The 90710-nt window shown below is 52.1% G+C and carries 87 protein-coding genes and 2 pseudogenes (1 of these 89 only partly in view); 42 read left to right on the top strand and 47 right to left on the bottom strand.

Annotated elements, in window-relative coordinates; all coding sequences use genetic code 11:
* Positions 1 to 398 precede the first annotated feature (398 nt).
* On the top strand, positions 399 to 3851 hold the full coding sequence (locus JUF11_RS04670; protein ID WP_204118559.1) for a polysaccharide lyase family 8 super-sandwich domain-containing protein: 3453 nt from the start codon (positions 399 to 401) through the stop codon (positions 3849 to 3851).
* 107 nt (positions 3852 to 3958) lie between these two features.
* Here JUF11_RS04670 and JUF11_RS04665 read toward each other — a convergent pair whose 3' ends face one another.
* Positions 3959 to 5170, bottom strand: a complete 1212-nt coding sequence (locus JUF11_RS04665) for a neutral/alkaline non-lysosomal ceramidase N-terminal domain-containing protein (RefSeq protein ID WP_204118558.1) — start codon at positions 5168 to 5170, stop codon at positions 3959 to 3961.
* Positions 5171 to 5307: 137 nt separating this feature from the next.
* On the opposite strand from JUF11_RS04665, the gene JUF11_RS04660 reads away from it, so the two are divergent.
* Both JUF11_RS04660 and JUF11_RS04655 read left to right on the top strand, forming a co-directional pair.
* A complete protein-coding gene (locus tag JUF11_RS04660) occupies positions 5308 to 6636 on the top strand; it encodes a PTS sugar transporter subunit IIC (protein ID WP_204118557.1) in 1329 nt (442 codons plus the stop codon).
* Positions 6637 to 6730: 94 nt separating this feature from the next.
* The gene (locus JUF11_RS04655) at positions 6731 to 7495 is read left to right on the top strand and encodes a MurR/RpiR family transcriptional regulator (RefSeq protein WP_204118556.1); all 765 of its coding nucleotides are present in this window, start codon (positions 6731 to 6733) and stop codon (positions 7493 to 7495) included.
* A 57-nt stretch (positions 7496 to 7552) separates the two neighbouring features.
* Here JUF11_RS04655 and JUF11_RS04650 read toward each other — a convergent pair whose 3' ends face one another.
* The 9 genes from JUF11_RS04650 to JUF11_RS04610 form a co-directional block, all read right to left on the bottom strand.
* The gene (locus JUF11_RS04650) at positions 7553 to 8437 is read right to left on the bottom strand and encodes a GNAT family N-acetyltransferase (protein WP_204118555.1); all 885 of its coding nucleotides are present in this window, start codon (positions 8435 to 8437) and stop codon (positions 7553 to 7555) included.
* A 104-nt stretch (positions 8438 to 8541) separates the two neighbouring features.
* On the bottom strand, positions 8542 to 9708 hold the full coding sequence (locus JUF11_RS04645; protein WP_204118554.1) for a GNAT family N-acetyltransferase: 1167 nt from the start codon (positions 9706 to 9708) through the stop codon (positions 8542 to 8544).
* A 15-nt stretch (positions 9709 to 9723) separates the two neighbouring features.
* Positions 9724 to 10584 (bottom strand): MurR/RpiR family transcriptional regulator, encoded by an 861-nt coding sequence (locus JUF11_RS04640; protein ID WP_204118553.1) that lies wholly within the window; start codon positions 10582 to 10584, stop codon positions 9724 to 9726.
* Positions 10585 to 10655: 71 nt separating this feature from the next.
* Positions 10656 to 10982, bottom strand: a complete 327-nt coding sequence (locus tag JUF11_RS04635; RefSeq protein ID WP_204118552.1) for a hypothetical protein — start codon at positions 10980 to 10982, stop codon at positions 10656 to 10658.
* 13 nt (positions 10983 to 10995) lie between these two features.
* The gene (locus JUF11_RS04630; RefSeq protein WP_204118551.1) at positions 10996 to 12144 is read right to left on the bottom strand and encodes an exo-beta-N-acetylmuramidase NamZ family protein; all 1149 of its coding nucleotides are present in this window, start codon (positions 12142 to 12144) and stop codon (positions 10996 to 10998) included.
* Positions 12144 to 12407, bottom strand: a complete 264-nt coding sequence (locus JUF11_RS04625) for an acylphosphatase (protein WP_204118550.1) — start codon at positions 12405 to 12407, stop codon at positions 12144 to 12146. The genes JUF11_RS04630 and JUF11_RS04625 overlap by 1 nt, the downstream gene beginning before the upstream one ends.
* 20 nt (positions 12408 to 12427) lie before the next feature.
* Positions 12428 to 13744: a PTS sugar transporter subunit IIC gene (locus tag JUF11_RS04620; protein WP_204118549.1), complete on the bottom strand. Its 1317-nt coding sequence runs from the start codon at positions 13742 to 13744 to the stop codon at positions 12428 to 12430.
* Positions 13745 to 13852: 108 nt separating this feature from the next.
* Positions 13853 to 14944 carry a DUF871 domain-containing protein gene (locus JUF11_RS04615; RefSeq protein ID WP_204118548.1) on the bottom strand — a complete coding sequence of 364 codons (1092 nt, stop codon included), beginning with the start codon at positions 14942 to 14944 and terminating at the stop codon, positions 13853 to 13855.
* Positions 14945 to 14949: 5 nt separating this feature from the next.
* Positions 14950 to 15843, bottom strand: a complete 894-nt coding sequence (locus JUF11_RS04610; protein ID WP_204118547.1) for a BadF/BadG/BcrA/BcrD ATPase family protein — start codon at positions 15841 to 15843, stop codon at positions 14950 to 14952.
* 117 nt (positions 15844 to 15960) lie between these two features.
* Between JUF11_RS04610 and JUF11_RS04605 the strand changes: the two genes are divergently transcribed.
* Positions 15961 to 16710: an alpha/beta hydrolase gene (locus JUF11_RS04605; RefSeq protein ID WP_204118546.1), complete on the top strand. Its 750-nt coding sequence runs from the start codon at positions 15961 to 15963 to the stop codon at positions 16708 to 16710.
* Positions 16707 to 17606, top strand: coding sequence for an N-acetylmuramic acid 6-phosphate etherase (gene murQ, locus JUF11_RS04600; RefSeq protein ID WP_204118545.1), 900 nt, complete (start codon positions 16707 to 16709; stop codon positions 17604 to 17606). The genes JUF11_RS04605 and murQ overlap by 4 nt, the downstream gene beginning before the upstream one ends.
* A gap of 182 nt (positions 17607 to 17788) precedes the next feature.
* Here murQ and JUF11_RS04595 read toward each other — a convergent pair whose 3' ends face one another.
* The 5 genes from JUF11_RS04595 to JUF11_RS04575 form a co-directional block, all read right to left on the bottom strand.
* The gene (locus JUF11_RS04595) at positions 17789 to 18583 is read right to left on the bottom strand and encodes a hypothetical protein (protein WP_204118544.1); all 795 of its coding nucleotides are present in this window, start codon (positions 18581 to 18583) and stop codon (positions 17789 to 17791) included.
* Between the two features lie 6 nt (positions 18584 to 18589).
* Entirely contained in the window at positions 18590 to 19435 is an 846-nt protein-coding gene (gene kduI / locus JUF11_RS04590; protein ID WP_204118543.1) for a 5-dehydro-4-deoxy-D-glucuronate isomerase, read from the bottom strand.
* Between the two features lie 40 nt (positions 19436 to 19475).
* Positions 19476 to 20300: a 2-dehydro-3-deoxy-D-gluconate 5-dehydrogenase KduD gene (gene kduD, locus JUF11_RS04585; protein ID WP_125579267.1), complete on the bottom strand. Its 825-nt coding sequence runs from the start codon at positions 20298 to 20300 to the stop codon at positions 19476 to 19478.
* A gap of 182 nt (positions 20301 to 20482) precedes the next feature.
* Positions 20483 to 21244, bottom strand: coding sequence for an IclR family transcriptional regulator (locus JUF11_RS04580; RefSeq protein ID WP_204118542.1), 762 nt, complete (start codon positions 21242 to 21244; stop codon positions 20483 to 20485).
* 75 nt (positions 21245 to 21319) lie between these two features.
* Entirely contained in the window at positions 21320 to 22066 is a 747-nt protein-coding gene (locus JUF11_RS04575) for a GntR family transcriptional regulator (RefSeq protein WP_204118541.1), read from the bottom strand.
* A 279-nt stretch (positions 22067 to 22345) separates the two neighbouring features.
* Between JUF11_RS04575 and JUF11_RS04570 the strand changes: the two genes are divergently transcribed.
* The 6 genes from JUF11_RS04570 to JUF11_RS04545 all read left to right on the top strand — a co-directional run bounded on the left by JUF11_RS04570 (position 22346) and on the right by JUF11_RS04545 (position 27913).
* A complete protein-coding gene (locus tag JUF11_RS04570; RefSeq protein WP_204118540.1) occupies positions 22346 to 23533 on the top strand; it encodes a glycoside hydrolase family 88 protein in 1188 nt (395 codons plus the stop codon).
* Between the two features lie 28 nt (positions 23534 to 23561).
* Complete coding sequence (locus JUF11_RS04565; protein ID WP_125579271.1) at positions 23562 to 24056, top strand: PTS sugar transporter subunit IIB; 495 nt, start codon at positions 23562 to 23564, stop codon at positions 24054 to 24056.
* A gap of 20 nt (positions 24057 to 24076) precedes the next feature.
* The gene (locus tag JUF11_RS04560) at positions 24077 to 24871 is read left to right on the top strand and encodes a PTS mannose/fructose/sorbose/N-acetylgalactosamine transporter subunit IIC (RefSeq protein WP_125579272.1); all 795 of its coding nucleotides are present in this window, start codon (positions 24077 to 24079) and stop codon (positions 24869 to 24871) included.
* Entirely contained in the window at positions 24858 to 25682 is an 825-nt protein-coding gene (locus JUF11_RS04555; protein WP_125579273.1) for a PTS system mannose/fructose/sorbose family transporter subunit IID, read from the top strand. The genes JUF11_RS04560 and JUF11_RS04555 overlap by 14 nt, the downstream gene beginning before the upstream one ends.
* A gap of 71 nt (positions 25683 to 25753) precedes the next feature.
* Entirely contained in the window at positions 25754 to 27703 is a 1950-nt protein-coding gene (locus JUF11_RS04550; RefSeq protein ID WP_204118539.1) for an alginate lyase family protein, read from the top strand.
* Between the two features lie 120 nt (positions 27704 to 27823).
* Positions 27824 to 27913, top strand: coding sequence for a type I toxin-antitoxin system Fst family toxin (locus JUF11_RS04545; RefSeq protein ID WP_236000438.1), 90 nt, complete (start codon positions 27824 to 27826; stop codon positions 27911 to 27913).
* Between the two features lie 608 nt (positions 27914 to 28521).
* Here the strand turns inward: JUF11_RS04545 and JUF11_RS04540 are convergent.
* Positions 28522 to 30471: an elongation factor G gene (locus tag JUF11_RS04540; RefSeq protein ID WP_204118538.1), complete on the bottom strand. Its 1950-nt coding sequence runs from the start codon at positions 30469 to 30471 to the stop codon at positions 28522 to 28524.
* A 9-nt stretch (positions 30472 to 30480) separates the two neighbouring features.
* Positions 30481 to 31650: a DUF2075 domain-containing protein gene (locus JUF11_RS04535; protein ID WP_373305853.1), complete on the bottom strand. Its 1170-nt coding sequence runs from the start codon at positions 31648 to 31650 to the stop codon at positions 30481 to 30483.
* A 185-nt stretch (positions 31651 to 31835) separates the two neighbouring features.
* Here JUF11_RS04535 and JUF11_RS04530 point away from each other — a divergent pair, with 185 nt between their 5' ends.
* Both JUF11_RS04530 and JUF11_RS04525 read left to right on the top strand, forming a co-directional pair.
* Positions 31836 to 32879 (top strand): LLM class flavin-dependent oxidoreductase, encoded by a 1044-nt coding sequence (locus tag JUF11_RS04530; RefSeq protein WP_204118537.1) that lies wholly within the window; start codon positions 31836 to 31838, stop codon positions 32877 to 32879.
* A 1-nt stretch (position 32880) separates the two neighbouring features.
* Positions 32881 to 33567 carry an NADPH-dependent F420 reductase gene (locus JUF11_RS04525; protein ID WP_204118536.1) on the top strand — a complete coding sequence of 229 codons (687 nt, stop codon included), beginning with the start codon at positions 32881 to 32883 and terminating at the stop codon, positions 33565 to 33567.
* A 474-nt stretch (positions 33568 to 34041) separates the two neighbouring features.
* Here JUF11_RS04525 and JUF11_RS04520 read toward each other — a convergent pair whose 3' ends face one another.
* Complete coding sequence (locus JUF11_RS04520; RefSeq protein WP_204118535.1) at positions 34042 to 37008, bottom strand: polysaccharide lyase family 8 super-sandwich domain-containing protein; 2967 nt, start codon at positions 37006 to 37008, stop codon at positions 34042 to 34044.
* 349 nt (positions 37009 to 37357) lie between these two features.
* Between JUF11_RS04520 and JUF11_RS04515 the strand changes: the two genes are divergently transcribed.
* Positions 37358 to 37798: a DUF2188 domain-containing protein gene (locus JUF11_RS04515; protein WP_204118534.1), complete on the top strand. Its 441-nt coding sequence runs from the start codon at positions 37358 to 37360 to the stop codon at positions 37796 to 37798.
* A gap of 75 nt (positions 37799 to 37873) precedes the next feature.
* On the opposite strand, the gene JUF11_RS04510 is transcribed toward JUF11_RS04515, so the two are convergent.
* Together JUF11_RS04510 and JUF11_RS04505 are read right to left on the bottom strand one after the other, a co-directional pair.
* On the bottom strand, positions 37874 to 38383 hold the full coding sequence (locus JUF11_RS04510) for an HAD-IIIA family hydrolase (RefSeq protein ID WP_373305852.1): 510 nt from the start codon (positions 38381 to 38383) through the stop codon (positions 37874 to 37876).
* A 32-nt stretch (positions 38384 to 38415) separates the two neighbouring features.
* Positions 38416 to 40008, bottom strand: coding sequence for an ATP-binding cassette domain-containing protein (locus JUF11_RS04505; RefSeq protein WP_204118532.1), 1593 nt, complete (start codon positions 40006 to 40008; stop codon positions 38416 to 38418).
* Positions 40009 to 40075: 67 nt separating this feature from the next.
* Between JUF11_RS04505 and JUF11_RS04500 the strand changes: the two genes are divergently transcribed.
* The gene (locus tag JUF11_RS04500) at positions 40076 to 40960 is read left to right on the top strand and encodes a helix-turn-helix domain-containing protein (RefSeq protein WP_204118531.1); all 885 of its coding nucleotides are present in this window, start codon (positions 40076 to 40078) and stop codon (positions 40958 to 40960) included.
* Positions 40961 to 41001: 41 nt separating this feature from the next.
* Here the strand turns inward: JUF11_RS04500 and JUF11_RS04495 are convergent, their stop codons facing one another.
* The gene (locus tag JUF11_RS04495) at positions 41002 to 41760 is read right to left on the bottom strand and encodes a hypothetical protein (protein WP_204118530.1); all 759 of its coding nucleotides are present in this window, start codon (positions 41758 to 41760) and stop codon (positions 41002 to 41004) included.
* A gap of 123 nt (positions 41761 to 41883) precedes the next feature.
* On the opposite strand from JUF11_RS04495, the gene JUF11_RS04490 reads away from it, so the two are divergent.
* Together JUF11_RS04490 and JUF11_RS04485 are read left to right on the top strand one after the other, a co-directional pair.
* Complete coding sequence (locus tag JUF11_RS04490; RefSeq protein WP_204118529.1) at positions 41884 to 43245, top strand: TrkH family potassium uptake protein; 1362 nt, start codon at positions 41884 to 41886, stop codon at positions 43243 to 43245.
* 12 nt (positions 43246 to 43257) lie between these two features.
* Positions 43258 to 43893 carry a potassium channel family protein gene (locus JUF11_RS04485; RefSeq protein WP_204118528.1) on the top strand — a complete coding sequence of 212 codons (636 nt, stop codon included), beginning with the start codon at positions 43258 to 43260 and terminating at the stop codon, positions 43891 to 43893.
* Positions 43894 to 43965: 72 nt separating this feature from the next.
* Here the strand turns inward: JUF11_RS04485 and JUF11_RS04480 are convergent, their stop codons facing one another.
* Complete coding sequence (locus JUF11_RS04480; RefSeq protein ID WP_204118527.1) at positions 43966 to 45282, bottom strand: PTS sugar transporter subunit IIC; 1317 nt, start codon at positions 45280 to 45282, stop codon at positions 43966 to 43968.
* Between the two features lie 233 nt (positions 45283 to 45515).
* Here JUF11_RS04480 and JUF11_RS04475 point away from each other — a divergent pair, with 233 nt between their 5' ends.
* From JUF11_RS04475 to JUF11_RS04455, 5 genes are all read left to right on the top strand, one after another.
* Positions 45516 to 46304 (top strand): MurR/RpiR family transcriptional regulator, encoded by a 789-nt coding sequence (locus tag JUF11_RS04475; RefSeq protein WP_204118526.1) that lies wholly within the window; start codon positions 45516 to 45518, stop codon positions 46302 to 46304.
* A gap of 45 nt (positions 46305 to 46349) precedes the next feature.
* Positions 46350 to 47201, top strand: coding sequence for a Nif3-like dinuclear metal center hexameric protein (locus tag JUF11_RS04470; RefSeq protein ID WP_204118525.1), 852 nt, complete (start codon positions 46350 to 46352; stop codon positions 47199 to 47201).
* A gap of 175 nt (positions 47202 to 47376) precedes the next feature.
* Complete coding sequence (locus tag JUF11_RS04465; protein WP_204118524.1) at positions 47377 to 48828, top strand: MFS transporter; 1452 nt, start codon at positions 47377 to 47379, stop codon at positions 48826 to 48828.
* 2 nt (positions 48829 to 48830) lie between these two features.
* Positions 48831 to 49412 (top strand): ketopantoate reductase family protein, encoded by a 582-nt coding sequence (locus JUF11_RS04460; RefSeq protein ID WP_204118523.1) that lies wholly within the window; start codon positions 48831 to 48833, stop codon positions 49410 to 49412.
* Between the two features lie 9 nt (positions 49413 to 49421).
* Positions 49422 to 49637: a hypothetical protein gene (locus tag JUF11_RS04455; protein WP_204118522.1), complete on the top strand. Its 216-nt coding sequence runs from the start codon at positions 49422 to 49424 to the stop codon at positions 49635 to 49637.
* 55 nt (positions 49638 to 49692) lie between these two features.
* On the opposite strand, the gene JUF11_RS04450 is transcribed toward JUF11_RS04455, so the two are convergent.
* Together JUF11_RS04450 and JUF11_RS04445 are read right to left on the bottom strand one after the other, a co-directional pair.
* Positions 49693 to 50286, bottom strand: coding sequence for a pentapeptide repeat-containing protein (locus JUF11_RS04450; protein WP_204118521.1), 594 nt, complete (start codon positions 50284 to 50286; stop codon positions 49693 to 49695).
* Entirely contained in the window at positions 50279 to 50656 is a 378-nt protein-coding gene (locus JUF11_RS04445; protein ID WP_204118520.1) for a hypothetical protein, read from the bottom strand. The genes JUF11_RS04450 and JUF11_RS04445 overlap by 8 nt, the downstream gene beginning before the upstream one ends.
* Positions 50657 to 50757: 101 nt before the next feature.
* Between JUF11_RS04445 and JUF11_RS04440 the strand changes: the two genes are divergently transcribed.
* On the top strand, positions 50758 to 52011 hold the full coding sequence (locus JUF11_RS04440) for a hypothetical protein (protein WP_204118519.1): 1254 nt from the start codon (positions 50758 to 50760) through the stop codon (positions 52009 to 52011).
* A gap of 89 nt (positions 52012 to 52100) precedes the next feature.
* On the opposite strand, the pseudogene JUF11_RS13195 reads toward JUF11_RS04440, so the two are convergent.
* Positions 52101 to 53143 (bottom strand): annotated as a pseudogene (locus JUF11_RS13195) (low temperature requirement protein A).
* A gap of 225 nt (positions 53144 to 53368) precedes the next feature.
* Here JUF11_RS13195 and JUF11_RS04425 point away from each other — a divergent pair.
* On the top strand, positions 53369 to 54220 hold the full coding sequence (locus JUF11_RS04425) for an aldo/keto reductase (RefSeq protein ID WP_204118516.1): 852 nt from the start codon (positions 53369 to 53371) through the stop codon (positions 54218 to 54220).
* Here JUF11_RS04425 and JUF11_RS04420 read toward each other — a convergent pair.
* A complete protein-coding gene (locus JUF11_RS04420) occupies positions 54214 to 55095 on the bottom strand; it encodes a LysR family transcriptional regulator (protein WP_204118515.1) in 882 nt (293 codons plus the stop codon). The two genes, JUF11_RS04425 and JUF11_RS04420, sit on opposite strands and share 7 nt — an antisense overlap.
* A gap of 103 nt (positions 55096 to 55198) precedes the next feature.
* Between JUF11_RS04420 and JUF11_RS04415 the strand changes: the two genes are divergently transcribed.
* Genes JUF11_RS04415 through JUF11_RS04390 form a run of 6 tightly spaced genes read left to right on the top strand, consistent with a single transcriptional unit; the run spans position 55199 to position 60211 of the window.
* Positions 55199 to 55777 carry a DapH/DapD/GlmU-related protein gene (locus JUF11_RS04415; RefSeq protein ID WP_204118514.1) on the top strand — a complete coding sequence of 193 codons (579 nt, stop codon included), beginning with the start codon at positions 55199 to 55201 and terminating at the stop codon, positions 55775 to 55777.
* Complete coding sequence (locus tag JUF11_RS04410; protein WP_204118513.1) at positions 55770 to 56513, top strand: SDR family oxidoreductase; 744 nt, start codon at positions 55770 to 55772, stop codon at positions 56511 to 56513. Before JUF11_RS04415 ends, JUF11_RS04410 begins: the two co-directional genes overlap by 8 nt.
* Before the next feature lie 12 nt (positions 56514 to 56525).
* Positions 56526 to 57449 carry an alpha/beta hydrolase gene (locus tag JUF11_RS04405; RefSeq protein ID WP_204118512.1) on the top strand — a complete coding sequence of 308 codons (924 nt, stop codon included), beginning with the start codon at positions 56526 to 56528 and terminating at the stop codon, positions 57447 to 57449.
* 51 nt (positions 57450 to 57500) lie between these two features.
* Positions 57501 to 58367, top strand: a complete 867-nt coding sequence (locus JUF11_RS04400; RefSeq protein WP_204118511.1) for a DUF3737 family protein — start codon at positions 57501 to 57503, stop codon at positions 58365 to 58367.
* A complete protein-coding gene (locus JUF11_RS04395) occupies positions 58367 to 59530 on the top strand; it encodes a MalY/PatB family protein (RefSeq protein WP_204118510.1) in 1164 nt (387 codons plus the stop codon). The genes JUF11_RS04400 and JUF11_RS04395 overlap by 1 nt, the downstream gene beginning before the upstream one ends.
* 36 nt (positions 59531 to 59566) lie before the next feature.
* Positions 59567 to 60211 carry an NAD(P)H-binding protein gene (locus JUF11_RS04390; protein ID WP_204118509.1) on the top strand — a complete coding sequence of 215 codons (645 nt, stop codon included), beginning with the start codon at positions 59567 to 59569 and terminating at the stop codon, positions 60209 to 60211.
* 60 nt (positions 60212 to 60271) lie between these two features.
* On the opposite strand, the gene JUF11_RS04385 is transcribed toward JUF11_RS04390, so the two are convergent.
* The 9 genes from JUF11_RS04385 to JUF11_RS04345 form a co-directional block, all read right to left on the bottom strand.
* Positions 60272 to 61033 (bottom strand): ABC transporter permease, encoded by a 762-nt coding sequence (locus tag JUF11_RS04385; protein ID WP_204118508.1) that lies wholly within the window; start codon positions 61031 to 61033, stop codon positions 60272 to 60274.
* Positions 61030 to 61896, bottom strand: coding sequence for an ABC transporter ATP-binding protein (locus JUF11_RS04380; RefSeq protein WP_204118507.1), 867 nt, complete (start codon positions 61894 to 61896; stop codon positions 61030 to 61032). The genes JUF11_RS04385 and JUF11_RS04380 overlap by 4 nt, the downstream gene beginning before the upstream one ends.
* A complete protein-coding gene (locus JUF11_RS04375; RefSeq protein ID WP_204118506.1) occupies positions 61896 to 62105 on the bottom strand; it encodes a PLD nuclease N-terminal domain-containing protein in 210 nt (69 codons plus the stop codon). The genes JUF11_RS04380 and JUF11_RS04375 overlap by 1 nt, the downstream gene beginning before the upstream one ends.
* Positions 62098 to 63198, bottom strand: coding sequence for a helix-turn-helix domain-containing protein (locus JUF11_RS04370; RefSeq protein ID WP_204118505.1), 1101 nt, complete (start codon positions 63196 to 63198; stop codon positions 62098 to 62100). The genes JUF11_RS04375 and JUF11_RS04370 overlap by 8 nt, the downstream gene beginning before the upstream one ends.
* Before the next feature lie 388 nt (positions 63199 to 63586).
* Complete coding sequence (locus JUF11_RS04365) at positions 63587 to 64078, bottom strand: AP2 domain-containing protein (RefSeq protein WP_236000436.1); 492 nt, start codon at positions 64076 to 64078, stop codon at positions 63587 to 63589.
* Positions 64079 to 64098: 20 nt separating this feature from the next.
* Positions 64099 to 66621 carry a hypothetical protein gene (locus JUF11_RS04360; RefSeq protein WP_204118503.1) on the bottom strand — a complete coding sequence of 841 codons (2523 nt, stop codon included), beginning with the start codon at positions 66619 to 66621 and terminating at the stop codon, positions 64099 to 64101.
* Positions 66614 to 66934 (bottom strand): hypothetical protein, encoded by a 321-nt coding sequence (locus JUF11_RS04355; RefSeq protein ID WP_204118502.1) that lies wholly within the window; start codon positions 66932 to 66934, stop codon positions 66614 to 66616. The genes JUF11_RS04360 and JUF11_RS04355 overlap by 8 nt, the downstream gene beginning before the upstream one ends.
* Complete coding sequence (locus JUF11_RS04350; protein WP_236000435.1) at positions 66924 to 67973, bottom strand: WxLIP family cell surface protein; 1050 nt, start codon at positions 67971 to 67973, stop codon at positions 66924 to 66926. The genes JUF11_RS04355 and JUF11_RS04350 overlap by 11 nt, the downstream gene beginning before the upstream one ends.
* 83 nt (positions 67974 to 68056) lie before the next feature.
* Positions 68057 to 68764: a WxL domain-containing protein gene (locus tag JUF11_RS04345; RefSeq protein ID WP_236000433.1), complete on the bottom strand. Its 708-nt coding sequence runs from the start codon at positions 68762 to 68764 to the stop codon at positions 68057 to 68059.
* A gap of 204 nt (positions 68765 to 68968) precedes the next feature.
* On the opposite strand from JUF11_RS04345, the gene JUF11_RS04340 reads away from it, so the two are divergent.
* Positions 68969 to 70456: an AcpB/EbpR/MafR family transcriptional regulator gene (locus JUF11_RS04340; protein ID WP_204118501.1), complete on the top strand. Its 1488-nt coding sequence runs from the start codon at positions 68969 to 68971 to the stop codon at positions 70454 to 70456.
* A gap of 87 nt (positions 70457 to 70543) precedes the next feature.
* Positions 70544 to 71062, top strand: a complete 519-nt coding sequence (locus JUF11_RS04335; protein ID WP_204118500.1) for a GNAT family N-acetyltransferase — start codon at positions 70544 to 70546, stop codon at positions 71060 to 71062.
* A gap of 894 nt (positions 71063 to 71956) precedes the next feature.
* On the opposite strand, the gene JUF11_RS04330 is transcribed toward JUF11_RS04335, so the two are convergent.
* Positions 71957 to 73003 carry a hypothetical protein gene (locus JUF11_RS04330; protein WP_204118499.1) on the bottom strand — a complete coding sequence of 349 codons (1047 nt, stop codon included), beginning with the start codon at positions 73001 to 73003 and terminating at the stop codon, positions 71957 to 71959.
* A gap of 272 nt (positions 73004 to 73275) precedes the next feature.
* Between JUF11_RS04330 and JUF11_RS04325 the strand changes: the two genes are divergently transcribed.
* On the top strand, positions 73276 to 74430 hold the full coding sequence (locus JUF11_RS04325; RefSeq protein ID WP_131470624.1) for a chloride channel protein: 1155 nt from the start codon (positions 73276 to 73278) through the stop codon (positions 74428 to 74430).
* A 13-nt stretch (positions 74431 to 74443) separates the two neighbouring features.
* On the opposite strand, the pseudogene JUF11_RS04320 reads toward JUF11_RS04325, so the two are convergent.
* Positions 74444 to 74939, bottom strand: a pseudogene (locus JUF11_RS04320) (GNAT family N-acetyltransferase).
* 107 nt (positions 74940 to 75046) lie between these two features.
* Here JUF11_RS04320 and JUF11_RS04315 point away from each other — a divergent pair.
* The 5 genes from JUF11_RS04315 to JUF11_RS04295 all read left to right on the top strand — a co-directional run bounded on the left by JUF11_RS04315 (position 75047) and on the right by JUF11_RS04295 (position 79384).
* Positions 75047 to 75925, top strand: a complete 879-nt coding sequence (locus JUF11_RS04315; RefSeq protein WP_204118498.1) for a LysR family transcriptional regulator — start codon at positions 75047 to 75049, stop codon at positions 75923 to 75925.
* 82 nt (positions 75926 to 76007) lie between these two features.
* Positions 76008 to 76670, top strand: coding sequence for an MmcQ/YjbR family DNA-binding protein (locus JUF11_RS04310; RefSeq protein ID WP_204118497.1), 663 nt, complete (start codon positions 76008 to 76010; stop codon positions 76668 to 76670).
* A 33-nt stretch (positions 76671 to 76703) separates the two neighbouring features.
* On the top strand, positions 76704 to 77072 hold the full coding sequence (locus JUF11_RS04305; protein WP_204118496.1) for a DUF1304 domain-containing protein: 369 nt from the start codon (positions 76704 to 76706) through the stop codon (positions 77070 to 77072).
* Positions 77073 to 77218: 146 nt separating this feature from the next.
* Complete coding sequence (locus tag JUF11_RS04300; protein WP_204118495.1) at positions 77219 to 78325, top strand: hypothetical protein; 1107 nt, start codon at positions 77219 to 77221, stop codon at positions 78323 to 78325.
* Positions 78326 to 78556: 231 nt separating this feature from the next.
* Positions 78557 to 79384, top strand: coding sequence for an N-acyl homoserine lactonase family protein (locus JUF11_RS04295; RefSeq protein ID WP_236000429.1), 828 nt, complete (start codon positions 78557 to 78559; stop codon positions 79382 to 79384).
* Here JUF11_RS04295 and JUF11_RS04290 read toward each other — a convergent pair.
* From JUF11_RS04290 to JUF11_RS04275, 4 genes are all read right to left on the bottom strand, one after another.
* Positions 79368 to 79907, bottom strand: a complete 540-nt coding sequence (locus JUF11_RS04290) for a TetR/AcrR family transcriptional regulator (RefSeq protein WP_204118494.1) — start codon at positions 79905 to 79907, stop codon at positions 79368 to 79370. The genes JUF11_RS04295 and JUF11_RS04290 overlap by 17 nt on opposite strands.
* A 318-nt stretch (positions 79908 to 80225) precedes the next feature.
* Complete coding sequence (locus JUF11_RS04285) at positions 80226 to 81068, bottom strand: MBL fold metallo-hydrolase (protein WP_204118493.1); 843 nt, start codon at positions 81066 to 81068, stop codon at positions 80226 to 80228.
* Positions 81069 to 81127: 59 nt separating this feature from the next.
* On the bottom strand, positions 81128 to 81550 hold the full coding sequence (locus JUF11_RS04280; RefSeq protein ID WP_204118492.1) for a MarR family winged helix-turn-helix transcriptional regulator: 423 nt from the start codon (positions 81548 to 81550) through the stop codon (positions 81128 to 81130).
* A gap of 247 nt (positions 81551 to 81797) precedes the next feature.
* Positions 81798 to 82343 (bottom strand): TetR/AcrR family transcriptional regulator, encoded by a 546-nt coding sequence (locus JUF11_RS04275; protein ID WP_204118491.1) that lies wholly within the window; start codon positions 82341 to 82343, stop codon positions 81798 to 81800.
* 97 nt (positions 82344 to 82440) lie between these two features.
* Between JUF11_RS04275 and JUF11_RS04270 the strand changes: the two genes are divergently transcribed.
* Both JUF11_RS04270 and JUF11_RS04265 read left to right on the top strand, forming a co-directional pair.
* On the top strand, positions 82441 to 83091 hold the full coding sequence (locus JUF11_RS04270) for an HXXEE domain-containing protein (RefSeq protein ID WP_204118490.1): 651 nt from the start codon (positions 82441 to 82443) through the stop codon (positions 83089 to 83091).
* Between the two features lie 10 nt (positions 83092 to 83101).
* Positions 83102 to 83788 carry an HXXEE domain-containing protein gene (locus tag JUF11_RS04265; protein WP_204118489.1) on the top strand — a complete coding sequence of 229 codons (687 nt, stop codon included), beginning with the start codon at positions 83102 to 83104 and terminating at the stop codon, positions 83786 to 83788.
* 96 nt (positions 83789 to 83884) lie between these two features.
* Here JUF11_RS04265 and JUF11_RS04260 read toward each other — a convergent pair whose 3' ends face one another.
* A complete protein-coding gene (locus JUF11_RS04260) occupies positions 83885 to 84514 on the bottom strand; it encodes a helix-turn-helix transcriptional regulator (protein WP_204118488.1) in 630 nt (209 codons plus the stop codon).
* A gap of 304 nt (positions 84515 to 84818) precedes the next feature.
* On the opposite strand from JUF11_RS04260, the gene JUF11_RS04255 reads away from it, so the two are divergent.
* Positions 84819 to 85775, top strand: a complete 957-nt coding sequence (locus tag JUF11_RS04255; RefSeq protein WP_204118487.1) for an NAD-dependent epimerase/dehydratase family protein — start codon at positions 84819 to 84821, stop codon at positions 85773 to 85775.
* Here JUF11_RS04255 and JUF11_RS04250 read toward each other — a convergent pair.
* The 3 genes from JUF11_RS04250 to JUF11_RS04240 all read right to left on the bottom strand — a co-directional run bounded on the left by JUF11_RS04250 (position 85772) and on the right by JUF11_RS04240 (position 88398).
* Positions 85772 to 86644, bottom strand: coding sequence for a MurR/RpiR family transcriptional regulator (locus tag JUF11_RS04250; protein ID WP_204118486.1), 873 nt, complete (start codon positions 86642 to 86644; stop codon positions 85772 to 85774). The genes JUF11_RS04255 and JUF11_RS04250 overlap by 4 nt on opposite strands.
* A 116-nt stretch (positions 86645 to 86760) precedes the next feature.
* Complete coding sequence (rlmH, locus tag JUF11_RS04245) at positions 86761 to 87240, bottom strand: 23S rRNA (pseudouridine(1915)-N(3))-methyltransferase RlmH (RefSeq protein WP_204118485.1); 480 nt, start codon at positions 87238 to 87240, stop codon at positions 86761 to 86763.
* 69 nt (positions 87241 to 87309) lie between these two features.
* A complete protein-coding gene (locus JUF11_RS04240; RefSeq protein ID WP_204118484.1) occupies positions 87310 to 88398 on the bottom strand; it encodes an NADH-dependent flavin oxidoreductase in 1089 nt (362 codons plus the stop codon).
* 377 nt (positions 88399 to 88775) lie between these two features.
* On the opposite strand from JUF11_RS04240, the gene JUF11_RS04235 reads away from it, so the two are divergent.
* Positions 88776 to 89882 carry an SLC13 family permease gene (locus JUF11_RS04235; RefSeq protein ID WP_204118483.1) on the top strand — a complete coding sequence of 369 codons (1107 nt, stop codon included), beginning with the start codon at positions 88776 to 88778 and terminating at the stop codon, positions 89880 to 89882.
* 44 nt (positions 89883 to 89926) lie between these two features.
* On the opposite strand, the gene JUF11_RS04230 is transcribed toward JUF11_RS04235, so the two are convergent.
* Entirely contained in the window at positions 89927 to 90340 is a 414-nt protein-coding gene (locus tag JUF11_RS04230; RefSeq protein ID WP_204118482.1) for a YxeA family protein, read from the bottom strand.
* A 249-nt stretch (positions 90341 to 90589) separates the two neighbouring features.
* Positions 90590 to 90710, bottom strand: partial view of a 6-phospho-beta-glucosidase gene (locus JUF11_RS04225; RefSeq protein ID WP_204118481.1) — the 3' portion only. Its footprint extends 1319 nt past the window's final position; only the last 121 of its 1440 coding nucleotides appear in the window; its start codon lies beyond the right edge, outside the window — the gene reads right to left on this strand; the stop codon is at positions 90590 to 90592.

Below are 90710 nucleotides of genomic sequence, written 5' to 3'. Positions count from 1 at the left end.
CACGCAAGATGTTTGGTTGGAAATCCTCGCTGGAAGTCTTCTGGTCAGAGATGTTCCACTTAGCTTGACAATTCAAGTGCCTAATATTCGCTATTGGCAACGACCTGCAAACAAAATGAATTCCCGCTATACCAGTATTTCCTACTATCATTCAATAATTCCCCGCTTTACACAATGATAAGGCAAAAATATATCTTACAAATTCAAATAAATTAAATGTATTTACAAGTTTATTTGTAAGCGCTTATAATATCTGGCGGAAAGGAGCGTTAGCTTGAAATCAAGAACAAATTGGAGAAGTTTCATTGAACTGACGATGTTGTATATCGCACTCTGTCTCAATCATGGCAACCAGAGAACTGATGTCTTTCAACTTCTCTGAAGCTCAGGAGGATGAAATGAGAAAAGCTGTTCATTTAAAGCTGGCACAAAGAAAATGGCTTGTTGCCGGCGCAACCGTTGTCGCTGGTGCTGCTGTCTTCGCAACTGCCAGCACCGCCGTTGAAGCTACTAACAATGCACAAAATAGTGCCACCACAACGCTAGTTAGCACGGATACACCGTCGACTACTGTGACCACACCGGCCGCTAATCCCAACTTAGCTCAGGGCACGGCCGCGACCGCCACCGGTCAGGAAAGTGATCAGTTCTCTGCAGCGATGGTCGTCGATGGTGATGCATCGACGCGCTGGGCGGGTGCTGCCGGAGAAACAAACGGTGATCAAACCTTAACTATCGATCTAGGGAAAGTTCAAACCATCAGCGAACTGGATCTGTCATTCAAGAGTACGACGACTGATTATGAAGTGTTAACCTCACCTGATGGAAAAAACTATACGCCTAGGCTGACGGTCAAAGATACCGAAGTCAAGAAAGCCTATTCCCTGCCAATCGTATTCAGCGCTACCCCTGTACGTTATATTCAGTATCACCAGCTCAAAAACACCAAGCCCTCTGGTAGCATAAACTGGTATGCCTCAAGCATATACGAGATTGAGGCCTATAGTGCCAAGCGGGTCTTGTCCAGTCTTCAACTTGATGCAAAACAAATTACATTGACTCCAGGGGAGAACAAAGACCTCACATACACAACAACGCCAACTGGGCTCGTACTTAACGAAGAGAACTCAAACCTTCAATGGTTCAGTAGCGATGACGCCATTGTCTCAGTGGCCAACGGAAAGCTCACGGCGATGGGCGCTGGCACTGCCACCGTTTCGTTGACTGATAAAGTCACTGGCCTTCACAGTGAAACTCAAGTGACTGTGCTCTCACAGATTGAATCTGACACGACCCTCGCCATGATGCGCGAACGCTGGCTTAATCGTCTGATGCCAAAGGCGCCAGATCTAACCAACCCGAACATCCGCGCTTATCTGAAGAGTGTTGCAGATAAGAGTGATGAGCTGTGGAACACAATGGACCGCAGTGCCGACCGGACGACTATCTGGGCCAAAGTACCAACTGCCTCCGCCTCCGCCGACATGACAAGTACTTTTGTTAATATCAAGGCTCTCACCTTAGGCTACTGCGATCCATTGAGCCAACAGTACAAAGATCCCGCAGTCTATCAAGCAATTATTGATGCGCTTGACTATATGATTACCACCAAAAAATACAACGGCACTTACCATTCAGATAACTGGTGGGACTGGAACATCGGCTCCTCACAGCCATTAGTTGATACACTGATGCTGCTCTATGATGATCTAAAAGCCAAGGACCCTACCGCATTGGCTAAATATGTCAAGCCCATCACTCTATATGATGCCGCGCCTGATGTTATGTTCACAGGCGGTAAGGCTACCGGCGCTAACCTGACAGATATTGCCCTAGCAGTTCTTGGCAGTGGCCTACTCGTTGATGACACCAACCGTATTGCGCTTGTTCAGCAGCAGATGCCAGAAGTACTCGGTTTCTCCCAGACCGGCGATGGTATGTATGCGGATGGCTCCTTTGTTCAACATGAGAAGCACGCCTACAACGGTGCATACGGTGCCGACATGTTACGAGGAATCGCCCGCATTGTTGCCACTCTAGACTCGACGCCATGGGCCATCAAGGACGAGCAACTCGTTCCATATTTTCAATATGTTCAAAAGGGCTCTGTTGAATTGATTGTTAATGGTCGGATGCCTTCAATGTTCTCAGGCCGTTCAATCTCCCGTGGCGCCGGCCTCTCCCCAGATGCGCCAGAGCTCTACTCCGGGAAAAAATCCTTTGATGGTTTATCAATGGTTGCCTCCATTGCCCCTGTCGCTCTGAGAAACGAAATATATCAGGAAATCGCAACCTCAATTCGCGAAGTTGGCGATCGGTTCAACTACTTTGAGAACCCCCGCGACTATGGCACTTTGGTCGACCTTCAAAAGGCCGTTGATGCTGGTCAAGGTCAAATCTCTGAACTGCCAGTTATCAATATTCTCGCCAAGATAAATAGGGTGGTGCAGCGAACACCTTCCTACTCTGTTGGCATCAGCATGTACTCTGATAAGGTCTTCACCTACGAATACGGTAACGGCGAAAACCGACACGCTTTCCATACCGCTGACGGTATGTTCTATCTTTACAACGATGATCTAACTCAATTTGGCGAAGGCTTCTGGCCGACCGTCGACCCTTATCGCTTGCCCGGGATCACTGTCGACACAATTCCTCTGGCAGATGGTGCTCACGCCGGTAAGACTAGCCCTGAAAAATGGGTTGGCGGTTCTAAGGATAATGAAGTTGCAGCCATTGGTATGGCACTCAATAAAACAAACCTTAAGCAAAATCTGATTGCCAAGAAGTCCTGGTTCCTGTTGAACGGCCAGATTGTCAATCTTGGAGCCGGCATCAATGGTTCAACTACGGCTGATATCGAAACCATTCTTGATAACCGTATTCTCAGCACACCTGACACCAAGGTTACAGTTGACGGGGCTGCTTTCAAAAATGGAACTACCGTTAACTCATGGGCCAACATCAACACCGGTAAAACTAAGACTAACGTCGGCTATATCGTCGCTGCTGGGAATGATAATGTCACCGCTTCCGAAGCGGCGCGTACCGGTAAATATGCTGATATCAACCCCACCCATGGCACGCCAAAAGTTTACACCTTCGACTACCTAACGTTGGCAATCAATCATGGCCAAAAAGTCACAAATGGCAAATACGAATATGTTACCGTTCCAGGCGCGACTGATGAGCAGATTGCCAAGCTGGCCGCTAACCCAGAGTATCAGGTTCTCGCAAACACGGCTGACGTTCAGGCCATCAAAGATGGTAACCGAATGCTGGCAAACGTCTGGACTAAAGCCGAAAACCTGTCCGACCTGCTTAGCGTTGATCAACCGAGCTCACTAATCGTTAAGGACCTTGGAAATAATGATTACCAGATTAACATCTCCGACCCCACTCAAAGCAACGAAAAAATCACCCTTAAATTCAATCACGACATCACTGCATCGGCAGATGTAGATTCCGTCTTCGCCGTGAAGGGTGATCTCCTCATCTTCGACTCAACTAACCTAAACGGCGCCAGTCGCAGTGTCACCATCCATGTGAACTCTCCGAAAGGTGAGCAGTCGGTAACTGACAAACCAGATACAACCAAACCAGTCGTCACCGAAAATCACGAAAGCAATAAACTGCAGAGTGGCTCTCATCAAAGTAACAGGTCGGCTGTTACGCAAACACCTGCAACCCAAAAGGCCACTAAAAAAGTGCTTAACTCCGATAAGCGTAAAACCAGCCTGCCAAACACAGGTGAAAGTATGTTCAGTGCGGTTCTTGCAGGTCTCATCGGCGCCGTTATTGTCGGAATCCTCGCTTTACAAATCTTTAATCACCGCAAGTACCTTAGTTAGCGATTATGTACAACGTTGAGATTTTTCCCAAATTGATATGTAGATAACCTGCACTACTCTGCCACAAAACAGCCCTTCCGCTGTATCAGTCGGAAGGGCTGTTTACTTTACATGTTTTGCTCTGCCGCGACAATCCGCGCCACGAATTCATCGGCCGTACCGCGGAGCAGCACACTGTTGTAACTCTCGAAGTATTGGCCGAAATCCTCTTGATTCACCGAATAACCCCGATAGTCATTGGCTAAGGTCACCAGTAACGTTGGCTTATCATCCGCGTGCCGAATGCGTGCGCCAAGCGTGTGCACCAGTTCGCCTGGATAAGTCACAATGCGCAAATCCCCACAATCCAAAATCGTACTATGCGCCTGAAAATGGGTATGGCCAAAATTGCGAATATGCTGATAGGTACTCAAGAAGCCTTTCAGCTCATCCTGTCTGGCTCCCGTCGCCGCTTGCGTTTCATTGTTTATTTTGGTCCACAAGACCTGGGCATCCGGATTAGTCATTGGGTTATAATCACTGGTCAATGTGACTTGCTGGCTTTGCAAGCGGCCGAGTGTAACGGGTTTGTCCACCGCTTTAATTAAGCCCGCCACGAGTTGCTCACTTTTTTGCATCACTTCATCAAAGGAGCTCTCCCGCCGGGTGTACCGAGTGCTGGTGTTCCCACAATCCGTTAGCATCACCACTGGTCGAATGCCGAAGCGTTTCTGATACGCCTGCCGTACCCCACCGACCAAATCGGCGGATAACTGGGTATTTTGGACGTTCATGATGGTCGGATGCGTCCCTAATAGGAGCAAAGCGCCAAGCAACTTATTGTCATCATCTAACGCCACTAATTGTGCCAGCTGGCGATTGTAAGGCATCGTCGCCTGATCCCGGTTCGCATAGATGCCATCAGGAACCGTCGCGGCCCGCAATGCCAAGCGTCCTGGCTGAGCGTTCTGGATGGCATTGGCCACAGCCTTCACCGTCTGCGTATCGATCTGCTGCCAATAGGTTTCATCGATGTCAGGGTAGTCGAGCAACAAATCCGTTACCGTGGGTCCTGAATGCGTGTGAATGGCGGCAATCACTACCTGCTCCGCCGGCACCTGCCATTGCGCGGTGATTTGCCGTTTAATGCGATCAGCGCGATAGCCCGGCACAGCCACAATATCAAGGGCGATGAAAAGTAGTCGCGTCTCCCCTTTTGCCAGATAAAACACCGATGTAGTCAAATGATCATGTCGTCCTGTGGAGCGGCGGCTTTCGTAGCCTTCCATCTCACACCCGATTTGCGGGTCAATCAACTGGTTGTCTGTTCCAATAAGCATTGCCGTGCCTCCTTAACCTAAACCCAGCTTAACACTTTTGACGAAAAATATCACTTATAAACTTTTTCTTGATATTTGTATCATCGATGCTATACTGACGTTGTAATGGTTTTCATTTTTCGTTAGGAGGCATTGTGATGAAAAGAATGAATCGCTTCTTCGATCATTTCCAAGAATTCATGGAAGCGAAGATTGTGCCTGTGGCCAATCGAATTTCCAACCAGCGTCATCTTGCGGCGTTGCGTGATGGTTTAACCAACTTGGTGCCCTTTACCATCATTGGTGGTATCGCGTTGATGATTGCGAACCCGCCAGTCAACACCGACTTGGTCAAGCCAACCAACTTCTTCAATAATTTTCTTTTGGCCTGGATGCACTGGGCGCAAGGCAATTATGATATTTTGACTGTTCCCTTCAATCTTTCAATCGGGATTATCTCAGTTTATGTGGTCTTAGGGGTTTCCTATCAACTCGCCAAGTCCTATAAAATGGCGGCTTTTCCTAATTCCCTAGTGGCGTTGATGACGTTCTTTGCCGTCGTTGCTGCACCCAAGACCGTCAATAAAGTGCTTCAAATCGACACGACATTATTAGGTTCTAATTCCATGTTCGCCGCCATTATCATTGCGCTACTCGTCATTGAAATTAACCGGTTCCTCATCGATCACAGGATTGCGATTCGGATGCCGAGTCAAGTCCCTCAAGCCGTGGCCGCACCATTCGAAGTGCTGCTGCCATTGATTGCTAACCTGCTGATTTTCGGCGGAATCAACGGCTTGTTGGGGCACTTCAACACCAACATCGGCACCTTTATCTTCGCGATTTTCCAGCCATTGATGCACGCCGGGGCTTCGCTCATTTCCATGATGATTTTGGTCGAAGTCGCCCTCATCTTCTGGTTCTTCGGGATTCATGGTGACAACATGATTTCGGCGGTCACGACGCCAATCTGGACCGCCGGCTTGGTTGAAAACCTGCAGGAATACGCTCAGCACAAGCCACTGACCAACATCTTCGTTGGGAACTTCACCTTCATCTTCGGTGAAGCCGCAGTATACATCGCCATTTTGGTCAGCATGTTAGTCTTCGCCAAGTCTCCACAGCTGAAATCCCTGTCACGGCTGGCTTGGCCAGCAACGCTGTTCAATATCAACGAACCGCAAGTCTTCGGGATCCCAACCGTGATGAACCTCTTCACCTTCATCCCTAGCTTCATCTGCTTGCTGATTGATATGCCAATTGCCTACTTCGCCACCACGCTTGGATTTATGGGTAAAACCGCGATGAGTGTGCCGTGGACTTTGCCCGCACCGCTCTATGCGTTGATTTCAACGCTTGATTGGCATTCACTGATTGTCTGGTTCCTGATTTTCGCGATTGATTTCGTGATTGTGGCGCCATTCATGATTGCTTATGATCGGCAACTCTCAATCAAAGATGAGCAAGGTGAACCCGCAGCTGAATAAGCGCAATTAGAAAACTAAGGAAACGTCTGCTTGCACGTTGCAACAGGCGTTTTCGTGCTACTATGTAAGTATCAAAAACGAAGGATGGTTTGATATGGACCTGGAGGAACGCATTGGGATTTATTACACGACCCTAACCAAAACTGAACGCCGCGTCTACCAAGCCATCCTGGCCAACCCTGCCGCGTCTGCGGAACGCTCAATTCAGGAGGCCGCTAAGCAATACAACGTCTCAGTCGCCTCCATTCAGCGTTTTGTTAAAAAGGTAGGCTATAAAGGTTATCCCGAATTCAAACTCGATGTCGCCAAGCTCCTGGCCGCACCAGCGCCTGAAGCAGCACAGTCGACGCGCCTTCAACGTATCATGGCCGGCTACACAAAAACCTTCCAAATTCTCGCACAGATGGATCTAGAACAACCGTTAAATCGCCTCGTTGCTGCCATCCATAATCACGCCAGCGTCAAAGCCATTGGGATTGGGAACTCTGGGCTTTCAGCGGAGCAGCTAGTCTATTCCATGTATTCAGAGGACCGATTCATTGAACCAGTCACCGACCAAATTCGGGTCGACTACCTCACCCACGCGTTAACCAAAGATGACCTGCTGATTATCTTCTCGATCACGGCTTCTGTTCATTCCTATCAGGCCCTGCTCACCCGGGCCAAGCGCCTACACACGCCAGTTTTTCTCATCACGATGAATCAAGAAACACCATTACTGAAATTAGCACCAGAAACCATTATCTTGCCTTCCACGCATATCACCGAAGTCGATAACACGCCGCATCAAATTGATAATCGGACGATTTTGTACAGTTTTGCGGAAGTCATTTCGTATTATTATGCGACAAGTGAATAAGCTCAGCGTAAAGAACCAGCCTCGTCAACAAGTGGTTAACGAGGCCGGTTCTTTGCATTACTGATCGATTATTTGCGTTTGTGGATTCTCAGCTAACGTCTGCTTTAGTAACGAATAGCTTCGATAAACAATCAGCCCATTCTTTGCGTAGAATCTTTGGGCGTCTCCATCGGTCCAAAAAAAATACACGTGATAGATATGTTGCTTTACCATTGTGATCAACATGGTATGGAAAAGGACATACCCTAGGTGCTGACGACGCATATCGCTTCTGACGCCAAAGGGGCCAAACCGCCCAGCGCTAGCATCAATCGCCCGCTGACAGTAACCATTAATTTCATCGTGTTGATTAACTGCAACGATGATGGTCCTTGACGCCAAGCCGCTTTTGATTGCCTGGCGCACATTGACTTGCCAATCTGGGGCAAAGTCTTGGCTAAGCAACATTAAAAGCGAATAGGTATCACTCAGTTGGAATGGCCTGATTTTAATCCCCAAAGCTTCGACTTGGGTTAATACTTGGTCGAAATTGATTGGCCGGTGGTAATTCACTAAGGAGCGCTGCATCGACACGGCCTCACCGCTCTTCACAAAACCTAACTTCTGAAAGAATGGCAACGCGTTCGGGTAGGCGGCTGTATCCACGCCTGGAAAGAGATAACTTGCAGGGTACGCGGCGAGGGTAATCTGCTGAGCACCTTCACCAACAAAAATCTGCTGAATACGAGTCACCAGACTCGCTCCCCGCCTTTGATGCTGTGCTTGCGGCAAAACGCCCATCGCGATCAGCCACCCTTGCCGTGTTGCCTGGTCGGCTGTTGCCCAGAGAAAACCGACCACCTGGCGGCCGTCAAGCATTAAAAGAAAATGCTGCGCATCGAACTTTGAATCCAGTAAAACTCGGTTCGTGAAGCCGGCAAGATCGATTGGATCAGCCGCCAAGGTTTGATTCCAGACCTGAATCGTGGCATCGAGATACTGGGACGAAAAAGTTGCGATTGCCATTGTTTCCTCCCCTAATCGTTTCTGAAGCCGCTGAAACGACACTAAAATTCAGTGATAAAGTGTGCAATTTGCTTTCCACCTGTCAATGCAATCAGGTCATGCACGCAACGCTTCTGAGTTGCGTCGAACAACTTGTCCAGTTGGGCAGTGGTCAGAAAGCTTAGAAAAATCGCGGCCAGGGTTTGCGGCGAGACGAGTTCCTGCGTTATTTCTGCGGTGTAATCGACCCCCTGGGCGTTCAAAGTATAGGTGCCAGAATTCCAAGGCGCGGACTCGTCTTTCACACTAAACTGAATGCTCTGTTGGATTGGAAAAGCACTTAACCAGAATTGAAAGAAGGCAGGTATATCAACAATTCTTGCCATCGTGTCCTGGTAAATATACTGTTCAATTCGCGGATCGTCGAAGTCAAAACTAAGCGCCTTGGCGGTCGTTGACATCCCAACGATTTTAAACACGTTAGATTGATGGGCAGCAAGAAAGCCTAGCAACTGTTGCCGCCAATGATTTTCAGCGGCAATCAAATCAACCACTTCAATCGTAGTATCCACCTTACGATAGCTCAGATAAGCAACCACCGATGAGTGAAGGTACAGCAGGGCATAATTCAAGTCTGGATACTGGGCCGCTTGCCGCTGCCACCATGGGGCATCCCGAAATGGCATACCGTGAGTTTGATGAACCTCTTGCGTGTACAGCGCTTGGATCGCATCAATTTGATCACCTGTCAATTCTGCCGGCTGCTTCCTCGCTACAGTATAAACGCGATCGATGGGAAAATTCGGATAGCGTTCCACAGGTATTTCATAATGAAGGCGCTGCGTATACAGCTCGTACCCAAATTGCCGGTAAAATGAAGGCGCAAATGGCTGCAATATCGCCACGACTTGCCCAAGCCGATGTGCCTCCATTAAGCTTTGGCGAACCAATTGGGTGGCGATTCCACGCCCGCGTGCTTCGGGGTAGACGCCAACATGGTTAATACCCACGGCTCTTAACGACTGGCCATAAAAATTCACAGTAAGAGGCAGATTAATCAATTGGCCTTTTAGTTCATCATCGTCAAACGCCCCGATTCCTTGGCCCATGTTGAGCAGACACCGGTAGTCCTTGGCCTTCTGCGCCGTGTATTGTGAATGAAAAACATATTTTCGAAGTTCAATCGATTGATCAACATCAGATTGGGTTTGAAAACCTCGAACTTGCATGTTTTCGCTCCCTCCTTAATTTTTAAACTGTGACTTATAGTTTTTAGCTAAGCGCTTAGAAGCGGTAATGGCAGCAAAACTGCGATCAAAGTCCTGACTGAAGTAGAGATATAGAATGACGTCAATGACGAAAAACTGGCCTGTAATCGAGTTCGTCGCCCCCACACGAACATCTGGCTCCATCGGTTTAATGGTTTTCAGTGAAACATCACCTAATTTAGCCAAGTGGTTCTGGCCGAACATCGTCAAGGTAATCAAAAACAAGCCGCTCTCCTTAGCATAATTCGCTACGTATAAGATTTCCGGTGTCTCACCTGAATTTGAAACGAGCCACAGCGTATCGTCTTTGGTGGCGTTGCTTAACTCCGTCAAAAATACATTGACATCACGGCCAACCACGACGCGCAAGCCGATTCTGGCCCATTTTTGCCGAATATTTTCTGCCGCCAAAGAAGACGCGCCGACCCCAAAGACATAAAGCGTATTGGTTTGTTTGAGGCGGTTCACTGCTTTGTTGCAATCATCTGACTTCAGTAAGCTCTTGGTCTGCTCAATATTTTTGGTCTCATTTTCAGCTAACTTGTCGCGAATCGAGCCAAAGGATTCATTGGCTTTGATATCAAGCTGTTTCTCGTCGTCTTCTTTTCCTTCAACCAGATCCATCGAGAGCATAATCTTCATCGCCGTGAAGGAATCAATATCAAGTTTCTTCACCATTCTGACCACTGTCGCAGAACTCGCACCTGCCAGCTTGGCAAGCTGATCCACGCTATAATTAACCGTTTCCTCCGGATGTTCTAACACGTATTGCGCAACCTTCGACTCTGCGGCAGTGAGATCATCTTGGCTGATACGAACTCGATTCTGAAAATTCATCTTGATTCCCCCTTAAAGAAGAAAAAAGTTCTGATAAGCCTGTTATCAAAACTTTTCCCGGATTTGTTTTTTTAATGCGGATGATTTTTGCTCAAGGCTTGCATTTTCCGCACGCGATTGGCCAACCACCCTTTGCCTTCTCCCGCCATAAACAGCTTATAGTTTCTAGTCGCTGCCATGAAAAAGACAATGCATCCAAACAAGAAAACGACTTGAAAGGCAATCAGGGCAATTCGATTATTCGTGATGGCCTGCGCCACAATGAGCAAGATAAAGCTGGCAAAGCCAACAAGTGTCCCGTAAATTCGGTGGCCACTTTGATAAACCCAACCCACCAGCGCTAGCGCAGCCGTAAAGAGCACCGCCAATACTAAAAACATCATAATCGCATAACCCATTAGTATCATCCTCTCAGTAACGGTAATAAGCACGGCTTTCCTGCCAGAATTTGTGGTCAGTTACCCCACTCAACTCAATGCCAGCGTCAAGATCCGCAATTGTTTGCAGCTGGCGGCCTGCTAAATATTCGATAAACCGATGCTTCGTACCAATTACAGGCGACACCAGATCCATGGTGAACCGATCTGGCCAAAGTGTCATCATTGCTTTCAACACATTATACCCTAATGTAAGCGGATTAAATGCATTATCCATGATGTGCACTTGCACGCCTTGGCAAATCTCATGTGTGTGCTTGGAGGCTAGCGGTTCAAACCAGACTGGTTGAAACCGAAGATGGTCGTCCTGCGCTGCAGTTTCAGTCAAGCAATTCGCCAGTTGATTCGCATCGATCCAAGGAGCTCCAAATTGTTCGAATGGCTTCACCGTGCCGCGGCCTTCAGAGACATTCGTGCCTTCCAGTAAACACAGTCCTGGATATAACCGCAACGCATCCAAAGTGGCCAGATTAGGCGAAGGGGCAACCCACGGTAGACCATTATCTAACAAGTTTCGACTAGCATCCCAGCCCCGCATGATTGCGACGGTTAATTGCAACTGCGGTGTTAGGTGATCTTTAATCCATGCCGCCAACTCGCCAATGGTTAGCTCATAGCGATTCGGTAAGGGCAGCAGGCCCACGAATGAGAAATAATCATGGGTCATCGCTTGTCCCACCGGCTGCTGCCGCCCTAAGGGTAAAGGCCGGTCAAAAACCAACACTGGCATGTTCGCCTGCGCTGCGGCTTGCATCGACTCTAGCAAGGTGTAGATATACGTGTAGTAGCGGACACCGATGTCTTGGATATCAAAGGCCAACACATCGATATCAGTGAAATCATCCCCTGCAGGTGCGCGGTGGCTACCGTAAAGGCTGACAACTTCAAGGTTAAGTGCATTATCGAAGTAGCTCTCAACGCTTTCACCTGCACCGGCAATTCCGTGAAGGCCATGTTCTGGTGTAAATAGCTTAGTGACACCAGCGCTAAGCTCGTTCAATACCTGGTACGTTGGCTTAAACGTCGCGGTTAACCCGCTGAAGTTTGTCACTAACCCTACGCGTTTGCCCGCAAGTAACGCCGCGTATTCGTTAACGGCTTCGTTGCCTAGCTCCATCGTCATCAGCCAATCCTGAACATTTTTTCAGCCACTTCAGGCATATCTTCTTCATCGATGCGCTCCACAGAAAAGAACTGATTGCCCTTGGCCATTTTGGTCTTAAATTGCTCAATTTTCTTCTGATCGCCTTGAATTTCGACCACGATGGTACCCTCAGGCCCTCTTGAGGAGACACCCGTTAAGCCTAATGGCATCGCATAGCGTTGTGCCACATACTTAACGCCTCCCTCAGAAAGATTGCCGTGAATCGTTAATTTTTTACGCATCGATCTAAACCTCCTAAATACTATGCTGTCGCGGACGTACCAGCTGCTTCAGCGTCTTCTTCCGCTTTTTCTTCACGTTCTTGCTTCAACAACTGTTTATCATACATCATTGTGAATGGATAGTAGATAGCCAGGTAAATGGCAAAGTTGAGGAGCATGAGCACAACGGCCCGCACATCGGCTTGCGTAATCATGTAACCCATGATTGGGAATGGCACCGTGAATGGCGCAAGCATTGAAGTTTTATTCACGAGATCAAAGTACATCGCAAAGTAAGTAATCGTGGAAGTGATGAACGGTCCGACAATAAATGGAATGGCCAGCAGTGGGTTCAAAACAACAGGCGCCCCGAAAATAATAGGTTCGTTAATATTGAAGACCCCAGGGATAAAGGCCAATTTACCAATTTGCTTTAAGTAAGCTGACTTCGCAAATAGCATGGCAATCAAGCAAAGGGCTAACGTACCACCTGAACCGCCAATCCAAACAAAGGTGTAGAAACCTTCTGTCGCAATGTTGGCAGCGGCATGACCGGCAGCGACGGCATCAGCATTTTGCTGCCAGAGAATCAGCCAAAATGGCCGCACCAGATTACCGATAATCGAATCGCCATGAATACCAGTTGCCCAGAGTAGGGTAATCAGAAGTGGTGGTAAGACAAGGCCAAAGTATGAGTTCATGCCAACATCAACAATTGGCTTGAAGAGTGTCATCAAAGCACTATTAATGTTGAAGTGAAGCACACCAGAAATTACCCAAACAACAATGATAACGACCGCTGATGGAATGATAGCGGCAAATGATTTGGAAACTGATTCCGGAACTTGATCTGGCATCTTAATGGTGATGTTATGTTTGGCACAAAAATGAATGATTTCTGTTGAGAAAATCGCGACAATAATCGCAGTAAACATACCAGATCCACCAAGATAAGTCATTGGCATTACCATGCCCAATGAAACCTTGGCATTAGCAGCATCATTGGCTAAGACTGGAATGGTGGTCATCAAGAAGGCGCCCATCGAGATCAACCCACTTGATAATGCATCCAGTTCGTAATGCTTAGCCAGTTGATACCCGATCCCAAAAGCAGCGTAAACCGCCATCAAACCAACGGTGATCCGGTAAGGTAACATGATTGTTGCCACATACGGGGCTACGAACTTAGTCCAAGCCCCAATTGGAAACTGAGCAATCAGAACAAAGAAGCTACCTAACATCACCAACGGCATGGTGGCGATAATCCCATCACGAATCGAGACCAAGTATCGGTTCTGGGAAAGTTTAACCATCGGTGGCATCATTTTAGCTTCAATCCAATTTAAAAACTTTTGCATGTTGACATCCCTTTCTGCAAACGCTTTATTTGCAACTACAGTATAGCATCTTGATTTTATGTTTCAATCATTTTGTTAAAAAAATGAAATTTCATTTCTAAGCTTGAACTAATCAGCTGCCGTAAAAGTGAATTTGGTCCAAGGATACAGGTACTTCAGCAGTGGTAGCTCTGCGTCATCAATGCTGCCTACTTTATTTTTTCTCAGGTCATGGTGCGGTTTAAGCACCACTTGAAGTTCGTTTTTATACACGCCAAAGTCATCATTGCCAATCAGAATATCACCACGCTCAAAATCGTGCGTATTGTCATGGGGTCGGTTAGCATCTGGCCGATATTTCACACGCGACTCGGTGGAGCGAGCCACCAGTGCATTACTATCGCCGCGCCGATAATGGTTTTCTTGTAACAAGATTTGGCGCTCAACCGGGTTGATCCCGGCCACTGTCTGCACGTTGAAACTTAACTTGTAACGATCTAATGCAGCCAACGCCTTCAATTCCGCCTCGCTGGCATACGCATTGCCGATGATGACATCATCGATTAAGCCGCTCATAAACATCGACTTGGCTTGAGTGGTGATGGGCAAGTAGCGGTCGCTTTCTCTTGTTGGTAAACCATCATTAACGTTCCACGGGCCTTGCGTTCCTACCTGGCTCGACACAAATGCCGCCGTGTGAATGCCCCGGCTCTTGAAACGCTTCGTGCAGCGTTCAAAAAATTCATCTTCCAGCCCTGTCCCCACCTGAGGATAAAAGTTGTGACAGCCATATAAAAACGGCACATTAGCCTGATAGCTCAAGATATTGTCCAGATATCCGGTATCATTGCTCATGTTCAATTCAATAATTAACTGCTCAGGATTGTAGGAAAGATCAGCTTCGGTAATGCCATTAAACCCTTGGTCCAATCGCACTGCAGCAACGCCAATCCGCTTAAAAAACGCAAGATCAGTGTAAGAAATACCTAGTTGATCAAAAATCCGTGGTGAAACGTCCAGGGTGGTTTTGAAACCGTGTTGATTCCCAAATTCGATAATCCGGCGAAATTTTTCCTCGGTGGCTTTGACGTCATTCGCCTCAAGCATGCTCATAAAGATGCGTGTGAAACCGTACTTTTCGCCCAACAGCAAATAGGCTTTATCTTCCGCCTCATTGCTGTGGTTGGGATAGATTGACAGACCCAGTTGTCTCATTGTCATAATGACTAATTTCCTTCCTTTGCTTTAAACCAGTAGAATGCACCACAAGCATTATTCCGCGTCGTCGTCAGGAATTGCACGTTAGATTGCTGGTTTTTAATTGCCTTTTCAAAGGCCTGGCGATAGGTTTTGTTGTGTAACAAAACGGTCCCCGACTCTGCCACTTTGAGAGGTCCATCAGGGTTAACTCGGGTAATCATCAATCCTACTTGATCTGCTAATGCAGTGGCGGCCTGCTCGATGATGCTTTTTGCAGTGTCATCTTGCTCCGCCAGCGCAGCGGTGATCATGGCAAATTCTGCAATCTCTTTGCGCGACATGCTGTAAACCCGTGATACCAATTCATTAACTGTTTGCGCTGGCGTCTGATCAAGAAATAGCTGAACAAAAACCGGCGCCTCTTGTGTATCCTGGAAGTGGGTGATGGCTTGCAACGTCCGGCGAGCAATATCGTAAGCACTCCCCTCATCACCAATCAAGTATCCCCAGCCACCAACGCGGAGAATATGATGCTCCTGTTTGGCAAACACTGCAGACCCAGTACCAGCGATAGCCAAGATGCCATTGGCACCTTCGAGGGTATTCCACAAGCCCAGTGTCGCATCACTCATCAATTCGATGGGACCAGCGTAGCTTTTGCTGAGGTGCTTTAGCAATGCTGGTGCTCCACCGGCAGTTTCTGCACCGGCAATGCCAATCACAATGCCCTCACATGATGTCAACGCGTAATCATGCCCAATTTCCTCTAATACTTTGACCAGATTATTCTTGGTTTCCTCAAAATTTACCAGCAGATTACCTTGCCCGGCTTGATAAGTACTTAGCACCTCGCCATCTAAACTGATGACCTGAGCAACAATATGGGTCCCACCGCTGTCGATTCCTATCACAAACCGCATTTTGACACTTCCTTTTGTCTTGACTAACGAATTGACTACGGTTACATTATAAACGTAAGAAACAACATTTCAAATATTTCATGTATTTTAAGATTTTTTATTTCAAAGAGGCAAATCATGGCAAATCTCGAACTTCAATTTTCGTCAAGTGTTCTACAAAATCAAGAAACGATTCGACTCCTGCTCCCTGACCACCCATCGTCAAAAAACCTCCCTACAATCTGGTGGCTTCACGGTCTTGGTGATAATGGTAGTGTCTGGTTGCGAAAAACGCGCCTCGAGCTCTTCGCCTCCCAGTACCAAGTAGCAATCATTCTGCCAGATATGCACCGGTCTTTTTATCGCAATGCGCCGGATGGTCAGCGTTATTTCGATTATTTAACCGAGGAGCTACCAGCCTATCTGGGAACACTCTTGCCTCTGGCAACGACTGCAAGAAAGCGATTTTTAGTGGGTAACTCAATGGGTGGGTATGGCGCTTACCGTTGGATTGCCCATTATCCAAGCCATTTTAGCCATGTCGCCACGCTATCTCCGGTCACTGATCTTACGGTAGTCAGGCGACTAATGCCTGACTACCGAAACACCATTTGGCCAGACCCGGAAAAAATTCCGGCACTCAGCACAGAGTTCGCGTTAACAGCTCCTGATTTGAAGGCAGTTAACTGGTTTCAGAGCATGGGCACCGATGATGAATTACTTGATGATTGTAAGCACTTTGATCAAATGATACGTGAGCAATATCAAATCGATTTAAATGCACATATCGAACCCGGCAAGCATGATTGGAATTTTTGGGATTCGCAATTGCCAAAAATCTTTGAATGGCTTCCGCTAGAAAAGTTGACAGGGGGTATCAAAGCATGAACTACACGGAAATGCGCAATCCCAATACCAGCGAAATTGACCAACTAAGTACCGAATATGTCCTCAAGTTAATCAACGAAGAAGACCAAAAAGTGGCCCCAGCATTAGCCACCCCACAAATCATTCAACCACTAACCGGTTTGGTTGACAGTGTGGTCACCGCCTTTCAAGCTGGCGGTCGGCTTTTCTATATCGGAGCTGGCACCAGTGGCCGCCTAGGTATCCTGGACGCTTCAGAGTGCGTGCCGACCTTTGGCGTTTCGCCTTCACTCGTGCAGGGTCTCATCGCCGGTGGCAGCACCGCCATCACACATGCAGTCGAAGGGGCAGAGGATTCAACCACGCTGGGTGCGGAAGATTTGAAGGCGCATGGGCTCACCAACAAAGACGTCGTGATTGGTCTTGCCGCCAGCGGTCGTACCCCTTACGTCATCTCCGGACTAAAATTTGCCCAGGCCACCGGTTGTGTAACCGGTGCGATTAGTTGTAATTCCGATGCACTAATCAGTCAATATGCTAATTATCCGATTGAGGCGATTGTCGGGCCTGAGATTTTAACCGGATCAACGCGGATGAAAGCTGGTACAGCCCAAAAACTGTTGCTAAACATGATTTCCACCACTGCCATGATCAAAATCGGCAAAACTTACAGTAATCTCATGGTCGACTTGCAGCCAACCAACAGTAAGCTCGTTGATCGCGCCCAGCGCATCATCGCGGAAGCAACCGGGGTTTCAAAAACTGAGGCTCATCAGTACTACCTCGCCTCTCATCGGCGACCTAAAGTGGCCATTTTGATGATTTTGGCCCAAATCGACGAAAAGGCGGCCGAAAACCAGCTAACTGATGCCCACGGCAGAATTGCAGATAGCCTTAGTCGAATTAACGCAAATTAATTAACTACGATCTGACAGCGCAGAGAGGCTCGTCATCGCAAAAGATGACGAGCCTCTCTTTGTTCAGCCATCCTAGCTAAATACCATTCAGATACTCGCGAGCTCACAAAAAGACCCCTGCTCAATTCGAGCAGGAGTCTCGCCTTTCCAGAAGCAAGCTTGCATGGTGGCAGCACTCGCTTCTACTTCGCCTCCTGGCCATAAACCGCCAGTTCGGTTAACGCCGGGAAATATTCCGTACCAAGCGCACGTTTTAGCTGATTCAGTTTGATCCAGGTCACCGTGCGTGGTGTGAACGTGTAGCGCTGCGCCGCCGCAGTTTTGGCCATGGTGATGGCTTCTTCGCTGCCATCAGAAAAACTCAACCTGCCATCGGTCCAATAGGTATCATGCGGATAATCCGCGCGGAGGGTAATCACCGCGGTATCGATGGTCACCGGCCGGCCAAAATCGATGGTCAACTCGGCGTCTTCCCGCTGGTCAATGCCCCAAGACTGAAACGGCCAGTTACCGTGATTTTCATTGGCCACGTAGCCGTCAATCGCGTTGCGTGCGTAGAAAACATACTCACCGCGCGTTTCGGCGTTGGCGCTAGCGTGCGGATAAACGCTTTGCGCCTGGCGCAAATCATGGCTATTCAAGGCGAGGTTGCGGCGGGCCGCAATTTCATCGGCAGTGGCATAGCGGACACTGGCGTAATGGTTGCGCCCAGCAAAGGCGGATTCAGGGTATGGCCATTCGCGCAGATCATTGACCGGAATGTCAAAGCGCCAAGTTGGCTCCGTGAGGTAAACCAACGCTGGGGCCAGCGCGGGATCGAATTGAGCGACGAGGTAGGCGGGGGTACGCTCAACCGTCACTTGATAATAATCACCGCTTTGATAGCCGTGGTGGTAGGCCACATAGGCACTGGCGCCAGCAGGAGCCGCTTGAACGACTTGGCCGGCATGGTACAGGCCGAAGGTTAATTCTGCCATGGCGGTTTACTTCAGGTCAGACATGGCGACTTGGTCCATGTCATCATAAGTTTGGTTTTCACCACACATCGCCCAGATAAAGGCGTAGTTGGTGGTGCCGACGCCGCAGTGAATCGACCAGCTTGGGTTAACCACGGCGGATTCGTTGGTCATCACAATATGCTTGCTTTGACTTGGTTCACCCATGAAGTGGAAGACCCGCGTGTCAGCACTTGGGAATTCAATGTACAGGTACGTTTCCATCCGACGCGCATGGGTGTGGGCTGGCATGGTGTTCCAAGAAGAACCTGGGGCCAAAACAGTGTAGCCCATCTGCAACTGGCAGGTGTCCATTTGACTGGCATCGATATACTTGTAGATGACCCGCTTGTTCATATGTTCCTGATCACCGATTGGCTTTTGCAAAGCGTTGGCAAATGGGAGCTTCTTGTCTGGGTAGGTCTTGTGCGCCGGGGTCGACACAGTGTAGAACTTCGCCGGCTGCTTGGGATCTTTAGAGGCAAACACGACATGCTTGTGGCCCATGCCGATGTAATAACCATCATGTGGCACCATGTCCTGGGTGTCGCCGTCGATGGTAATGGTACCCTCGCCGCCAATGTTGATCACGCCCAGCTCGCGGCGCTGCAGGAAGAAATCAACGCCGAGCTGCTTGTCCAGCACGATTTCCAACGGTTCAGTGGTTGGCGTCACACCGCCGAAAATCATGCGGTCGTTATAGGTATAGGTCAAATTGATGTCACCTGGGGTAAACAGGTGCTCAACGAGAAATTGGTCCCGCAGCTCAGCGGTGGAGTAATGCTCGATATCCTTAGGGCTGTGGGCATAGTTAGTGTGCATTGAAAATGCCATGGTGTTATCTCCTCCTCAAATGAGTGACAAAAGGTGCTGATTAACGAACCAGGTAGCCGCCATCAACTGGAATGATGGCCCCGTTGATGTAGCTGGAAGCATCGCTGGCCAAGAACACGGCAATCCCCATCAATTCGTAAGGTTCTGCCCAGTGACCGGCTGGAATGCGGTCCAGGATTTCCTGGTTGCGGCTCTTATCCGCGCGGATTGGCGCGGTGTTTTCAGTCTTGATGTAACCTGGGGCGATGGCGTTCACGGTGATGTTGTACGCGCCCAGTTCGGAGGCAAAAGCCTTGGTCAACCCGGCCACGCCATGTTTAGAGGCGGTGTAAGAAGGAATGAACTTACCGCCTTGGAAAGACAGCATGGAACCGATGTTGATGATCTTGCCATACTTTTGCTTAGCAAAGACCTTCGCCGCCGCCAGCGAAACGTGGTAAACCGCGGACAGGTTGATGGCGATGACGCGGTCCCAATCTTCATCCTTAGATTCCAGCAAGGGATTGCGGCGGATCATGCCGGCGTTGTTGACGAGAATGTCAATGTGACCCATCTTCTCAACGGCTTCAGCGATCACTTGCTCAGCCACACCTGCCTTGGTCAAATCGACATCGGCAAACTCAACTTTGCGGCCGCGCTTTTCAATCAAACGCCGGGTGTTGTCCCACTCAGCCTTGCCGAAGGTGGGAATGAAAATATCGGCGCCGGCTTCGGCCATGGCGATGGCATAGCCTTGGCCCAACCCAGTGTTACCACCGGTGATGACGGCCACTTTGCCCGTCAGGTCGAATTTGTTCATGTTGAACTTATCGAGTTCTGCTTCGTGCTGCTTGATTTCTTCTTCGCTTTGGTGAATTTCTGCCATATGCTTTGCTCCTTAGCTTTGCGTCTTACCATTTCTTATACAGAAATGATGTTTCTTATCTGATCAACAGAGCTAATATAAGCTGTCAGTGCAAAAAATGCAAGCGGTTGCGACCATTTTCAACCGAACACCCGCGCCGAAACGTTAATCCGACGCGGGTTTTTGCGGGTTAAAATCTTTCTTTAAAGCACGGATTCGATGGCGTGCTGGGTGTTGAGCAGCAGCCGCACGAATTGCGCACGCCGCTCATCGGATAAGCGATATTTCGGCGTCGACACCGAGATTGCCCCGTACAAATGGTTGCTCTTTTGCAGCGTGACGCCTAAGCAGTACACTTCCGGCTCGTTTTCTTCATTGTCGATACTGATACCAGTTTGGCGGATGCGCTTGAGATCCGCCTGAAGGGCGGTTTGCTTGGTCAACGTCGCTGGGGTTAAGGCCTTCAGCTCACGGCCACTCAGGTACTGGTGCAGCTGGGCACTACTATAGCCGGCCAGCACCGCCTTGCCCATCGCCGACGAGTAGAGATTCATGGTGCCACCGATAATCGACTGCAGCTTGATGGAATTAGGACTTTCCAGCTTATCAATCAAGACAATCTGATCATCGCGCACCACGCCTAAGTTGATGGTTTCCTGCGTTTCATCCCGAAGCCGCTCCAAATAAGGCCGCACAGTACCGGCGATATCAAAGCTGGCTAAGGCTTTTTGCGCATAGGCAATCAGCTGCGTGCCCATATAGTAGCGTTTAGTTTGATCATCGCGGCGCACCAGGCCCAACTCATTCATGGTGGTTAAGACCTTAAGCGCAGTGGGCTTGGCCATGGTCACGCCGGCGCTAATTTCCGCCAGCGTCGGCGCGGTTTCTGTGCGCCCTAGAAAATCGAGAATCTCTTTTGCTTTCACTAGCACCGTACCATACGGTTTGTTGGTGTTTGTTGGCATCATTTTGCCCCCATCATCGTTTATCATTTGGAAATCATTCATATCATAAGCGAAATCAGGCGATTATTCAAGCGGCTAGTCGGTCAACACTTCAATGTGATAGTACCCTGGATGGTTATCGGAAATGAGATAGACCAGCGTCTGGTGAGCCGGGCCGTAAAAGGTCTTGGTCAGATGAAACACCGCTGGAGCATCGGCATAGTTGGCTTCCTGTCCGAGCGCCGCAATCTCCTTTTCCAACCCTGGTAGTTCAGTGCGTGCCTGCACATTCACCAGGGTCTGCGTGGGATAGTCAGCCAAGTTGCGATCGAGGCGCATCTCCCGGGAGAGACTGCTGCCGGTTTTGAGCCGTTCAATCGCGGCATGGTCCAAGTAGGTGCCTAATAAGTAGCGATCTTGGAACTTCCAGGCCACATCGTTGGCATAAGCGACTTGGTGGACGCAAATCAGTTGCTGGCTTTCAGTGGGATCCCCCAGCAAGGTGGAGATGGTCGCGTTGCTGACATTTTCATCCACCGTGGTGACGCTATGTTCATTCATCCGGACGCGTTGGCCCGTGGCGTCAAGCTTATAGGGTGAGAATTCGCTGAACCAGGCCTTTTGGTGATTCAAGTTGCGCCGGACGAAGGTGCCGTCCCCTTGGCGCCGGACCAGGTAGCCTTCGCTGACGAGTTCATTGAGGGCCCGCACGGCAGTGGTGTTGCTGACGCCATACTTGGTCCGCAGTTCCCCTTCTGAGTAGATCCGCATGCCGGGTTTGAAGGTGCCATCCTCGATGGCTTTAACGATTTCTTGCTTAATCAATTGATATTTTGGCTGCATTTTAACGACTCCTATTTGGAAAATTAGGGTTAACGTGATAACTGTTGTTTCTCCCTCAATCTACGCCAACTTGCCAGAAAAGGCCAGCTTTTTTAATCATAAAATCATCAAATTTACCAGACAGTCCAGCCGTTTTAGGGTTAACTTAGTGAAGATTGTCACTTGGCCAAAAAACGTTTGCAAAAAAGCGTTTACAAACAAAAAAATCCGGCGTATGCTAGGTCGTGAAATCAGATAACACGTTAACCCTTTATAATCTTAACGTGTTGGGAGGACGCTATGACACAGATCAATTTGGAGCCTGTGCAAGACCCACAGCGGTTTCTGGATCAACCTTTGCTAAGCCAAGCCGAGATTGACGAAGCCATCGCTGCAGTGATTGCTAAGGTAGAGCACAACATTCTGAAGCTAGGGGAAACTTTCCCCAGCTCATCGACCAAGAACAGCAGCTACGAGCCCACGAAGAACGTGGAGTGGACGACGGGGTTCTGGACGGGGATTCTGTGGTTAGCGTACGAAGCAACGCATGATGAACGATTCCGCCAGTTGGCAGAGAAAAACGTGCAGAGCTTCAAGTACCGCATCGACCACGAGATCGACGTCGATCACCATGACCTCGGTTTTCTCTACAGTCCCTCTTGCGTCAGCGCTTATAAGCTGACCGGCAACCCGGTGGCCAAAGCCGCCGCGCTGGAAGCCGCTGATAAGCTGATGACGCGCTACAACCCGAAAGGCGAATTCATTCAAGCCTGGGGGCCCAAAGGCAGTGCAGAGAATTACCGGCTGATTGTCGACGCCATGCTCAACATTCCGCTGCTGTTTTGGGCTAGTGAGGAAACGGGTAAGCCCGAGTACCGCGATGTGGCGGCCAAGCATTACGCCACCACGCTGAAATATGCCATTCGGCCCGATGCTTCCGCTTTCCACACCTTCTACTTTGACCCGGAAACGGGTAAACCGCTGGGCGGCAAAACCCGCCAAGGTTACGCGGATGACTCGAGTTGGGCCCGCGGACAGAGTTGGTTGATTTACGGCATCGCGTTGAACTACACCCGCTTGCAAGATCACGCGGATGTGCAAACGTTCAAAGCCGTGACCAACTACTTCTTAAACCGCCTGCCTGAAGATCTGGTGTCTTACTGGGATCTGATTTTCCACGACGGCGACTGGCAGTCGAAAGACTCCTCCGCCACCGCCATCGCGGTTTGCGGCATCAAGCAAATGGAAGGCTTTTTGGCGGAAGGAGATGAACTTAAGCCGCTTTACCAGCACGCTGCTTCGGCGATGATGCGTAGCTTGATCAACAACTACACGGCCGAGCAAACCACTGGCATTACCGCCTTGTTGAACCACGGCGTGTACTCCTGGCATTCTGGTCGCGGGGTCGACGAAGGCAATTTATGGGGCGATTATTTCTACTTAGAAGCGTTGATTCGTTATAAGAAGCAGTGGCAAATGTACTGGTAAGTCGCACTTATTCAAGGAGGACAAATAAATGGCAGATCCAAATATTGTAATGACACGCATTGATGAACGGTTGGTTCACGGCCAAGGCCAAATGTGGATCAAGGTTTTAGGGGTGAACACCTGCATCGTCGCCAATGACGAAGCCGCTGAAGACAAGGTCGCTCAGACTTTGATGAAAACCGTGATTCCAGATTCTGTCGCCATGCGCTTTTATCCGGTGCAAAAGGTGATCGATATTATTTATAAAGCTAACCCTGCCCAGAAGATTTTCCTTTTGGTCAAGGATCCTAAAGACGCGCTGCGGCTCGTAGCTGGTGGCGTGCCGATTAAGAAGATCAACATTGGTAACATTCACAACGCCCCGGGCAAGGAAAAAGTCACCCGTTCCATTTTCCTTGGTGCTGAGGATAAGGCGGCGCTGAAGTCGTTGATCAACGATTATCACATCGAATTCGACAACCGCACCACGCCATCGGGCAATGATGGCAGTGTCGAAGTTAACATTGCGGACTACTTAGATTAATCTCAATAGGAGGAGCACTTATGCATATCACACTCATTCAAGCCCTACTGATTGGGCTTTGGACCGCGTTTTGTTACGCGGGGATGTTATGGGGCATTTACACCAACCGCGCCTTGGTCTTGAGTTTCGGCGTTGGGGTCATTTTGAACGACATCCCTACTGCTTTGGCCTGCGGGGCCGTCGCTGAATTGGCCTTCATGGGCTTCGGGGTCGGCGCTGGTGGTACTGTCCCACCGAACCCAATCGGCCCTGGGATCATCGGGACGTTGATGGCCATCACCATGTCTGGGGTCACGCCCCAAAGTGCCTTGGCCCTGTCCATTCCGTTCGCGGTCGCCATTCAGTTCCTGCAGACGTTTGTTTACACCTTGTGCGCCGGCCTGCCAGAAGCCGCTTCTAACGCTTTGAAGGCCCATAAGTTCGGCAAGTTCCGCTTAATTGCTAACACCACGGTGATTTTATTCGCCACTGTTGGGTTCTTACTGGGCTTCCTGGGCGCCTACAGCATGGACACCTTGAAGACCTTGGTTAACATGATCCCTGCTTGGTTGCTCACTGGCCTGAATGTGGCCGGCGGTATGCTGCCAGCCATCGGGTTTGCGATGATCATGACCGTTATGCTCAAAAAGCAACTCGTGCCATTTGCCCTGTTGGGTTACGCTTTGGCCGCTTACCTGCAACTGCCTGTCATCGGCATTGCCATCATCGGTTTGGTCTTTGCCCTGAAGTTCTACTTCGAACAAGATGAGAAGCAAGCCGCACCAGCGCAAGCTACCACCACAAGTCAGGAGGAATCACGCGATGACTGGATCTAATGTCTTAACCAATAGCGATTACCACAAAACAACGCTGCGGGCATACTTCCTGCAAAACGGGTTTAACTACAGTAACTATCAAGGCTTAGGCTATTCCTTGATCATGTATCCTGCCTTCAAGAAATTGTATGGCAACGATCCTGACAAGTTGGCTGAAGTCCTGAGTGAAAACATCGAATTCTACAACACCAACCCGAACCTGATTCCGTTCATCACGTCCATTCATTTGGCCATGGCGGATAACGGGCTGGAATACAAGGAAACCCGCGGGATCAAGATGGCCTTGATGGGCCCGCTGGCTGGGATTGGGGATTCCTTATCACAGTTCTGTATTGCGCCTTTGTTCTCCACCATCTTCGCTTCCCTGGCGATGAACAACATCGCCTTGGCCCCTGTCTTCTTCCTGTTGGCTGAAAACATCACCTTGCTGGCCATTAAGTTTGGGATGGGCGCTTACGGGAAGCGGCTGGGCACGAGCATGATTGAAAAACTCAGTGCCAAGATGAGCCAAATCTCTGACGCCGCCAGCATGGTCGGGGTCACCGTTATCGCCGGTTTGGCTGCCACCTTTGTCAAGATGAAGGTCACCTTGACCTACGCCTCCAGCGCCAAAGCCGCTAAAGGCGCCGCCACTTCCACCGTGGACATTCAAGCCCTCTTGGACAAAGTTGCCCCAGCCCTGCTGCCAGTGCTGTACACCTTGCTGATGTACTACCTGATCAAGAAACGCGGCTGGACGACCTACAAACTGGTTATCTTGACGGTTGTGATTGGGATTGTCCTGAGCCTGGTTCACGTGCTCGGCGTCTAATCACCACAATATAAAAAAGACTAGCGCCAACTGTCCCTGACGGTTGGCGCTAGCTTGCTTGGAGGATAATTTTGGCTGATCTTAATTACATCAAAACCCAGCTCTTGCAAACTGCCGCCGCTCGCGGCTTTGACCCGAAGGCCTTCTCTGCCAGCGCCCAACGCGCTATTATTGCCGATGCCGAGCGCCTGCTGCACCGCACGTTTCTGTTCGACAAGCCATGGGATATGGAGCGCTGTACCCGACCTTATCAGTTGAACCCCATGGACTATGAGGCTGTACGCAACGACGATCCAGAATGGTGCTTCATGCTGAACCGCATGGACTGGCTCAGCGATCTCATTTTGGCCGCCCGCCTGACCAACCGGCCGGAATTCAACCAGGCCGCGCTGGCCTATTTGCAGACCTGGGTGGCGCAGCATCCGACCCTAAAACCAGAGAATTCAACCCGCACCTTGGATACCGGCATTCGGCTCGTGAATATCGTCGATGCCCTGACTTATCTAGCGGAAGCCGAGCTTCTGCCGGATGAAGTGTTGGCCCCGCTCGCTGACAGCCTGCTCGCCCAAGCCAATTACCTCAAAGCCCAGTACATCCCCAAGTACAAAACCAGCAACTGGGGCAGTATTCAAACCTGCGCGTTGTTGACGGTGCTGCCGATTTTGCTACCAGATTTTGCTGACCAACCGCTTTATCAATGGGCGGAAACCGAGCTCGCCGAACAGCTGGGCCTACAGGTTTTTGACGATGGAATGCAATGGGAACAGTCCTTGATGTATCACGTTGAGGTGCTGAATGGTTTGCTCCGGGCCATTGCCAGCCAAAACCAGCGCCAACGCGATGTGACGGTCCTAGTGCCATTCGCTAAAAAGATGACCCGCGCCTTGGCTTTAACGCTGACGCCCAGCGGCGAACTAGAATTGTTCGGCGATACCGATCGCATCGTTGCCACGGATGTCTTCGATCGCGCCGCTGTGATTTTGCACCAGCCGCGGCTCACGGGCTACACTGAAGCCACCCTCAGTCCAGAAAGCCTCTACTGGCTCGGCCAACCTGGTGTGCAAGCCTTTAACGCCGCGCCTGAAGCCACCCCAGCCGACTTGGTTTTTGACGGGGTCGATAGCGGTAACTATGCCATTCGCAGCAGCTGGCAAAAGGATGCTGATTTTCTGTTCTTCAATGGTGGACCGTTGGGTAGCGGCCACGGCCACAGTGACAATAACCACTTCTCGCTGTATGCCAAGGGCCAGCCGCTGCTGGTTGACTCCGGGCGGTACACGTATCGCGAAGACCATCCCCTGCGCGTGGCGCTGAAAACCATCGCCGCCCATAACGCCATCATGGTGGACCAGTTCACGCCATGCGCCCCCAGTGCCAGCTGGGAATACGCGCAATACGGCACCCCGCTGAAGCCTTATGTTCGCCACTGCGGCAAGTCTCACTATCTCGAAGGCACCATCATCGGCAGCCAACCGCTGAGCGTCTGGACCCGCAAAATCGTCAGCCTCCCAGGCAGCATTTGGGTGGTGACCGATGAAGTGCAGGTCGATGGCACGCATGAATTGACCCAGTATTTCCACCTTGACCCCAGCGTCACAATGGCCCAGACCGCTAACGGTGCGCTGCTGAACGATCAATGGCAGCTGATCAACGCTAGTCCTTACACCGTGGCTGAAGCACCGTTTTCGCCGCGCTACAATGAGGTCGAGCCCCATCAAGTGCTGGCCTTCCACACGGCGTTCACGGACCGCATCAGTCAAACCACGATTATCGCGCCGAAAACTGCCACCGTGACAGCGGTGCCGATTTTGCAAAATCTGGATCAACCGCTGCCCTCTGCCGAAGGCTCTGGCTGGCAGATTGCGGTGAGCCCTACCGAGCGTTACAGCGTAGGCATCATGCATCAAGAACTGTTCCGGGGCAAAAAGGTGTACGCCTTAGATGGGACAGCTTTTCATGCCCAAGCGGTGGTTGTGCATCGCTTGGGTGATACCGTCACCACAACGCGGATGAAGGTTTAAGGCACTGGCAAGCGTGCCCTCTACTCCCAACCTTCTTTTCAGTTAGGCAAAAATCTCGTCAGCCTGCAGTTCACATGGCATACTACTTGCGGCAACTGCCTCGTGAGGAGGTGTGCCATCATGAAGATGTTACTTGTGACTGTTATTGCCCCAATGTTGGTGGGGATCGTCATTGAACTGTTCGCTGATTGGTTGGATAAGCGACGATAACTGTCTTGGTTGCCTCCGACTCACACGCTTGAGGAAGCGAAAAAAGAGCCATCACTCGCCCAACGAGTGGTGGCTCTTGTGCCTTCATGAAAACGAGTGGTGGCTCTTGTGCCTTCATGAAATCGTTACTTGCTCCGTCAGTATAACATGCCAAGGCAAAAAATACAGCATACCGACTCCTATGCCTCAGCCTTCACTCTGCCTCAAGTCTTTGTTTCTCAAACCTAAAGCAAGTTCCTCGTCAATCTGTCTTTCACATGGCATACTACCCGTGGCAACCGCCTCGTCAGGAGGTGTGTCCAGATGCATGAGCTACTTATGACCGTTATCGCCCCAGTGCTGGTGGGGATGGCGATTGGCTGTTCGCTGATTGGTTAGATAGGCGACGATAACCGTCTTGGTTGCCTCTGACCCACACGCTTGATAAAGCGAAAAAAAGAGCCATTACTCAACCACCGAGTAATGGCTCTTGTGCTCAGATGGAATAGCTACTTACAGTTTTGAGTGTAACATGGGGTTGAATCAAAAGCATCAGCGCAGGCTCGAGAGAAGCAAATCCACGTGCCGCTTCCTTTGCTCGAGCAACCCGCCACCCCCATTGCAGCGGCTTAAGCCAGCGCTTGAAGCGCCGCCGCATCATACCGATACGGCACATGTGCCGCCGCCGGGACATCCTGCCAGGCCACTGGGTAGCCCGCGCCATGTGCACAAAACACGGAGCCGGTTAGGTTATCGGTATCGCCCACTTCGGTGTAACCCCGCTCGGCGATCACGGCCGCCTCGTTATGGCACGGCCGATAGCCATCAACCACGCACTCTAGTTGGCCCTGACCATGCGTGTAGGCATTGACGACTTGCCCATAGTCCTGCATCTCCGCCACTGGCGCATACCCGGTCAGAAGCACCATGCCATTGGCTGCCGGTGCACTGGGCGGATCGCACAGGCCGGCCATGCGCTCGATATCGCTCATCGCCCGGCCGATCTGAGTTTGCGCTACTTCTAGCCGAAAGCTGTACCAAGGCTCCAAGAGCTGGCAGCCGCCAGTTTGTTTGAGCATCATCAGCCCTTGCCGCACTGCACGCCAAGTGGCTTCGCGGAAATCGCCGCCGACGGTATGCACGTTGCTGGCGCGCCCGGTCACCAGCGTAATTTTGGTGTCAGTCAAGGGCGACCCCGTCAACACGCCACGATGTTCCTTGGCCGCGAGATTAGCCAAAACGAGATGCTGCCAGTTTTTGGCGAGTACTTCCAGGCTGCAGTCGCTGGCAAAGATCAGCCCGCTACCGCGCGGGCCGGGCTGCATCAGCAGATGCACCTCTGCATAGTGGCGCAGCGGTTCAAAATGTCCCACTCCTTCCACCGCCTGGGTGATGGTTTCCTGATACAGAATACTGCCGGCGTCAAAGGCGACGGTTAAGTTAAACCGTTGCTGAAGCAATTGCTGCAAGATTTCCAGTTGCACCTTGCCCATCAGCTGCACCCGGACTTCTTGCAAATGTGGCGACCAAGTCACATGCAGCGCTGGATCTTCATCTTCTAGTTGACGCAGGGCCGCTACGCAGCGCTGCAGCTCTTCCTGCAGGGGATCAAGCGCGTAGGTTAGTACCGGCTGCAACAGGGGCGCCGGCGCGTTTGGCTCAACACCGAGCCCCATGCCCGGTTTGGTGTCACTCAAGCCAGGGATGGCGCACACCTCACCGGCTTGCACCGCACTGGCCACCGTGTACTTCACCCCATTATAAACACGCAGCTGATTGGCTTTCTGCTCTCCTAGCACTAGCGCTTTAGGCGCCAGCGTGCCGCCGGTGACGCGCACCCAGGTCAGGCGCTCGCCTTTGTCATCATAGGACACCTTGAAGACCCGGGCGGCAAACGCTGGTTGCGGCTTCATCGACACTGTCCATTTAGCTAGCCCTGCCAGCAAGGCATCAACGCCAGTGAGCTTGAGCCCTGCCCCAAAGTACACCGGGAATACCTGGCGCTTGGCAATCAAGCGCTGAATTGTTGCATCAGCCAAGGCATTGCGACTCATGTATTCATCCAGCGCCTGGTCATCCTGCAAGGCTAAGGTTTCTGCGTCCAAAGCCTGGTCAAAAGGCTGACAGCCCTCGCTTAACCCGGTTTGCAGCAGCTTCAACATCGCCGCGCGGTCTGCAGTGGCGACATCCATTTTATTGACAAAAATGAAAGTCGGCACCTGATACCGCTGCAGCAGGCGCCACAAGGTCCGCGTGTAACCGGGCAAATGGTCGCTGGCGGCCACCACTAAAATCGCGTAGTCCAACACCGGCAGCACCTGCTCGGTTTGGCTGGCAAAGTCCACGTGTCCTGGGGTGTCCAGCAAGGTTAACGTCAGATCCTGATAGTGCAGCTGGGCCTGATGCGAAAAAATCGTGATCCCGCGCTGTTTTTCCAGCCGGTCGGAATCCAAAAAGGCATCCCCGTTATCCACGCGGCCCAGTTGCCGCACCGCGCCGGTTTGATAAAGCAAGGCTTCGGATAACGTGGTTTTACCGGCATCCACATGCGCCACAATCCCTGCTGTGATTTGTTTCATGCTTACTCCTTACTGCGCTAAAGCCAACAGCCGCGCCCGCAACCGCGGATTAACCGCGTAAATGCCCAAGGCGCGCCGCCCGCGCTTGAGCAAAATATTAGCCACATGGCGAATAATCGCCGCCTTGGCCGCCTCGTCATCAGCCAGATCCGGGCGACGGCGAAACGCGGTTTGATCCTCAAAGCGGCTTGGATCCACCGTCAAGCGGTCGGTCGCTTCATCATAATCCAAACTGGGACCCAGTATCACCCCGGCCGCGTTCAGGTCAAAGCCCTGAATCGTGTAGATTGACCCCACCTCGCCTAAAGTTTCCGGCCGACTCGCCCATGGCCGATCGGTGAAGTTGATTTTATCCCAAGGCAAGCGCACACTCCCCGCCTGCACGTACCAGGTGCGAGTGCCAAACACCCGAAACGGAAAATCGGTGGTCGCAATCAACCGCGCTAGGCCATATTCAGCTTCTTTAGCCCGCACCCACGCGACCAGCGGCGCGCCATCCGGGAACACTCTCAGTTCATAATCCGCTGGTTTGGGCAAAGGCAGGAGGCGCCCGGCCACGAAGGCATTGATCCAGGCGCTCACGGCTGGGTCCTGCATCCGCAGTTGATGGGTTAACTCAGCTGATTCAACCTGATGACCGGCCAAATGCTGCTTAAGCATCGCCGGCGTCCACAAACTTTTGAGCTTCACCACTTGGTTAAAGTCCACCACCAGCACCACCACATGCGCCAGCGGTAGCAAAGCATCGAGCTGGTTGGCCTGATCAAAATGATTAAAGGCATCTTTTTGACTCAGCAGCAGTTGCGCTTCATCCACAAACACCACATCATAGCGGCGATGCTGCTTGGTTGCGGCATTGATGAACGGGGTTGGCTTTTGAAAGTCACTTTTGTGGAGCAACGGATCTGCGGCCGCGACGGCCCAGTAGATTTTCAGCATTTCGTTGTGGTTGACTAACAACCGATTGTGCAAAACGGCCAGCGCACTGTCTGGTTGGTGGGCCTGATGCTGCAAGGTGGTGAACACGGCATTGAGCACCGCGCTTTTCCCCGAACCCGCATCACCATGGAGCACAAACACTGCCGTTGTCTCATCGTGTTGGTGCACCTGAATAAACTGCAACAGCCGCGTCTGCAAGGCTTGCTGCTGGGCGGTGAGTTGCGCTGCCGGTGGCAACATGAAAGTTGAATCTGCTAAAGCCAAAATCAAGGCCCCTTCCCGCCTTTCATTGTAGCGGAAGTCAAGCGAAACCAAAACCTCGCGTCTGCGCAAATAAATTTCGCGGCCCCTCTTGCTTTTCCCTTGAGCACCATGTAAGATACCCTTGTACTTACAAAAAGTAAGCAAAACGGAGGCTAGTAAAAATGACGGCAAAAAAATATCAATTCGGTTTGGACACTTTCGGTGACATCGGCTTCAAGGATGACGGCACGGCCATGGACGGCGGCGAAACCCTGCGCCAAGTGGTTAAAGAAGCCAAAATGGCAGACGACTTGGGCATTGATTTGATTGCCTTAGGGGAGCATCATCGCCCTGAATTTGCTATTTCCAGCCCTGAAGTTGTACTCGGCGCCATGGCGGCGGTCACCAAGCGCATTAAGCTCGGCACCGCGGTCACCGTGCTGAGCTCTGATGATCCGGTGCGCGTGTTTGAACGCTTCAGCACCTTGCATGGCCTGTCGCAAGGCCGCGAAGAAATCATGCTCGGCCGCGGGTCGTTCACCGAATCCTTCCCGCTTTACGGCTATGACCTGCAAAACTACGATGAACTGTTTGTCGAAAAAATCGCCATGTGGCAAAAGCTGCTAGAAGGCAAGCCGATGAACTGGTCTGGCAAGTTTACCCAGAAGCTCACTGACACCACGGTTTATCCCCAGTTGCCAAAAAGCGAAACCATTGCCACCAGTTTGGCGGTGGGCGGCTCACCAGAATCCATCATCCGCGCCGTTTACTACGACATTCCCGTCGTGATTGCCATTATCGGCGGCGAACCAATTCGCTTCCGCCCTTACGTCGACTTGTACCATAAGGCGGCCAAGCAGTTGAAGAAGCCAGAGCATCCGCTCGGCATGCACGCCCATGGCATCATTTTGGATGACGAACAAGAAGCCGTCGAAGTGGGTTTCAAGTACATCAAGGCTGAGATGGATCGAATTGGCATCGACCGCGGCTGGGCGCCAATGACCCGCGATCGCTTCGAATTCGAAATCGACAAAGGCGCCTACTATGTCGGCACGCCAGAACAAGTGGCCCAGAAGATTGCCAAAAACATGAAGGCGCTGGACATGCAGCGCTTCGACCTGGTTTACGGCACCGGCGGCCAGCTTTTGCACCAGCGGGAAGACACGATTCGCAACTACGCGACCAAGGTGATTCCGCGGGTCAAGGAACTGCTGGGAGGTGAATAGCATGAGCGAACTAACCATTGGTATTCTTGGCGCCGGCAAGCTCGGCTCCACCCTTGCCCGCATCGGCGAAAACGTGGGCCTACCGATTCGCATTGCCAGCCGCCACTCGGTTGACGACCTCAAGTGGGTTATCGACACACTCGCGCCTGGCGCCGTCACCACGACCCCAGCCGACCTGATTGCCCAGTCGGATGTCATCATTTTGGCCATTCCGCTGAGCCATTATACCGATCTTGACCCTGAGGCCTTCGCCGGTAAAATCGTGCTCGACGCGACGAATTACTGGAAAGAAGTCGATGGCACTCACAATGCCATTTCCGACTTCAACCATTCATCTTCAGAAGTGGTGCAGGCGCATTTGAACAAGAGTTATGTCGCCAAGGCCTTTAACCACATGGGCTACCATGATCTGGAAATTGAAGTCGAACGCCATCCCGATGTACCGCGCGCCATGGCTTATGCCACCGACCACGATGAAATTCGACCGACCGTTGAGCATGTGCTGCGGGCGTTTGGGTTCGATCCTTTCGGCCTCGGGCCGCTGCGCTTCGGGCTTTTGCTTGAGCCAGGTAGCCCGTTGTTCGGCGAAGCCATTCCGCGCCCGGACTTTGCGGCCAAACTGGCGACCATCTATGACAGTCCCTTCGGTCAGCACGTCATCGCCGCGCGCGGTGGTAAAATCGAATAACTGACCAGCCGTTGACGCTTGCGTCGGCGGTTTTTTTGAATCTGGGGAGGCCGCGGGTTGTGGTGGCGGGCTCCGCTCGGGTCAGGTAGCCTGCTGTGCGGCCGTTTCGAGCCAAAAATCGGTCTCGAAACTAGTTTTGAAGCCGCAGTCGCTGACGCTCCGATGCGTCTTCAAAACTGCCGCGAGAAGGACTGGTCAGCCTGCCAAAAACGCAGTCTGACTAGTCCTTCTCGTCTCACTGCTGGCTACCTGTCCCAAGCTCCGCCCACCACCACAACCCGCTTCATAACAGTAACGGCAACGTGTCATTGTGCCGTTAACGTCGGCAGTCAGGTACTACGCTAAGCTATACGTGAAGAGTTAGAATGTGATAAAGATGCACCGATCAGCCTTACCTTTTTGGAGCATGAATAGGCCACCCTACCGTTACAGATTGCTGTAACGGTAGGGTGGCCTATTTTGATGATACGTTTGTTAATTAGTTGGTTTGCCGCCGTTAAACAAGGCGAACCCGCCTAACACTAACAGCACTGCCCCGCCAGCGATAAGCGCATGATTGATCACGCTACCGGTATTCGGGAGGCCTTTTTTAGTTTTGTGTTGGCTGACTTTTTTGCCGTGATTAGTCGTCTTGCCGGTGGTTTTAGCTTGGCTGGCGTTAGAAGCGGTGCCAGTCTTGGCAGCGGCAGGCTTTTGAAGACCATTAATGGCTTTTTGCAGTTGGTTGGCCGTCTGGTTCACAGTGCCTTGCGTCGCGGCCGGATCTGCCAGCACGGTTTCACTGGCCTTCAAGGCGGTGGTCAAAGCGGCAAAGCTGGCCGCAGTGTAATCAGCGGCTTTCAGGGCTTTGCTTTGGTTGACCAGCGCTTGCAGCTTGGTTTTATCCGCCGCTTTTGGCGCCGCCAGCGGTGTGAGCGTCAGATGCTGGGAAACGCCATGCTTAGCCGCCGTGTTCACGGTGACGGTCGTGGCGTTGCCTTGAACGATGGCTTGGGCATCGCCTTGGGCCACGGCATAGCGGCCTTTCAGCGTGAAGGCAACCGTGGCCTGTTTGTTGGTCGGGTCTTGAATGGAGAAGTCATTGCCTTTGCGCATCATAATCATGCGGCTGTGGCTTTGGACATCATCCACTTGGCCTTTGGCGGTGAAGAAGACATAACCCTTTAAGCCGAGGCTGTTTTCTTGAACGGCCGAGACATCTGCCGTGTTTTTCAAAATGGTGACGTTGTTTTGGTCGATGTAATCATGTAGCTGGTCGGCATTCTTGCTTGGCACGATGCTGTAAGCGTAACTGCTCGTCGTATTGCCTGGCTGCTGATAAGTCAATGTCACATAGTCCTTAGTGACCGTCTTGTCGGCACTGCCGGTGGTCTTGTTGCGGACGTCGGAATACTTGCCGGTGCGGCTTTCCTGCAACACATTCACCTTGTTATTATCGTAGAACACATAACCGACATTACGTTTGCTGTCGGCGTTGTCTTCAATCGTCAGCCACTTCTTGGCAGCCGTGGCCTTATCCAAATTGGAGTTAACAGTCACATTTTCGCCAGCATCAAACATCTTGTTATCGATGGTGGTGGTCATGGCGCGGCCGTTGATGTCGTGAACGTTGGAGCCCAGCACCACGATTTCGTTGTCGAACATGAACCAAGCCTTGTTCGCCTCGGCGTTTTTGAAGACGACGAAATCCGCGGGCAACTTGTCCTTGTCGGCGTATGACTGTTCATCACCGAGCTGCATGCCGGCGGCCGCGTATTGATCAAGCTGGGCACTGCCGGAATAGTCGTTGGTGCCCAGCGGGAAGTAGACATAGGTGTTCTGGGTCACAGAACCTGATTCAAAATCGGGTTCGTGCGAGTAGAAGTCGCCGCCGTACAATTCAGGAATCGTTTTACGTTTTTCATTGACAGTAGTGACACCTGGCAATTTGTTCGGATCAACCGTGGCTTGGTAATCGATGCCAAACGCTTTGGTTTGATCGATGCCATCCTGGTAAAGATAGAAGGCGCCATCCCCTTGGTACCAAGACTTCAGATTTTCGCCTGACATGTATTCATACTTCGAGACCCGATTAGAGCTGCGAGAAATCGCGAAGCCATAGTTAGGCCGAATGAGCACCGATTTGTCCATCAAGTTAAATGCGTAATACTGATCGTTGGTCAGCGGATTGGTGCTGGACACATTCGGGTCCTTCATAATCGCGTTGAACGCCATGGTGTTGCCCCGCGAGCCAAAATTACTGCTATTGACCTTCAGCTGCGGAATGCTAGATAAGTATTTGATGTAACTTTGCAGCTTGTGTTGCGCATCGCCGCTCATGGCCGTTGATAATTGCACCAACGATTCCACGATGCTGGCACTGTCGGTATAGCCAGAGCCGGTTCTGGAAATGCCGCGGCCTTTGACGATTTCCATCATGTAGCCTTCGTACATCAAAGGCGCGAAGCTGTTATAGATCCAATTGTTGACGGTATTGAGCAAGGTTTGGCTTTGCAGCGACGTGCCTTTAAGCAGCGTGGTCAGCTGGCCAGTCCGCCCGAGCAGCACAATGCCGTAGCTACCGGTATACGCCACCGTCGAGTGCTGAATAAAGGAACCATCTTCGTAAAAGCCATCGGTCACCCCGTGCTGAATGTTGTCTGGGTCGATGACCGCTAGGCAAGTCTTGAAGTCGGCAATCGCCTTTTTCACCCGCGGGGCATCGTTATTAGCGAGACCTTGGCAAATCCGGTTCAAGGTAATATCGGCCAAATTGGCGCCAGTATGCTGGCGGGCGTCGAGGTTCACATCGCCAATCTTCGGGGAGCCTGGCTTTTCATCGCCGCGCAGGTACGCATCCATCGTCTTAATCGAAGTGTCGATAAACGCTGGATCCAAGTCATCATGCAACAACAGCAGCATGCGTGACAGACTGGTTGGCACGCCGATTTCCCATTGGTACCAGTTGCCGTAGTAACCCTTGGTGGTGTCTTGCAGATACTTAGTTTGCAACCACTGCAGCGCATCAATCAGCGCCGTTTTGGCGGCGGCATTTTGATACATGGTATTGTACTTGCTTGGGGTGGCAATGGCCAACGCCACACTGTAAAGCTTGGTATATGTCGTCCCCAAGTTTGCCGAGAGGTCGGCCACGGTGAGGTTCGTCCCTTGACTATTATCCAAAACCACGCCGGCATAAATCGTATTACCGGCATGATCGAAGTCAGGCAAATTCGTTTGTCCGGCCTTGGCAATGCTGGTCATCTTCGCCTGGTTGATTGGATCATCATTCATGGTTTCGTTACCAATCAAATACTCGATTTGGTTGGCTTTGATCTGGGCCATTTCTTGCGTGCTGATGACCGCGTCAGTTGTGGCTGCGCCCACAGTATGCGGGGCGGCGCCGAAAAAGCCGATTGCCAGTAGCGCCCCCGCTACCACGGCCTTTTTTAATGAATTCATCCCTTTACCTCCATGACTTAAGCTACCTTATTGTCACTTACCCGTGTGTTCACGAAGCACCTACGCTTCGCGGCAACCCCCTTTCCTATGAACCGTTAACCTTTTAATGGGTTAACGTGTTGTTTAAAGCTATTTGCATCATACGCGCTGTTCTCAGGAATGTAAACGATTTCTATTGCACAATTTATTCGTGTATTCCCTGCTTTAGAATCGCAAGATCAACTGTCTGTTGAAGGCTATGAACGCTCCACTTAACCCGTTAACTAAAGCAAAAGGCGTGCTGCTATCTTTGTTACGGTTCACCCTCATACACTAAGGATGGACAGCCAATGTGAAAGGAGGATTGGTCATGATTTGGACGCTTGATAATTTTCCCGCCGCCATCAATCACCTCACACCGCTGACGCGCAAAAAGGCCTTGGCCATCGCGAATGCTTTAGTGGCTCAAGGTTTTCAAGAAAAGCTGGCACTGTCGATTGCCTCCAGCCATGCCAAGCAGTGGTACCGGGAGGCCACGGTGCAAGAACGCCACCGTTTCGACCAAGCCAGCACGCAGGCACAGTCAAACCCTCATCCGCCGCAATCAAGCCGCCGTGGCGCGGACATTGCAGTCAAACCAGACCCTGCCGGCTGGGCCGTGGTCAGCCCCAGCGGTGACCGCGCCACCGAGCTTTACCCGCGCAAAACTGACGCCGTCGAACGCGCCAAAACCATCGCTAGCGCCGAACAGGGCAGTGTGGCGATTTACAAGCGCAATGGCGCCCTGCAACAAGTGGTCAAGCCGCGATGAATCGCGCAAAAAAAGCATTTTCCTTCTGCCGCGAGCAAGAGGAAGATGCTTTTTTTGCCGGATGAAGCTCAGATTTTAATCGATCTGATGATTGACCAACATGCCCACTGCCTGAACAAAATCTTTCGCCTCAAAGCACTGGCTAGCAATTGGATTAGCCGCCCCGCGGCCGGTAGCCACGTGAATACCAAGCAGGTTGGCCTGTTTTGCGCACAACATATCAGCCTGATAGCTATCACCAATCAGCACCGCCTCACCCTGAACAAAATGATAGCGCGCTTGAGCCTGCTCAATTAACCCGATTTCAGGTTTACGACACCGACAATGTGCGCTGGGCAAGTGTGGACAAACGAAGCAATCATCAAGCCCCATGGCCCGCAAAGAGGCCACCAAATCGGCAGTCTGCATCTCGCCTGTAGCGATTTTGGTTTGATTGGTCACGGCCAAGACGCGGAGGCCCGCCTCATGTAACGCCTGAATAGCGGCAAGGACGCCTGGGTAAGGCCTAAAATCTGCGACTGAGGTATAGTGGCCATCACCGCCGAGGGTGCCATCACGATCCACAAGCACGGTTGTCAGCATCAGTTTGTCCCCTTCTTCTTTTCGCTACCGCCAGTTTAATCTGGGTCAATAGCAGGAACAAGATGCAACTTGATAATGGCGTCATAACAGTCGGTCGTAGCAGGGGGTAATTGATGCTCAATATCAATCACAGTGCCAGGATAAGCCAAAATCAGTTGATTGATGGTCGCAGCAGTCACTTGATCCAGCCCCGACAGTGCCTCATCAATCAAGAGAATTGGCCTCTGGACAACCAAAGCTCGTGCCAACTCTAAGCGTTTTTGCTCACCGCCGGACAGCTGTACCCCATCAATGCCGACGCGGGTACTCAATGCTTCGTGATTAGCATAAGCGGTCAGGCCAACTTTTTGCAGTAAGGCGAGCTGTTCGACTTCGCTGAAGGGCCGGCCCAACGTCAAGTTGAAACTTAGCGTGTCGGCGAAAATGAAGGGCTGTTGATGCACGACTGCCATCTGCTTCAAAGGTTCTGGACCCAGCGTTGAAGCATACAGCATGCGCCCTGCTAAAGGCAGGCGATCATGCAGAATCACTTGCAGCAAAGTCGATTTGCCAATGCCAGACGGCCCTTGAATTAACACTTTCATCCCTGGATCAATGGTCAGATTTAAAGGCTGAAAGAGTGGCTTCGTCACCCCAATCACTGCCTGCTCCAGTTTGAGCAAGCCTGCCGCCTTGGGCATATAAGTCAAAGGGTGACGCTGCCGATTTGCCGGGAGAAGCACGCGGTTTAACAAGGGTAGCCCCGCCTGCAGTTGACTGTACGCGCGGGTGAGATTGATCAAAGGCGTGACCACCCGATCAGCCGCGGTGTAGGTGGTGAGCAGTAAACCCACGCTCAACTGCCCCTGCCTGATGGCCCACACCCCGCCCGCCAAGGCCACTGTGGTGGTAATGGCATAGAGCGCACTCACCAGGCCGGACGCAATCTGCTGGCGAAAATTCATGACGAAAGCCGCAGCCTCATTTTGCCGCAAACTGACATCTAAGCGAGCAATCCCCTGCGTGACCAGCTGATAATGTTTGAATAAAGGCCGCGCAGCCAAGGTATCACTCAAACTGCTGGTATAGCATTCATTCGTCTGTTGCCAGTTGCGCGTTCCTGCTTTCAGCCAGTGGGCAGTGAAATGGGGAATCACGGCCGGCACAAAGCCCAAGGCGATAAAAACAACGCCGGTCAGGCCACTCATTCGAAGCACAAAGATAAGCGTCAAACTGCCTTGCAAGGTGCTATAAAGCATGTTAATCAGTGGTTGTACCACGCTCTGCTCAATCTGTTTCACATCACCAAGCGCTTCGGCCAGCAATACGCTACTGTTGGTTTCAGTTGCCGCTGCCGCAAAGGCGCGCTGAATCAAATGCCGTCTGAGCTGTAGATTGACCTGCTGACGAAAACGACCCGAGAAATAACTCATGCCCAGATTGGCCAGATTGACCAGCAGCAGTGCCGACCCCCAAAATAGCAAGTGTTGCAGAACTCGGGAAAAGGCGCGCGTAGCCAAACCGTCAGTGACTTGCCCCAGAAAAAAAGGGCTGACAATGCCATCACCCGCGGCCACCAGACCGAAACAGAGCAGCCCGAGTAGCGCCCGACGATGCGGTCTGATAATTTTGGCTATGACTGCCATCATGCCATCCCCTCCCTTGATGTCCTCAGTGTATTTGGTACACTGAGGAAAACATCAGGAGGTGCCAAAAATGGCAGGAAAGATTGGCCCTTACCTTCGGCGCTTGCGGCTCAATCAGGGGCTGTCCCAACGCGAACTGTATCAAGATCTCTTAAGCGAAAGGCAGGCCATTCGCTTTGAAGCCGGCCGCAATGATATTCAAGCTGAACGTCTTTTCACGGTGCTGGCCCGCATGGCCTTGCCGATAACCACCTTAATCACACTTATGCCAGCCTCAAACCGCGACCCTGTGCTCCAAAGTGGGCTCACCAAGCTCAACCAGTGGCCTGATGCCACACTCACCTCTGAAGAAAATCGGGCCTTAACCACTTACGTCACGGGCCAAAGTCCGCTCACTTTGGCCGACATTCAAACGGTCACGCCACTGCTCGGTCGCTTCGATGATGCGTTATCGAAGCGGCTTTACCAAAGTACCTGGCGCCACCTTCAAGCGCATCAGACGGAACCTGAATACAGCGCGCTCGCCAGCTCATTTTGCATTGGCGCTTTATACTACGCGCTCTTTCATGCCGATCTGACCATGGCGCAGGTCTACCTTGAACGATGGCTCAATGCCCTGCCGCAAACCATTGAACAGCAGATTCAGCGCAACTTCTTCGTCGCTCTAATCAAAGCGCTCCCTGCCGGCGCAGAAGCCTGTTATCAGGCCACAGCTACCATCATCCATGGCTTACGCGAAATTGGAGTTGCCGCCATGGCTGATGCTTTAGTCGATAACCGGCGCCATATTCTTTCTGCCTTTGGTCTGCACCTGACCTGGCGGCGCGATGAATTAGGCGCTTTGGCCCGCAGCACCCAGCGCCACCAATCAACGGTTGTCATCGCCAATTTTCCGGGGTTAGCAGCGGCCTTGGGCGGGCAACCATTAGCTGATTTTAGGACGATTATCGAATAAACAAACCAGTGGTCAGCCGACAATTTGGTTGACCACTGGTTTTAAGCTGGCAACATAACGCCAACCGCCATCCCAATTTGCTTTCCTGCTTGAAGCCAAGCCTTGGCGCGCTTTTGTAAGGTCGTGCGCGTGATGTATCGATCCGGATTCGCTTCCCACGTTCCAAATAGCCGTTCTTCGGCCTGATGCGCCGCCGGATCGACGGTGACCACCTGAAACCGATTTTGAAACTGACGAATGTTGCTGGTTGCTGGCAATAATGCCTGAAGCGCCGGGCTCATCAGCCATGAATCACACACTAGCGGCAACTGGCCAAACCGCGCTTGCGCCAAGGCAAACGCCTCATCGCAGGCGGCCGGCGATAGTGGTCCATCGGCCGGAATGTGCACTTGCAGCGCCTGCGTTCCTGTGGCCAGCGGTCCCAGCGCGGCGGTTGGCTGCCAAGGCTCAAATTGCAACCGACCTAGCCGCACGACCTGATGCACCAAGGTGAAGCGCAGCCAGTCATTTTCGGTGACGCCAATGCCGCCTTGTTTCTGAGCGTAATCGGCCGCCCAAATCGCGATGTCACGGCCATCAGCCACCCACGCCGCAGTCGTCGCGTAATGGGCCTGTTCACCATAAAGCAGATGCGCGAACACTTGTAAAGCGAGTTTTGGCTGCCCGGCGAGGCGGGCCAAAAAAGCCGATTCATCGGCTGCCAACTGGTGCCACTGCTCCAAATCCGGCACCGACCGCATTGCCACCGCTTGCGCGGCTGAGGGCAGACCGATGGCGGTCAACCATGCTTCAAATGTCATCCTGGCGCCTCCTTTGCCTGAACTCGTCATTATCTTTTTAATATAGCACACCAGCTAACAGTCGCCGCCAGCAGGGCCATTTTGATACAGTTAAGGTAACCCTTTTGAAAGGAGCGCTGGTCGATGAAAAAGTCCCGCCATCTTTCTGCGCCGCAAGCCATTCTACTTAGCTTCGCCGCCATGATCGCCATTGGGACTAGTCTGCTCGCGCTGCCTTTCGCCAGCCAAAGTGGCCAATCGGTGAGCCTACTAGACGCCTTTTTCACTGCAACAAGCGCGAGCTGCGTGACCGGGCTGGTCGTGGTTAATACCATGCAGCATTGGACCTGGTTCGGTCAACTCGTGATCATCACCCTCATTCAACTCGGCGGGATTGGGTTCATCACGGTGGTGACCGGCGCGCTGATTGTTTTTCGCCAGCGCATTGGCCTCAGGCAGCGGCTGACCATTCAAACCATGTTCAATCAAAGCTCGCTTGGCGGCATGACGCGGCTGGTCTGGCAGGTGCTACGCTACACCGCGGTGATTGAAGGCGCTGGAGCCGTGCTGCTGACGGTGGGGTTTTTGACTGCCAATCGCGGCTACGGCTTCTTGGAATCAGTTTGGTATGGGGTGTTCCATGCCATTTCGGCCTTTTGCAACGCTGGCTTCGATTTGGTAGGCAGCAACTCGCTGGCCGAATTTCAGGGCCATTGGCTGATCAATTTCACAATCATGGTCCTGATTACGCTCGGCGGCCTGGGCTTCACCGTGCTCCATGAACTGCGGCATTTCAAAACCAAAAAACATTGGCGCGGGCTCAGCATTCACACGCGGCTGGTCTGCGGTACCAGTGCGGTGTTGGTGGTCGCTGGCACGCTGCTGTTTGCCTTGCTCGAATGGCAAGGCGCACTGGGCCACTTGGCGACGCCGCAAAAATGGCTGGCTGCTGCTTTCGAATCCGTGACCCTGCGTACTGCCGGCTTTGCCACCATTGATCAAAGTCAACTGACCCCGCTCAGTCAGCTGCTGGCGACCGGGTTTATGTTCATCGGCGGCTCGCCTGCCGGCACTGCCGGTGGGGTCAAAACCATCACCCTGGCGCTGCTGGTTGCCGCAGTGAGCTCTGGTCTGCACGGCCACACCGGGATTGTGATTGCGGGCCGGCGCTTGCCGCTAGCACTGGTCCAAAAAGCCCTAGCGGTGTTCTTCGCCATGTTTGCCGTTGTGGTGATGGCAGTGCTGATTTTGCATTTTTCAGAGGCAGGCAACAGCTTCGCGCCAACGCTGATGGAAACGATTTTTGAAGCCACCAGCGCCACCGGCACCGTCGGCCTCACCACGGGTCTGACGCCGTACTTGTCTCCTATCGGCAAGGTCACCATCGCCTTGTGCATGTTCATTGGCCGCCTCTCGCCGCTGACTCTGGTGGTCGCCTTGAGTCTGCGCCAAAACGCCGACTCGCATGTCATCGACTACCCCGCCGCCAATGTTATCATTGGCTAGAAAGGAGCCGCTATGAAAAACCAACCAGCCCGCAGTTTCGCGATTTTCGGCCTCGGCCGCTTTGGCACCAGCATTGTCTCGCACCTAGCCGAGGAGGATGTTGAGCTCCTGGCTGCCGACCGTGACCTTACCCGTGTTGAGGCGGTCAGCGCTTGGGTGGACCAAGCCGTGGTCGGCGACGCCAGTGACGAGGCGTTTTTGACGCGACTCGCCATTGAGCATTTTGACGTGGTGGTGTTTGCCATGGGTGAAGACTTCGAATCCAGTGTCATGGGCACGATGGTCGCCAAAGAACGCGGCTGCCCCCGGGTAGTGGTCAAGGCGTTGGACCCGCGCCAAGCCAAAATTCTCATCCGCGTCGGCGCCGATCAGGTGGTGCTACCGGAAGTTGAAATGGGCGCCAAAATTGCCCGCAGCCTCGTCAACGCCAATATTATCGATGCCTTTGCTCAAATCGACGGCATCGACATCACCGAACGGCGGCCCGATCCCCAGTGGATTGGTAAAACCCTCGCCGAGGCGGATGTGCGGCGCAGTGCCGGCGTGGAGGTGTTGGCCTTAATTCGCACCGGGCAGACGCAAGTGCCAGTTAAGGCGGAAACCGTGCTAAGGGCAGAGGATGTGCTGGTGACCGTGGCCAGTGAATAGAACGCAAAAAGTGGTCGTCGCTTTCCATCAAGCGACGGCCACTTTTAGATTGTGATAATTGAAAGCCACCATTTATGCGGCTTCTGGCGTCAAACCTTCTTCTTTTTGCAAAGACCGATCATAGATCCGGATGAATGGCAGCGAAATCAGAATGTCCATAATCAAAATGGCAATCCAGAGCACCACATTCCGCCAATCCATGGAGGCGAGGAACACTTGCAAAATCCCCGGCGTGGTCCATGGTGTGTAGATATAAAACTTACCAACAACGCCGGCCAAAGTCAGGAAGTAAACAATAGTCAGGTTCAGCACCGTGCAGATGATGTTTGGAATGAAGAACCACAAGTTAAGCACGGTGGGAATCCCGAAAATCAAAGGTTCGTTGATGTTAAACAAGGTGCCAATCGGTGCCAGCTTGCTCAACGAACGGAGGCGAGCTGACCGGGCAATTAAAATCATTGCAATCAGGAAGGCTGGGTAGGTGATCCAGCCACCCCACACACTATAGAAAGCCCCGGCGAAGATATGCGTCATCGCATGGCCCGCTTGGTATTGCTTCAGGTTCAAGGCGATGTTGAGCGTTGTGATTGGCGTGACAATCGTCCCAATCATGTTGTCGCCGTGAATCCCGAAGAACCATAATGTCTTCGCCAGCACAGCCAATAACAAAATGACTGGCAAGGTGCCACTGACATTGGCGAACGGAGCAAAAACCAGATAGATGACGCCGACCAGGTAAGACTGGGTAGTCGCAACACAAATGGCATTCAAGGCGACAAAGATGACGGTGGTGACCACCATCGGCACCAGCACCTCAAATGGCGCTGCCACCCCTGATGGTACGGAGGACGGGAGCTTAATCGTCCAATGATGTGTGATGAACAAGCGATTGATTTCAACGACCGCAATCGCAATCAGCATCGCCCCAAACATCCCCTTGGCGCCAAGATCGGCCTGCGGTAAGTATTGGATGGTCTTAACAGTTTCTGACGGTGACGCAGCAATGAAAAAGGCAAACAGCGCCGAAACCAGGTTCGTCACCAAATTCATCTTGTAGTGCTTGGAGAGATAGTAAGTAATCGCCACCAACACATATGGGGCCAACAACCCGATGGTCAGGTTGTACGGTACCATCAACACATTGGCATTCGCGGTGGCCCACTTTTGCCATGCCAGCATAAACGCAAAGAAGAAGTTCGTTGCCTTCATCCCAGTCGGAATTGGCGGTGAGGCCAGCAAAATCGAAAAGCCCCCAATAATCGTCAGTGGAATAATGGCAGTCATCCCGTCACGAATTGCGGCCAAGTACTTTTGATTGCCGATTTTAACGGCAATTGGATTGACCTTGGCTTGAATCCAGTCGGTGAGTTTGGCAGTTCCTTCAGCCATGAATGACACCCCTTTGGTGAATTAATTTTGAATACGAGGTAAGCGTAACCGCTTTAGGAATATTTTTCAAGTATTATTTTTTTATGGAATATTTTTCATTTTAGGATTACACTAACTGACGTAGGCAATCCAAATTTGCCTTATGGAGCCCACTTGTGAATAGGGAAGTGCTAAACTGAAAGCGCGGAAAATATTCCGGATATTGTTGAAAGTTGAAACGTGGAGGCCATAAGATGGACATCATCAGACAGATCGAGCTGTACTACGCAAATATGACCAAATCCGAGCGCGCCGCTGCTGATGCCATCATGGCTGACATGCACATTGTGGCAGAGCAGCCCATTAAAGAAGCGGCCCAAGCATATGGCGTCTCGGCCACAACACTGGTGCGACTAGCGAAACGACTGGGCTTATCAGGATACAGCGAACTAGCGTTTCAGACCAAGAACTATCTGACGGAGCATCGCATCACCCCATCCAAAAAAGCGCAGCAAGCCCCTGAAATGGCGAGTCTCATTCAATCTTTCATCGGGGCCTTCGAGCAAATGATCACCCCGGAAGTGGAAAATGGCGTCGCGCAGCTAGCAAAGGCGCTGCATGGTCAGCACCGTATCCTAGCAGTTGGCCTTGGCCATTCTGGGTTAGCCGCAGAGCATCTCAAATATTTGATGTTAAGCCGCGGTCTGTTCATTTCCACTGTCACTGATGGCATCTTGATTGAACGTCTGCCACCATTGATGCAATCAGGCGATCTGATCATCATCTTCTCGTCCTCTGCTGCTGTTGATACCTATGCAAATATTTTTAAACGAGCAAGCAAAAAAGACATCACGTTCGCCCTCGTGACGATGAATCCCAACGCGCCGGTGCTACAAAAAGCTGACATTCAGCTGGTCCTACCAATGGTGCACAGTCTGGATACCGATGCCAAGGGCATTCGCTACATCGACTCACGGCCCGTGTTCGATGTCCTAGTCAGTTGCCTCACCCGTTACTACAGTGATGTCTACCCTAACGTCTAACACCAGCAAGTGGTTCACTCCAGATTCGGAAAGGAGTCTCAATGAATGAAAATTGAACAAGTGATTGCGCAAGTGAAGGCCTATCATCGTGGGGTTTGGCATGGTGAAGTGATTGATCCCGCTACCACACGTGATCAAGTCTTATTCGGCAATCCAGACCAATCCTGCACCGGCGTCGTCACGACCTGCTGGGCCTCGCTGGCGGTGATTCGGCAAGCAGCGGCGCAAGGAGCGAACCTGATTGTTTGCCACGAAGCCCTGTTTTGGAATCATGGTGATCACACCGGGTGGCTAGAGGAAACGAACAACCAAACCTATGCGGCTAAAGTGGCCCTGCTTAAGGAAAACCATATCGTCGTTTGGCGTGATCACGACCATATGCATTCAGGGATTCCGCTTGCTGATGGCACTTACGTTGACGGCATTTTCTATGGTCTGGCCAAACAACTCGGTTGGGAAAATTATATTCTCAATGACGCTGATGTGCTGACGGCTTTTGAATTACCTGCCGCCACTACCGCCCAAGCAGTGGCCGAGCATCTGATTACCAGCCTGCATCTGAACGGGGCGCGAATTATTGGCGAACCCGCTACGCCCGTGCAAAAAATTGCCGTCCCCACTCACGTCTTTGGCGATGCCAAAGGTTACATTACCAAAGCTGAAAAGGATCAGTACGATCTTTTCATGTCCTTGGAGCTGATTGATTTTACCTTGAGCGAATACATTCAAGACGCCAGCCTCAATGGTCAAAACAAGGCGATTGTCGCCGTTGGTCACTTTAATGTCGAAGAACCCGGCATGGCTTATCTGGCCACCTACCTACCAAAAATTATCGGCAGCGGGATGCCAGTCTCGTTTGTTCAGTCTGGGGATATGTACCACTACATCAAGGCCTAATGCCGCACGATTAACCTAGCACGCTAACATTTGAACCTAATCATGAAAAAGACTTATGCGTTGTCTGCTGTTCACAGCCAGCGTATAAGTCTTTTTGTTAGCGAGCAAATTTTTTGGGTGCTAATCTACTTTCACCTGCTCAGGTCATCCCCTGGGCAGTAAAAGGAGGCGAGTCATGCGACGCTGGCTGAACTTGATGATTCTGGGCGTGTTTTTCTTCATGGTGATTGTCGATGGCAGTATCGTCACCATTGCAATTCCTGCCATGGCGCATGGGCTGGCGGTGGGCACGGAGCGAGTGGGGCTGGTGATCAGCATCTACCTGGTCACGATTAGCGCGCTACTGCTGCCATTCGGCCAACTCGGCGCACAATGGGGCCGCGAACGGTGTTTTATGCTGGGTACCTTGGCATTTCTGGTTGGCTCTTGGTTAACTGGCGCCGGCACGCAACTGAGCTGGGTACTTGGTGGCCGAGTGCTCCAAGGCGTCGGCGCCAGTCTGACGATGGCAAACAGTTATGCGCTCGTGGCGGATTGGTTTCCACCGCAACAGCTTGGGCGCGCGTTTGGCATCGAAAGTATTTTTATCTCACTCGGCGGACTGGCGGGCCCGGGACTTGGTGGGCTGGTGTTGACCCACTGGGACTGGCGATATCTGTTCTGGCTGAATTTACCGATTGGCGGCTTGTGCTTGTTGGCGGCGATACTTTGGTTTCCGCGCGCCTCTTCCCGCCAGCGACTGCACCTTGACTGGGGTGGCACCGGCATTTTGATGGCACTAGCAATCGTCTTTTATGTCAGCACCGCCAGCAGCTTGACGCAACCAGGGCTGGCGCTGCTAGGCCTAGCCCTCAGTGGCGGGCTTTTGTGGCTACTGGTACGGTGGGAACAACGCAGCCCGCACCCGCTTTTGAGTCTGGCTTTACTCAAGACCCCGACGTTCGGTTGTCCTTTGGCGGCGGCGTTTACGACTTTTGTAGCGGCCTACTTTTTCACCTTACTCGGGCCGATTTATCTGCAAGTCGTCGTTGGGCTATCCCCAGCGGCCACTGGCGCGGTGTTGATGGCGGGGCCGCTGGTGGCGATTGTGGCTAATCCCTTGGCTGGTATGGCCGCTGATCGCTGGTCACAGCCGCACGTGATGCAAAATGGCCTGCTTTTACTACTGCTGAGCGCTTTAGGACTGGTGCTACTAACGGGTCAATTCGAGCCGCTGGCGTTTCTGCTGGTTTCGGTGGTCATGGCCATTGGCACCAGCGTTTTTGGCACCGCCAATAGCGCCTTTTTGATGCGGGAGGTCACGCCGGAACAACGCGGGGCCGCCGGAGCGCTGACGGCGCTGCTGCGCGAAGTCGGGCTGGTGCTAGGCGTGAGTTTGGCGAGTACCAGTTTCTACGGCAGTCTTGGCGTCTTGGCTGGCCAGCCGCTGACCACGGCGCTGGGCCAACCAAGCGGCCGTCTGCTCACGGCGCAGCATCTGGCTTACGCGCTAGCGACCCTGATTTTGCTGGGCGGCTGGTGGCTCAATCGCAGGCTGCTCAAAAGCGGGCACGCGCCGCGGCGCCACGCCAGTCAACCCGACTTATTTTCACTGTTTGAAGCAAGGTTTCGTTCAAGGAGGTTATAACCATGGCAACCACGGTGACTGTTTTAGGCAAAATTCAACCACTTTTGACCATTCCCGAAGACTTCACGCGCATCACCAGCGAGCCGCGTTCGCGCAATGGCGAAGCGGTGCGGGTTGATCGCTATCAACAGCGGCGACCGGTACAATGGTTCGGCCCGCATGTGACGCTGGTGTGGGGCAACGATGACCGCTTGCTGAGCTTCAATGCTTTTACCGCCACCAGCAGCGCACCGCTGCCCACCCAACTCGCCGCCCGGCAAATCGCAATGCAGGTGTGGCAAGCACTGGATCCGAGCTATGCCGCGGGGTTGGACTACATGCGGACTGACCGCCTCACCCGCTCTTTTGAAGGTGATAACCAGCACGTTGACATTCCGGTGTGGTGGGTCAAGTTTGCCCATCGCAATGGCAGTTATAACTGGGTCTCAGTGGGAGCTGGAGGCCAAGTGGTCGAAATGGAGCGCGAATCCATGTGGGATTACATGCGCAGCCGGCGCGCAACTGAGGAGTGGAACTATGATGACTGGGTGCTAGCGCGCGAAGACCAAGGCCCGCAGCCAGCCGCTCCTGCCGCGCTCGCGTAGGTGCTCGCCATGGCCAAAACAACGGATCAAGTGATTGCTGCCCTCGGCGCCGCCAATGACCGCCTTAATCGCTTAGAAGAAGTGGATTACGTCACTGCCGCCTACAAGGGCTTCAGTGCCAGCGGTGACACCTTGGAAGAGGTGCAAGCCGCGATTGACGAAACCCAGGCGCAAATCGAATCCTTACAGCACCAGCTGGATCGGCTCAATGATCAACTCACTTAGAGACAGCAAAACGCCGAGTCGCCGCAGCGATTCGGCGTTTTCTGATTCAAAAACATCAGTCGACCACATCAATGCCCAGACTGGCGGCAATGATAGCGGCTTGCCATTGGTTGAGCTTTAACCCGCGCAGTAAACTCGGCGTGAACAGCAGATGATCGAACCGCGATTTACTGAGGTCAACCAACTTCAGCGGCGTCCCGGTGAAATCAGCGCCGGTCAGCTCACCACCAGTGACGCTCAAGCCCGGCTTCAGCAATTTGACTGCCTGAAAGCTACTTTCCGTCAGTTGAGTCTCTTTGAAGCTGACTGCCTTCAGTTTGCTTTCGGCCAATATCAGATAACTGGCCTGACAGTCGGTGACCGTCACCTGATGCCACACACTGCGGGTAAAATCGGCGCCCATCAGCTGACAGCCACTGAACTGGCAACGGTACATCACGCTTTCGGCGAAATCAGCATTCAGGAATTGACTCCCCTTAATTGTGCAATCCAGCCACTCGCCGCCGCGAAAATCGGTTTGCTCAAACTGGCAGTTGCTGAAGGTCACGCCAGCCAGCTTCAGCTCATGCTGCGAGACGCTCAGCCGGCAGTGGTCGTAGGTTTCCCCCTCTACCGCGGCGTCTAGGCTCAGGGTTTGGTGTTCAATCATCGGCAGTCGCTCCTTGGTTAGTTTGGGATTGGGCCAAAGCGGTTTGTAAAACTGACAACCCCAGCGTCATCGCGGCAATCATCGGCGTGAGGCGCCGGTAAATCGCCGTTTCCGGGGCGTACTTGGCCCGGGCGACGATGGTTTTATGAAGGATGGATTGAATCGGCGCCACGCTGGCTGTCATTTGGGCCAGCGACGGTACTTGCCCGCTGACCAGCGCGCTGACGACTTGCAAGGCGGCAATGCGATTAACCAGCAGCGTGGCCTGCGCCGTGCCTAGGGCAAACTTCGGCTGCATGCGCTGGCAGTTTTGAATCGTGGCGGCGTAGATTTTTAGCGCCGCAGCGCGTTGATTATCAGTGGTATTCATCGTTGCATCTCCTTGGCGCCGATGCCACTCGGCGCAGTTGGTGGGCTAATTATTTCACTTATACCACTGATTCGCGGCACAATAAAGGCAGTACTAAGCGAATGGCAAAGGTCATTCGCGAATTGCTTCAGCTTACCAGTGACGCTACTCCCAATCAAAGCGAGGTGTTTTTGATGACCACGCCCTGCCTAACCCTCGGTCAAATCGTTGCCGAAGCTGTCAACGTTGGCCTTGAAGTCGAGAAAATGCGGGTGACTCCGCAAAGTCTGCTCAGTGCAGCGCCTTTTCCTGATGACCTGGAAACGGCCTTGCGCCCCTTTGTCGCGCGGGAATTTTTCACCGCGCAGCTGGAATTCACGTTGCCTGCCACCCCCAACGTCGCCCAAAACATTCGGCATGGCACGGCCATCATTCAGGCGGTGGCAGAGCAGTTGCCAGCCGAAGACTGCCTGTGGCCGTATAGCTGCCCGCCGCTGTTGCCCCAGGTTTCGTCTGCTTTGATCTCGCCCTACCCTGAGCGGTCTTACCCTTACCGCCAAAAATTAAGTCGCCTATATCCACTGCCGCGGCTGATGAACACTGGGGTGCACATCAACTTTAGCTTTCGGCCCGCGGCTTTGAGCTTCATTTTAACCGAAACCGGTTTCGCCGACGCCGACGCCCTTTATATCCACCTCGCCCAGTATTTCATGTTGCACCACTGGGTCTTCACCTATCTATTCGGAGCCACTCCCGGTGCATTGACGGGTTACTTCACGAAAACGACGCCACCACTGCCGGTCCGCAGCCTCCGCAACAGCCAGTTCGGCTTTCCCCGCAACATCGCTGGTGATTACACCTCGGTCCCCCGCTACGTGGCACGCATTCAAGCAGCGATTGAAGCCGGGCAGCTGATGAAGGCGGGTCAATATTATGAACCGGTCCGGCTAAAAAGCGGTGCCGATAAGCGCCCTGAGCATCTGTTGGAGGCTGGGATCTCACATCTCGAGCTGCGCAGCTTTGATCTCAATCCCTTCACTCCACTCGGCGTCACTGCCGATCAGCTGCGCTTGGTGCAAAGCCTGGCGTTGTATTTTGCCTACCAGCCCCGGTTAAATGCTGAAACGCTGGCTAAAAAGTTGGCCGCAGCGCGCCAGCTCAACGACCGCGTGGCCTTAGAAGATCCCCACGCGCCTTCAGAATGTCAGGAAGCGGGCGTGGCGCTGTTAACGCCACTCGCCGCCTTCGCCGCGCAGCACGATTTCCCAGCGGCCTATCAAAACAGCATTCAAGAAGCCTTGAAAGCCTTTGAAGATACGACGCAAACCTTGGCTTACCAAATTTGGCAGCACGCATCCGTCTTTGCAACACGCTAAAAAATCGCGACCGCACCAGCTTCAATCAGCCATTCCTACTCATCATGGGAATGGCTTTTTGCCGTCATCAAACTGACCACCTATGCCGCCTAGTGTCCAGCCGGGTCGATCTGCCGCGCCAATAACGCCGCTGCAGCAAGGCTCACAAATGCCGTCACCACTACTGTTGCCAGTGGCTGAACCAGAACTAGCGTCATACCATAGGCAACGACGAGCAAGCCGGCGATGACCACATAGCTGGTCTGGTGGGTCTGATAGCGAGCCTGCTGGTAATACCGCGCCAACCACAAGCCCAGATACATCAGCCCAATCCCAGCATAGAGGAAGGTCATGGCAAAAGCGTGGTGGACGGTTGGCGCCGTAATGTCGCGTAACGCAACAGTCACCATACTGACGCCAAAAATAATGGGATAGTGCAGATAAATCAACAAATTGCCGGTTTCGCCGGCCTTTTTATCGTCGACTAGGTGATCAAACACGGCGATATAAGCGAAAAACAAACTGGCCACAATCAGAAAAATCAGCACTGACACCACGGAAAAGGTCTGGCGCGTGAAATAGCCAGCGATCCCGACAATCGTTTCACCAAACAGCACAATCGACAGCTCGGTCACCCGTTCTAGCAGATGTGAGAATATAATCGGGTGCTTGCGGGTCAGTTTGCCAGTAAAGGCTGGAGCGACCCAACTCACGATCACCCCAGCCGCCGCCAGCCAGAGGCCCGCGCGCAGCGGCAATAAGCCTGCCCAAGCAAGGTCAGCGTCCGCACCCCTAAGATGCCGCTGAAGGCCTGGGCAATGGCGCGATCATCACGGTTATCAGTGCGCCGCCACACCAGGACGTACTGAATGCATAGCGTCAACGACAACAGCCCCGCCGCAAGGAAAAACGGCCGTAAATTGGCATCAAGCGCCGACGAAAAGCTGTTCGCCATGTAGAGCACGATCATCATGTCGCCAAACATAAACCCAATATCGGTCCAAGACGACGCCCCAAAGCGATTGACGAACACTGTTTGCACCATCCAAGAATTGATAAACACAATCACCACGAAGGCAAACACCACCAGGGTCAGCGGCGCAATCACGCCGTGCTCGAGCTGATGCAAGAGCCCTGTCGCTTTGGCAATCATGTAGACAAAGACGAGATCATAAAATAATTCAATCATCGAAACAGGTTTGCTCATGTGCGGCCTCCTCAGTTTTGAGTCAGCATACCACCAATAATTTAGCCCCTCAACTGACCCTTAAATGGTCCGTCCTATACCTAACCGTTATGTGCTTATAGTTGAAATAGGTATTAGACATTCTGCCTATTGCTCCGTAAGCTAATGCCGAAGAGATTAGGGAGAGATAGCATGAAAACCATTCAACTCAACAACGGCATTAAGATGCCCCAACTTGGCTATGGCGTGTTCCAAATCGATGATCCGGCTCAGTGCGAGCAAAGCGTCCTCGATGCGCTGCAAACTGGCTATCGGCTCATCGACACCGCCGCCTGCTATGGCAACGAAGCCGCGGTAGGCAAAGCAATCGCCAAATCCGGCATTCCGCGCACCGAAATTTTTATTTCAAGCAAAGTTTGGATTCAAGTCAGTGGCTACAAGCAGACAATGGCGTCTTTTCAAAAGACGCTGGCTAATCTGCAAACCGATTATCTCGATCTTTACCTTATTCACATGCCTTATGGCGACTACTACGGCAGCTGGCGGGCGATGCAAGAACTCTACCGTGCCGGTAAAATTCGCGCGATTGGCGTCTGCAATTTTCTACCTGACCGGCTAGTCGATTTGATCGCCAGTTTTGACATTGTCCCTGCCGTCAACCAAATCGAGCTGCATCCCTTTTCCCAGCGGCGCGCCTTGCGCGCGCTGATGGCAAAATATCGCATCACGCCCATGGCCTGGGCACCGTTTGCCGAAGGTCAGCACCAGCTTTTTACCAACCCGACTTTGACCACGATTGGGGCGCATTACGGCAAAACCGCGGCTCAAGTCACTTTGCGGTGGCTAAAGCAGTCTGGCGTGGTGGCGATTCCCAAGTCGGTGCATCTCGCTCGCATCCGCCAGAACTTCACCATCGATGATTTTGCCTTAAACGCCAATGATATGGGTAAAATTGACCAACTCGATACCGGTCAACCCCTCATTCTGGATGTCGCCAGCTGTCGCGAAGCCTACCGTCTGCACCACATCACTTATGTTCAGTAATCACTTGGCAAAAGTGCTCGTAGCGCCGCCAAAAACGCGCTGGCCGCAGGGGACTGCGGCGTGTTTTTGGGCCAAATCAAGCTTGCTTTAGCTTCCAACCGCGGCGTCAGTGGGACGAACCGCAAAGTTGAATCCGCTGTGTTGATGATGCCGTCCAAACACAGGGCAATCCCGACCCCCGTTTCGACCAGGATAGAGGCATTGTAAAGCAAATTGTACGTTGCCACCACATTGAGCTGCAGGTCACTGGTCCCCAGCCAATCGGTCAGGTAGCTGATACTGCCATGCTGCTGCGACATGATGATCCGCTGATCGGCTAAATCCGCAGCGGTAACCGCCGCTTTTTGCGCCAGGGGTGAATCTTCACGGACCAAAACGCCCCAAGCGCTGGTCCCCGGTAACTTAAGGAAGTCACTATCGTCTTTGTTAGTCGGCTCCATCACCACCCCGAAGTCAAACACCCCCGCATGCAAGCGTTGTTTGACCTCATTGGCATCTGTGCTGTAAATGCCGACTTGCACCTTGGGCGCGGTTTGCCCGAGTTGGCTAACGGCCTGACCGATGGTGACCATCATCGGCGCCTCAGCACTCCCAATCATAATCTGGCCGGTGACTTCCTGGGTCTGATTCACATTGGCCACGGCTTTATCCGCCAACAACACGATTTGGCGAGCCTGGTTGGCGAAGTATTCGCCGGCCGCGGTCAGCTCAATACTGCGACTGCCGCGTTCAAACAAGGTCACGCCTAATTCATCCTCAAGGTCTTTAAGCTGCCGCGAAATCGTGGGTTGTGACACATGAAGCCGCTCCGCCGCCCGGGAAATGTTGCGTTCATTCACGACCATCAAAAAGTAACGTAAAACCCGCAGTTCCATCTGCGACCCTCCATTCCTAATAGGCATAGTATAACATCATTTTTAAGTATTAGACATAATACACACTTGCACTTATGCTGAACCTATCAAAGGAGGTCACGCCATGAATTTTGACCATCTCATCAACGCCGGCCATGTCAGTTGGGGCGGCGCTACTGCGGCGGCAGTGCACGCCGTGGTGGAAGAAACCAGCGCCTTGCTGATTACCCTCAACCAAGCCACCACCGATGAAGCTAGGCGGCAGCAGTTGGCCGCCATTTTGGGCTATCCTCTGCCGGCGAGTTCGGTGCTGAACCCACCTTTTCAAACCGATTTTGGCCGCCACACCACCATCGGGCCCAATGTCTTCATTAACCGTGACTGCTTCTTTGTGGATCTTGGGGGCATCACGCTTGATGACGGCGTCTTGCTCGGCCCGCGGGTGACCCTAATTTCGGTCAATCATAGCGAAGACCCAACGCGGCGCCGGGATTTGGTACTCAAAGCGGTCCACATCAAAACCGGCGCGTGGCTGGGCGCCAATGTGACCGTGCTGCCTGGCGTCACCATTGGCGAACATGCGATTGTCGGCGCTGGCGCCGTGGTCACTAAGGATGTCCCAGCTAACACAATTGTCGCCGGCGTGCCGGCGCAAGTCATGCGTCCAATCAAGTCAACTCACAAGGAGAATAGTAATGATTAAAGATAAAGTAGTTGTCATCACTGGCGCTTCAAGCGGCATTGGCGCCGAAACCGCCAAATTATTGGCCAGCCGCGGCGCCAAAGTCGTGCTAGGCGCGCGGCGTGAAGATAAGCTCAAGGCGCTAGCTGACGACATCATCGCTGCCGGCGGTCAAGCCGTTTACCGCGTGACCGATGTTGTGCGGCCTGCTGATAACGAAAACTTGGTGCAGTTAGCCAAAGACGCATTTGGCGGCATCGACGTGATGTTTTTGAATGCCGGCCTGATGCCGAACTCCCCGCTGTCGGCGCTGAAGGTTGACGAATGGAATCGGATGGTCGATGTGAACCTCAAAGGCGTGCTAAACGGCATTGCTGCCGCGCTGCCGACCTTCAAAGCCCAGAAGTCTGGCCACTTCATCGCAACCAGCTCGGTGGCTGGCCTCAAAGCCTACCCAGGCGGGGCAGTTTATGGCGCCACCAAATGGGCCGTTCGCGACTTGATGGAGGTGTTGCGCATGGAAGCAGCGCAAGAAGGCAGTCACATCCGCACGGCCACCATCTATCCCGCTGCCATCAAAACCGAGCTCCTGGCGACCATCACCGATCCGAGTGCCGCCGCTGGGATGCAGCAAACCTATGACACCTACGAAATCACCGCCGATCGCATTGCCCAGGTCGTCGCCTTCGCCATCGATATGCCTGAAGATACCAACGTCAACGAATTCACCGTCGGCCCGACGGATCAACCATGGTAAGGAGTCCTCAAAATGGATAACTATATTTTCAAACTCAGTCCCAAAGTTTCACGTAAAACGGTACGCTTTCACAATCGCTACGGCATCGAACTGGCGGCCGACCTCTACACCCCCAAAAAGATGCAGAGCGACCGGCAATATCCTGCTTTGGTGGTTGGCCCTCCATACAGCGGCGTTAAGGAACAAGGCCCTGGCATTTACGCCCAGGAAATGGCGACACGCGGTTATGTGGCGTTAGCCTTCGACCCGTCTTTCAACGGTTTTTCTGGTGGTAACCCGCGGCATGTCTCTAGTCCCGACATTTTTGTGGAGGATTTTCATGCCAGTGTGGATTATCTGGGCACCCGGCCGTTTGTTGACCGCGAGCGGATCGGTGTGATCGGCATTTGCGGCAGTGGCAGTTTTGCCTTAAGCGCTACCGCGGTTGACCCTCGCATTAAGGCCGTCGCCACCGCCAGCATGGTTGACATTGCCGCCGCGCACCAGGAAGGGACCAAAGAAGAACGCCAAGCACACCTGGCTGCCATTGCCGAGCAACGTTACGTCGACTTTGAAAGCGACCAGCCGGCATTAGGGGCGCGCGGCTCTGCACTGGCCGATGAAAATGATGACCCCGTGTTCCGAGAATTCGGTGACTTTTATTTCACGAGTCGCGGCTGGCACCCCAACGCCATTACCACCTTTACTGAAACCTCCAGCATGGCCTTCATGAACTTTACCTTGCTGGACAAAATCGCGGAAATCTCGCCGCGTCCACTCATGTTGATTGCCGGGGATCAGGCCTTTTCCAAAGGCTTCTCAGAGCGGGCCTATGAAGTGGCCGCCGAGCCTAAGCAGCTGGTCATCATTCCTGGTGCCAATCACATTGACCTTTACGATGACACCACCAAGATTCCATTTGCTAAGTTGCAAGCCTTCTTTGACGAAGCCCTGTAGTCACCTGGCACATCGTGTTTGCCTACGATGTGCCTTTTTTAGGAGGCCATTATGAATCAATATAGTAATGATTATTTTAAAGGGGAACGCTCCCTGTTTGCCGAACATGATGCGCGCATTGACCGCACGGTGTTTGGCGAAGGCGAATCGCCGCTGAAGGAAAGTCGCAACATTCGACTGACTAACACCATTTTCAAATGGAAATATCCGCTTTGGTACAGCCACCACATCCAGGCCGATCACACGACCTTTGAAACCATGGCCCGGTCTGGGATTTGGTACACCCATGACATCACTATCACCAACAGCGCTTTGCAGGCTCCCAAACTCTTTCGGCGCAGTAGTCAGATTAGACTCGCGCATGTCCACTTTGCCGCCGCTGAAGAAACGATGTGGACCTGTGATGACGTCCGTCTTGAAGACGTTCAAATCAATGGCGACTATTTCGGCAAAGATAGCAGCAACATCTATCTCGACCATGTGAATCTGATTGGTAATTACTGTTTCGATGGCGCCAAAAATATTGAGGCGCACCATTCGACCTTTGTCGCCAAGGATGCCTTCTGGAACTGTGAGAATGTCACGCTGTATGACTCGACCATCACCGGCGAATATCTGGCTTGGAACACCAAGCATCTGACGCTGATTAATTGCACCATCGAAAGTCAGCAGGGGCTCTGTTACATCCATCATTTAAACATGAAAAATTGCCAGCTACTGCGCACAGATTTGGCCTTTGAGTACTGCAGCGACATTGAAGCGGAGATTACCTCTGATATCTTAAGTGTCAAAAATCCCATCAGCGGCCGCATTCACGCCCATGGTATCGACACCTTGATTCTTGATCACACCAAAATCGACCCGAGCCAAACTGAAATCACCACCGCTGTTCCAATTGTAGAAAGGAAGTCGGCTTAATGTACGACTTTGACAACGCTCCAGATCGGCGCGCCACCAATTCAATCAAATGGAATGTTCAGCCCGGCGAGCTCCCGATGTGGATTGCTGACATGGATTTCCGCACGGCTCCAGCCATCTTGACCGCAATGCAGGACAAAATTTCACTTGGCGCTTTTGGCTACGAAGCACCAGGACCCGACTACTTCGCCGCCGTTGCGACTTGGTATAGTAACATGCACCACGCCAAACCTGCGCCTGATTGGATGCTGTTTGCCACCGGGGTCATCCCCGCTTTATCAGCTATTGTGCGAAGGCTGACGCATGTGGGCGACAATGTTTTAGTTCAGGCGCCAATTTATGATATCTTCTACCACTCCATTGAAAACAACGGGCGGCATGTGCTCTCTAGCGATTTGCACTACCAAGACGGCCATTATCACATCAAATGGACTGACCTTGAGGCCAAACTCGCGCTGCCGCTGACCACGATGATGATCTTATGTAACCCGCATAATCCCATTGGCAAGGTCTGGACGCAGGCGGAGCTAGAAAAGATTGCGACGTTATGCCTGCGCCATCACGTTGTTTTGGTGGCTGATGAGATTCACGGCGACTTGGTTTGGCAAGGGCCAGACTACACACCGGTGTTTTCACTCCCGGCAGTGCTACATGACAATACCATCTCGCTGGTCTCACCAAGCAAAACCTTTAACGTTGCTGCTCTCCATGCCGCGACTGTCATTGTGCCGGACCCTGCATTACGGGCGCAGGTCAATCGCGGTTTGAATACCGATGAGGTAGCAGAGCCAAACCTGCTGGCGATTCCCGGGACGATTGCGGCGTACACGCAGGGCGCCGATTGGTTGCGCGCCTTACGCCAGCAACTGGCAGCTAATGCCGAGCAAGCTAAAAACTTCATCGCCGCCAACCTGCCAGAGGTCAAAGTGATTGAAAGCAGCGCCACCTATCTGATGTGGCTGGATGTGCAGGCCATTTCAACTAACGCGGAAAAGCTAGCCTCGGCATTGCGCGCTTCAACCGGCCTGATTGTCTCAGCCGGCAGCGTCTACCGCGGTGATGGCGCTCATTTCTTGCGACTTAATTTTGCCTGCCCCCCTGCCATGTTGGCGGATGGTCTAAACCGCTTGGCAAATGGCATTGAGCTTTATCAGCAAGAATAAAACCCCACTGCGCGCAAACAAGAAAGGAAGATTTCCATGACCAAAATTCTAATTCTCGGCGCTCACGGCGCCACCGCCCAAATCGTGATCGACCGCTTGCTGGCTGAAACAGATGATGATTTAGTGCTATATCTACGCCACGCCACTCGCCTGAACCGTTATCAAGTTAACCCACGCGTGACTTTAGTTGAAGGCGATGCGCAGGATGTCGCCGCTTTGACCGCAGCCATGGTCGACGCGGATGTGGTTTATTCCAACCTTGGCGGCGTCCAGCTCGCCACCTTCACCCAAGCCATCATCACGGCGATGGCGGCCACTGGGCGCACGCGCCTGATTTTCTATTCCGCGCTCGGCGCCTTACATGAAGTGCCTGGTAAATTTGGCCAGTGGAACGAGCAGGCGATCAAAGCCTACCTACCAGGCTTTCGCGCATCGGCCAAACTGCTCGCGGCGCATCCTGAAATCAATGCGACCCAGCTGCGGCCGGCCTGGCTCACCGACAAAGATGAAATCGATTATGAACTCTCTGGCGCTGCTGAACCCTTCAAAGGCACCGAAGTCTCGCGGCAAAGCGTGGCGGACTTCATTGTGAAACTGATCAAAGAACCGAACCTGTATCCGCATGACAGTATCGGCCTGAACAAGCCACACACCGATGGCAACAAGCCCGCCTGGCTGTGAGGCAAAAAGATGCCGCCTTCTGCGACGAAGACGGCATCTTTGATTTGGTTCACTGCGTCCTCACAGGCGCCGCTTTTTCAGCACCAGCATCGCCAATGCTAGGCAGGCCACAGCCCCTGCTAGCGTCACCGCGTAGGCCGGCGCCAGCGACCAAAACGTTTTAGTGCCAGTCAATAGCGCTAAGTTGTCATTGGTTAGGCTCACTGGATTGAAGCGATGCACCGCTTTGAACATGTTCAGCAGCGTTAGGCCTAAATAGACCCCGGCGCCAAGCAAAAAACCGGTGAAACCACTTTTACTGAGGGTCGAGCCCAAAATGATGATAGCCAGCCACAACACGCCAAACCAGAGCAGCGGCCACAGCGCCAGCCAGGGATGCGGACTGAGGTCATCAGGAAAGTAGTAGGCGGTATAGGCGTAAGTGACACCAAAGGCCAGCAGCAGCGCCACCACCCACTGCAGTAGCGCCATGGTGTACTTAGCCATGATCACGGCATTACGCCGCAGCCCTTTTGCCACCAAAATCACCAAGGTGCCCTCATTCAATTCCCGACTGACGGTTCCGGAAGCCACAATCGCCAGCACAAAGAGGCCGATTTGAGTCATGTTCTTGTAGTATTGCTGCCAGGCCATCACACTGGTCGGCTTGGGCAGGGTAATGGTCATCCCCTGCCCAATGGACTTCAGTAGCGCCGGCGTCAGCTTCGCTACCAGCGGGGCTTCGATGCCAAACAACAAGAACACCAGCGCCAGCACCACGAGGCGATACCGGCGCCAAGCCAAAATAAGTTCATTTTGCAACATCAGCCAGTAACCCCTCATGCGATCACCTCCATGAACAGCTGCTCCAGGCTGGCTTTGATGGGATTGAACGCCGTGGGCATCAAATGCTGCGCCAGCAGTTGCCTCAATGCGGCCTGGGCATCGGTGGTAACGGTCACTTGGCTGGCCGTCGCCGCCCCGCCTAGCAGCGTTGCGGCAGCCTGCGCCTGAGCCTCATTGCTAAAGGTAAAGCGGGTGGCCGGTTGGGTATGCGCGGCCAACAAGGCTTGCAGCGGCCCTTGCATCTGCAGCTTACCCGCATGCAAAATCCCGACGTAATCACAAATCCGCTCCACGTCACTAAGAATATGGGTTGACAGCAAAATCGTCGTTTCATTGTGCACACTGGCCAGCAACGCCAAAAATTCGCGTCGGCCTGCAGGATCCAAGGCGGACGTCGGCTCATCGCACAGTAGCATGGCTGGCCGATCCAGTAACGCGCTAGCAATCCCGAGCCGCTGCTTCATGCCGCGAGAAAACCCGTGGACCCGGCGCCGCGTGTCCGGCAAACCGACAAGGTGCAGCATTTCGCCCACCCGCTCATGCAGGTGCGCGGTTTGGGTCAGCCGCCCGCACAGCGTCAAATACTCGCGGGCGCTGAGGTCGCCGTAATACGCCGGCACATCCGGCAGATAGCCGATGCCCTGGGTGTGGCCAAACTTCACCGGCTGACCAGTAAAAGTAATGGTGCCCGAGTCTAGTGGCTCCAGGCCTAAAATCAGGCGCATGGTGGTCGTTTTGCCGGCCCCATTTTCCCCGACAAAGCCATAAATGGCCCCTTGTGGCACATCTAAGTCCAGCCCCTTCAGCACCTGCTGGTTGCCGAATGCTTTACTGACCTTGGTTAATGTGAGTAAGCCCATCACTCCACCTCGCGGCCGGCGAAGAAATACAGCAACGGTCCAAACGGTTGCACGAAAATCACCAGCAATAGCCATAGGATGCGGTTACCGAACCGGTAATGCGGATGGCGCAGCACACTGATCACGCCGGTAATCGCCAGCACCAGCTCGATCAGCACCGCTGGAATCAGGAACGGCAAGTATTCTTTAATCAGCTCAAAGTCAGTCATGGGTAAGCTCCTTCAATTGCGCTTGCAGCGGTGCTAAGGCCGGCTGCTTGAAGACCGCTTGCAGCGCCGGATGCGTCAGCAGCAGTTGGGCGAGTTCCGCCTTCACATGCCCCGAGTTGCGCGGCGTCACGCCGGCGGTTTCGGTGGCTGCCAGCCAGTCATCGATTTGGTCAAAATAATCATCGCCATGCAGGGTCAAAGGTTCCGGCAAGGTCTGCAGCACTGGCAACAGCAGGTGTAACTGCTGGGCCACCTGGTCCGCTTGGTTGAGCGCCCCAAAGCCCACCGCGGCACTGCTCCAAAAGTTAATCGCCACGATTGGATTGAGCGTTGCCACCTTGAAGGCCTCAATCAGCGCCTGGCCGCGCTGGACCGTGGCCGTGAAGCGTTCAGGCGCGGCGATCGTCATCTGCAGGTAATTGGTTAACCCGCTCAACATCACCGCAACATTTTGATACAAACCGCTTTGAAGCGTCGCAATCGCTTGATCCACCTGCCCGAGTTGCTGATAAGCGCCGGCAATCAAGCTATCCGCCGGCATGACTTCCGGGGCGGTGGGGCCTAATTTGGCCAACACGGCTTGCGGCTGTTGCAACATCAAATCGCACATCGCCGCCAGCTTGGTTGCCTTGTCCAGTAGCGTTGGTGTCTGGGTGATGGTGGGTACATGGGCAAACAATGCCTGCGCTTCTTGGATGTAGGTAAGCCGATCGCCTGGCAGTAAGTCGCTGTGGTTAAGCAAGAGCAGCCCCATGCTCAGCACCAAATTGGGGCAAGCGTAGTAGCGATGAATGGTCGCCTCAATGGCCTGATACACGACCGCCGCCGACTCTTTGAGCAAGCGTGCCTGCAACTGGCGATATAATTGCGCTACTTCCGCATCGGAGAGCTGCGCCGAGTAGGCCAAGAGCTCATCCACCGTGATGTTGAAGAAGCTCGCGAGCAGCGGGAGTAGCGTGATGTCTGGATACGATTGCCCGGTTTCCCACTTCGAAACTGACGCTTTGGACACACCGAGAAAATCGGCGACCGCTTGCTGCGTCAGGCCAGCTGCTTTACGCTGGGCTAAAATGACAGTGCCAACATTGAGCATGACCTCACCTCCTGCTGTCATTGTAGCGAACAGCAAAGCGGACGCCAAGCGAGTGAATGTAAACTTGCGGGTAAATATGTCAACCAAACGGAAACCTATTTTAGCTGTCGTTGGTGACTCAACCACAAGGACCAAAATTGCCCCATCGTGATTAGCCAAAGCTAACTACGGTGGGGCAATTCACGCCTCGAGCTTCAATGCGGACTGACAAGACTGCTTGCGTGCTTGGGGGGTCACGACGAAAGCCGTGCCAGCCTCACTGAAGTCATCATGGGGCTTACGAGGGAGGTGTTATCTAGGGGAACAAACAGTCAAGGCTGGTTAACCCAAGGCCTCGACCGGCATCGAATACGCAGGCTTAATTGCTTGCCCCCTCAACACGCCGCCTTCAGCGCCCTAAATATTGCTTCTCGGCGGCCTGACGAGCAGCGACCGCATCACTAAAGCGAGCGAACATTTTGAGCAAGACATATTTGCCGTGGTAGCGCAGGCGTGCACACCACCGGCCAGTGGCGCGGTCATAGCTCACCCCAATCACGCCTGAACGATTGCGTTTGCCGCGATGCAGTGACGCGTAGGAAACGCCGTGTTGATCCTGCAAAGCCGCGGCGCCGCGTTGCTGCATGTCCATAAAAGCCGGATTAATCTCGGCCAGTCGCCGCAGGTTATCGCGCCGCAAGCAGCCACAGCTTCTCACGCTGCCGTGGCGCATGGCGTATGAGTCAACAGTCACGCGGTTCCCGCAGTCGCATTGGCACAGCCAGGCGGCATTGCCATTTTTTCTTTTGCCATCTCGATGCAACACCACCAGCCGGCCAAAGCGCTGACCCGTCAGATCGATGGTCGTGGGTGAATAACGGCGCTTTGTTTTTACAGCCAATTCCATTCCTTCTTTCTGGGTTATTGCGGCCCATCCACCAGTTGCCATTGAATTTCGCCTTGGTAGGCAACATCCGTTTGAATCCCAGCGTTGGGATCAACATGCAGGATCAGTTGATTCGTTTTCGCTAGTTGCACGGCAATCGTTCCTCTAGCGTTACCTTCATGCGTGTAAATTGGGGTCTCCTGACCGGCACTAATCGCGTGCTGCTCATTGCCGATTTTGGCGTCAAGCTGAGCAGTCGGCAAAATGGCCCCGGTCGCAGTGGTAAACGGCTTGCTCAAACTAGCTGTGATTTGCCAGTTGGACTTCATTTGTGGTGCCCGTGAATCCCAAACTGTGAAGGCTAAGTCGGCTGTTTTTGCGGGCAGATCAACAGGCTGATAGGGCAAATCAACGTTGTGGCCAAAAGTAAAATCAGCCGGACCGTTAACCAGTTTCAGCTCTGCCACCGGAATTTTGATGGCAATCGCGTTCGATACCAGTGAAACTGGCGCCGGTGCCGTCCCATTATCCGTTGGCACTGTCACCTTCCCGGATAAAGTGACCGGAGTGGCGGTCAGGGTTTGATCACTTAAATCATTCACCTGATAATCAAGACCAAGCTTGATGGTGTCACCGGCCTTCACCGCCTGCGGTAACGCAATTTTGGCTGTGCCAGCGCTGAAATTGGCGGTCATGCCGCTTTGCGGTTGGCCGTTGATCGTCACCGTTAAACTACCGGCCTGATAAGTCGTCCCAGTCGGGATTTGCAGTTGCAACGCTGCCTGCTCAAGGCTGGCAGTGCCGTCCGTGCCTGCCGTGATGGTGGTGGTGCTGTGAATTTGATTGCCAGCCAGCGCAGTAATCGTCTGACCGGTTTCTTGCGTAGCGGTATTCGTAACCTGACTGGTGAGGGCCATCTGCGGCAAATCAACCACTGCAATCAGCGGCGGATAGGCGTTTTGATCTGGATGGGCAAGATATTGGGTCGACGCCCATTGCGCCTGATCAGGCTCCGCGTCATCCACAATTTTCGTATCCAGTACATAACGTCCCGCCGGCAACCCCGCTAAGATCGCACTGGTAGCATGCGTTTGACTGTAATCGGGGCTATTCGTGATGGTTTGAAAGAGCATGTCTCCTCGTCCTGCCACCGGCGTCGCCTCAGCGAGGCTTTGGCCGGCTTTCAAGGCCAACACGCGGTAGCGAATTTCACCATGATCCAAATCCGGTGCTTGCCACCAACCTTTCATCGTAAAATCCGTGCCTTGGCTGATTGCCGTGCCAACCATGCCACCGCCATTTGGCAGGACCGTATTGGTCAAATTCGTCAGCTTCACCTGGCCATTGTTGCGGTGAGAATCAGTGACTTTCAAGGCCACAGGCGAGAGCTTAGTCCCTTCGCTGTCGGTACCAGAATAAACAACGGTTGTCGGTTGGTTATAACCGGTCGTTTTAAGCGGGGTATGCGTTAACTGGGCGCCGGTAGTGACGTTTTGCTTGGTGAAATAATTGACGACGCGATTAAATCGGTCCGCCGGTTGCGCCGCGAAAGTCCCAGCGCGATAGCCCAAGGTGACCGACCGCTGGTTGACTTGGCCGGGTAAATTGGCCGCCGACCCGTCCACCACTTCGGCCTGATCCTGATTCGTGTTCTCAGTGCCTTGATTGTCCGTTGGTGAAATATAGCTATTCCAGGTCTTCATGGTCGTAGTGGCGCGATTGCATGCCTCAAAACTACCATCTGGGTTTAAATTCGCATAAAGATACCCAGTGGGGGAAAGGCCAAAGAAGCTTGCGGCCCCTTCTTTGATATCATCGGCACCATAAAAATCGACGCTTAGTTGATGCTTCTTGTCAGGTGCCGGGGCAAAGTGTCCTTTCGTCAGTATCTTGTTAGGCGACGTGTCGTCAGGTTGCCCATCCACGGTCAACTTGGCGATATCCACGTCGATATTGAAGTTGACATAGACATGGTTCAAAGAAAACCCATCACTGACAATGCCTTGCAGCACCGCCAGCACACCCCAGTTAAGATTATGGCCATTGTGATCGCGCATGGTCAGGCGCAAGGTATGGGGACCGATTTTCTCGAAATTATCGCGTTGCAAAGGAAAGGTCGCTGACTTCACGGTTAACTTGGCCGTTGAAAAGTCCATGGCAGCCAAGACATCATCCGCGTTAATTCTGGATGGTAAGTTGACATGGGCCACAAAGCCAAAGCCAAAGGTCGCCGCGGTCACCAACTGCCCGCCCCCCATGCGAAGATCCAAATAGTCGGTCCAATCGATGTTAAGTTTGCCACCTAACCAAGGGTCAGTCGCACTGCCGCTTTGGTAAGTGGCTTTTAGCTGCGGCTGGGCCTGCGAATCCTGAACGACCCCTGCGCCGGTGTAGTTCGCCAAGCCGTAGACGTATTGCGGACGGATGGCGGCAGTGGGCGCCGTGGGATTAGTGCCAGCGTCAACGATTTGCCGCTGGTTGAGGCCAATCAGGACCCCCAACACCAAGCAACCCAGCACGACCGCCAGCCTGCGCGGATTTTTAATCGATTTAAGCATCGGCTTCACCTCCCTTGTGCCAAAGCAAACCAACGATTACCAGCACTTCGAGGCCCAGCACCAGCAGAAATTGGTCTGGCACCTCACCAGTGGCTGGCATTCTTGCCCGTTCGCTAGGGGCTGATGCCGACCGATATCCGGTTTTGATGGCAGGCTTGTGGCCTGGCGTTTGTGTGCCATGTGGAACTGGCGAAGAATCAATGAAGCTGATTGAGGCTGTTGATTCCCGCGTACTTGCCGCTACGGGTGCCGCTTGAAGCCCCGCTGTGGCGAATAAAATCAGCAAAATGACACCCCATAGCTTACTTCTCATCAGTTGTTCCCCCTGTTTGCTTTCGCCGATTCCGCCATAGTAACAGGATGATCACGAACAAGGCGAGAACCAGTAGCACCGCCAGCACGATCGCCATTGGACCAAATGCCGCCGGTTGTTCAATGAAGACTGACCGGCGATTGACCTGGCTGGCCTGCGTCGGGCTGACGGTAAATGACTGCGTAAACGACCATTTGTGTCCGCCTTTGGCAGTGGCGTGAATCACGGCCTGATAACGGCCTGCCGTGGCGCGGTGATTATCCAAGGCTAAATTCAGATTAAAGTGTGAATTTGGCGCCACCAAATAGGCATTGGAATGGTCGGTCATGAAGGGCTTTCCATTCTTGTAGAGCTTCGTTTTAAAGACCAAATCCCCAATAATTGTCGGGGCTGGGTTTTGAAACCGGAGCTGAACCGTTGGCCGTGAATTCACCGGCGCAATTTTGCCCCCTCGAAGCTTGAGCATTGGCGGCACCGCCGCGCGATTTTCTTGCAGAACAATCGCCACGTTGTATGCATAGCGGTTGATAATGCGCGCCCCCGCCTTCCCAGCCTTAGCCTGAGGTTTAGCCGCGATGGGCTCAACATGAATGCCGGCCAATACTTGGCCTTGAAACGCCTTTGCCGGTAGCTTCAGGCGAAGGGCGATGGTTTGCGTTTCTCCGGCCTTTAAAGTCACACTGTTTTGATCAAGCTGCATCACCGCCCGCGGATCGAACGGCAAAGTTGGATCTAGCGTGGGGTGGGCCTGCGAATAATCAATGGTGCCGCCATCACTCGTAACGGCTGGGTTGACACTCAAGGCAAACTTCCGCGTCTTTTTCGCCGCATTCGACACGGCAAACGAGACGGTTTGCGTTTGGCCGGGTTTCACCAGCAAATCAAAATAAGTGATGGCCGGGTCGATTTGGTTGCTAGGCAAAATCGCCTTCACGCCAAAATCACCCGGATTATCTTGGGCATGGACCTTCACCCCGAAGCCGGAAGTGCCTAGAATGATGGCGAATAGTGCCATCAATAAGCGTGTTCGCCGTTTCACATTCGTCGTTCCTTTCAAAAAAGGAGGAGGCAGACGCTGCTGACCTCCCCCAAATTCACGCTATTGGAAAACACAACCGAAGATTACGCAGTTGGGCCTTCATTCATGGTCCAGGTCAAAGTTGAGGTGTACGCGCCTTCACCAGGCGTAGGCACGGTCAATTCGATGTTGGCTGGATCGTATACTGACAGCCAGGTGCCGAGGCCTTGGCCTTTTGCCGCGCTGAAAATGGTCGTGGCGCTGGAAGCACTGCTCAGGTTCGCAATATTTTGTTGGGCCGGTGCTTTGCTCGTGTCGCCGGTTGCAGTTTTAACAGTCGCGTCCTTAAAGGCTAAACTCGCGCCTGCTAACTTGGCGCCGCTGGCGGCGGTAAAGTCACTCATTTGAACGGTGACATTCCAGCCTTGGGCTTGGCCATCGTTAGCCACCCCACGCCGATCAGAAACTTGCAGGTAAGGATTTTTGTTGACGCTGCCCTTGCTGGCGTCAGCGTTCAACGCATAGGTGTGGGAACCGGATTCGATTTCATGCGTCCCAAATGGTAGCACCGGTGCCACATCAAGGGTCAAAGCCCCGGTTTGCCCGGTAGCTGGATTTGTTGGATCCACTGGATCAACTGGCTTAGTCGGATCGGTAGGATTCACTGGATTAACGGCATTCGTTGGCTTGGTGAAAGTCACATCCCCAGTGGTGGTTGCGGTTGCCGCTGACACAACAGCCGGTGCGGTCAATGACAGTGCCATCAAACTGGCTGCGATTAACCCCAAACTCGTCTTCTTTGTCTTTCTCATTTTGGTTTACCCCTTCTTAAAATGAATTTGCGGGAGATGAAGGTTTCCCACTTGGCTTTAGTATAGGGGGTCGGCAATGATGATATTATTCGGTTTCTTTAGCCACTGCCCAAAAGCTTGAATAGTTTCTAAGGTCGGTCTGGCGGCTTTTACCCCGGCCTATCTTGTATAATTATGGTAACTATCATCAGCGGGAGGTGCCCCTTGGACTATCGAGACTTATTAGATAAACCGATGCAATTACAAGTTCAGATTTTGCGCGATATTTACGCCCAGACTCAGGGCCTATCCAAGCGCGCACTACTTGACAAATATCAACTTTCGCAGCCGACGTTAAAGGCCTACCTCAGCGAGCTGACGCATTTTTGCGCCGCACATTTTCCCGGGGCGCTCTCGCTGGTTGACGTTGACGGCCAATTGAAGCTCGTCAAAGCGACTTCGGTTGGGCTCCCCAACATTATTTACGCTTACCTCAAAAACGCTGATGCCTTCAAAATCCTTGCGCTTCTCCAGCAGCAAGGGAGGTTTACCTATCTGGAATTAGAAGAACAGCTCGCCATTAGCAGCGCCAGTATCTACCGGAAAATTGCCGACCTCAACCGAGTCCTGAAAGAATTCAAACTCTCGATTCAAAATGGCCAAATGCAAGGCAGCGAATGGCAAATTCGGTACTTCTATTACCAACTCACCATGCAGCTGGTACCTTTTGAACACCTCATTGACGGGATGAATGATCCCAAGATTTTGCGTGTGCTGGCTGATTTTGAAGCAGGCATGCACTTCTCACTGCCCCTCGCTGCCCGGACCAAGTTTTATACTTGGATGAAAATCACCTTGACCCGGTATCAAACTGGCCAGGTCGCCGACTTTAGGCAGAATGCGAATTTGCCGCAGTCACTGACGGGGGCGCCGTTTTACCGTCAGTTTCACCAGGTCTTGCGTACCATCGGCCCCAAAAACGACTTCCAGCGCACCGACCAAGATATCGCTGTCCTCTACCTGGCATCATTTTGCTTTGGCTTTTTGCCGGACTGTGCCGACCGCTATTTGGAATGGGCAGAAGGCGGCGATACAGTGAACTTTCCGTTTGGTGAAGCCTTGCACCGGACCAGCTCGTTCTTACTCAAGCATTATCGGATGGGCACTGTGTTGCTCGGAAATTTCCAAAAAATTCGCTATCTGCTCATCCAAAGCATTCTTCATTATGTCCTGTTTCAAGGATTCATCTATCCGTATAGTGATGAGCAGCTTGAGTCTGAGATCAATCGTCAGGCCAGTACCGAATTTGTCACGGTGGCAACCAGCTACCTCACCAAAATGGCGCCACTTTGGCGAAAAAGCGCCTTCTTACCTGAAAACCCGCTTTATCGTAACTTGACTTATCGTATCCAGGCCGCATTTCGCTATACCGACTTTTTAACGGATCAGACCTTAAAAGTCGGGCTGCGCTTTTTCACCGATTTACTCATTCAGGAGCTATTTTTGACCCTTTGGAGTCGCAAACTGAATCGCGACTTCTCTGTGCAGCTGGAGTTCTTTCAACCAAACACGAATTACGATTTGATTATTACCGATTACCTGCTCCCAACCGATGACAAAGCGCGCTGCTTTTTGATTTCTGAATTTGATAACGAAAATGATATTACGGCAATCAGGCGAATTTTAGCTGGCTTGTACGACCAGCGTAAATAGCCCCGCCCCTGCACCGTTAGGACGGTCGTTAGCTTTGTTCGCTTAAGCGTGTATAATTAGCCTCAATTTAAAAACCGAGGTTATCAGATGAGCCCAAAAATCGCCTTACTTCAAAATCAAATGCTAACCACTGACCGCCTGGTACTCCGGCCATTTCTTGTGGCCGACGCGCCGGAACTGCTTAAAATCGCCCAAGAACCAGCAAACACCGCCTTGAAATATAAAAATATTGATGACGCGTTGCTCGGTTTGGCCGATTACTGGATGGGCAAGCCACTGGGCAAATACGCCGTGACGCTGGCAGGCCAGTTCATTGGGGCGGTCGAGCTGCATTTAGATGCCGCCAATCTTAAGGCCGAAATCGGCTACGTCTTTAACCAAGACTATTGGCACCATGGCCATGCCACCGAAGCGGCCCAAGCACTGTGCGATTTGTGTTTTGATCAGCTCCAATTGCGCCGGGTGGAAGGGATGTTCGACGCCCGCAATCAGCGCTCGCAGCACGTCCTGCAACGACTAGGGATGGTGGAAGAAGGCCGGATTGTGAACGACTTTATTGAAGATGGCGTGTTTGTAACCACGGTGATAATGGCGAAAACGCGATAACGATATCCTAATCAATCAGAAGACCGCCAGTAACCTCGTGTATGGGGTCACTGGCGGTCTTGTTGCAATGCATACCGTCGGATAATCGTGTCGTTCGTAGGGTTGTGCCTGTCAGGTAATGGTTAGCTGACAATGATTTGCTAAATCCAGATAAGCATGCACCACATCGACTTGCTGAGTAGCAGAGCCGAAAAAAGCTTCTTTGTCCTTAAAGGTTATTATACTGACGCCATCATCCGCTGCCACACGCACTTCATCGGATTTTGATTGCTAGTGAGAAGCACGCTATTATTATACAAATTTACATTTAACAAACGTAGCGCAGTTTCATCACACGGTAGTGCCAAATTCTCAAAGACCATTTTCACTGTCTTAAATATCAACTTATGAAGCCCGGCCTGTTCGAAATCAAATTCGCCACCACTCAATAGTGTTGCTGCCTTCGACGAACTTGCTAATTTGTCGCCTTCACCGCCGCGCTCCCTTGATGCAAATAAACCGCGATTGAATCGCCACTTTTTCGTGCACTAGCATTCCCGCATGCACTTTAATCGTAAAAACAGCATCATTGGGGCACCCCTTAATCAGGCTAGATGGAATTGGATAAAAGTCGCTGTTTGCCTGATTAGTATTGATTTACTTCCATTGGTGACGACTTTCTTGTCGAATTTCAAGTACTTCATGGGTAACATCGCCAACGCTCACATTGATTACGCCGCCAACTAGACTGTTAATAAAACTTAGAATCTCACGTTTTATTTTATTCGTGCCCCCCTGCCTATACTCGATACTAGAATCCTCGTGATTTCTCATGTGATTCCCCTTCACCTCTCTTAGTAATGAAACCCAGTCTTCCTCGTGGCTCTATGATCTCTCTTGAATTGTCAAAAATTTTCAATTTCCGTGATTGGCACTAAAATTCGCCATGGCCGACTGAATTGTATATTTAAACGTACCATCATGAATATCCTCATATGGCATTGCTAACAATAGATAGCCACGCTCACGCGCAAAGTCCGCCTTAACCTTATCCTTCCAAACTTGGTATTCAAAGGTTTCTATATTTTGCTGCAAATATGGGACAAATTCATAATGTTGTTTTCCCTGCACCTCAATTAAAATTTTAAATTTGGTTAATTCAAAATCATACGGTAATTGAAATCCCGTTTTGGGATTTCGACAGTCTAAGGTCGCATATTGCGTCACAAAATCGACACGAAGATCAGTCAAGAAGGTCTTGACAGCAATTTCCCCCGAAGAAGTCGTTTCTGGACAATCGTGCTCAATTCGACCGACCCGCAAATCATCAAATAGACAGATGAAGTCCTCGTGACATCGCTCACATTCAACGATTAGTTGAGGTTTCATATATGTGCCCCGAACACCAATTAAGCGGCGGAGCATATGTTGCTGCTTTTCAAACTCAACTTGTAGAAAAGGCATTTTCGTCAGGCTTTCAGCTTGCATATCCGCTCTGATTTCCTCATTTTCTCTAGCAAGTGCATCCTGCCGCATTTTTCTTCGATGATCTGCCCTTTCTTTATGCTGCACTCGGGGTATATATGTCCAATAATCAGATGAGTGGTGAGAAAACCACTCAATCACAGGGTCACGAGAGTATGAGTGAATAACATACTCCATCAAATACTTTAACGTATATATCGCAAGTTTCTTGCCTCTGGCATTCACAGTTTTAGCCGCATCACGGTTAATATGTGAACAATAGGTGCACGTGAGCGCCTTCCAATGTCCTGGACGACCACAAATCAAACAAAGTTTTAATGGGGTTGTTTGTCGATTTTGTTTCACTTTTTCTCTAACACTCGAATTATTTTTTCTAGTTGATTTTTTGGGCGAATTGGCTTTCTTCTTTCTTTTGGATTGTGATTTTTTGCTGGCGCGCTTTTTTGGTCTATTACTCAATTCTTCCATGTTTTTCATAGCCAAGTATCCTCCACAAACTTGTGATGACTCTCCCAAATAAGGCAGGTGAAGCTTCAACTCATGTCCTAGATTAACATGAGTATTAACAATCACCACGTCAAACCGATGGTATCGATTCTCTGTCCCGTCATCAATAGATTATGCAACCCAATCTGATTCTTCCCTCAGCCTTTACATATTTCTTAGTTCTACCGGGCTTGAAGTCACTCACTTCATCATTTCGTCACACCTGCATGCTAAGCTCTTAATCGTATTCAGGAGGCGGTTAAATGCGGGTTATGACGTTATGGCTAGTCGGATTAGGGTTCAGCGCGGGGCTGGCGGCGGTGACAGCCTTATTTTTGACAGTCGAAAATCAACTCACAGCAGTGCTCTGGGCCGGCAACATCTGGTGGCGCGAGCTTTTGGTGATTGCCTTTGGCGCTGGGTTACTTTGGCTGATGCGGCGGCGTTGGCCAGCACTGCCGGCCAACGCGCAAAGTGCAATGAAGCGACTCAAAACAGGCCAGTTATCAACGCCTCGAGAATTAGGGGCGGAATTGGCCATCACGATGATCATTCTCGTGGCCGGAGCTGGTGTGGGACCGGAAGCCGCGCTCACCGCCGCGATCGTTGCGGCTTCAGTTTGGGTCGCCGATAAGCTGCGTTACCTGTACTTTAACTTTGCAGCCTGGCGCCGGGCGCCTTGGCGTCTGCTTCATCCCACCGCCTATCTAGTGCCTTATGACCCCGAAGCCCTGCCGGAAAAGCGCACCCTTAAACATGTCATGATGGCGTCATTGATCATCAATGGCCTCGTGGTGGCCAAGTTTTTGCTCCAACAGTGGCATCAGCCGCAACTGCGCATGGTGCTGGGCACTAGTGCTTGGAACTGGCAACAACTCTGGGTGCTGGCCTTAGCGTTAGGCGTGGCCCTGCTTTATCAGCAGCTGGATTGCCGCCTGCAAACTGGGTTAGCGAAGATTAAGCTACCGCTTTGGGGTCAGGTCGCCGTTGGTGCAGGGTTTATTTTTCTGGTCGCCCAAGTGGAGCCAGCCTTGCTGTTTTCTGGCCAGCACAGCGTGGCCTGGCTCTTAACCATGCAACACGCGGCGCCTTGGCTACTGACGCTACTCGCGGTGCTCAAGCTGGTCTTTATGCGGTTGTGCCTGAACTTCGGCTGGCGCGGTGGGGATCTATTTCCACTGCTGTTCGTCGGCCTGACGCAAGGTTTTGCCCTAGCCGCGTGGTTGCCACAAGTCGACACCATGCTGACAGTAGCGGTAACGGCGACCGCCATGATGGCCGTGCTGGGGCACCATCCTGCATTGGCAGCAGTGATGGTGGCGTTATTTTGCCCCTTGACGTTGCTACCAGCGATCGCCTTGGCCGCGGCGGCAGTGATGCTGGGACAAAAAATGCAGCAAAAGCGGGCAACCGATTAAGCTGTCATCAGTCTTAGGCCTGGGCCAGCTTCAGTTCGTAATACCGTGAATCGCGATCCGGGAAAGCATACTGACCGCCAAGTTGCTCACGCGTGATGCGCACAAACCCCCTGCCGCTCATAAAAGTGATGGGACCGATGCTCATTTTCTGGTGTGTCGAGCACGATGCGCTTGAGCCCTTGCGCCTGAGCATCGTTCAAAAAAGTGGCATACAACTCTTGGCCTAAACGATGAGGCTGGCCGCGAAATTCGGGATACGTAAAGAACTTCTTTAGCACAGCAGTCTCTTCATTCAGCGGCAACAAGGCAATACAGCCTACCAGCCGCTCGTCGGCGCTAGCGCCCCAAAACTCGCCGCCGCGCCGGCGATAGTAGGCATCGATTTGGAAAATATCGTCTTGCTCAGCCATAGCGATGGCCAGCTTGGCCTCAAGGTTTTGACAGTAGTTAATCAGATCGACGAGCTCGGCAGTGTGGTGCGCTGTTTGCGTCAGTGGTTGAATCTTCATGATTGTCCTCCTCAGTTAGAACAACTTTGAGTATAATAGTCAAAAGCCATTCAATAAAATTGAACTTTTCAAACTCATCATTCAAATTATTCGAACGGAGGCCGCTCTTGAATCTCAAATATCTGCTGACGGTGCAAACCGTCGCTAAGCTCGCTAGCTTTCAGCTGGCCGCCGTCCAGTTAAATTATGCCCAGTCGACCATTACTTTCCAGGTCCACCAAGTCGAACGCGAGCTTGGTGCCACCTTGTTTGTGCGCAACGGCCGCAAGGTGCAGTTGACCGTTGCGGGCCAAGCGGCGCTGCCGTTGATCGAGCGGCTCCTTCAAGATAGCGAGGCCTTAACCGCTGCGGCCCATCCAGACGCGCTCTCTGGGCCACTGGTCATTGGGGTTCCGGAAACGCTGCTGACGTACAAACTGCAGCCCGTTTTGCGCGCCTTCAAACAGCGCGCGCCTCAGGTCACCCTCAGCTTGCGCGTGCTCAACTGTTACGACTTATATGCCCAGATGGTGGCCGGCACCCTCGATATCGCCCTACACTACAACGTGCGCGACTATCCGGCCGGTTATCAGGTCACGACCCTTGCAGAATATCCCATCAGTGTCGTGGCGGCCCCTGAGCTTGCCGCCACTATCGACCTCATCACCCCGCACCAGACGCAGGCAATTGGCCAAATTGAAAACGATCGGCGCGCCCAGTACCAGGAGTTCTTCACCGCCTACTTAGCTGCCAATGGCATTCACCTGGCGCCAGCAATGGAACTGTGGAGCTTGGAAACTGTCAAGCAAAGTGTCGCTAGTGGCCTTGGCCTGGCCGTGCTACCGACTTTTTGCGTGGCGAATGAATTAACCAGCGGCGCGCTAAGCGCTGTGCCGACCAAGATGACGACGAAGACCCTAACCGCAATGATGTCAGTGCGCAGGCCAACGCCAGCCGCCACCCTCTTTGCCCAGCTGGTTCAACAGCACCTCCAAGCCGAGGCCTGACGCTGCTCGCAAGGTCGGCTGTCGCTGCATTAAATTTGTTATATAATCGAGCTGGCAATTCTTCCTGAAAGCAGGTCAATTCATGACATCCATCCAAGCACAAGTTTTTGCCAATCGGCAGCCGGACTGGTCGCAGCTAGCGGCCTATGGCTTCCAAGACAGCGGCACCAACTGGACTTACACCACGCCATTGGTCGGCACGTTGCAACTAACGGTCACCCTTCACGGCGATGCCGTCACGACCACGGTCATCGACGGCGATAGTGGCGCGCCTTATGTGCTCCACCTCGATCCCGCCAACTCAGGCTTATTCGTCGGTCAAGTGCGTGGTGCTTATCTCACCGTGCTAGAAGACATCGCGGCCAAATGCTTTACCTCAACGACTTTTGCCTCCGGTCAAAGCGCCGCCATCGTTGCTGCGCTCGCGGCCAAGTACAACGAAACGCTGGAATTTCTTTGGCAGAGGTTCCCCACCAATGCCATCATTCGCCGTGCGGACAACCGCAAATGGTACGCCTTGTTGGTTAAGGTCGCCGCTGACAAAGCAGGCCTGGCTGGCAGCGAGTTAGTAGATTTACTGATTGTCCGTGCGGAGCCGTCGACCATTGCCGCCAAACTTCAAGCCGGCACGGCACTGCCGGCTTATCACATGAACAAACAACACTGGCTCTCCTACCGGCTCGACCAACAAATGCCGCTGGCTGACCTCATGGCGGCCATTGAGGCCAGTCGCAAGCTGGCGTGAGCTAATACAACTTAAGCAAATTGGGAGGTTCTCATGACCATTCTCTTTCTAATCTTAATTGGTTTGCTCGGAGTGCTTCACCTCGGCATCATGGGCTTAGAGCTGTGGGCTGCACCGCAGACGCAAGCCGAGGCCTTTGCGATGCCTTTAGCCTTTGTCAAACAGGCCCCGGCCCGCACGGCCTTGATGAACCAAGGTATTTACAACGGCGCGCTCGGTGCCATGTTTCTATTCACCTTTTTGCTAGCAGACAATCCCACCACTTGGTTGGTGCGGATGGCACTGGCTGGGTTTGTCTTAGTGGTCGGTTTAGTCGGTGGCTTCACCGCGACCAAGAAAATCTTCTTGATTCAATGTTTACCGGCTGTCATTACGCTGCTCATTGGGGTGCTTGCAAGGTAAAGGGCAAAGTGGCAACCGTTTTGTTCAAAAGGCCATCCCGCCGGGGAGTGGCCTTTTTTTGCCTCGCTAGCGCATACTTTCATGTTATATAATGGTCGTGGAGACAGGCACTATCACTTTGAATTGGGTTGGAAATGAGGGTAACAATGAACAAGCTGAGAAGTCGAAACTGGCCCGTTTTTTTGAGTGTACTGCTATTATCAATCATCATCCTGTTAACTGGCTGCGGCGCCAGACAAGCCAGCGGGCCAGAAGATGACCCGACGAAAACCGTGAAAGTTGATGGCACCAGCATTTCCCCAATCACGGCGACGCAAAAAAAGTTCAACCGTGAACTGTTGAAGCTGTATCCTAATCTCAAACCGGCGATGAGCAAAGATCCACGTCCGCGCTTGTACGTCATCCCCGAGCTGAAGACGACCAAAACGCTCAAGATGAATGCCAAATCAACGGTGGGCATCAGCAAGAAAATGGATCCGCAGGGGTTAGCCATCACACCTAAGTATGTGATTATTTCGGCGTATAGCCGCGATAAGCAATATCACTCGGTGCTTTTCCTGTTGAGTAAGAAAACCGGCCGCTACCTCAAAACCATTGTCTTACCGCGTAATTCCCACGTTGGCGGCCTTGCCTACGACACGAAGTATCACCGGTTGTGGGTGACCACCGAAACAACTGCCCAACAGGCCTCGCTATCGGCTTACAATTTGGCCACCCTGAAAAAAGCCGACTTTGCGCGCCACCACCGCGCCACGAAGTTTGACCAGATTGTGACCTTACCGCAACTCAAGCGGGCTTCCTACGCCACCTATTACGGCGGCAAAATCCTAGTGGGCTATTTTGATCAAGGCGGTCAAGGCAGTCTGATGGCTTATCCTGTTAACCAGAACGGCCTGCCCGACACCACTCAAGCCGCCGCCACCCAACTGCGCGGGGCGCATAACTACACCACTGTCAATCGCCTGCAAGGTGTCAGTGTCACCGCTAATCAGCTGCTGTTTTCCCAGTCATTTGGGCAGCAATCATCGAAGCTCATCAGCTTCGACAATGATGGTAGCAAAACCTGGATTGATTTTGACGCTGATGACGTGGTGAAATCCGCTACCCTACCGCCTTACATGGAACAAACCGCGGTGGATGGTGACGATATTTATGTTCTCTTCGAATCAGCAGCAGAGAAATACCGGCATGTCGACCTCGATTTCCACGCCGATAGGGTAGTGAAGCTAGATCTTAAGCCACTGTTGAAATAAGCGTGGCATCAAAAAGGCAGCAATCTTCATCTTCGAGGATTGCTGCCTTTATTTAGGCTCAGGCACTCAGCGTGACAGTCCAGCAATTTTTAGGCTGATTGGCACACAATTGTCCTTTATGCGCCATTTATCAATCTTTTGTCTCGTTTGAGACGTTTCGCCGCCAAGCAATTCTACCCCGGTCGTATCTTCTGTCCTATGCTAAAGCCATCTTTTAACGGAGGCATGATCATGACAGAAGCAATCAAGATCCACGTTTTGCACACCGGGTTAGTCAAAGTTGACAAAGCCCTGCCTTTTCACGGCTTATATCGCAACCCATTAGCCTTCACCGGCCTTTTTCGCTCTGAAAAAAACCAGGTGACATTGCCGGTCTCAAGCTACTTGATTGAGCACCCGAAAGGTCTAATCTTAATTGACACCGGCTGGAACAAGCAGGTGCGTACCAGCAACTGGCGGGAATTAGGCCTGCAAGTGCAAATTAATACTGGCTATTTGCCAACGGGTTGGGCCATTGACGAACGCTTGAATGCTTTAGGCTATCAGCCTGAAGATCTCGATTACGTTTTACTCAGCCACCTCCATTGCGACCATGTCAGCGGGCTAAAACACGTGGCCAAAGCGAAGAAAATATTAGTGTCTGAACCGGAATGGCGCGCAGGGAATCATTTACCGCTGGTTTATTTACCAAATGAGTGGCGGGGCGTCAATGTCCAAACCTACCAATATGCAAAGTCCGGGATTGGCCCCACCGGCGAATCCTTTGATGTTTTTGGCGACGGTAGTGTCTTGCAGATTCACACGGCGGGCCATGCGTCAGGCATGTCGGCCACGATGGTGCGTGGTCGCGATGGTCGTTACGTCTTGTTAGCCGCCGACGTGGGCTATGCCAGCCGCTCGTGGGAAGAAATGTTGACGCCTGGCATCTGCACCAGCCGAAAAGCGGCGATTACCAGTCTCGGCTGGGTCCGAGAAATGGCCCATGATACTCACTGTATCGAAGCGCTGGCCAATCATGATCCTAACACTGACCCGCACACCATCAGTCTTGCTTATTAAGGACCATTTTCATCAATTGATTCATAAAATGGGAAATGGCCTCAGGCTCACCGTGTTGCAGCGCCCAACTAATCGCCGTTAGTGCCGTCGTCGCATACAAGGTCACTGCAAAATCTTCTGGAATCAATAAACCCATTTTTGACACCAGCGTCTGCGCGTGCCGAGCCAAACTATGAAGATAGCGATTGCTGAGATCGCCATCTTTTTCGTGTACTTGCAGCAGGCAAGTGATTGTTGCCGCATCGACTCGCAGTTGTTGATAAAGCATCAGCAAGGGCGCGTCCTCTGCCAGTCCCGCCACCCGTTGATCAAGGAGCTGATCGAACTTGGTGGCCTGCTGAGCGACCATCGCCTCAAGGAGCGCGTACTTATCCGGGTAATGATGATAAAACGTGCTTCGCCCGACTAAGGCTTGCTCGCAAATATCATTGACGGTAATTTCGTTGAATCGCTTAGCTTGCAGACAAGCAATTAACCCAGCTTGAATATCACGCTGACTTTTAAACTTCCGTAAATCGGTCATTAATGCCTCCAGTGATGACGTTCGCTTACCAAGTTGCCAAAACCTATTTTACAACGCCATTGTTGCGTGATTCAATTTTGGCTCCGCGCTAGGGCCCTAGTGACATGCCAGAGCGGCCTTAATTCGATTGTTTTAGGCACCAACATCGCAAAGCTGTTCACACTGTCGGTAATCGTGCCCAGACCAGTTGATTCAGGTGCCGTCGATAGCCGATTACGCGTCAGCAGCAGTCCGTTCTGCGCAAAAAAGAGGCAACCTCAAATCAGCTGAGATTGCCTCTATATTCAATCGATCAAAAGCGACTGGTCAGCGGGCTGGTTACTGCCGAATGACCGCATGCGCACTGCTCCAAAGTGAACCCGGATTAAGGTAATGCGGGTATAAAGCCAACATTTTGGCATACAACGCTTCTGCCGTGGTTGCCTCAGCCGCCAGTCGATTAAAGTCAATAATGTATTGGATGGTTTGGTCAATAATTGCTGGATCATCCTTGTTTTCTGGATTTTTATGTCCTGCCACCACAAACTGCGGGTGCAAGGTTTTCAAATGTTCGTTGACTTTAATCCAATTATTGCGGGCGTGCAAGGTGGTTTCCTGCATGTAGGCATGAATGCCGTTATAAGTCGCATCCCCCGCCACAATCAGTTTCAACTCTGGCACCCAGAGGCTCGTGGTGTCATGGGTATCCGTGAAACCATTCTGAATAATCTCGATGCGATGGCCATCCAGCTCAAAGGCCGAGTCAACCACCTCGTCAACGCCAACAATCGGGCTGGGTAAATTCCCCGGGAACAGGGCTTCCCAGGTTCCGGCGATGTTGCCTGGTGTCATTACTGCTGGAATACCATCAGCAGTGGCTTGGGTGCCAATGATGGTCGCCCCAGGAAAGGCTGCTTTAATCATCCCGGCCCCGAAAAAGTGATCAGCGTGCGCATGGGTCAGGTAAATGTATTTCACGTTGATGTGATGCGCCTTGATCCAATCAATCAACTCTTGATTGGCTGAACGCGTCATATAAGTATCGACCAATACCGCATTTTGTTCATCTGCGATTAGTGTGGCCGTGTTCGACACCCATTGGAGCGCCTTTGTCTCTTCCGGTACTCCGCGGGTAACCCCATCACGCCGATTATTCAGCACATCATATTTTAAACCACTCATTGTTCAAACTCCTATCTCGCCTTTGCGGCGCTACCTTTCATCCCAGATCTCAGCGCTGGTCATTGCACTTCAAGCTTGCGCGTATTGGCCACTAACGCGTCAACCATTACTTGTTTGCCTGAACCGAGCAACTCATTAGCCGTGCGATCCCATTGCAATAAACAGTCCTGTGCAATGGGGAGCCATTCCCCAGCTCGGGGGCCTAAGTCGACTTGGGTCGTCCGGCCTTTAGTAGTTAATTGGACCAGCCAGTGTTTGGCCAAGGTTTGGACCATTCTAGAGATGCTTGAGCGCTCGTAGCCTAACGCAGCAGCAAGTGCCGTGATGCTTTGGGGATGCGCGTCTTCTAACGTCAGCATGATATAACTGTAGGCTGGCTTCATCCCAGTAGGGGCAAAAGCGGTGTCGGCATGACGTTCAACGGCGCGCATGTACTTCGCAGCTGTGAAGTAGGCGCACGACTCCTGAAAATGATGTGCCATTAATATCATCTCTCTTTCGTGTACATACACGTTATACGCTAGTATCAATTTGATTACAACCCCTTAAACCAAAAATGGTTTCAAAACCAGCCGCTTTACCGCGACCTCAAGTCATTCGACCAGGGTTTGATCACGGCCATTGACCGGCGCAAAAAAAACCAGCGCAGACTGTTCTGCGCTGGGCGATTGCCAAATCATCTACGGGTAGCGGCTCAAAAACTGGACCAACGAAAATTCAGCTACCATGCTACATAATGGCCACGAGATGCTTTGCCACCAGCCGAGCTTTTTGGGCCATTACCTCAGGCGTATCTGTTGCCCCGTTTTGCAACCAAGCGACCATTAAATTCCAAACCCCACCCGCCGCAAACGCATAGATGTAGGGCTCAGTCTGCGGAAACATCTTCGCCAACAAGCTATCATGGGTCGCTTGAGTCAAGGCCGTTAGCAGTTGCGGCAGCAAATGATTGGTGGCTAGGCTTCTCAAGAACCCCAAATGTGCTTGCCAATAGTCGAAATAGACTTCGACCACTTCCTGGAAATGTTGTGGCCTCGCCTTTTGAATCCTTTTAAACAGTTGGGCGACCTCCGCTGCGATCAACTGATTCAACACTTGATCGATGGATTCGTAATGACGATAAAACGTTCGCCGCGACAAGCCGGCGCGCGTCGCCAAGGCACTGACCGTGATTTTTGGGTAAGGTTCTTGCTCAAGCAATTGGACCAAGGCTTGTTGAAACCATGCAAGCGACTGGTCGACCTGCTGCACGCGTCTCGTAGATTTATCTGTCACAATTTATCCTCCGCCGTGCCACTTCTCGTGCATGTTTACTTAGCCACAGTATAATGCAGTTTGTTAAATATCACAAATGAGACACGGAGGGACAAAAATGCAGTGGTTTAGAAATTATTGGTATCGGGTTGGCGGCATCATTTTAGTCACCATGATGGGCTGGCTATGGCTGGCACGGCCACAACTGGGAGCCTTGCAACTAATGACACTGTTAAATCTCATGGCCTTGTTCGCCCATCAATTAGAAGAATATCAATGCCCCGGTGGCGCCCCGATGGTTATCAATCGTGTGGTTTACGATGAAACTAAACAACCAGATCGTTTTCCTGGCAACGCGTTGTCGATCATGCTGGTGAATGTCAGCGCCTGGCTGATTTACGGCATTGCGATTGCACTGCCCGATCTCATTTGGTGGGGCACTGGCGTCATGCTATTCAGCCTATTTCAAATTCTCGGCCACTGCTTGGAGATGAACCTCAAGCTCAAAACTTGGTACAACCCTGGCATGGCGACCACCTTATTGCTTTTTTTGCCTTTGGGTTGGCGTTACCTCGCCTATGTGCTCACCCATCATTTGTTAACCACTGGTGGCTGGTTGGCCGCATTCGGCATGCTGGTAGCTTGTCTCACAGTGACCATCATCCTCCCGGTGCAAGGGTTGAAGAACCGCAACACGCCGTATCCCATCGATGCTTGGCAGGTTCAGCGCTTTGACCAAGTCACAAATTGGGCCAGAATTAGGAAGTAGGGGGCCAGAGATGAAAAGAATAATCTTACATTGGTACGAACTGGCGGTTTATGTTGCCGCCGGGCTGGCAATGCTGATTGCGCTAGGTGACTGGTCATTTGAACAGCGAATTTTATTACTGAGCCTGTGCTTATTGCATGTGCACTTTTTTGAAGAATTCGGGTTTCCTGGTGGCTTTCTTTGGGGCGGCCTCAAGGTGGAGCAAGGCCAAGTGAACGCCGATGTCGCCAAATGGCCATTAAACATGTTAAGCGCTTGGTGGGGCAATGAATGGTTTGCCTTAGCCGTCTACACGGTGCCCTTGTTTTTGCCTCGAATCCACTGGCTGGTGTTAGCCGCCGTCATTTTTGCTTTTACAGAAGTCCTGATGCATGTGGTGATTTTCAACCTCGGCTTGCGCAGTTGGTACAATCCCGGTTTGGTGTCAGCATTGTTTGGCCTGATGCCGACGTCAGTTTGGTATCTGCACTGGGCCTTGCCCCAAGGTCGCTTCAGTTTGGATGATTTACCATTGGCCATACTTTGGATTGCACTTAATTACTGGATAGCCTTTAAATCACCGATTTGCAATGCCCTCACTGCCAGAACCGAGTATCGTTTAAGCAAACGCGAAGTCATGAAGGCGCGGATCTATATGCAGCGCACCCACGCCGATGCCAACCAGTTGCATCATTTTGGCGATGAAGCAGGCGATTAGCAATGGCATCCTGCTAAAGTTTTTCGCCGTTTTCAGCTTCTGTGATGGTGCGGTCCTCCGCAATTAGCAAAATCAATCCTCTTGGTCAGACTGATTCTACGCCTCTTTATCACTGGGAAAATTATCATCAGGGTGCTTAATGGCGTGGCCTACCGCAACGCCACTAACCACTAGGGCCGCCCCGCCTGCTGCATAAAATTCGAGGCTCAACCCAAAGGCCAAATACAATAAGATGAGAAAGGCGATGATGCCGACAAACAAGATGGCAAACCGCGTATAGATTGGTAGCAGCTTGGGCTGACGCAGATACCAATACCGCTGCCGGACAAACTGCAAAGCCGCGATGCTGCAACTCAGCACCATCACGAGCATGGCTTGAACCAGTGGCGGGGTCTGCAACCACGGCCAATCAAACAGAGCACCTAAAACCAGTACCATCATAATCGCGACCGCGACCAGCAGAACCCAATAAGCCCGCTGCGCTTTAGTCGCCGCTTGCGCCTTCGCTTGCATATCGGTAACCAGTTCATGATCCCCCCGAATTAAATCATCCAGTGACAAGCCAAATAAATCGCTCAGCGCAATCAAAGCATCAATATCAGGATAAGTGCGCCCATTCTCCCACCCTGAAATCGTTTGGCGACTGACATGAATCTGGTCAGCCGGTTGTTGCTGCGTCAGATTCTGTTTTAGTCTTGCCTGTTTCAGGCGAGTGCCGAACGTCATCGCTATCGCATCCCTTCGGCCCAATTATGCCACGAGCCTCATTCCTCAGATAGTAAAGGCGCATAAATATGGTGACGAGATTTGTTGCATCCCGCGCGTACGCGGTGATTCGGGTCATTTATAATCAGACCAAGTCCCTCTTCACGACTGTTTAAGTGTGGAGAGAAACTGCTTTGAACACTTTTTACAAATGGCCGCCGTTTAATCATAAAATTTGTGAATGATATTTCAAATCATCTTCTGACCATCTTAAAATTTCATTCCCTCTTGTACACTAGAGCAATAAGTCAGGAGGAATTCAAACATGCAAAAAGCAGTCGTTCTCGGTGGGGCCGGCCATATCGGTTCATATCTTGTTCCTATGCTCGTTAAACGCGGTTATGCCGTGACCTCAGTAACGCGTGGCAAACATCAGCCTTATGTCACTGATACCGCTTGGCAACATGTTGACCACTTATATCTAGATCGCCAACAGGATCCAGCCTTCGCTGACAAAGTTGCCGCAGTCAACGCGGATATTGTGATTGACTTAATCAGCTTCACGTTAGCCGACACGAAAAAAATGGTCGCCGCCTTAAAGCCGACAAAACTCAGTCACTATCTATTTTGTTCTTCGGTTTGGGCCCATGGCAGAGCGGAAATCTTGCCTGCCGATCCGAATAGCATGAACAAACACCCGCTTGATGAATATGGAAAACAAAAATACGCGAGTGAATTGTACTTGAAACAAGAATTCCGTGAAAACGGCTTTCCGGCTACGGTGATTATGCCAGGCCAAATCTCTGGTCCTGGTTGGACGATCATCAGCCCCTTAGCTAATGAAAACCCAGAAGTTTTTCAAAAGATCGCCGATAATCAGTCGATCACCTTGCCTAACTTCGGTATGGAAACCTTGCACCTCGTCCACGCCAGCGATGTTGCCCAGCTGTTTCTTAAAGCAGTCATGCATCGCCAGCTTGCATTGGGTGAAAGCTTTCACGCGGTCGGCTCCAACTCATTGACACTTTATGGCTATGCCCAAGCAATGTATCGCTTCTTTGATACCACACCACAAATCAAGTTTCTCCAATGGGACGCTTGGTCCAAGCAAAATGCGCCTAAAGACGTTGATAAAACTTACTATCACATTGCCAGAAGTGGCCAATACAGTATCGCTAATGCGCAAAAGCTGTTAGATTATCAGCCTCAATATTCTCCAATCGAAGTCGCGGAAATCGCCGTCCAAAGCTACTTAGACCGCGGCATCATTCATCACGCTTAGTCTTCAATAATGTGGTTATCGATTGGTCGAATTTCTGTTAACGCTGAGAGTTGTTTCTTGAACGCCAGATTTTGCTGATAGCCCAGTGCAAAATAACAGCTATATAAAATGTCGAGCAGTAACGACATAGAGGTCAAACTGGAGAAACTGCCAATTTTGGAATAGGCTTTTTCGCGCGTGGTGACATGCAAGGTCACATCAGCTAATCGAGACAAATGATTTTCGCCAATACTGGTAACGGCAATAATCGGGACATGATTAGTCTTAAGATAGCCTAACGCTTGAAACAAGGGATCTGATTCGCCGGAATACGAAAGGCAAACCACACAATCATCTTGAGTCATCATCGCTGCTTCTTGAAACATGGTGTTTTGAATCGGAAAGACCGTGGCGGACTTGCCGATATGTCGCAGCTTAAAGACGAACTCTTCAGCCATAAAGTTGAGATTTGATAATGTCAATAAATTCACAGTCCTGTGCGTCTGCATGATGCGCAGGGCCTTTTGTAAACTGTCATGATCAACCAAGGCCAACGTATCTTTGGCGCTTTCAACTTCTAATTGGGTAATCTTCCCCGCAATCGTCATTGCAGAATCTTGCTCAGTAAATGGCATGTTTGCATCCAAATTTTGAAAATTTGATTGCAGGTATTCCACTTCTGCCAAAAAACTCGCCTTTAGTTCCCGCCAGCCATTAAAGCCTAACTTTTTGGCCACCCGTACCACTACCGATGGCGAAGTGTAGGTTGCCTGGGCAATCTGAGGGGTACCGAAGGATTTGATTTGGTCTTCTTTTGACAAAATGAAATCCACAATCAGTTGCTCATTTGCCGAGAATTGAGTTCGTTGCATCTTTTCTTGGAGTAACATCACAATCACCTCAAATCAATCGTACCGGCCACCTCTGCTTTTCAGGTTGGCCGTTGCTTAAAATGTATACAGCCACTAGAGCACTCTGATTTTTCGAATCTGAATGAAAGACCCCATCACTTATGATACGGACTCCCAATCTGTATCATAAACGCCCGGTATATCTGCTCAATTAGCACCAGCCGCATCAGCTGATGCGGCATGGTGAGTTTACCAAAGCTCAACGTATCATTCGCCCGTTTCATCACCGCTGGCGACAACCCCAGCGAGCCGCCAATCACGAAGGTAATGTCGGAATGGCCATAGGTCGCCAGATCTTCGATTTCTTTGGCAAAAACTTCGCTGGGTCGCTGCTTCCCTTCAATGGCCAGCGCAATGACCCATTCTTTGTCTTTAATCTTGCCCAAAATCCGTTCACCTTCAACGGCTTTGACCTGCGTCATCTCGGCCTCAGACAGCGACTCTGGGGCCTTTTCGTCGGCCACTTCCACAATTTCGACCTTGGCAAATTTAGTCAGGCGTTTGCGATACTCCGCAATCCCGTCCTTGAAGTATTTTTCTTTCAGCTTGCCCACGCCGATAATTTTGATATTCATGTTCGTCCGCCTCTGCTTTCCTGTTCAGTATAGCAAAAAAGCGCCTGCTCCTCGCAAACGCTCTCGCGACTATTTGAACCACCGGCTGGCGAAATCATACAACGGCGTGGTCATAGGTGTGGTATGGAGCGCCGTTTCAAATGGCCCGGTGTAAATGGCCACATCAGCACCTTGCGCCAGTTTCACCGCCCAAGTCGGGTCATACAGAAGCTGCTGACCCACCGCCACTAATTCTGTCGTCCTCAGCACGCCCTCAACGTCTTCGCGGGTACGCACGCCGCCCACGCCGACCAAGGGCAACCGGCCCGCCAGCTGCTCATGCACTGCAGTCAAAATACTGCGGTCATTCACGCCGGTCCGTGCCACGCGCCGATAGTCATTGAGCGACACGTGCAAATAGTCCAGCGGCTGCTGGGCCAGCTGATCCACCAACCACAGGGTATCGTCAAAGCGAATGCCTGGCGTTTCATACTCCTCTGGCGACAAGCGATAACCCACAGCAAACGGGCGGTCGGCCGTTTCGTGCACCGCCGTCATCACTGCGTCAATCACGGCTTGAATGAAGCCGTACCGCTTTTCTCGAGAACCGCCAAACGCATCAGTCCGCCGGTTGGAATGCGGGGAGAAAAACTGTTGTAACAAATAAGTATTCGCCCCGTGTAATTCCACACCATCGAAGCCCGCCGCAATCGCCCGGCGGGTAGCCGCGCCAAAGGCCGCAATGGTGGCCTGAATCTCTGCAGTGGTCATAGCCCGCGGCGTTTCGGCATTGGCCCGTTCTGCAGCCACGGCGCTGGCCGATACCGGCTGTTCACCACTCAGCGTGGCCCGATCAGTCATCCGGCCGGCATGAAAAATCTGCACGATGGCTTTGGCGCCTTGGACGTGAATCGCCCCAGCCAGCGCTGCCAGCTGCGGAATTTCTGCGTCTCGGTCAATGCCCAGCTCGCCTGGCCAGCCTTTACCGCTTGGCTGCACATTGGCAGCACCGGTAATGACGGCGCCCAAGCCTTTCGCCCGCGTGTGATAATACGCGATTTCATCTTGCGTCACCGTGCCATCGAAAAAGCTTTGTTTCGTCGTCATCGGCGACATCATCAAGCGGTTCGGTAAGGTCACCCCAGACCGCAACTTCAGTGATTCATTGATCTTAACCATTGCACTGCCCCCTCAGGTTGTGTTGTTTATCACTTACTAGTTATAAGCTCATCACAGCACTAATGCCACCGGCGATTCGGTCAAATAAGCGGTGACCACTCCGGTAATTGTTCGCTAATGATTGACAATGTAACGACTTATTGCCCACTTTTTACACATTACCCTCACTGCAATTTTTTGGCCTCGTCGTACAAGCAAATTTATAAAATGCCGATTTGACGGCATTTAGGTGCATTTTTTTAGCCTTTTTTACCCCTCATCCGTATAATTTACCTTAGCGTGTGTTTTACACGAGTTTTACACACGCTCCATTGTTTCACTTGTCTTTTAAGTGCAGAATAGTAGTGTTGAGTCAATTTTGGAGCGTGTAAAAACATATGACTGTAATCAAAAACATTGCCAAAGACCGGGTGCTTCAGATCACCGCTGCCTTGGTAGTGCTGAGCCTGTTCGTTGCTAAGCCACGACTTGCGGACATCAGCTTTTCAACACTCTGGTCGATTCTCGGGATGATGACGGTCATCCAGATTTTTGAATACCTGCACATCCTCGATTATTTCGCCTACCGTCTAACCAGTATCGCCGCTGACTCCAGGCAGCTGCTGGTGATGTTCGTCGGTCTGGCGCTAGTCGCTGGGATGGTGCTCACCAACGACGTGACCGTCATCACCTTGGTGCCGTTGTACCTTCAAATTGCCAAAAAATACAACTTACGCGAAATTCTGCCAGTAACGCTAATCGGCATGGCGGCTAACTTCGGCAGTGCGTTCACCCCATTTGGGAATACGCACAACATCTACCTGATGAGCCACTACACAATTACGGCTGGCCAGTTCTTCGGCTGGTCGACCCCGCTGCTGATTGCCAGCATCATTTTGCTCGCCGGGTTTGTGTTGTTCATCCCTAAACAACCACTACCGACCGTTGAGTTCCAGGACATTCACATCCAAACCCGGCCAACGGTGATCACTTGCATCGTGGCGCTGTTGATTTTCGCTGGGGTCTTCAAGTTCATCCCTTCCTACGTTGGCGCCATCGCCGCGATTTTGCTGGCCAGTGTTTACAACCGTGAAATCATGAAAAATGTCGACTATGCGATTGTTTTGACCTTCGCCGGTTTCTTCGTGATTGTCAGCGTCCTCCAGCAGATTCCTTGGGTTGTCAATCTCATCTCTAGCTTGATGAGCAGCGCCCACTCCGTTTTCCTTACCAGCATTCTCAGCAGTCAGCTGATTTCTAATGTCCCATCAACGGTCTTGATTGGGAAATTTACCAATTACGCCGCGGCGCTATTCCTCGGTTCCAATATTGGCGGCCTCGGCACCGTGGTCGGCTCTATGTGCAACCTGCTGGTGTACAAGGAATACACCGACTGGGGCAATCATCATCCCGGCAAGTTCTTCCTCGGCTTTTTCGCCTTCAACATCATCGGCCTGTTGGTGCTGGGAGCCATGGGCTGGCTCATTCTCGATTTCGTTTATTAGGCAAAACCAAACGCGCGTCAACTGCAATTGAGTTGGCGCGCGTTTTAATTGGCCTCGAGGACGGTCGGCATGAGCTTGGCGCGGATTTTATTCGGTAACTCGGCCCGTTTAACCGGCTGCCAACGCAGCACCTTTTGCCCTTTCGTTTTTACCGCCAAATAGGTGTCAGGGGCAAGCGGCTGATCCGTGACTTGGATCATAAGTTGGCGCGCCAGCCCGCAGCGATCATAGGCGGTCAATACATAGCGATAATCCCGGCCGCCATGTGCATTGGGTAGCCATTCCACTTGCTTCGCCTGGGTTGAGACATAAACCGTGGTGCACGGCACGACTGGATTCAAATAGTCAATCGCCGCCGCAGCCTGGGTGGTTTGATTGCGCGTCATTAGCGGCATGCCAAACAGCACTGCCATCACAATAATCACTAATGCGCCGCAATTCAACCCAGCCCGTTTCATGTGCTCCCCTCCTTGTTGTCACTATACCAATCAGGATATTTATCGGCATACGACTTAGGAAGGATTTCACATGGGGCCTTCGTGGGATTTTTTGCAGTGAAATTCCGCGATGAACTTTCTAAGCGGGATAGATTCTCAATAATCAGAAGGATGGGAGCCCAAGGTTAACTTCTCTCCCTAAACCCGCGGCGCCGCAGCCCATTCGCAAAAAAGCGGCACCACCGCAATGGGTGATGCCGCTCATGAACATTAGAGGTCTTCGCCGTTGGTGGCGATTACTTGTTTGTACCAGTTGAAGGAGTCCTTGCGGCTGCGCTTCCAGCTGCCATGGCCTTCGTCGTCAGCATCGACGTAGATGAAGCCATAACGC

It is taken from the genome of Lacticaseibacillus suilingensis (assembly GCF_016861845.1).
Classification (GTDB): domain Bacteria; phylum Bacillota; class Bacilli; order Lactobacillales; family Lactobacillaceae; genus Lacticaseibacillus; species Lacticaseibacillus suilingensis.
The sequence above is the reverse complement of the archived record's forward strand: the minus strand, read 5'-3'. Positions and strand labels throughout refer to the sequence as shown.

Coding starts and splice junctions, on each gene's coding strand:
- JUF11_RS04440 (WP_204118519.1), top strand. CDS start 50,758: ATGGCAAAGGTCATTCGCGAATTGCTTCAGCTTACCAGTGACGCTACT.
- murQ (WP_204118545.1), top strand. CDS start 16,707: ATGAACTACACGGAAATGCGCAATCCCAATACCAGCGAAATTGACCAA.
- JUF11_RS04490 (WP_204118529.1), top strand. CDS start 41,884: ATGAAAAAGTCCCGCCATCTTTCTGCGCCGCAAGCCATTCTACTTAGC.
- JUF11_RS04545 (WP_236000438.1), top strand. CDS start 27,824: ATGAAGATGTTACTTGTGACTGTTATTGCCCCAATGTTGGTGGGGATC.
- JUF11_RS04655 (WP_204118556.1), top strand. CDS start 6,731: ATGGACCTGGAGGAACGCATTGGGATTTATTACACGACCCTAACCAAA.
- JUF11_RS04335 (WP_204118500.1), top strand. CDS start 70,544: ATGAGCCCAAAAATCGCCTTACTTCAAAATCAAATGCTAACCACTGAC.
- JUF11_RS04620 (WP_204118549.1), bottom strand. CDS start 13,744: ATGCAAAAGTTTTTAAATTGGATTGAAGCTAAAATGATGCCACCGATG.
- JUF11_RS04530 (WP_204118537.1), top strand. CDS start 31,836: ATGACGGCAAAAAAATATCAATTCGGTTTGGACACTTTCGGTGACATC.
- JUF11_RS04480 (WP_204118527.1), bottom strand. CDS start 45,282: ATGGCTGAAGGAACTGCCAAACTCACCGACTGGATTCAAGCCAAGGTC.
- JUF11_RS04375 (WP_204118506.1), bottom strand. CDS start 62,105: ATGACTGACTTTGAGCTGATTAAAGAATACTTGCCGTTCCTGATTCCA.
- kduI (WP_204118543.1), bottom strand. CDS start 19,435: ATGGCATTTTCAATGCACACTAACTATGCCCACAGCCCTAAGGATATC.
- JUF11_RS04610 (WP_204118547.1), bottom strand. CDS start 15,843: ATGCGGTTTGTGATAGGAATCGACAGCGGTGGGACCCATATTGTTGCT.
- JUF11_RS04445 (WP_204118520.1), bottom strand. CDS start 50,656: ATGAATACCACTGATAATCAACGCGCTGCGGCGCTAAAAATCTACGCC.
- JUF11_RS04360 (WP_204118503.1), bottom strand. CDS start 66,621: ATGCTTAAATCGATTAAAAATCCGCGCAGGCTGGCGGTCGTGCTGGGT.
- JUF11_RS04565 (WP_125579271.1), top strand. CDS start 23,562: ATGGCAGATCCAAATATTGTAATGACACGCATTGATGAACGGTTGGTT.
- JUF11_RS04520 (WP_204118535.1), bottom strand. CDS start 37,008: ATGAATTCATTAAAAAAGGCCGTGGTAGCGGGGGCGCTACTGGCAATC.
- JUF11_RS04475 (WP_204118526.1), top strand. CDS start 45,516: ATGGACATCATCAGACAGATCGAGCTGTACTACGCAAATATGACCAAA.
- JUF11_RS04630 (WP_204118551.1), bottom strand. CDS start 12,144: ATGACGATGGAGCTAGGCAACGAAGCCGTTAACGAATACGCGGCGTTA.
- JUF11_RS04465 (WP_204118524.1), top strand. CDS start 47,377: ATGCGACGCTGGCTGAACTTGATGATTCTGGGCGTGTTTTTCTTCATG.
- JUF11_RS04660 (WP_204118557.1), top strand. CDS start 5,308: ATGAAAAGAATGAATCGCTTCTTCGATCATTTCCAAGAATTCATGGAA.
- JUF11_RS04305 (WP_204118496.1), top strand. CDS start 76,704: ATGACCATTCTCTTTCTAATCTTAATTGGTTTGCTCGGAGTGCTTCAC.
- JUF11_RS04645 (WP_204118554.1), bottom strand. CDS start 9,708: ATGCAAGTTCGAGGTTTTCAAACCCAATCTGATGTTGATCAATCGATT.
- JUF11_RS04400 (WP_204118511.1), top strand. CDS start 57,501: ATGAATCAATATAGTAATGATTATTTTAAAGGGGAACGCTCCCTGTTT.
- JUF11_RS04500 (WP_204118531.1), top strand. CDS start 40,076: ATGGCAGGAAAGATTGGCCCTTACCTTCGGCGCTTGCGGCTCAATCAG.
- JUF11_RS04460 (WP_204118523.1), top strand. CDS start 48,831: ATGGCAACCACGGTGACTGTTTTAGGCAAAATTCAACCACTTTTGACC.
- JUF11_RS04560 (WP_125579272.1), top strand. CDS start 24,077: ATGCATATCACACTCATTCAAGCCCTACTGATTGGGCTTTGGACCGCG.
- JUF11_RS04380 (WP_204118507.1), bottom strand. CDS start 61,896: ATGGGCTTACTCACATTAACCAAGGTCAGTAAAGCATTCGGCAACCAG.
- JUF11_RS04325 (WP_131470624.1), top strand. CDS start 73,276: ATGCGGGTTATGACGTTATGGCTAGTCGGATTAGGGTTCAGCGCGGGG.
- JUF11_RS04405 (WP_204118512.1), top strand. CDS start 56,526: ATGGATAACTATATTTTCAAACTCAGTCCCAAAGTTTCACGTAAAACG.
- JUF11_RS04525 (WP_204118536.1), top strand. CDS start 32,881: ATGAGCGAACTAACCATTGGTATTCTTGGCGCCGGCAAGCTCGGCTCC.
- JUF11_RS04395 (WP_204118510.1), top strand. CDS start 58,367: ATGTACGACTTTGACAACGCTCCAGATCGGCGCGCCACCAATTCAATC.
- JUF11_RS04280 (WP_204118492.1), bottom strand. CDS start 81,550: ATGGCACATCATTTTCAGGAGTCGTGCGCCTACTTCACAGCTGCGAAG.
- rlmH (WP_204118485.1), bottom strand. CDS start 87,240: ATGAATATCAAAATTATCGGCGTGGGCAAGCTGAAAGAAAAATACTTC.
- JUF11_RS04265 (WP_204118489.1), top strand. CDS start 83,102: ATGAAAAGAATAATCTTACATTGGTACGAACTGGCGGTTTATGTTGCC.
- JUF11_RS04390 (WP_204118509.1), top strand. CDS start 59,567: ATGACCAAAATTCTAATTCTCGGCGCTCACGGCGCCACCGCCCAAATC.
- JUF11_RS04495 (WP_204118530.1), bottom strand. CDS start 41,760: ATGACATTTGAAGCATGGTTGACCGCCATCGGTCTGCCCTCAGCCGCG.
- JUF11_RS04310 (WP_204118497.1), top strand. CDS start 76,008: ATGACATCCATCCAAGCACAAGTTTTTGCCAATCGGCAGCCGGACTGG.
- JUF11_RS04580 (WP_204118542.1), bottom strand. CDS start 21,244: ATGCCAACAAACACCAACAAACCGTATGGTACGGTGCTAGTGAAAGCA.
- JUF11_RS04470 (WP_204118525.1), top strand. CDS start 46,350: ATGAAAATTGAACAAGTGATTGCGCAAGTGAAGGCCTATCATCGTGGG.
- JUF11_RS04250 (WP_204118486.1), bottom strand. CDS start 86,644: ATGTTACTCCAAGAAAAGATGCAACGAACTCAATTCTCGGCAAATGAG.
- JUF11_RS04640 (WP_204118553.1), bottom strand. CDS start 10,584: ATGAATTTTCAGAATCGAGTTCGTATCAGCCAAGATGATCTCACTGCC.
- JUF11_RS04505 (WP_204118532.1), bottom strand. CDS start 40,008: ATGATGGCAGTCATAGCCAAAATTATCAGACCGCATCGTCGGGCGCTA.
- JUF11_RS04345 (WP_236000433.1), bottom strand. CDS start 68,764: ATGAGAAAGACAAAGAAGACGAGTTTGGGGTTAATCGCAGCCAGTTTG.
- JUF11_RS04285 (WP_204118493.1), bottom strand. CDS start 81,068: ATGAGTGGTTTAAAATATGATGTGCTGAATAATCGGCGTGATGGGGTT.
- JUF11_RS04515 (WP_204118534.1), top strand. CDS start 37,358: ATGATTTGGACGCTTGATAATTTTCCCGCCGCCATCAATCACCTCACA.
- JUF11_RS04420 (WP_204118515.1), bottom strand. CDS start 55,095: ATGGAACTGCGGGTTTTACGTTACTTTTTGATGGTCGTGAATGAACGC.
- JUF11_RS04605 (WP_204118546.1), top strand. CDS start 15,961: ATGGCAAATCTCGAACTTCAATTTTCGTCAAGTGTTCTACAAAATCAA.
- JUF11_RS04555 (WP_125579273.1), top strand. CDS start 24,858: ATGACTGGATCTAATGTCTTAACCAATAGCGATTACCACAAAACAACG.
- JUF11_RS04670 (WP_204118559.1), top strand. CDS start 399: ATGAGAAAAGCTGTTCATTTAAAGCTGGCACAAAGAAAATGGCTTGTT.
- JUF11_RS04425 (WP_204118516.1), top strand. CDS start 53,369: ATGAAAACCATTCAACTCAACAACGGCATTAAGATGCCCCAACTTGGC.
- JUF11_RS04295 (WP_236000429.1), top strand. CDS start 78,557: ATGACAGAAGCAATCAAGATCCACGTTTTGCACACCGGGTTAGTCAAA.
- JUF11_RS04385 (WP_204118508.1), bottom strand. CDS start 61,033: ATGAGGGGTTACTGGCTGATGTTGCAAAATGAACTTATTTTGGCTTGG.
- JUF11_RS04300 (WP_204118495.1), top strand. CDS start 77,219: ATGAACAAGCTGAGAAGTCGAAACTGGCCCGTTTTTTTGAGTGTACTG.
- JUF11_RS04260 (WP_204118488.1), bottom strand. CDS start 84,514: ATGACGTTCGGCACTCGCCTGAAACAGGCAAGACTAAAACAGAATCTG.
- JUF11_RS04575 (WP_204118541.1), bottom strand. CDS start 22,066: ATGCAGCCAAAATATCAATTGATTAAGCAAGAAATCGTTAAAGCCATC.
- JUF11_RS04355 (WP_204118502.1), bottom strand. CDS start 66,934: ATGAGAAGTAAGCTATGGGGTGTCATTTTGCTGATTTTATTCGCCACA.
- JUF11_RS04290 (WP_204118494.1), bottom strand. CDS start 79,907: ATGACCGATTTACGGAAGTTTAAAAGTCAGCGTGATATTCAAGCTGGG.
- JUF11_RS04570 (WP_204118540.1), top strand. CDS start 22,346: ATGACACAGATCAATTTGGAGCCTGTGCAAGACCCACAGCGGTTTCTG.
- JUF11_RS04410 (WP_204118513.1), top strand. CDS start 55,770: ATGATTAAAGATAAAGTAGTTGTCATCACTGGCGCTTCAAGCGGCATT.
- JUF11_RS04595 (WP_204118544.1), bottom strand. CDS start 18,583: ATGGCAGAATTAACCTTCGGCCTGTACCATGCCGGCCAAGTCGTTCAA.
- JUF11_RS04450 (WP_204118521.1), bottom strand. CDS start 50,286: ATGATTGAACACCAAACCCTGAGCCTAGACGCCGCGGTAGAGGGGGAA.
- JUF11_RS04455 (WP_204118522.1), top strand. CDS start 49,422: ATGGCCAAAACAACGGATCAAGTGATTGCTGCCCTCGGCGCCGCCAAT.
- JUF11_RS04370 (WP_204118505.1), bottom strand. CDS start 63,198: ATGCTCAATGTTGGCACTGTCATTTTAGCCCAGCGTAAAGCAGCTGGC.
- JUF11_RS04665 (WP_204118558.1), bottom strand. CDS start 5,170: ATGCTTATTGGAACAGACAACCAGTTGATTGACCCGCAAATCGGGTGT.
- JUF11_RS04230 (WP_204118482.1), bottom strand. CDS start 90,340: ATGAAACGGGCTGGGTTGAATTGCGGCGCATTAGTGATTATTGTGATG.
- JUF11_RS04255 (WP_204118487.1), top strand. CDS start 84,819: ATGCAAAAAGCAGTCGTTCTCGGTGGGGCCGGCCATATCGGTTCATAT.
- JUF11_RS04615 (WP_204118548.1), bottom strand. CDS start 14,944: ATGACAATGAGACAACTGGGTCTGTCAATCTATCCCAACCACAGCAAT.
- JUF11_RS04240 (WP_204118484.1), bottom strand. CDS start 88,398: ATGGTTAAGATCAATGAATCACTGAAGTTGCGGTCTGGGGTGACCTTA.
- JUF11_RS04270 (WP_204118490.1), top strand. CDS start 82,441: ATGCAGTGGTTTAGAAATTATTGGTATCGGGTTGGCGGCATCATTTTA.
- JUF11_RS04330 (WP_204118499.1), bottom strand. CDS start 73,003: ATGAAAAACATGGAAGAATTGAGTAATAGACCAAAAAAGCGCGCCAGC.
- JUF11_RS04540 (WP_204118538.1), bottom strand. CDS start 30,471: ATGAAACAAATCACAGCAGGGATTGTGGCGCATGTGGATGCCGGTAAA.
- JUF11_RS04485 (WP_204118528.1), top strand. CDS start 43,258: ATGAAAAACCAACCAGCCCGCAGTTTCGCGATTTTCGGCCTCGGCCGC.
- JUF11_RS04635 (WP_204118552.1), bottom strand. CDS start 10,982: ATGGGTTATGCGATTATGATGTTTTTAGTATTGGCGGTGCTCTTTACG.
- JUF11_RS04625 (WP_204118550.1), bottom strand. CDS start 12,407: ATGCGTAAAAAATTAACGATTCACGGCAATCTTTCTGAGGGAGGCGTT.
- JUF11_RS04535 (WP_373305853.1), bottom strand. CDS start 31,650: ATGTTGCCACCGGCAGCGCAACTCACCGCCCAGCAGCAAGCCTTGCAG.
- JUF11_RS04235 (WP_204118483.1), top strand. CDS start 88,776: ATGACTGTAATCAAAAACATTGCCAAAGACCGGGTGCTTCAGATCACC.
- kduD (WP_125579267.1), bottom strand. CDS start 20,300: ATGGCAGAAATTCACCAAAGCGAAGAAGAAATCAAGCAGCACGAAGCA.
- JUF11_RS04415 (WP_204118514.1), top strand. CDS start 55,199: ATGAATTTTGACCATCTCATCAACGCCGGCCATGTCAGTTGGGGCGGC.